76 protein-coding genes, 11 pseudogenes and 2 CRISPR repeat arrays are annotated in these 103,869 nt (G+C 68.8%); of the genes and pseudogenes, 65 read left to right on the top strand and 22 right to left on the bottom strand.

From position 1 onward, the window contains the following. Positions 1–1,206: 1,206 nt before the first annotated feature. Positions 1,207–1,698, top strand: a complete 492-nt coding sequence (locus ACG83_RS40430; protein WP_054571524.1) for a transposase — start codon at positions 1,207–1,209, stop codon at positions 1,696–1,698. On the opposite strand, the gene ACG83_RS48320 is transcribed toward ACG83_RS40430, so the two are convergent. The 6 genes from ACG83_RS48320 to ACG83_RS43545 form a co-directional block, all read right to left on the bottom strand. Beyond that, complete coding sequence (locus ACG83_RS48320) at positions 1,681–1,812, bottom strand: helix-turn-helix domain-containing protein (protein ID WP_369812959.1); 132 nt, start codon at positions 1,810–1,812, stop codon at positions 1,681–1,683. The two genes, ACG83_RS40430 and ACG83_RS48320, sit on opposite strands and share 18 nt — an antisense overlap. Positions 1,813–1,925: 113 nt before the next feature. Next, the gene (locus ACG83_RS40425; RefSeq protein WP_054571523.1) at positions 1,926–2,696 is read right to left on the bottom strand and encodes a toll/interleukin-1 receptor domain-containing protein; all 771 of its coding nucleotides are present in this window, start codon (positions 2,694–2,696) and stop codon (positions 1,926–1,928) included. Between the two features lie 453 nt (positions 2,697–3,149). Next, entirely contained in the window at positions 3,150–3,905 is a 756-nt protein-coding gene (locus ACG83_RS40420; RefSeq protein WP_235498510.1) for a tyrosine-protein phosphatase, read from the bottom strand. 1,346 nt (positions 3,906–5,251) lie between these two features. Next, positions 5,252–5,482 carry a hypothetical protein gene (locus ACG83_RS40415; RefSeq protein WP_054571521.1) on the bottom strand — a complete coding sequence of 77 codons (231 nt, stop codon included), beginning with the start codon at positions 5,480–5,482 and terminating at the stop codon, positions 5,252–5,254. A gap of 295 nt (positions 5,483–5,777) precedes the next feature. Next, positions 5,778–6,110, bottom strand: a complete 333-nt coding sequence (locus ACG83_RS40410) for a hypothetical protein (protein ID WP_054571520.1) — start codon at positions 6,108–6,110, stop codon at positions 5,778–5,780. Positions 6,111–6,140: 30 nt separating this feature from the next. Next, positions 6,141–6,449: a hypothetical protein gene (locus ACG83_RS43545; protein ID WP_076828523.1), complete on the bottom strand. Its 309-nt coding sequence runs from the start codon at positions 6,447–6,449 to the stop codon at positions 6,141–6,143. Between the two features lie 192 nt (positions 6,450–6,641). Here ACG83_RS43545 and ACG83_RS40400 point away from each other — a divergent pair, with 192 nt between their 5' ends. The 4 genes and pseudogenes from ACG83_RS40400 to ACG83_RS40380 all read left to right on the top strand — a co-directional run. Beyond that, positions 6,642–7,052, top strand: coding sequence for an ankyrin repeat domain-containing protein (locus ACG83_RS40400; RefSeq protein WP_054571518.1), 411 nt, complete (start codon positions 6,642–6,644; stop codon positions 7,050–7,052). Positions 7,053–7,636: 584 nt separating this feature from the next. After that, complete coding sequence (locus tag ACG83_RS40395) at positions 7,637–10,225, top strand: family 78 glycoside hydrolase catalytic domain (protein WP_054571538.1); 2,589 nt, start codon at positions 7,637–7,639, stop codon at positions 10,223–10,225. A gap of 369 nt (positions 10,226–10,594) precedes the next feature. Further along, on the top strand, positions 10,595–12,538 hold the full coding sequence (locus ACG83_RS48315) for an alpha/beta hydrolase fold domain-containing protein (protein ID WP_200931473.1): 1,944 nt from the start codon (positions 10,595–10,597) through the stop codon (positions 12,536–12,538). A gap of 426 nt (positions 12,539–12,964) precedes the next feature. Continuing rightward, positions 12,965–14,105, top strand: a pseudogene (locus tag ACG83_RS40380) (ATP-binding cassette domain-containing protein); the annotation flags it as partial. Between the two features lie 202 nt (positions 14,106–14,307). On the opposite strand, the pseudogene ACG83_RS45095 reads toward ACG83_RS40380, so the two are convergent. Together ACG83_RS45095 and ACG83_RS40370 are read right to left on the bottom strand one after the other, a co-directional pair. Further along, positions 14,308–14,475, bottom strand: a pseudogene (locus ACG83_RS45095) (GGDEF domain-containing protein); the annotation flags it as partial. A gap of 323 nt (positions 14,476–14,798) precedes the next feature. Further along, positions 14,799–15,113, bottom strand: a complete 315-nt coding sequence (locus ACG83_RS40370) for a hypothetical protein (RefSeq protein WP_054571516.1) — start codon at positions 15,111–15,113, stop codon at positions 14,799–14,801. A 793-nt stretch (positions 15,114–15,906) separates the two neighbouring features. On the opposite strand from ACG83_RS40370, the gene ACG83_RS40365 reads away from it, so the two are divergent. The 9 genes from ACG83_RS40365 to ACG83_RS40320 all read left to right on the top strand — a co-directional run bounded on the left by ACG83_RS40365 (position 15,907) and on the right by ACG83_RS40320 (position 28,059). After that, positions 15,907–16,254, top strand: coding sequence for a helix-turn-helix transcriptional regulator (locus ACG83_RS40365; protein WP_054569750.1), 348 nt, complete (start codon positions 15,907–15,909; stop codon positions 16,252–16,254). 88 nt (positions 16,255–16,342) lie between these two features. Beyond that, positions 16,343–17,548 (top strand): malic enzyme-like protein, encoded by a 1,206-nt coding sequence (locus ACG83_RS40360; protein WP_083473970.1) that lies wholly within the window; start codon positions 16,343–16,345, stop codon positions 17,546–17,548. 97 nt (positions 17,549–17,645) lie between these two features. Continuing rightward, positions 17,646–18,347 carry a SulP family inorganic anion transporter gene (locus tag ACG83_RS48310; protein ID WP_076828507.1) on the top strand — a complete coding sequence of 234 codons (702 nt, stop codon included), beginning with the start codon at positions 17,646–17,648 and terminating at the stop codon, positions 18,345–18,347. 563 nt (positions 18,348–18,910) lie between these two features. After that, positions 18,911–20,725 (top strand): phosphoenolpyruvate carboxykinase (GTP), encoded by a 1,815-nt coding sequence (locus ACG83_RS40350; protein WP_054571514.1) that lies wholly within the window; start codon positions 18,911–18,913, stop codon positions 20,723–20,725. Positions 20,726–20,988: 263 nt separating this feature from the next. After that, on the top strand, positions 20,989–21,321 hold the full coding sequence (locus ACG83_RS40345; protein ID WP_006544955.1) for a helix-turn-helix transcriptional regulator: 333 nt from the start codon (positions 20,989–20,991) through the stop codon (positions 21,319–21,321). Between the two features lie 347 nt (positions 21,322–21,668). Further along, positions 21,669–22,871: an RNA polymerase sigma factor RpoD gene (gene rpoD / locus ACG83_RS40340; RefSeq protein WP_235498509.1), complete on the top strand. Its 1,203-nt coding sequence runs from the start codon at positions 21,669–21,671 to the stop codon at positions 22,869–22,871. 329 nt (positions 22,872–23,200) lie between these two features. Continuing rightward, positions 23,201–24,946, top strand: a complete 1,746-nt coding sequence (locus ACG83_RS40335; RefSeq protein ID WP_054571512.1) for a SulP family inorganic anion transporter — start codon at positions 23,201–23,203, stop codon at positions 24,944–24,946. Positions 24,947–25,353: 407 nt separating this feature from the next. Then, entirely contained in the window at positions 25,354–25,653 is a 300-nt protein-coding gene (locus tag ACG83_RS43540) for a DUF3073 family protein (RefSeq protein WP_369812958.1), read from the top strand. A 1,431-nt stretch (positions 25,654–27,084) separates the two neighbouring features. Continuing rightward, positions 27,085–28,059, top strand: coding sequence for a DUF5995 family protein (locus ACG83_RS40320; RefSeq protein ID WP_083473978.1), 975 nt, complete (start codon positions 27,085–27,087; stop codon positions 28,057–28,059). Between the two features lie 486 nt (positions 28,060–28,545). Here ACG83_RS40320 and ACG83_RS40315 read toward each other — a convergent pair whose 3' ends face one another. Next, on the bottom strand, positions 28,546–28,962 hold the full coding sequence (locus tag ACG83_RS40315; protein WP_054571509.1) for a hypothetical protein: 417 nt from the start codon (positions 28,960–28,962) through the stop codon (positions 28,546–28,548). 573 nt (positions 28,963–29,535) lie between these two features. On the opposite strand from ACG83_RS40315, the gene ACG83_RS47455 reads away from it, so the two are divergent. Beyond that, a complete protein-coding gene (locus ACG83_RS47455; protein ID WP_369812956.1) occupies positions 29,536–30,141 on the top strand; it encodes an ArsR family transcriptional regulator in 606 nt (201 codons plus the stop codon). Between the two features lie 320 nt (positions 30,142–30,461). On the opposite strand, the pseudogene ACG83_RS40310 reads toward ACG83_RS47455, so the two are convergent. Then, positions 30,462–30,823 (bottom strand): annotated as a pseudogene (locus ACG83_RS40310) (ArsR/SmtB family transcription factor). A gap of 1,057 nt (positions 30,824–31,880) precedes the next feature. Between ACG83_RS40310 and ACG83_RS40305 the strand changes: the two are divergent. Further along, positions 31,881–33,890 (top strand): PAS domain-containing protein, encoded by a 2,010-nt coding sequence (locus ACG83_RS40305; RefSeq protein ID WP_369812955.1) that lies wholly within the window; start codon positions 31,881–31,883, stop codon positions 33,888–33,890. Positions 33,891–34,260: 370 nt separating this feature from the next. Here the strand turns inward: ACG83_RS40305 and ACG83_RS40300 are convergent. Both ACG83_RS40300 and ACG83_RS48305 read right to left on the bottom strand, forming a co-directional pair. Then, a pseudogene (locus ACG83_RS40300) lies at positions 34,261–34,841 on the bottom strand (IS6 family transposase); the annotation flags it as partial. Positions 34,842–35,188: 347 nt separating this feature from the next. Continuing rightward, positions 35,189–35,320, bottom strand: a complete 132-nt coding sequence (locus ACG83_RS48305; protein ID WP_200931472.1) for an excalibur calcium-binding domain-containing protein — start codon at positions 35,318–35,320, stop codon at positions 35,189–35,191. A 766-nt stretch (positions 35,321–36,086) separates the two neighbouring features. Between ACG83_RS48305 and ACG83_RS47450 the strand changes: the two genes are divergently transcribed. From ACG83_RS47450 to ACG83_RS47445, 3 genes and pseudogenes are all read left to right on the top strand, one after another. Further along, positions 36,087–36,545, top strand: coding sequence for a glycosyltransferase (locus ACG83_RS47450; RefSeq protein ID WP_235498507.1), 459 nt, complete (start codon positions 36,087–36,089; stop codon positions 36,543–36,545). Between the two features lie 127 nt (positions 36,546–36,672). Next, positions 36,673–37,122, top strand: coding sequence for a hypothetical protein (locus ACG83_RS40295; protein ID WP_054571508.1), 450 nt, complete (start codon positions 36,673–36,675; stop codon positions 37,120–37,122). Positions 37,123–37,278: 156 nt separating this feature from the next. Further along, positions 37,279–38,208 (top strand): annotated as a pseudogene (locus tag ACG83_RS47445) (transposase). 66 nt (positions 38,209–38,274) lie between these two features. On the opposite strand, the gene ACG83_RS40285 reads toward ACG83_RS47445, so the two are convergent. After that, the gene (locus tag ACG83_RS40285; protein WP_054571507.1) at positions 38,275–38,808 is read right to left on the bottom strand and encodes a hypothetical protein; all 534 of its coding nucleotides are present in this window, start codon (positions 38,806–38,808) and stop codon (positions 38,275–38,277) included. 260 nt (positions 38,809–39,068) lie between these two features. Here ACG83_RS40285 and ACG83_RS45895 point away from each other — a divergent pair, with 260 nt between their 5' ends. The 4 genes and pseudogenes from ACG83_RS45895 to ACG83_RS43500 all read left to right on the top strand — a co-directional run. Beyond that, positions 39,069–39,266 carry a hypothetical protein gene (locus ACG83_RS45895; RefSeq protein ID WP_054571506.1) on the top strand — a complete coding sequence of 66 codons (198 nt, stop codon included), beginning with the start codon at positions 39,069–39,071 and terminating at the stop codon, positions 39,264–39,266. Between the two features lie 498 nt (positions 39,267–39,764). Further along, a complete protein-coding gene (gene ltrA, locus ACG83_RS40275; RefSeq protein ID WP_054571505.1) occupies positions 39,765–41,228 on the top strand; it encodes a group II intron reverse transcriptase/maturase in 1,464 nt (487 codons plus the stop codon). Between the two features lie 29 nt (positions 41,229–41,257). Further along, positions 41,258–41,524, top strand: a pseudogene (locus ACG83_RS48300) (SAM-dependent methyltransferase); the annotation flags it as partial. Between the two features lie 68 nt (positions 41,525–41,592). After that, positions 41,593–42,529 (top strand): annotated as a pseudogene (locus tag ACG83_RS43500) (IS3 family transposase); the annotation flags it as partial. A gap of 1,111 nt (positions 42,530–43,640) precedes the next feature. Here ACG83_RS43500 and ACG83_RS40255 read toward each other — a convergent pair. The 3 genes and pseudogenes from ACG83_RS40255 to ACG83_RS43495 form a co-directional block, all read right to left on the bottom strand. Further along, the gene (locus ACG83_RS40255; RefSeq protein WP_054571503.1) at positions 43,641–43,850 is read right to left on the bottom strand and encodes a hypothetical protein; all 210 of its coding nucleotides are present in this window, start codon (positions 43,848–43,850) and stop codon (positions 43,641–43,643) included. Between the two features lie 548 nt (positions 43,851–44,398). Next, positions 44,399–44,929, bottom strand: coding sequence for a hypothetical protein (locus tag ACG83_RS45080; protein ID WP_152991664.1), 531 nt, complete (start codon positions 44,927–44,929; stop codon positions 44,399–44,401). A gap of 262 nt (positions 44,930–45,191) precedes the next feature. Further along, positions 45,192–45,470: pseudogene (locus ACG83_RS43495) on the bottom strand (Tn3 family transposase); the annotation flags it as partial. 1,182 nt (positions 45,471–46,652) lie between these two features. On the opposite strand from ACG83_RS43495, the gene ACG83_RS40240 reads away from it, so the two are divergent. Continuing rightward, a complete protein-coding gene (locus tag ACG83_RS40240; protein WP_235498506.1) occupies positions 46,653–47,528 on the top strand; it encodes an NYN domain-containing protein in 876 nt (291 codons plus the stop codon). A gap of 1,860 nt (positions 47,529–49,388) precedes the next feature. On the opposite strand, the pseudogene ACG83_RS43490 reads toward ACG83_RS40240, so the two are convergent. Next, positions 49,389–49,592 (bottom strand): annotated as a pseudogene (locus ACG83_RS43490) (hypothetical protein); the annotation flags it as partial. 727 nt (positions 49,593–50,319) lie between these two features. Between ACG83_RS43490 and ACG83_RS40235 the strand changes: the two are divergent. After that, positions 50,320–51,729, top strand: coding sequence for a serine/threonine-protein kinase (locus ACG83_RS40235; RefSeq protein ID WP_161934859.1), 1,410 nt, complete (start codon positions 50,320–50,322; stop codon positions 51,727–51,729). 313 nt (positions 51,730–52,042) lie between these two features. On the opposite strand, the gene ACG83_RS47435 is transcribed toward ACG83_RS40235, so the two are convergent. Further along, positions 52,043–54,949: a toll/interleukin-1 receptor domain-containing protein gene (locus ACG83_RS47435; protein ID WP_054571499.1), complete on the bottom strand. Its 2,907-nt coding sequence runs from the start codon at positions 54,947–54,949 to the stop codon at positions 52,043–52,045. Positions 54,950–55,273: 324 nt separating this feature from the next. Beyond that, positions 55,274–55,905: direct repeats of the CRISPR family, unit length 28 nt; unit sequence GGAAGACCCCCGCGTGCGCGGGGACGAC. A 176-nt stretch (positions 55,906–56,081) separates the two neighbouring features. On the opposite strand from ACG83_RS47435, the gene ACG83_RS40225 reads away from it, so the two are divergent. The 9 genes and pseudogenes from ACG83_RS40225 to ACG83_RS47700 form a co-directional block, all read left to right on the top strand. After that, positions 56,082–58,895, top strand: a complete 2,814-nt coding sequence (locus ACG83_RS40225) for a CRISPR-associated helicase/endonuclease Cas3 (RefSeq protein WP_054571498.1) — start codon at positions 56,082–56,084, stop codon at positions 58,893–58,895. Positions 58,896–59,109: 214 nt separating this feature from the next. Continuing rightward, on the top strand, positions 59,110–60,729 hold the full coding sequence (gene casA, locus ACG83_RS40220) for a type I-E CRISPR-associated protein Cse1/CasA (protein WP_369812957.1): 1,620 nt from the start codon (positions 59,110–59,112) through the stop codon (positions 60,727–60,729). A 26-nt stretch (positions 60,730–60,755) separates the two neighbouring features. Continuing rightward, on the top strand, positions 60,756–61,346 hold the full coding sequence (gene casB / locus ACG83_RS40215; protein ID WP_235498504.1) for a type I-E CRISPR-associated protein Cse2/CasB: 591 nt from the start codon (positions 60,756–60,758) through the stop codon (positions 61,344–61,346). A gap of 107 nt (positions 61,347–61,453) precedes the next feature. Further along, positions 61,454–62,581 carry a type I-E CRISPR-associated protein Cas7/Cse4/CasC gene (cas7e, locus tag ACG83_RS40210; protein ID WP_054571497.1) on the top strand — a complete coding sequence of 376 codons (1,128 nt, stop codon included), beginning with the start codon at positions 61,454–61,456 and terminating at the stop codon, positions 62,579–62,581. After that, complete coding sequence (gene cas5e, locus ACG83_RS40205; protein WP_054571496.1) at positions 62,578–63,402, top strand: type I-E CRISPR-associated protein Cas5/CasD; 825 nt, start codon at positions 62,578–62,580, stop codon at positions 63,400–63,402. The genes cas7e and cas5e overlap by 4 nt, the downstream gene beginning before the upstream one ends. Before the next feature lie 7 nt (positions 63,403–63,409). Then, complete coding sequence (cas6e, locus tag ACG83_RS40200; RefSeq protein WP_054571495.1) at positions 63,410–64,180, top strand: type I-E CRISPR-associated protein Cas6/Cse3/CasE; 771 nt, start codon at positions 63,410–63,412, stop codon at positions 64,178–64,180. A 2-nt stretch (positions 64,181–64,182) separates the two neighbouring features. Then, the gene (gene cas1e / locus ACG83_RS40195) at positions 64,183–65,184 is read left to right on the top strand and encodes a type I-E CRISPR-associated endonuclease Cas1e (protein WP_054571494.1); all 1,002 of its coding nucleotides are present in this window, start codon (positions 64,183–64,185) and stop codon (positions 65,182–65,184) included. After that, positions 65,184–65,462, top strand: coding sequence for a type I-E CRISPR-associated endoribonuclease Cas2e (cas2e, locus tag ACG83_RS40190; RefSeq protein ID WP_054571493.1), 279 nt, complete (start codon positions 65,184–65,186; stop codon positions 65,460–65,462). Before cas1e ends, cas2e begins: the two co-directional genes overlap by 1 nt. 18 nt (positions 65,463–65,480) lie before the next feature. Further along, a CRISPR array of direct repeats spans positions 65,481–68,255; the repeat unit is 28 nt; unit sequence GTCGTCCCCGCGCACGCGGGGGTCTTCC. 111 nt (positions 68,256–68,366) lie between these two features. Further along, positions 68,367–68,486, top strand: a pseudogene (locus tag ACG83_RS47700) (histone-like nucleoid-structuring protein Lsr2); the annotation flags it as partial. Positions 68,487–68,773: 287 nt separating this feature from the next. On the opposite strand, the gene ACG83_RS40185 reads toward ACG83_RS47700, so the two are convergent. Next, entirely contained in the window at positions 68,774–69,328 is a 555-nt protein-coding gene (locus ACG83_RS40185) for a non-canonical purine NTP pyrophosphatase (protein WP_054571492.1), read from the bottom strand. A 659-nt stretch (positions 69,329–69,987) separates the two neighbouring features. On the opposite strand from ACG83_RS40185, the gene ACG83_RS40180 reads away from it, so the two are divergent. Then, complete coding sequence (locus ACG83_RS40180; RefSeq protein ID WP_152991662.1) at positions 69,988–70,170, top strand: hypothetical protein; 183 nt, start codon at positions 69,988–69,990, stop codon at positions 70,168–70,170. A 326-nt stretch (positions 70,171–70,496) separates the two neighbouring features. Continuing rightward, a complete protein-coding gene (locus ACG83_RS40175) occupies positions 70,497–71,369 on the top strand; it encodes a hypothetical protein (RefSeq protein WP_054571491.1) in 873 nt (290 codons plus the stop codon). 326 nt (positions 71,370–71,695) lie between these two features. Here the strand turns inward: ACG83_RS40175 and ACG83_RS40170 are convergent, their stop codons facing one another. Then, on the bottom strand, positions 71,696–72,559 hold the full coding sequence (locus ACG83_RS40170; RefSeq protein WP_054571490.1) for an SAM-dependent methyltransferase: 864 nt from the start codon (positions 72,557–72,559) through the stop codon (positions 71,696–71,698). 500 nt (positions 72,560–73,059) lie between these two features. Between ACG83_RS40170 and ACG83_RS40165 the strand changes: the two genes are divergently transcribed. From ACG83_RS40165 to ACG83_RS40145, 5 genes are all read left to right on the top strand, one after another. Beyond that, positions 73,060–73,773 carry a hypothetical protein gene (locus ACG83_RS40165; protein ID WP_054571489.1) on the top strand — a complete coding sequence of 238 codons (714 nt, stop codon included), beginning with the start codon at positions 73,060–73,062 and terminating at the stop codon, positions 73,771–73,773. 175 nt (positions 73,774–73,948) lie between these two features. Then, positions 73,949–74,425, top strand: coding sequence for a hypothetical protein (locus ACG83_RS40160; protein ID WP_054571488.1), 477 nt, complete (start codon positions 73,949–73,951; stop codon positions 74,423–74,425). Positions 74,426–74,847: 422 nt separating this feature from the next. Then, a complete protein-coding gene (locus ACG83_RS40155) occupies positions 74,848–75,189 on the top strand; it encodes an Lsr2 family protein (RefSeq protein ID WP_054571487.1) in 342 nt (113 codons plus the stop codon). Between the two features lie 192 nt (positions 75,190–75,381). Further along, positions 75,382–76,467 (top strand): pentapeptide repeat-containing protein, encoded by a 1,086-nt coding sequence (locus tag ACG83_RS40150; RefSeq protein WP_054571486.1) that lies wholly within the window; start codon positions 75,382–75,384, stop codon positions 76,465–76,467. Positions 76,468–76,958: 491 nt separating this feature from the next. After that, positions 76,959–77,759 (top strand): hypothetical protein, encoded by an 801-nt coding sequence (locus tag ACG83_RS40145; RefSeq protein WP_054571485.1) that lies wholly within the window; start codon positions 76,959–76,961, stop codon positions 77,757–77,759. Between the two features lie 244 nt (positions 77,760–78,003). On the opposite strand, the gene ACG83_RS40140 is transcribed toward ACG83_RS40145, so the two are convergent. Next, a complete protein-coding gene (locus ACG83_RS40140) occupies positions 78,004–79,302 on the bottom strand; it encodes an MFS transporter (protein ID WP_235498503.1) in 1,299 nt (432 codons plus the stop codon). A 189-nt stretch (positions 79,303–79,491) separates the two neighbouring features. Between ACG83_RS40140 and ACG83_RS40135 the strand changes: the two genes are divergently transcribed. The 7 genes and pseudogenes from ACG83_RS40135 to ACG83_RS40110 all read left to right on the top strand — a co-directional run bounded on the left by ACG83_RS40135 (position 79,492) and on the right by ACG83_RS40110 (position 85,838). Then, positions 79,492–80,406, top strand: coding sequence for a 5'-3' exonuclease H3TH domain-containing protein (locus tag ACG83_RS40135; RefSeq protein WP_200931469.1), 915 nt, complete (start codon positions 79,492–79,494; stop codon positions 80,404–80,406). 198 nt (positions 80,407–80,604) lie between these two features. After that, positions 80,605–80,763 (top strand): annotated as a pseudogene (locus ACG83_RS47430) (integrase core domain-containing protein); the annotation flags it as partial. Positions 80,764–81,115: 352 nt separating this feature from the next. Further along, positions 81,116–81,835, top strand: a complete 720-nt coding sequence (locus tag ACG83_RS40130) for a cytidylate kinase family protein (RefSeq protein ID WP_054571484.1) — start codon at positions 81,116–81,118, stop codon at positions 81,833–81,835. A gap of 85 nt (positions 81,836–81,920) precedes the next feature. After that, entirely contained in the window at positions 81,921–83,234 is a 1,314-nt protein-coding gene (locus tag ACG83_RS40125; RefSeq protein ID WP_054571483.1) for a radical SAM protein, read from the top strand. 37 nt (positions 83,235–83,271) lie between these two features. Next, positions 83,272–84,462 (top strand): DNA glycosylase AlkZ-like family protein, encoded by a 1,191-nt coding sequence (locus ACG83_RS40120; RefSeq protein WP_054571482.1) that lies wholly within the window; start codon positions 83,272–83,274, stop codon positions 84,460–84,462. 40 nt (positions 84,463–84,502) lie between these two features. Then, entirely contained in the window at positions 84,503–84,853 is a 351-nt protein-coding gene (locus ACG83_RS40115; protein WP_054571481.1) for a MazG nucleotide pyrophosphohydrolase domain-containing protein, read from the top strand. Positions 84,854–85,010: 157 nt separating this feature from the next. Next, entirely contained in the window at positions 85,011–85,838 is an 828-nt protein-coding gene (locus ACG83_RS40110; protein ID WP_054571480.1) for an alpha/beta hydrolase, read from the top strand. Here ACG83_RS40110 and ACG83_RS40105 read toward each other — a convergent pair. After that, entirely contained in the window at positions 85,835–87,223 is a 1,389-nt protein-coding gene (locus ACG83_RS40105; protein ID WP_063793373.1) for a helix-turn-helix domain-containing protein, read from the bottom strand. The genes ACG83_RS40110 and ACG83_RS40105 overlap by 4 nt on opposite strands. A gap of 394 nt (positions 87,224–87,617) precedes the next feature. On the opposite strand from ACG83_RS40105, the gene ACG83_RS40100 reads away from it, so the two are divergent. The 17 genes from ACG83_RS40100 (at position 87,618) to ACG83_RS40020 (ending at position 103,695) form a co-directional block, all read left to right on the top strand. Beyond that, positions 87,618–88,301, top strand: a complete 684-nt coding sequence (locus tag ACG83_RS40100) for a hypothetical protein (RefSeq protein ID WP_063793376.1) — start codon at positions 87,618–87,620, stop codon at positions 88,299–88,301. Positions 88,302–88,413: 112 nt separating this feature from the next. Then, the gene (locus ACG83_RS40095; protein WP_054571477.1) at positions 88,414–89,955 is read left to right on the top strand and encodes a hypothetical protein; all 1,542 of its coding nucleotides are present in this window, start codon (positions 88,414–88,416) and stop codon (positions 89,953–89,955) included. A gap of 236 nt (positions 89,956–90,191) precedes the next feature. Next, positions 90,192–90,506, top strand: a complete 315-nt coding sequence (locus ACG83_RS45685; RefSeq protein WP_161934858.1) for a hypothetical protein — start codon at positions 90,192–90,194, stop codon at positions 90,504–90,506. Next, a complete protein-coding gene (locus ACG83_RS40085; protein ID WP_054571475.1) occupies positions 90,503–91,324 on the top strand; it encodes a methyltransferase in 822 nt (273 codons plus the stop codon). Before ACG83_RS45685 ends, ACG83_RS40085 begins: the two co-directional genes overlap by 4 nt. Positions 91,325–91,338: 14 nt before the next feature. After that, positions 91,339–92,235, top strand: coding sequence for a class I SAM-dependent methyltransferase (locus ACG83_RS40080; RefSeq protein WP_152991661.1), 897 nt, complete (start codon positions 91,339–91,341; stop codon positions 92,233–92,235). Continuing rightward, positions 92,235–93,188, top strand: coding sequence for a GNAT family N-acetyltransferase (locus tag ACG83_RS45060; protein WP_054571473.1), 954 nt, complete (start codon positions 92,235–92,237; stop codon positions 93,186–93,188). Before ACG83_RS40080 ends, ACG83_RS45060 begins: the two co-directional genes overlap by 1 nt. Before the next feature lie 435 nt (positions 93,189–93,623). After that, positions 93,624–93,968: a hypothetical protein gene (locus ACG83_RS40070; RefSeq protein WP_054571472.1), complete on the top strand. Its 345-nt coding sequence runs from the start codon at positions 93,624–93,626 to the stop codon at positions 93,966–93,968. A 522-nt stretch (positions 93,969–94,490) separates the two neighbouring features. Further along, positions 94,491–95,696 (top strand): methyltransferase, FxLD system, encoded by a 1,206-nt coding sequence (fxlM, locus tag ACG83_RS40065; protein ID WP_083473958.1) that lies wholly within the window; start codon positions 94,491–94,493, stop codon positions 95,694–95,696. A gap of 3 nt (positions 95,697–95,699) precedes the next feature. Further along, a complete protein-coding gene (locus ACG83_RS40060; protein ID WP_083473957.1) occupies positions 95,700–96,587 on the top strand; it encodes a methyltransferase domain-containing protein in 888 nt (295 codons plus the stop codon). 575 nt (positions 96,588–97,162) lie between these two features. Next, complete coding sequence (locus ACG83_RS40055) at positions 97,163–97,723, top strand: hypothetical protein (protein WP_235498501.1); 561 nt, start codon at positions 97,163–97,165, stop codon at positions 97,721–97,723. A 218-nt stretch (positions 97,724–97,941) separates the two neighbouring features. Further along, positions 97,942–98,667 carry a hypothetical protein gene (locus ACG83_RS40050; RefSeq protein ID WP_235498500.1) on the top strand — a complete coding sequence of 242 codons (726 nt, stop codon included), beginning with the start codon at positions 97,942–97,944 and terminating at the stop codon, positions 98,665–98,667. 38 nt (positions 98,668–98,705) lie between these two features. Then, positions 98,706–99,347 carry an SAF domain-containing protein gene (locus tag ACG83_RS40045; protein WP_235498499.1) on the top strand — a complete coding sequence of 214 codons (642 nt, stop codon included), beginning with the start codon at positions 98,706–98,708 and terminating at the stop codon, positions 99,345–99,347. Further along, positions 99,344–100,267 (top strand): hypothetical protein, encoded by a 924-nt coding sequence (locus ACG83_RS40040; RefSeq protein WP_054571470.1) that lies wholly within the window; start codon positions 99,344–99,346, stop codon positions 100,265–100,267. The genes ACG83_RS40045 and ACG83_RS40040 overlap by 4 nt, the downstream gene beginning before the upstream one ends. Then, the gene (locus ACG83_RS40035; protein ID WP_054571469.1) at positions 100,264–101,592 is read left to right on the top strand and encodes a CpaF family protein; all 1,329 of its coding nucleotides are present in this window, start codon (positions 100,264–100,266) and stop codon (positions 101,590–101,592) included. The genes ACG83_RS40040 and ACG83_RS40035 overlap by 4 nt, the downstream gene beginning before the upstream one ends. Beyond that, entirely contained in the window at positions 101,589–102,467 is an 879-nt protein-coding gene (locus ACG83_RS40030) for a type II secretion system F family protein (protein WP_054571526.1), read from the top strand. Before ACG83_RS40035 ends, ACG83_RS40030 begins: the two co-directional genes overlap by 4 nt. Beyond that, a complete protein-coding gene (locus ACG83_RS40025; protein WP_054571468.1) occupies positions 102,464–103,366 on the top strand; it encodes a type II secretion system F family protein in 903 nt (300 codons plus the stop codon). The genes ACG83_RS40030 and ACG83_RS40025 overlap by 4 nt, the downstream gene beginning before the upstream one ends. 62 nt (positions 103,367–103,428) lie before the next feature. Continuing rightward, a complete protein-coding gene (locus ACG83_RS40020; RefSeq protein ID WP_235498498.1) occupies positions 103,429–103,695 on the top strand; it encodes a hypothetical protein in 267 nt (88 codons plus the stop codon). The last annotated feature ends 174 nt before the right edge of the window (positions 103,696–103,869 follow it).

The following is a 103,869-nucleotide window of genomic DNA, read 5'->3' as shown; positions in this document are numbered from 1 at the left end:
CCGACAGCGGGAAGGAACTGAGTGATGGTCGCCATCAGAAGCGCGATTAACAGAACGGACAGAGAACGGATGATTGACCTGCGACGACGTACGGGGAGCACCCGCATAACGCCAACTCCGATCCACCGAAAATCCCTCGCAAGGAAACGGCATTGCCGGTGCGACATCCGAGGGAACGACTGCCGCACCGGATCGCCAAATTTAAAGGACGGCAAATCAGATGCGCAACCGTCGCATGATCGGCAACATGCCGGAGCGCGTACTAGCTGTAACTATTGGTGTCGGCGCCTTCGAAGAAGAAGCTACCGAACGTCACCGTCGGAAGGGTCGCAAACCGAACAAAGGTCCCAAAGCACCGATCCCCCTAACAACCTGCTACATCGCTGTAGAAGTTTAGGTCGCAATCCGCAACTCTGTGAGGCCAGACACACAGAGATACTTAACTGTGCCGAAACATCAAAGAGGTAAAAGGATGACCTCTCGCTCGGGGGAGGTTGCGCACCCGACGCCCGGTGTGCACCCTGACCGCAAGCGCGGGTCAGCTAGCGAGGCGGCTTCTGATCTCACTGGTGTAGTAGGCGGTGACCCAACTGCGGTATCCGTTCCGGGGATCGTTGGGGGCCCGCGACGAGGCGCGGATCTCATCGCGACGTGCACCTTCGGGGGCAGCAGTATTTCCGCAACCGAGCGACCGGGACGTAAGCCTGCCGGGCGGAATCGTGGTGGTCGCCCCGTCGACCCGCTCGGTCCGGCCTCGATGACCTAGCTGCGGCCGCGAAATGATCTTTGACGTGAGTTGGGTGCGACTACAGGCCGCTACTCCCAGACTTACGTGCCAGTGTTACTGGGTGTCACCATTTCGTGTTGGCGAGTTGGAACCACGGGGTTGAGGACAGCAGAGCCTTCTCAAGGCGATTTGCTGACAGGGCAGCCCGGCGCGTGCCATAGTCCTACCTCGTACCTTTCGCGAGGGCGATGCTGCCCTCGGTCGCCGGAGACGTTCCCGGCAGTCCCTTCTGTGATGCATGCATCGTCGCCCGTCCCGAGGAAGGTAAATACGAGGCGCATAGGTCGCGCATTTACCGGTATTTCGAGATCCGGATGTCGCCGTCTCCCCTTAGAGTGTCCAAAAGCCGGACCGGTGCGTCCCCACGTCGTTGACAGCTCAGCAGGTTTGCCTGCCCCAACGCACAGGAGCACATCGTCATGGGCCGTACGACGAGGTACCCGCCGCCGTTCCGGGCCCGCGCGATCGCCTACGTCACCCACATCCGCGACGACCACCCCTCCACCTGGCAGGCCATCAGGACCGTCGCCGACGCGCTCGGCATCAGCGCCGAGACCCTGCGCAGGTGGATCCGCCTCGCGGACACCGCACCCGACCAGCACCGGCAGTCATCCCGCCACCAGGCCGAACTCAGACACCTGCACGACCAGAACCCCCGGCTCCGCCAGGAGTTCTACCTCCTGCGGGCCTCCAGCACCAACCCCGCACCACTGCTGACCGCGGACCCCACCACGGGCGCCACACCACCGTCCATCCCGAAGGCGTCCCCGCGGCAGGCCGTGGCGAACCAACCCGGACCCGCCGGCACCCTGCCGAAGGAGCGCGCGGGTGAGCCGACCCCGATCACCATCACCCACCCCGCCACATCCGAGGCCAACGCCGACAGGACGGATTCAAATCGGCGGGTATGAGTAGGTCCGGCCGGCCTGGTCAGTGGCGGTGCGTCCGTGGCGCCACCGTGTCCCGGTCCTGCGGTTGATCCCGACTTCCCGGCACGCTGCCGAGTTGCTCACGCCCTGCGCCATCAGCAGAAGGTAGTGATCACGCTTGGCTGCCTGCGGCTCAGGGCCTCGCTTGCGGACGTTCCGCCGGGATCCGGTCATCGCAACACCTTTCAGGGCTGGTGTTGCAACCACCGTTAGAACCCAAGTCGGTAGGTGTGGCGCAAGAAGAATCCCTTCGAACCACCGAACCGTTCGCCTGGAGCGGCACCCGCGGTTCCAGCGGGATCAGACACCGGCCGGTCGCCTACCTGCCAGGTGAGCGGCAACGGATGCATGCTCATCAGCCGCGCCTCATGGAGAGCTCGGGTCTCCCGGCCCGACCACCTCGCCACCACCACCACTCCAGGCGCCTCCCTCGGAGAACCATCACCACCGTCGCTTCCCCCATCCCATGAGACCCCCGACAGCCTCAGCTCCCCGTTGACCAGATCGCGCAGGCCAGGGAAACAGGGAGTGGGATCGGACGGGAACACCGGCGCGGTGGCAGGCTTGCGCCGCGCGGCCACCGCCGCGCCTATCAGACGCTCGCGCGCTGTGTCGTCGTCCAAGCCGAAAAGATCCACCCCAATTAGCGGTCGCAAAAGGCCCGGCTGCGGGCAGTTCTCCACCCGCGCCACCAACAGACGCCGCTCTTCCCCGGTCGGATCACCCGCCCACACAGCTTGCCACTGCGCGGTCTCGATCGCCGACATCAAATACGCCGGCGACAACACCACAACTACTCGCGCCGAGGTTGAGAGTGCCGCCTGCGTCTCCTGCACAAGGCTCGACCCGACGACGAAGTCCCAGGCCCCCAGCACCACCCGAAAGCCGACGGCCTCCAACTGCCAGCCGATCCACTCCGCCCATGCCACGTCCGCGGTCGCATACGACACGAAAAAATCGGCGGCAGCGTCTGCTCCCATGACAGCCGACCGGCCTCCCCCTATGGCCATGCTCACAGACTGCCACAAGCTGTGAGGCGCCGTGGTTCGAGTGAGAGTCAGCCCAGCAACGGTGTAACTGAGATTGGTCGGACTACTGCGACCTGCGGTGAGCCGGCCGTCGAGGGTGATTGTCGCCGTGAGGGCTCAGGAGATCCTTGACGGTTCGTGCTCAACACATCCTTGGCTGCAGCCCTCTATCTGTGATCTTGTTCTGTCGGTTGTTCGTGGCGGAATGGGCGGGTTCGTGGATCAGCTGGCGAAGCGCTGTTGCATTCTGGGGATCCGGCGCAGGTCGGAGGCCTGCCCGCCACCGGTCAGACCGCGCTGGGCGTACTGTCATCCGCTTCGCTGCCTCAGAGCTACGCCCGCCCCGGTGGCGACGCCAACGTCAATCCATGTCCGAGGCGGCGACTGAGCCGTCGGCCACACCGGTCAGCGCGGCTCGATGATCATGTGGCGCCACCGGTCGATCTGCACGCGGGTCGCGCCGTGGGCGAGCAGGAAGCCGGCAGCTCCGCCGTGCGTGGCGTCCAGGAAGTCCAGCGCGCCGATGATCGCCTGGGGGTCGACCACGGGCGCGGGCGCCGACCGGCCAGCTGACGCCTGCTCACGAAGGTGCTGGTACTCCTCCCGATGCGCCAGCGCCTCGCGGACGAGCTGGATCCGCTCCGCGGTGGCGAGATAGTCCGCGATGATCGCCGCACGCTCGACGTCGGCGGCGGCCAGCAGCACGGCGACGGTGACACCCGTACGATCCTTGCCGGCGGCGCAGTGCACGAGCGCCGGTGCGCGGCTGCCCGAGACCAGGAAGTCCAGCACGCGGACCAACCCCGCACCAGCCGACTCGAGCATGGTCGCGTACAGCTTGGCGAAGTCGTAGCCGCCTGCCTGCCCGGGCCTCACCGACGGGTCGGTGAGGCCGGTGAGATCGAGCAGCGGCTCGTGAAGCCAGCTGATGCCGAGGCCCGAGAACCAGTCAGCTTCGCGGGGGTTCTCGAACGGCGCGCGCAGGTCCACGACGCCGCGCAGCCCCACCTGATCCCCGAGAACGGCGATGTCACCGGCGGTCAGGCTGTCCAGATTGTCGCCGCGCAGCAGTACTCCAGGTCGGACCACACCTCCAGCGGCGGCCAACCCGCCGAGGTCACGCACGTTGTAGGCACCGGCGAGATCGATCCAGCGAGGCACACGAGGAGCAGTCACCATACCGGCAACAATAGATAGTCGCGGGACTATAGTCACCCGACTAAAATCGCCTACCCGTTAGCACTGCAACGGGTGCACCCAGCGATCAGGAGATGGTCGGTCAGCGACCCCGATGATCTCAAGCTCGTCGTCGCCTGCCGGTGGGAGTCCGGTCCGGGTAGCTGCCAGGAGGCCCGGTAGCAGGCTGGCAGCTTCGGGGAGAAACTCCCGGGGTTGAAGCCCAGCGTCCAAAGCCCTTCAGGGGGAGCGAGTGGACGGTCCGCAGCATGAAGCGAAGCCTGCCACGTCGTTAGACACCAAGAGAGAGCCGAGCCGATCTGCGGGTAGACCGGGGCCGCCGGCGCCGATCTGATCTGGGTACCCGACTACGCGGCGGGCACCCCCTCGACGCCGCGCACGAGCGCGGCACCCGCCGCGACAACATCATCGACTGGCTCAAGGACCAGTGCGTCCGAGCAGCAACCCCCAGGACCGCCACCCCGAAATGACGGCCGCGCGGTCCCACGCCTGGAAGCCAGACACAGCGCCACCCCGGACACTCGCCGCGATCCGTAGGAACTCGCTGACCGTCGTGTCCTCCGGGCCGTGGGCGTGGTCCGAGGAGCGCCCTGCGACGCAGGGCGATAGCGACGTCCAACCCGCCCTCGCACTGCTCGACCGTCCGCCGATCAACTATCCATCTCAGCCGGGTCCATGGGGCGGAGGGATTATTCACGATGGCGTGAGTTCAGGTTCAGCTGTATTTTCGGGTCGTGGCGACCATCGCTTCGGATATCTAGTCGGCCGGGCGTTGGCTGATCCGATCAGGGCCCGGCTGGCTGCTGGCTCTTCGAGACCGCCCGGCGCATTCGGCCGGTCTGGCGGAGGCGATGGGGATCTGCCCGATGCGTGGGGGCGGTTGACGTAATTCCGCTTTACCGGCTGAAAGCGTCGAGCTGTGGCGATCGTCGGGTCCACGGATGACGAAACCCCGCCGTGTCACGTAGCGTGCCTGCGCATGTCTCCGCCTGACATTACGCTCGCAATCTTGGTTAACGGGCCCTTCCGGGGTGGCACGTTCATGGTGCGCCCCGGCCAGCCCCTCACGTTCGGTGCCTCGTGGCTGAACTCGCATCCCGTGGTCTACCGGCCCACGGACAGGGTCATCGCAACGATGGAAGGTGACGCGGTGGTCCTGCGATGCGCGCCTGCCGCTCTGCCGGCATCACGCATGGTTTCAGGTGACCGGGAACGGCCAGATCACCCGAACAGGCGTTTTCCGACCGGCTGGTGACGGTCGGTTGACCACGGTGTCGCGCCCCTGCGTGGCCGCGCGGGTGGCTCCAGAGCTACCTGGGCCGGTGGGGCTCGATCATCCAGGCCAGATCGCTGGGCTGGACGTGTAGATGGTCCGCTATCTCCTCGTACGTGCGGCCCGCGTCGATGGCCTCCAGGATCGCCTCACCGCGGATCGTCCGGAGATCCTTCGGTCCGGGGGTACCGTTCCAGAGCAGGTCGTTGGCGGTGACGGCCCGCAGCACCGGGTCGTCGATAGCACTCAGGCTGGGGATGGGAGTCACCGGCTCATGGTGGCGTTGCGGTGACCAGACGGCAAGCGGGATGTGTCCATTTGCTGTCAACTGTCGGTCATCCCACTCGCGGCGGCCGGATCGCCCATGGTCGTGGCCTTCTCCCGGATACCGGCAGGGTGCGGCGTGATCGCGCCGGCGCATCGTCGCGAGGGGCTGGACACAGGGCCCTCTGGAGCCGGGGCGCCGACGTCCTGGAGGCCCGGCTACGCGCTCATGGCGGAGTTGCGGTAAGCCGCCCATTACCGCCGACCGTGGCCACAAGGTGCGATTCCGCCGCCGTTCTTCACTCAGCTGGGCCGGCTTCCGTGGCGGCGGCGCGCAGGGCGGTCAGGATGTCGTGGTCGGCGGGGCTGCCTTGGAGCGCACCGGCCGTCTGGTAAAGGCGGCATTGCAACCCGTAGCTGGTGGCGCGCTCGGCGGTCGGGTCCACGTCGCGGCCGTTGATCCGTAGCGTCGGGGAGCCGAGGAACCTCGTGGTCTGCGCGGTCAGGTCGTCGTCGATCCGCCGTAGTAGTACGGGCTCGGACACGCCGTCCGCGTCGAGGAGGCGGCGCAGATGGTCCAGGAACCGGTCATGGTTCGGGCAGCCAGCGACATACAACACCTCGATCAACATCGCTCCTCCTCCACATGCGGCGAGGTGGACTTAGGGAAGGCGATTACCAAGCCACCGCAGGGGCCGGCCGACCAAGGCGCTCTCGTGCCAACGTCGCCGGATGACCAGGCTCCGGGCGGCGCGCAGCACGTCGCGTAGCCGGGCGGTTGGTGAGCGGTGTCGCGCGTCCTCTCGGCCGCGGGCCTGCTGGTGCAGGTAGTGCGCACAGGGCAGGCAGAGCCCGACCTCGGGATGGTTGCCAAGCCGCACCATGTCGGGCTCCGCGCAGCTGCATCCACAGCACCAGCACGCCTGCGGCTCGGCGGTGTCAGGCCCGGTACTCGCCTGGACGGTCGTCATCAACGTCCCTCCCTGTCGGTCGCGCGGTCAGATGCTCTGCCCGCGCGGCGAGAAGATCCTTAGCCTGCCGGTCTGGGTCGGTTCCTAGTCTGAGCAGCACCAGCCGGATCGGGTAGTCCCCGCCGCGGTTCAGGCCGAGACCGGCGCTCTCGCGGTGCTCGCTGTCAGCCCTCAGCGGTGGCACGCGCACGCTTGACCGCGGCATCGATCCGCCCGGACAGTGCCGAGGTGGACGCACCCGAACCAGACAGCGCGATCGAGCTCGGCGCCATCCATGCCGGCGACCTCGACGCCGTACGTCGTCTCATCACCGCCGCGCCCCAGCTGCTCAGCGGCCCTCTCGGGGGACCGTTCAAGACCCGCACCGCGTTGCATGTCGTGACTGACTGGCCGGGCTACTTCCCGAACGGCCCGCAGGTCGTGCGGATGCTGCTGGAAGCGGGCGCGGATCCCGACGGCCGCGGTCCGGGTGAGGAGACCCCGCTGCACTTCGCGGCCAGCAGCGACGACGCCGATGTCGCCGCGGCCCTGATCGACGGCGGCGCCGACCTGGAAACCCCTGACGGGTCGATCGGCAGCCCGCTGGACAACGCGATCGGCTAGTACTGAGTCGAAAATGACTCAGTACTAGGACGGGCGCGTCTGATGGATGTGTTGCATCGGCAGAGTCCGCTGTCCAGCGGCCGTCGATCGGTCATGATCGATTTGATGCGTCGGCGTCGTGGCTGTCCGCCGTGGTCCACCGCCAAACCAGCTGAGCCCGGACGGGGCCCTTCGGTCGGGCTTCGTCCTGGTACGGTGGCTGCGCACTTGCGCGCGCTAGTTTCGTAGTGCTAACGTTCGCCCGTCGGATTGGCTCGTAGGCGCGGAACCTGGGACCGACACCAGCGGGAACCGTGCCGACGCCACCATGCTTCTCGGCCCCGGCCGCACCGCGGACGACGTCAGGTCACGGGCGCTGCCCCGGTCCGCCGTCCTCGACTATCTCTGCGATCCTCCCCGCGCGCGCTGGACCCGAATTCCTCGCGCCGATGAAGGAGCCCCATGAGCAGCAGGTACCGTAGCCCGTTCGGCGTCCCCGGCGCCGCGCACTCCGGCGACACATCGCGCACCCCGTTCCGCACGCGGACCGGTCCGTTCCCGAGGAATCCGGGTAACGCCGCCCCGACATGCACCGAGGCTGCACGATGAGGGCGGTCCGGCTGCGGACGGAGTATCTCCACGAGCCGCTCGGCCTGGGCATCGCGGCTCCTCGTCTGTCCTGGAACACGCACGATGGCATCCAGCAGTCCGCATACCGGATCGTGGCGCGGCGTGCCGGCGACCTGGTGTGGGACAGCGGCACGGTCGCCTCAGCGAGGATGACGCACATTCCCTACGAGGGCGCCGTGCTCGGCAGCCGCGACCGCGTGGACTGGTCGGTCGTGCTGTGGGACGAGAACGGCGCCGCGGGGCCGGCGGCGACCTCGTCGTTCGAGCTCGGGCTGCTCGACCCGGCCGACTGGACGGCCGAGTGGATCACCGGTGACTACGAGCCCGAACAGAACGTCCGTTACCCGGTCGACCATTTCCGCCGCGAGTTCCTCGCGCCGCTGCCGGTGCGGCACGCTCGCCTGTACATCACCGCGGCCGGCGTCTACGAGGCCACGCTGAACGGCCGGCCCGTCGGCGACATCCGGCTTGCGCCCGGCGCCACCGACTACCGCCGTCGATTCCAGTATCAGACCTTCGATGTCACGGAGCTCGTCGGCCAGCGCAACGCCCTCGAGATACAGCTCGCTGACGGCTGGTACCGCGGCTCGGTCGGAGCCTTCGGCGTCACGAACGTGTTCGGGCGGCAGACCAAGGTGCTCGCCCAGCTCGAGCTCACCTACCAGGACGGCTCGACGGAGAGCATCGGCAGCGACGCGCGCTTCCGGTGGAGCAACGACGGGCCGAAGCGGTTCGCGGACCTGAAGGACGGCGAGGTCCACGACGCCCGACGCCGGGCAAGCCACTCCGGCCACGCGCGGGTGACGACCGATCCCGTGGTCCCCACCGCGTCCGACAACGTCGCGCCGACCGAGCACGAGCGCTTCCAGGCGCGGTTGCTGACCACGCCGAGCGGACAACGGGTGCTCGATTTCGGCCAGAACATCGCTGGCTTCGTCGCGTTCACCGTCTCGGGCAGCGAGGGCCAGCAGCTCACCCTGCGGATGGGAGAGATCCTCGACGCGGCCGGTGAGTTCACGCAGCGCAACTTCCAGCTACGTAAGCCGGTCGATGAGTTCGGGCCCGACGTCGAGGTGCTGCTCATGACCGGCGGGGAAGACCAGATCGAGGGAGAACTACAACCCACGCCCCGGCAGGAGATAGTGTTCACCGCGAGTGGCGGGGTCGACCACTATGTGACGCGGTTTGCCGTCTTCGGCTTCCGCTACGCGCTGGTGGACACCGACATCGATATCGACCCCGACGCTTTCGAGGCGATCGCGGTCTACTCCGACATGGAGCAGACCGGAACATTCACCTGCTCGAACGAGGGAGTCAACCAGTTTCTCGAGAACACCCGCCGGAGTATGAAGGGAAACGCCCTCGACGTGCCCACGGACTGTCCGACCCGCGAGCGCCTCGGCTGGACCGGAGACGCCCAGGTCTTCTTTGACACCGCGGCCTATCTCATGGATGTCGCCGCCTTTTTCCGCAAGTGGCTGCGGGACCTGAGCGACGGCCAGCTCGATGATGGGAAACCACCGGCGGTCGTCCCGTACAACGGCGTCGCGATGCTCTACGACAGCACGGGCGGCTCCGTCGGCTGGGCGGACGCCGTCGTGCTTGTGCCGTACCGGTACTGGAAGCGGTACGGCGACCGGAGCATCCTGAGCGACTGCTACGGCGCGATGCGCCGCTACGCGATGTTCATGATCGCGAATGTGGGCCCGCTCGACCCCGAGCGGGCGGCCGACAACCCGCACGCGGCCTATATCTACGAGAAAGGCGTGCATCTCGGCGAGTGGCTGGAGGCGGCTGAGTTCCGCGACCCAAGCCCGGGCCTGACCCCGATGCCGGAGGAGGCCACCGCGTACCTGCACTTCTCGATGCGTCACCTGGCGGAGATCGCGGCCGAGCTGGACGAGACCGCGGACGCCAAGCTGTTCACCGAATACGCCGACGGCGCGCGGGCGGCCTATCGTCACCTGTATCTCCACGCGGACACGACCGATACCGACCGGCAGGCGAAGATGGTGCGCCCGCTGGCGTTCGGCCTCGTCGAGGACACCGAACGGCGCCGCCTCGAGGAACGGCTTGTCCGGGCGGTCGAGAACCGGAGCCATCACGTCAACACCGGATTCCTGTCGACCGCGTTCCTGCTACCGACGCTCACCGCGGCCAACCGAGCCGACACCGCGTACCGCATGTTGGAGAACGAGGACGCGCCGAGCTGGCTCGCCGAGGTAAAGGCCGGCGCGACGACCGTCTGGGAGGACTGGGAGGGGGCGGCGAGCCACAACCATTACTCGCCCGGGGCCGTCTGCCAATGGCTGTTCGACACGGTCGCCGGCATCCGCGTCGCCGCCGAGCGGCACTTCGTCATCGCGCCTGTTCCAGGTGGCACGCTCACCCACGCCCAGGCGTCCTACACCAGCGTCTACGGCACCGTGACCAGCGCGTGGACACGAGCGGGCGCGGGCGTCGCGCTGACCATCACCATCCCGCCGAACACGACGGCCGACATCCGGCTGCCGGGCGGCGGCGCGTATGCCGTCGGACCTGGCACGCACCGGTACGCGGTGTGACCCCCAGCTCCGGGTGTGAACATCGCACAGCCGTCGGCTCGGCCTGAGGTTACGCGCTCGGCGGCCGGCGCGGCCGGACCGCTCGCGAGGCCGTCGGCCGGTGCTGCCATCCGCGCGGACCGGTCGCGGACCATCTGGGACGCGGCGCCGTTGGGCTCGACCCAGACGAAGGCGTAGTGCGACAGCGGCCTGCCGCTGTCGTCGACAAGGTTCACCGGGGAACCATGCCGGCGACGTCGTCGGCGACGTCGCGCAGCGCCTTGGTGACCTTGGCCAACCCCGACGTCGTGCGGTCACCCTCCTGGTCGCATTCCGTCGCCAAGCCGTCCGAACTTGCGCGCGCTAGTCCATGATGTTAGCTTCCGTCCTGTGCTTCCAGTCTTGGACGAGGAGTGTGCCGCAGCCTGGCGGCTCATCATCGAAGGACACTTCGGCGGCGTCGTCCCCGAGATGACCGAGGACGAGATCCCGAAGGCACGCGCGAGCAACATGCTGACCCGCGACCTCATGCTCAGTTTGTTTCCCTTCACCGAGCGGGAAATTACGTTCCCCGGGCCCGAGTCACCGATCACACTGTCCGTCTTCACCCCGGTCGGCCATGTGCCCGGCGGCCCGGGGATTGTCTGGATCCACGGTGGCGGCATGACCACCGGTGACCGCTTCTGGGCCTTTCCGGCTCTCCGGCTGGCGGCCGCAGCCGGGGCCGTCGTCGTGTCGGTCGAGTACCGCCTGGCGCCCGAGCATCCCGATCCGGCGCCAGTCGACGACTCCTATGCGGGCCTGTGCTGGACCGCCGCGCACGCGGCCGAGCTGGGGATCGACGGCGACGCGCTGGTCCTGGCCGGCAGCAGCGCCGGAGGTGGGATCGCCGCGGGGACGGCGTTACGCGTACGTGACGATGGTGGGCCCGCGCTTGCCGGCCTGCTGCTGTTGAGCCCGATGCTCGACGACCGTATGCGGACGGTCTCGGCCGGCATGGCCGGAGTGCTGCCGTGGAGCGGGGCCAGCAACAGAACCGGGTGGCGGATGCTGCTGGGCGACCGTTCGGGCACTGACGACGTCTCCATCTACGCCGCACCGGGCCGGGCAACGGATCTTTCCGGGCTTCCCCCCACCTTCCTCGACGTCGGCAGCGTCGACCTCTTCCGTGACGAGGGCGTCGCCTTCGCGTCGACGATCTGGGCGTCCGGCGGCGATGCCGAGATCCACGTATGGCCCGGCGGATTTCACGGGTACGAGGACCTGGCGCCAGCCGCGGCGCTCTCCGTCGACACCATCGCCACCCGCGAGCGGTGGCTCACCCGCACCCTCACCCGCGCCCACGGCCAGCCGGGCAGCCGGCCCGAGGACGAGCGAGCGGCCCGTGACACCGAGGCCCCCCAGCCGCCCGGCGCGGACTCGGCGGCTCGGTCGGGGGCCACCCTGGCCGAGATACAGATCAGGGATCCGTTTCTCGTCACGCCCGCGAACAGCACCCAGTACGTCCTGTTCGGCAGCACCGATCGTGACATCTGGCAGGGACCCGCGACCGGCTTCGACTGCTGGACCAGCACGGACCTGCGGACCTGGCACGGCCCCGTCGCCGCCTTCCGGCCACCGGCCGGCTTCTGGTCGACAAGCCAGTACTGGGCGCCAGAGGTGCACGAGTACGCCGGCCGCTGGCACATGCTGGCCACGTTCGGCGGGCCGGACGTCATCCGCGGCACGGCGGTCCTGGTCGCGGACGCGCCCACCGGGCCCTTCGAGCCGTGGAGCGAGGGACCGGTGACGCCCCCCGATTGGGAATGTCTCGACGGGACGCTGCACGTCGACGCCGCTGGCCAGCCATGGATGGTGTTCTGCCGAGAATGGGTCCAGGTCGGCGACGGAGAGGTCCTCGCCCAACGACTGACGAGTGACCTCAGATCGGCCGCGGACGAGCCGCCGGTGTGCCTGTTCCGCGCCTCGGCGGCGCCCTGGGCCCGCTCGATAGGAGCGCTGGAAGACGGCCGGCTCGCCTACGTCACCGACGGTCCGTTCCTGCACCGGACCTCGGATGGCACCCTGCTCATGCTCTGGTCGAGCCTCGGCGAGCGCGGGTACGCGATGGGCGTGGCACGCTCGGAGTCCGGGCACGTGCTCGGGCCGTGGACGCAGGAGCCCGTGCCGCTGTGGCCCGAGGACGGGGGCCACGGCATGATCGCCGCAATGCGCGACGGCGGCCTAGCCCTGCTGCTGCACGCCCCGAACGAGACTCCCCGGGAGCGCGTGGTCATCTGCCGGCTGCGCGAGGTCGCGGGCGGCATTGATCTTGCTCTATCGGCGGATGACTGACCTGGCAATGCGCTGTTACCACCCGGCTCGGCGCCGGCCGTTCAGGATGACGACCGACCGGCGCCAAGGCATCAGTATTCCTCATTCCTCGCGCTGCTGGATATCGTCACGCAGACCATCGAGCAGTATCGGCGGGCCGCCACGGCCACCAAGCCATCACCAGGGTCAGCACCAACCGAGTGGCCGCTTACAGGCTTGTTCACTGCGACGACCGGATGGCCCAGACGGAGTCGAACGGCGTCTGGGACGCGACCTGGTGGCGGTTCACGCTCGCGTGGGAAAGCCCGCAGATCGGCAACGAAGCTCTCCGAGTAGCAGGCCGGTGTTAGAGAAGCCTCGCGGAGTACGGACGATCCGCGACCCTGCGCACCCGGCGAAGGCGTAACGGGACGGACACCACGGTGGCAGACGTGAAAGGGAGCTCAGGTGGAGCGGACCATGCTGAGCGTGCTCAGCCCGGCAGGTGAGGTGACGCTGACCGGCGACGGGCCGTGCGCGGTGGGCCGTTCGCACGGAGTCGACATCATCATTCGGGACAGCAGGGTCTCCCGCCGCCATCTAGTCCTCGAACCGACGGACGCCGGCTGGCTCGTCCGGGACACGAGCCTCAACGGGCTATGACAGGCCGGACAGCGCATGGACAACGTCACCGCCGTGGACCTGGCCGAGACACGGTTCCGGCTCGGTGCCCCCGACGGCCCCGAAATCATCCTCACACCCTTCACAGGCGATGGGGACGTCACCACCATCGCCGGGTCCCGGTCTGCCGACGTCGACACAACCTTCGACGACCAGCCACGGCTGCACCCGCTTCGGCCTGGAACGCTGCGCCTGGGCCGCGCCCACGGCAATGACATCACCGTCTCGGACCTGCTCGCCTCACGACACCACGCCGAACTACACATTCGCGGCGAAATTGCGGAAATTGTCGACCTCGACTCGGCGAACGGAACGTTCGTCAACGGCCCGGATTGGCCGCGCCCGGCTGGGGCAACGCGACGTCATAGCAATCGGCCATCACCTGTTCCGGCTCGAAGGTGACTCGCTCATCGAGTATGTCGATTCCGGGGACGTCGCCTTCGAGGTGCAGTCGCTGTCGGTGTTCGCCGACTCGAAGCAGCTCCTGCACGACACGACGTTCCGGCTGCCGGGCCGCTCGCTGCTCGGCGTGGTCGGTCCCAGCGGAGCGGGCAAATCCACCCTGCTCAACGCCCTGGCCGGCTTCCGCCCTGCGGACCAGGGCGCCGTCCACTACGCCGGCCGGGACTTCTACGCCGAATACGACGAACTGCGTCGGCGGATCGGGTACGTGCCACAGGCCGACCCGCAGCACGCCCAGCTGACCATCCGGGAAACCCTGGAGTACGGCGCCGAGCTGCGTTCCCCGGCAGACACGACGGCACGGGAACGCCACGCCCGGGTCGAGGAGGTCATCGGCAAGCTCGGCCTTACCGCGCACGCCGACACCCCGGTCAGCCGGCTCTCCGGTGGGCAGAAGAAGCGGACGCCGGTCGCGCTGGAGCTGCTGACCCGCCCGTCGCTTCTGTTCCTCGACGAGCCGACCGCGATTACTCGGATTCGACCAGCGGCGGGAGGGTTCCGGCCGGCGCCTGCACGTCCCGCGTCTCCTGCCGCGCCTCCCGTCTGGCCTCCTGCCTGATCCGGGCGAGGAGCTCCCGGCGGTTCTCCCCGGCCAGCGCGACGGACCGCATCTCGCTGAGCGCCCGGCGGTACCTGTCGACCTGCTGCGGCTCGTCGATGTCGACGGGGAGGCGTCGAGCGAACAGTGCCCGGTTGGCCAGGCCGGTCAGGGGGTCATGGAACGCCTGGTAGTTCAGCTGTTTCTCGCGTTCCCGCACCGCTGCCAGGAGGCGGGTGTTCTCGGCGAGGGTGATCATCTGTCGGGCGAACGCCAGGGCCAGCGGTGACACCGCGCCGTTGTTTGTTCCAGACCTGGTAGCCGGTTTAGCGCGGATTCGCGAGGATGGCCTGTACGGCCCCCTTGGACCGGATAAGGTCAGAAACCATCACGCGTTTGAAGTCCCGTATCTTGCGGACTGGGAACGGGGATCTTCAAGCGCCCATCCTTTCTCCTGGCCCACCACGAAAGGTCCACCACGGAGCCACGGAGTACCACATATTCCGGAAATATATCGCACGTAATACGGCCACTTCCGCTCTCCGGGGTTGGGGAGCCGGGCGGGCATGCCAGGTTCGGGGGCTGCCGTTCCCTGCCACGCCCGCCCGGTATCTGAGGTGGCTACTCGCGGCCGAACGGCTGGCCCTGCCGCCCCTGATCAGCCTGCTCACCGCCGAAACGCTCACCGGACTGCCCACCCTGGCCAACGCCGACGCCGACGCCGACCAGTTCTCGCAGCCGGTTCTCGACGTACCGCTCGCTGTGGTTGGACTTGTCGGCGATCCGTGCGATCAGGTCATTGACACCCGTCGCGGCATCCACATCCGATGCGCTGACCTGGCCGAACTGGTCGAGCAGACGGTAGCGAAGCTGCCGCCAGTTCTGACGCAGCTGCTGCTCCACCTGCCGACGCTCCTGCTGCTCCTGCTGAGTCATCCCGCTCCTCTTTCGCCGTAACATTTATTCCTTGGAAACGACCCGGGGGGAACGCTACCCAGCGGTTCGCGGATTCGCGAGCCCGGCCGTAGCGGCGGCGTGGCTACCGCCATCGCGCACAACGGGAACGTCTCACACGACAAGCCCGCATAGGACCATGAGGTCGATGGGCATGCTGCCCGTAAAGAATAGGCCTGGCCGAGCTCAGGCGATCCCCCGACGGCGGGGCCACGATCATACATATACTTCGTTCCGCTCGTCTGCGATATACCAGACCACGGAGGCCGCTGCTGCGATCGCGGTAACGGCGACAGAGGCGAAGGAATGACACAAGTCGCCAGCATCGGTCAGACCTAATGTCACTACAGACCTTGAAAGGTCTGGGTCACGGGGGTTAGGGGCCGGAATGACGCTCCACTGGCCACCCGCGTGGTGGCTCAGGCCGTCGGCTGCGCAGACCAGCAGAGCGTCCAGCCGGTGCACCTGCCACCGGACCAGCGACAACGTCGGCAGACAGGTGCGACGGCAGTCATCGGTCCGCCCCGGCGATGGCCGATAGAGATCACCACGACTGCCTCGGCGGCTCCTCCCGCTGGCGGTCGTTGCCGATCCAGGGCCAGTTGCGGACAGCACACACCCGTCGCAGATCCCCCACGACGACTAGTTGCTGAATTCTGCAACTTCTAAGATAATACTGCCGCGATGTTGCCGGGCGGCCGCGCGAGGGGGCGGCCGGGCGGGCTTGGCGTCATGGACGGTGAACGTGGCTGTACTGGCTGAGAGGGGTGCCCTGGTGGTGGTTCCGCTGCATCAGGTGAAGGCGGAGTTCTTCCGCATGTTGGGGCATCCCGTTCGAATCCGGGTGCTGGAGTTGCTGGTGGACGGGCCGACACCGGTACGGGATCTGCTGTCGAAGATCGAGGTGGAGCCACCGAACCTGTCACAGCACCTCGCGGTGTTGCGCCGCTCGGGCCTTGTGACGGCGACCCGGCAGGGGCCGACCGTGGTGTATGCGCTGGCGGGTGGGGATGTGGCCGATCTGATGGGGGCCGCACGGCGGATCCTGACGGAGGTGGCGGCAGGGCAGGTCGGTTTGTTGGAACAGCTGCGCGAAGCCGAAGCCGAAGCCGGCCGGTCATGAGAGTGCCACGGAGACGGCGACCTATGCCGCCGGCTCGGCGGCCTGGAGACGTGGGGGCGGTCGCGTGACGTCCCGCGGATCGGCCCGGGTGAATCCGGCGTTCGGTCTCGCGGTGTATGTGTCCGCGCAGGCTCGACCGGCTCTCGAGACGGTCCTCGCGCGGGCCCCGGGCATGGTGGTTGTTCAGGCGGATGATCCCGGTCCGGACAGCTGCCGGCGGATCACCGTGGACGCGGACAGCGGGTCGACCCTGTTGTGGCTGGTGCACGCACTGCAGGAGACGTTGGGGGCCGAGCTTCTCCATACCGAGGATCCGGTGTTCGCGGTCGCGTCCACGGGGAAGCTCGGTCAGTCGCTGCGGGCGTCGATCGCGACGGGGCGGGACCTGGCGTTGTTGGACGTGGACGCGGACCGTCGCGTGGTCCGCCATCTGTCCACCCATCCAGGGCAGATCGACAGATTCAGCGGCCGGACCCGCAGAGTGGCCTTGCTCAGCGATGCCAGCGCGGTGCTGGACTTCGAGCCGTTGCCGGCCAGCGCCTCATTGCCGGCAGTGGAATCCCAGGCGGTCCACCTGCACCGGGAGACCGGTTTCGATGTTGTTCCGATCCCGATCACGGTCGACGGTCCCGACGAGCTCGCCTTACTGGTCCGCATGATTGATGCGGGGTTCGGTGCGTCGGTGCTGGTGCACACGCATGTCCGCCACATCGACGCGGTTCGCGCCGCCCTGCGGTCCGCTCCCGCGCCGCATCCGGTGCTCCTCGACACCATCAACGATGGTTTCGCCGTGGCGGCCGCGGCAGCTGCCCTGAACCATCTGCGACGTCAGGGGGTCGGACCGGGGCAGGCTCGGGTGGCCGTCGTCGACCCGCACCGCGGTGGGGATCTCGCCGGTCTCCTGCTGGCCGCCGGCATCGGCGATCTGATGTTGTATGACCCGGTCATCTACGGTGTGCAGTTGCTGCACCAGCTCGCGGACCGTCTCGATCTCATCGTCGACCTGATCGGTCTGGCGGCACCCCCCGCAGGTCCCGCGGTGTTGCGCGCCCGGCCCGAGGCACCACCCCGTCTCACCCAGGCGACCATGCAGCCACGGCCCCTGCACGCGCTGCCGGGCCTGCTGCGCGCCGCCGTGACCGCCCGCCGCTCGATCACCATGGCTGCTCGCGTCGCCGCGGTCCACGCTGTGGCGGAGCAGGCCCCCTTCGGCGCTCTGCTTCCACGACCGGACCATCCCCAGCTCGTGTCGGCTGTTTCGGACGCCGCCCTGTCAGTGCTGTCCACTCCCTGATCCCGACGGACCCGCCCAACCGCCCCGCATCCATGTCCACCACTTGCAGATATTAGCAATTCAACATTACTGGAGGCAGTGACATCATCATGGCTATATGTATGCGGGACGCCGCCCGTCCGCAGGTCCGGTCCGGCTGCCCTGTCCCCAGGGCAACGTGGTGAACACGGGGCTTACCTCACAGGCGGTCTCGCTCCGTGCGTTGCCCTACCGGTATGAGCTGGCCGCATACCGGTACCGGCCGACCCAGAACCTGCTCGCGGGTGTCATCGTCGCGGTCGTCGCGCTCCCGCCGGCGTGGGGTCTCGGTGTCGCCTCCGGAGCGGGAGCCTCGGCGGGGCTCATCGCCGCGATCGTCGCCGGTGCCATCGCGGCGAAGACCGGGACAGACCGTGAGATGCAACGCCGTGCTCGTGATCGGCACAGCGGATTCGTCGCTCGCGTTCATGGCCGGGCACCAGCGGACGGAGTCGGCAGGGACATCGTTGAGAACGCGAGTGGACGCGCGCAGACGGACGTGGGCACCTCGGGGTGTCCAGCGCATCTGCTGTTTGTGGACCACGCGTCCGCCGATGATCTGGTTGGCGGATTCAACGGTGAACGCGTCTGTCTGCCTGGTGCCGAGGCAGCGCCACCAGCGGAGGCTGGGCAGGGTGCTGGGTGCGCAGCACGATCGCGCGGCTGTTTGTACGTCGGTTGGCGCGGGCGCAGGCCGGGCAGTAGGCCTGGTCGGAGAAGGCGGTGTCGACCTAGCTGGCGAGGACCTGGTGGGCCGCTGCGACCCGCATCCCGGCGCTGAGCGGACCGTCCACGCACGCCGACCTCGACGAGGGCGGAGGCAGGTCCATCTTCACCGTCGACGACACGCCGACCCACCCCCTTCCTGGCGCACCGTCTCCCAGGGAAGCGCCGCGGGGCAGGGTGTGGTCGACCGCGGCCCGGTCAAAGGCGTAAATGCAGTCCGGGCCAGCATGTTGGTCCTTCCCTCGCGATGGCCTGCCAGGTCTCCCAGCAGCTCGGTCATCCGCGCCGCGCCCACAGGCGGCAGGTATGCCCGGCACAGCACCGGGAACGCCGCGGGTCTGCCGCTGCCCTCCAGAACAGCAGCACGCTCCACCGCCGCAGACCGGGCACTGCCGACCCGGGGCTCGCGCGGAAGGCGTGGCTTCGACGATGCAGCATCGGTCGTCGAAGGGCTGTTGCGCGCCCCAAAGTCCGGACGCGATCGCGATGCGCCCTGCTTGGGGCTGTCGACCTACCCGCAACAACACATGGATGACCTTCCCTCTCAACTATCTGACGACTTCATCAGATAGTTGAGATACAGTTCGATCGTCTTACAGTCTGCCGAAGGAGTGGGAGATGCCCGTCACGATCCCGGGCCTGCAAGCGACACCGACGACACATCCGGCGTTGCTGGAGTGGGTCGCCACGATCGCTGATCTCACCCAGCCCGACCGGGTTCACTGGTGCGACGGCAGCGACGCCGAGTACGACCAGCTCTGCGCGGAACTCGTCGACAGGGGCACGTTCCTGCGCCTCGCCGAGGACAAGCGGCCCGGCAGCTACCACGCCGCGAGCGACCCCCGTGATGTCGCTCGCGTCGAGGACCGCACCTTCATCTGCTCGAAGAGCCGGGACGACGCCGGTCCGACGAACAACTGGACCGACCCGGACGAGATGCGCAGCACCCTGCGGGGCCTGTTCGCCGGGTGCATGCGTGGCCGCACCATGTACGTCGTCCCGTTCTGCATGGGACCGCTCGGGTCCCCGATCTCCGCACTCGGCGTCGAGATCACCGACTCGGCCTACGTCGCGGTCTCGATGCGTGTCATGACCCGCATGGGCCGACCGGCCCTCGAGCAGCTCGGACAGGACGGCTTCTTCGTCCCCGCCGTGCACAGCGTCGGCGCGCCGCTCCAGCCCGGGCAACCCGACGTCGCCTGGCCCTGCAACCCCACCAAGTACATCGTCCACTTCCCCGAGACCCGGGAAATCTGGAGTTACGGCTCCGGCTACGGCGGCAACGCCCTGCTGGGCAAGAAGTGCTACGCGCTACGGATCGCCTCGGTGATGGCCCGTGACGAGGGCTGGCTCGCCGAGCACATGCTGATCCTCAAGCTCACCGGGCCCGACGGGAACGTCCACTACATCGCGGCTGGGTTTCCCAGCGCCTGCGGCAAGACCAACCTCGCCATGCTCGTCCCTACCATCCCCGGCTGGAAGGTCGAGACGGTCGGGGACGACATTGCCTGGATGCGCTTCGGAGACGACGGACAGCTCCGCGCCGTCAACCCCGAGGCCGGTTTCTTCGGCGTTGCGCCGGGCACCGGCCGGACGACCAACCCCAGCGCCATCGACACGATCCGCAGCAATGCGATCTTCACGAACGTTGCGAGGACCGACGACGGAGATGTGTGGTGGGAAGGGCTGACCGAGAACCCCCCTGCGCATCTCCTCGACTGGCAGGGCCGGGACTGGACACCGCAGTCCGTAACGCCGGCCGCGCATCCCAACGCACGTTTCACCGCCCCCGCCGGCCAATGTCCGACGATCGCCGCGGAATGGGCCGACCCGGCCGGCGTTCCGATCTCGGCGATCCTGTTCGGTGGCCGGCGCGCCACCGCAGTGCCGCTGGTCGTCGAGTCCACCTCCTGGCAGCACGGTGTCTTCCTCGGCGCCACCGTCTCCTCCGAGACCACCGCCGCGGCGGCCGGGACGATCGGTGAGCTGCGCCGCGACCCGTTCGCCATGCTCCCGTTCTGCGGCTACAACATGGGCGACTACTTCACCCACTGGCTGGCGGTCGGCGACCAGCCCGGGGCGCGGCTGCCGCGTATTTACCACGTCAACTGGTTCCGCCGAAACCCCGACAGCGGCGCGTACCTGTGGCCCGGCTACGGCGAGAACAGCCGCGTCCTCGCCTGGATCATCGGCCGGCTCGACGGGTCCGCCGAAGGTCGGGTGACACCGCTCGGTGTGGTCCCCACCCCCGAAGCGCTCGACGTCACCGGCCTGGACGTGACCGCAGACGACATCGACCTGCTCCTGTCCGTGGACCGGGCCACCTGGGAACACGAAACCGACTCGATCCGGCGATATTTCGTCGGTCTTGGCCCCCGCGTGCCCGACGGCCTCTGGGTCGAACTCGCGGCCCTCGCCGACCGGCTCCGTTGATGGCGATGTCCCCCGTCCCATCGCCGCCCCGGGCGTCAACAGGCCCGGTCAGCGTCGCAGCCTGGCGGCGGTGCCCCCCCCCATACAGCTGGCCGTCCTGTCAGCAGGACTGGTCTGGCGACACCACCGTCCACCGATGCCCGCTCGATGACTGAACGACGCCGTTCCAATCTGATGAAGTTGTAAGGTTGTCGAGTCACGTGACGGGCTGTTGGGCTGATGTCGTTCCTGACAGGCGAATAATGGCTGGAGGGAGAGGTCATATGGCGACGCCGTTGTACAAGCTGAAGGCGGAGTTCTTCCGGACCCTGGGCCACCCGGCACGTATCCGGGCGTTGGAGCTGCTCAGCGAACGGGAGTGGTCGGTGAGCGAGCTGGTGCCCGAGGTCGGACTGGAGGCATCGCATCTGTCCCAGCAGCTCGGGGTCCTGCGTCGCGCCGGGCTGGTGACGACCCGCAAGCAGGGCAACACCGTGTTCTACGCGGTGGCGTCGCCGGAGATCGTGACGTTGCTGGCGGTGGCCCGCTCCATCCTGACCGGCGTGCTCCACGAGCAGGCCGACCTCCTGCGGGACCTCCTCGCCACCGAGCACTGACCCTCCTGACGGAACCGCGGCCACGCCTGGCCACGACCATCGAAACGGTGATCCCCTCTCAGGACACCGAGAGGCTGCCCGCCCCACCCCAGTCGACAGCGCAAGGAAAGGCCCGTGATCGGGGGCACCTCACGGACATCGTTACGTTCGCCACGTGGAGAGAGGACCTGCTCAGTGGTCGGCACTCTGAGCGCCTCGCGTCTTTCAGGAGTCTACGGGTTCCACGATCCACGTCGGTGGCGCGGACCCGTTTCCAACTGCGACACAGGACATGGCCGGACCTCCCGGAAACATCCGCGATCTCCGGCACCGGACATGGATGCCGCTTGACATGGATGCCGCTTGACATGGGTCGTCTTCTTCACGGACAGGTCCAGGCGCCGCTCACAGATCTGAACGCCTCCGACGGGACCGCGGTGGAAAAGCTCGCAGAATTCATCACCCGGGGTAAGGAGAACGGTTTCGTCACTCCGGAGGACGTTGCCACCGCGCTCCTCGACGCAGAGCTGCCGCCCGAAAGAAGCGACCTCGTCCTACGGCTGCTCGCAGACGACGGTATCGAGGTCCTCGACGAGGCCGACAACGACGCTTCAGACACACCTGGGCGGCGTCGCGCCCCGGAGGAACACGCGTCCGCGATGCCGACCTCGGATCCGGTGCGGATGTATCTCAAGACCATCGGCCGCGTGCGACTGCTGACCGCAGCGGAAGAGGTCGACCTCGCGAAACGGATCGAGGCGGGCCTGTTCGCCTCCGAGAAGCTTGCCACCATCCGAAGGATCTCCCCGCAGCTGCGTCAGGACCTGCAGGTGATCGAGCAGGACGGGCAGATCGCCAAGCACAAGCTGGTGGAGGCGAACCTGCGCCTCGTGGTGTCCATCGCCAAGCGGTACGTCGGCCGGGGCATGCTGCTGCTGGACCTGATCCAGGAAGGCAACCTGGGTCTGATCCGGGCGGTGGAGAAGTTCGACTACACAAAAGGCTACAAGTTCTCCACCTACGCCACCTGGTGGATTCGGCAGGCTGTCACGAGGGCCCTCGCGGATCAGGGGCGTACCATCCGGATCCCGGTACACATGGCCGAGATGGTCAACAAGGTGACGCGAATCCAACGGCAGCTCCTGCAGGAATTAGGCCGAGAACCTTCACCGGAAGAGATCGCCACACAGGTCGACCTCGCCCCGGACAGAGTGGAGGAGATTCTCAGGATCGCACAGACACCGGTCGCCCTGGAGACCCCGATCGGCGCGGAGCAGAACTCCCAACTCGGAGACTTCATCGAGGACGACGACGCGGTTGTTCCCTTCGAAGCGGCAAGTTCCGTCCTCCTGCAGGAGCACATCGAATCGGTCCTCCACACCCTGCCCGCGCGGGAAAGGAAAGTCATCCAACTCCGGTTCGGTCTGGCAGACGGCCAACCCAGGACGCTGGAGCAGGTAGGCCGGGAATTCGGGATATCGCGGGAAAGGATCCGGCAGATAGAGTCAAGAACCCTGGCGAAGCTCAGCCACCCGGCACGTTCACAACGCTTACGCGACTACCTGGCATAGCGTCCAGACAGGACCGGGGCGCAGGGTCTGCGTGTCCAGCCGCCGTTGCCGGCAGGAGGAACCTGCGGAGACTGTTGAGGTCTGAGGAAGCCCATACTCCGCCTTCTCCTCTCTGCCGCGTATCACCTCGGCCCGACGGTCGGGTTCGGTGCGATCTCCAACGTCACACCGAACCCGACCGGGGTCTCGCACCCACGGCACCGCGAACTGAAGAAACTATTCCTCATCATCTCCACCCGGATGGGTACGGAGATCCACATCCTGACGATGATCGGATTGTTCATGTACCCGACCACTCCGCCCGTCCTCAGCGCCCCCGCCCTGCCACGATGAATACCGCCTCCTCACGGTGGATAGCGTTGCCTGGTCGGTTCCTGCCCGGCCGGGCCGATGCGCTGGCCATGCGCCGTCAACCCGGCCGCGATCTGATCGCGGGGATGACCGTCGCGGTGGTCGCCCTGCCCCTCGCGCTCGGATTCGGCGTCTCCTCCGGCCTGGGCGCAGCCGCGGGACTCACAACCGCCATCGTCGCGGGCGCGGTCGCGGCCATCTTCGGCGGATCCAACCTCCAGGTTTCCGGACCCACCGGGGCCATGACCGTGGTGCTCGTACCGATCGTGCACGACCACGGTCCGGGTGGGGTACTGACCGTCGGCCTGCTCGCCGGCATGATCCTGCTCGCGCTCGCCGTCCTTCGCGTCGGCCGCGCCATGCGCTACGTACCGGCCCCTGTGGTGGAAGGATTCACCGCAGGTATCGCCGCGGTGATCTTCCTTCAACAGGTTCCCGCCGCCTTGGGAGTACATCCACAGAACCAGGACACGGTGACCGCCGTCGCCTGGGGGGCCATCACCGATTTCGCCCACCGGCCGCGCTGGACCGCCCTCGCCCTCGCCGCCGCCGTCGTGGCGTTCATGCTCGCAGGCGCCCGGATACGACCCACCGTGCCGTTCTCGCTGATCGCCGTCGCCACCGCCTCCATCCTGGTCGCGGTGACCGGGTGGGACGTCGCCACGCTGGGCGCACTGCCCGCGACCCTACCCAGTCCCTCCCTCGGGTTCCTCGACATCTCCGCCATCCCGACCCTCGCGGCGTCGGCGGTGGCAGTCGCCGCGCTGGCCGCCCTGGAAAGCCTGCTCTCCGCCAGCGTCGCGGACGCGATGACGTCCCAAGAACAGCACGACCCCGACCGCGAACTGTTCGGCCAAGGCCTGGCCAACCTCATCGTTCCGCTGTTCGGCGGAGTACCCGCCACCGGTGCGATCGCCCGCACCGCCGTCAACGTCCGCTCCGGAGCATCCTCGCGCCTCGCGGCCCTCACCCACGCCCTGCTCCTCGCCGGGATCATGCTCGTAGCGGCGCCCCTCGTCGCGTACATCCCGCTGGCCGCGCTCGCCGGTGTCCTCCTCGCCACCGCCCTACGGATGGTGGAGATCGCCTCGTTGCGGGCCCTCGGCCGCACATCACGCTCCGACGCGGCCGTCATGACACTGACCGCCACAGCGACCATCGCTCTCGACCTCGTCATCGCCGTCCTCCTCGGCCTCGTCACCGCCGGAGCCCTCGCAGTACGGCAGATCGCCCGCAGCGCGCGCCTGGAAGAGGTACCCCTGGACACAGCCGATCATCACGACGCCGACCAGGCACTTCTCACCGACCACGCGCTACTCACCGAGCACATCGCCGTCTACCGCATCGACGGACCCATGTTCTTCGCCGCCGCCCACCGCTTCCTTCCCGAACTCACCGCCATCGCAGACGTCAAGATCCTCATCCTCCGGCTTTCCAGAATCAGCGCGATCGACGCCACCGGCGCGATCGTTCTACGCGACATCATCGACCGTCTCGAACACCGCGGCACGACCGTCTACCTTTCCGGCCTGCGCCCCGAGCACACAAAAGCCCTGGATGCCATCGGTCTGCTCGACCGACTGGAAAAACAGGGGCACCTGTTCGACTCCGCCGCAGCGGCCATCCAGACCGCCCGAAACCATCTCCACCACACCGGCACCATCCCGGAACAAGGACAACCACTCCCGGCGCACAGCACCATCCTCCCCGGACCCGAGGCATGATCGGGTGAACGGCTGCGACGCTTTCAAGGGCCCACCGGCATAGCGCCGGCAGATCGGATGCGTCCCCGAGACGTTCATTCGCGGACAGGAGGCGGCGATGCCATCGAGGATCCCGTCGACGGCCGTGGTCCAGATAAACGACTTAGGACCATTATTTCAGGTGTTTCCCCATGTGTGGATGTTGACTTCGAGGGCAGCCGCGGCCCGGTGCACCGAGCGGCGCAGCCCGCAGGTGAGCAGCTCGGCGCACCAGCGTTCGACAATGTTGATCCACGAGGCCGAGGCCAGGGAAGGTGAGGTGGAGCCGGCGGGTGACGCAGCAGCCAGTTCTTCACCACCGGCCACTTGCAGGTCGAGTATTCGCCCAGGACCAGGGGCAACTCCGACCAGTAAGGCCCGATGCATCGATGGCCCTGAGGAAAACGCAGGAAATTCTGGCGGCCGTTTCAGGCGTGAACACAACACGCGAACTTCAGGAATTCGCAACGATTGGAAGGGGTCGTTCCATGGGACGCGGTCGAGCGAAAGCGAAGCACACGAAAACCGCCCGCAAACTCAAGTACACATCCCCCAGCCTGGATCTCGACCGACTCCAGTCAGACCTCAGCAGCGCCCCCGCCTGGGAGCATGACGACCACGATGAACTCCTATCCCCAGACCCGCGGATTCCCGACACCGCGGAGGAGCACGGGGAGCCGGCCACCTAAACCCCAACCCGGCACGTCCCGCGCAATACACGGCAGCAGGTTTCGGATAGGACATCCAACCTCCGACGGGAATCGGCGTCGACGAGGATCTCGGCGAAACGGCGCTGGCGACGCGACATCGTCCACGCCCAGCACCCGGACACCGCGGGCCGGCGAGAGCGGCACGCGCCACGCAGGACGCCCATGGCAGTACCAAGCACGACACCGCAGCAGCAATAACGCCAGGAAGACAATGAAGATCACCGGGCGACGTACAGGGTGTGCTACCCATCGCGCCCGGCGGGCCGGGGCTGCTCTTGGAACTGCGTGACCTGGTAGCTGGCCGTTACAGGTGTGAGACCCGGCCGTGGAGACCTCTGGCGCCCGGAGCAGGGTGCTGTCGATGGACGTGGTCAGGCTCGACGCCGGCCCGGCCAGGGGATAGCTCGACCTCGCCGCCTGGACCGCCCGCCGAGGCATGAACGACCGACCGCTCGACCACCGCGTCGTGCGCCTTGCCGCCCCGGAACTCGCCGGCGACCAGTTCCTCAGCCAACCTGAACTCGCCTTCGCCGCCGGGATAGCCGCGTCTACGGCGCGTTCCTATGTCGCCCGCAGCGGAGGGGACGATCCCATACCCAGGCCACGGTCGGCGGACGCGACGTGTGGGCCCGGCCCGTCGCCGGGGACCGGGACAAACGCCGCCGACGTTCTCGGAAGGTCCGACAAAGGCCATCCATGAGCTCGGCCCACCACGGGGAGCAGCATCGCCCAGGACGCGGTGGCCAGGGGCCGGCGGGAATCGCGCGCCCGGGTGATGGGCGAGCGACGGGTCCTGTTCGCGGACCTGGAAGCCGGGGCAGTGAGCTTCCGCGCGCCAGTCGAGTTCGGTGCCCGGCCTGCTAGCTGACAGCCGACTACGTTCGAGCGCGGCCGGTCCAGGGGCTGAAGCATGCGGAGGGCTCCGCAGCGGGTCAGGTCGGCGTAGGGACCTATGGCATGCGGCGCAGCTGGGTGCATACGGCTTGGACGGGGCGAGCGAGGGGCGGTGCCGACCGTCGATTGAGCGGCCTTCGTGATGGTCGAGATCGATGCCGTCGGTGAGCTCGCGGTGGTCGTGCACGATCCGCCAGCGCAGTTTCGCCAGCCGTACCAGGCGACGACGTCGGCGCGGAGACCTGCTCGCCCTCCTGACACCTGGCCGGGTGACGTCATGGCCAGGTGTCAGGACCTGACCATGACCCGACGCGGTCGCCAGCGGGGAAGCAGGTCGCAGGATCGCCGCTTTCCTGTCCGCTTCGGACCGCCGCATCCCGCTGCATCCAACGAGTGCAGCGGCCCCGGGTAGGCCGGTGCCGTCGACATACACGGTCGGTCCCCGCCCGTGGTCCTGCCGTGGCCTCATGTGGAGGTCATTCTGGCTACCCCCGCGCCGCACCTAGGGTGGCCGCCATGCCCCATCCGACCAGGCGCCTGCGCCACACTCCGAAGCACCGGGCACCCGCACGGCGTGCCGGCCCCACCGCGTCGGCGGCCCTCGCCCTCGGGGTCGCCGTCGCCGTGACAGCGGGTCTCGGCGTGCCGCCCGCACTGGCGGACGCACCGGTGCCGCTCACCGGCGTCGCGGCCTATCAGCCGTCACTGTCCACGTGGTACACACCGAACCAGATCAACCACTGCCTGGGCGGCAACCCGGACTGCGTCCCGGTGACGATCAGCAGGATGGACACGATCCTGAGCCAACTGGCAGCGAGCTGCGATCACCGCGCGCCGTTCACGCTCGCCTACCTGCGTACGACACAGCAGTACCAGCAAGCCGCCGCCACGCCCGGGTTCTTCGAAGAACCAGCCTTCGTCAACGTCGAGGACGTCTACTTCGCGGCCTACTTCTTCAGCGCGTACGACAACTGGAACACCGGCAACACCTCGGCCGTGCCGCAGGCCTGGCAGCTGGCGTTCTCGGCCGCGCAGAACAGGAATGTCTCCGGTCTCGGAGACATTCTGCTCGGCATGAACGCCCACATCAACCGGGACCTGCCCTACGTCCTCGCCGGGCTGGGCCTGGTCGCGCCGGACGGGTCCAGCCGGCACGAGGACCACGAACGGGTGAACATCTTCCTTAACCAGGTCGCCGAGTCGATGCTCAACGAGGCCGCGGCCCGGTTCGACCCAACGATCAACGATCTGGACAGCCCCTACGGCATCACCTACGCAGCGTTCATGCAGATCATCGCCGGGTGGCGGGAGAACGCCTGGATCAATGCACAGCGGCTGGCAAGGGCGTCGACGCCCCAGCAACGGGCCGCCGTCGAGACGTCCATCGAGCAGACCGCCACGGCCACCGGAGTCTCCCTGCGCTCGGCGTTCACGTACCTGCCAGCACAGACTGCCTTCCGCGACCGGTACTGCGCCACCCACCACGGCTGACCCGACCCGCATGCTGCTCGGAGCGAACGGCATAACGCGGACCCGGCGCCACCGTCCGGGACGACGCACTCGTCGTCCCGGAGCTCGGGCGGCTCGCCCGCTCGAGGACCGATGCCGTGACGTCGCAAGCCCTCTGGTCACCCCTGGCCTCTGTCCCTCCCCCGGCGACCGCCGTTGACGACCCGACCGACCGTCATGGGGATTCGGCCACGTAAGTCACCGAAATGGCCCTTCGTTATTACTAACGGCAATCTTCATCATCCGAGGTGCTGCCGCATGTAGGGAACCCATCAGGGAATGACGCTGACGGGATCATCGTCCAGCACCCCCGCGGCATCGCGCAGGACGGCGCCCATCACCAGGCGGTGCCAGGGGTCCGACAGCTTCGCGATCTCATCCAGCTACCCGACGAGGCCATCCGACATGGCGTCTTACCTGTGCGTCGTCCAGCCTGGAGCCCGAGCAGCTCTGCCGGCATGGAACCGATCAGGGAAGATGAGGTTGGACAAGTGTGATGTAGGTGCCTTGCCTGCGGAAGTCGTCGGGGTAGTGACCAACCCGCGCGTGGATCTGCTGCGCTTCGACCGGGCGTCCGTCGCGCATCCGGTACAGGCCTCGTCGTTCAATCTCGGTTGCGATGTCGGCGGCCTTCATCATGCCGGCCGGCGAGTCCTCCAAGATCTGGCGCATGGCAGCGTGAAGGGTCATCTTCCCGGGTGCGTCAGGCTCGGCATCGGCCTGTCGGAGGAACGTCAGGAGCGACTCGTAGACGGCCACCTGACGCTCAGCCTCGGCGAGGTCACCCCTGGCTCGGTCCCGGATCCGGCGAGCCTTCGCCAGGTCCGCCTCGATCTCGTCCTGGTGGACGCCGACGACCTTGGCCGCATCCTCGCGATACCCCACCTGGCCTCCATGTGCGATTGTGCGACAGAGATTGGATGGTGCGACTGTCGCACACCCTCCGGTAGTCGTCAACCTGGTGGTTGTGCCGCTTCCCGCCGCGGGGGCTCGCTTCCGTCGCCGCTGGCATTCGGGGTTCGCGGGCTCCCGGTGGCTCACCGTTGTGCTCGGCGGATACGGTGTCTGCCCTAGCCCCGGCACTTGCCGATCAGGTGGCCATGCTGGCCACAACGAGCATCAACTGTTGGCGGCGATGGGCACCAGGCCGAGATCCGGTGAGTCGGTGTCTCTGAGCACGAGCACCACGGTGACAGGCCCGCGCGCGAGGGTCACCGTGGCGCCTTCTCGCTGCGCTTTTGCCTGGTACGTAACGGGATCGAGCCGGGCGGCGGTTGGGGAAACCGGGCGCTGGCGGGCACGGCGCACCGGTGGTACTCGTGGCGGCCGACACTTGCTGCTCGCTCTCGCTTAGGTAGCCAATCAGCCGGCCACCGGCCAGTACGTGGTCTACGGCCTCGGCGAGTTGGTTCTGTCACGGGCTGCACGCGACCCGTAAGCGGTGGGGTCTCGTCCCACATGATCGCGGCAATCTCGTCGTCTACAGACCTTGAACGGCCGGGGTCTGTCGTGGGGGTTCCGCTACATCAGGTGAAAGCGGAGTTCTTCCGGATGCTGGGGCATCCGGTACGGATCCGGGTGCTGGAACTGCTGGTGGACGGCCCGAAACCGGTACGGGATCTACTCATCGCGATCGAGGTGGAACCCCCGAACCCGTCCCAGCACCTCGCGGTGTTGCGTCACTCGGGCGTCGGGCGGGGAGGTGGCCGATCTGATGAGAGGGGCACGGCGGATCTGGCGGGGGGCAGGCCGGATTGCTGGAACAGTTCCGTGAAACGGAAACGAGCGGCCGGTCAGCGACGCGAGAGGGGATGGGCACCCACACCGGCGGCCATGGGAACGGCGTCCCGGCGACCCGCGGATCGTCTGCGGCCAGTCTGCCTGTTCTGGTCGTCGCGGCGCCGCACCTGCCCCAGCGCGAACCGCACCGGACACACAGGGCAGTGCGGTCACCATCGCCAGCTGGCCCTGGATGAAGGGGCCGCCGGCGCCCCTAACGCCGGCCCGGATCAGCTACGGCTCGGCGGCGAGCGGGCCTCGGCCCGCCGTCGATGTTTGCAGTGAGCCCACCTGACCGCACCCGCCTGCGCCGCCACGTCTCCGGTGTGTTCACCGCTCGCGCGATCGACTTGCTCGACGTTATGGCCGCCGAGGACACCGTCAACCTCGTCGAGTGCTGCGCTGCCCAGCTGCCGGTGACCGTCATCGCGACCATCCTCGGCGTGTCCGCCGACACACGATCCGTTCCGAGAGCTGGTCGAGCCTGTACGGACACGTACACCGTGAGACCGAACGCCGGGATCACCGGGGCTGATCCGCGGATTGTGTCTCCACGGCTCCCGACGGTCGGGCTGGCGGCGTTGGTGGCCTGCTTTGTGAGGTTCTCACGGCCGGCTGGCTTCCGCTTCGCGCAACTGTTCCAACAATCCGGCCTGCCCCGAGGCCAGCTCTGTCAGGATCCGCCGTGCCGCTCTCATCAGATCGGCCACATCCCCACCCGCGAGCGCGTACACCACGGTCGGCCCTCTCGGGTCGCCGTCACGATGCCCGAGCGGCGCAACACCGCGAGGTGCTGGGACAGGTTCGGGGGTTCCACCTCGATCACGATGAGTAGATCCCGTACCGGTTTCGGGCCGTCCACCAGCAGTTCCAGCACCCGGATCCGTACCGGATGTCCCAGCATCCGGAAGAACTCCGCTTTCACCTGATGTAGCCGAGGCCCGCTTCCTCCCCAGCGGCCCTGCATGCGACACCAAGGCCTGAGCGATCCCCCTACCGCCGCCCACCCCCTCACACCTCTATCATCTATGGACTTGCAGAATTCAGCAACTATGCATCGCACGGAGTTCGGTCGTCCAAGCCAAGCTCCGCCGTCACAGCCGGTCCACGAGACCGGCCGGCCAGGAGGCGCCCCGTGGTTCCACCCCCGAGCGGGATGGACGCAGCTGCCGCTTTCTCCTCCACAACGACACAGCCGCCGACAGGCATACACGGCACACGACCGCCGACGGCATCCCCGAAAGATCCCGTGGTGGGCCCTGTACGGCGGATTGGCGGCTCACATCTGGGACGGAAGAGGAGCGCCGGTAGGGAACCAGGGTGCGTCGACGTGGCCCGCACGCGCATGCACAGTCCCTCGACCTGCCCGCGGCGGATTGCTACAGTCCGCGATCAACCGAGCGGTCTAGATCATCCTGCGGACCGCCAAGGAGTACTCACGTGTCGCTACCCAAGCCCGGATTCCTCCAGAACACCGCCTATGCAAACGTCGAGATCGCCGCGTTCTCCGCGCACGACGTCGACGCCCATGACCCCTGATGGCCCAGGATGGCACCGCCGTCCCCGCGTCCAGACAGGTCGCGCTCCGACCCGGCGCAGGACCGCCGTCTGCTGGTGCCGAGAACCTGCTGCTCGGCAGAAACGCGCAGGTGAGCGGGGACCCTGCCGTGGTCCGAGCGTCTCACGGGCTGGTGTCGGGCTCACGAGACACCGTCTGGCGCGACATCGAACGTCTGGTGATCGTGTCACCGCCGAAGCCCTCACCCGCGCACAGAACGAGATCGAGACGGCAGCGGCCGTCCTGTGCACGGTCGGCGAACGCTGGCACCGGATCAGCGCAGAAACGCCTCCTGCGCGGCGCACTCCCCGCCGTCGTAGTCACTACCCGACCCTGGTCGCCCTAGACCATGCCGCTGCCGCACCGGGACTGGACGATGCTTCCCCCGGCCCGCCAGAGCCGTTCCCGGGCCCGGCGAATCATGCCCAGGGAAGGGGCGATCACACTCACGAGAAAGGGGGCCGTCGTGACATCAGTGCCGCGTCGCACAGTACGGACACCGGAAGAGGAACCGGCTGGCGTCCACGGCCGTGACACCCAGCTGCTACTCGACACGCTCGGCGAGGTGGTGTTCGAAACCGACGCCGAAGGCCGCTGGACCTACCTCAACAAGGCATGGGAGAAGCTCACCGGCTTCGAGATCGACGCCAGCCTCGGAACCCGTTTCCTGGACTACGTCCATCCCGACGAACTCGACCACACGGTCACACTGTTCATGGGAGTCGTGGCCGGCGGAGCCGACCACTGCCACCACGAAACCCGCTACCGCACCCGGGACGGCAACTACCGCCGCGTCCAGATCAGAGCGATGGTCCACCGCGACCACACCGGCGCGGTCATCGGCAACACCGGCACGATCCTGGACGTCACCGCCTCCCGCCACGGCACCGAGACGATCGGCGAACACGCCGCCCTGCTCAACCTGGTCTCCGCACAGGTCGCCGGCGGTGACCTGCCGGTGGGCGTGGCCATCTACGGCGCGGACCGGCGACTGAAACGTGCATCACCAGTCCTCGACCACATCACGCGAACCCCCCAGCGCCTGGGCGCCCCCCTGAGCCATCTGACGGACAGGTTGCAGCCCGTCGACCCCCAGCGGCGAGCCTTCGGCGGCGACTGGGGCCTCGTTGCCACCGCGACCCGCACCAACCACGCCCAGACCGCCGATATCGACGTCACCCTGGGCATCCCCGACTCCCGAGACCCCGACGTCACCGTGACCAGCGCAACCCACAGCGCCCGCACGCCCGTGCTGTCGTTGCGGGCATCCGTGATCCCCTATCTGCAGGACGGCGAGGACATGCTCGCGCTCGTCCTCGCCGACATCACGGACCTGCGGCGCGCCGAACGTCGACAGACAGGCCTCGCCCGACTCAGCGACCTTGCCATGTCCGGCGCCGAGATCGACCATCTGATAGCCAACGCCACCAGCCTGATCGCCTCGACACTGGACGCCACCGACTGCGACGTCATCCGAATAGAAGCTCCCGGATCCAGGGCTCCCGTCGCAAACACCCCACCAGCCTGCGTTCGACACCTCCTCGAGGAGGACTCGACCGCCCTCACCGCCTGGATCGGCAGCCCGACGTCAGACTTCAGCCTTCTGTCCGTCCACCCACCAAAGACCCACAGCTTCACCACCGACGACCAGACATTCGTCCGCTCCATCGCGCATCTACTCACCGCGGCCATCGACCGAAAACACGCCGAGCGCGAACTACGGCAACTCTATGAACAGGCCGAACGCGGCAAGGAATGGCTGGCCGCGAGCGCCCAGATGACCGCCCGCGTACTCACAGCGCCCGACCAGTCATCCGCTCTCAATGCAATCACCAGCACAGCCCGGCAGATGGCCGCTGCCGACCTCGGCGCTGTCGCCGTTCCCGACGAGCACGGCACCCTGGTCCTCACCGCCGTCGATGTCGCGACAAGCCTGCACGTCACCTCCGAGACGTTGCGCGGCCTCACCGTCAGATTCACCACCGCCAGTGCCCACGACGACCTGACCCACGGCAGAAGGCTCATCGTCGACCAGCTCGATCTACGAGGCAGCCGGGTCACGCCCGCCCCGGACCTGCCCTTCAGCACAGCCCTGATAGTTCCCATGCGCATCGCCAGCCAGCCGCCGACGATGCTCATCCTCGCGCACCTGGCCGCCCCTCCCAGCCACGACTGCACGGCACGCGAGAGTGACCACGTGCAGGCGTTCGCGAACGACGCCGCCCTGGCACTCGAACTCGCCCACGCCCAGCAGGAACAAGGCCGGCTCGCCGTGTTCCAGGAGCGCGACCGCATCGCCCGAGACCTCCACGACCAGGTCATCCAGCGCCTGTTCGCCATCGGCCTACAACTACACTCAACCTCCAGGATCGTCAGTGACGTCGCCACTGCCCGCCTCACCGCGGCGACCAACGCCTTGGACCAGACCATCGACGACATCCGCCACACGATCTTCCACCTGAACCCGACCAAGTAGCGACCAAGATCTGAGTCAGCCGAGAAAGGTCGACGAAGGCCTCCCGCCCAGCCCTAGCCTTCGACGAGATTGAACGCTTAGATGCAGAGCACATCGGTGGCCTCTACACCGGCGAGCCCCGCCACATGGGCCCAGCGCCGCCCCGTCACTGGCAGGGGACAGGTCAGCAGCCGTGCCGGCCAGCACGCCGAAGGCAACAAACTGGGCCGGAGGATCACCGCCCCCGCCTCGTGATCAACAATAGCGCGTTCTGCATGGTGGAGCCCCTATTCCCGAGAGGCCGGTAGAAGCCGATGCCAACGTAGCAGGTGCCGGCGGTCAGGCCATGCGGGCTCCACGGGTAACCGCCTTGCAGCACATAGCGGTGAAGGACCAGGGCGTGCCCGGCGCCGACGACCTGGATGGACTGCAGGCGTTTCAGTCCACGCATCGGCCGCAGCTGGGCTTTCAACCGGCCGTGGTCGTCTTCGATCCGGTTGTTCTCCCAGGCGGCGTCGAAATGGAAAGCCTCGGAGAACAGCTCATCAAGAAGCCGCAGGGTAGGCCGGCGCCTTGCCGGTGGTGACCTCGACGGGCCGGCGGCCGTGGGTCAAGGCTCGGGTAAAGAACCTGCGGGCCGCGGCTTAGCCGCGGCGGGCGCCGGCGAGGACGTCGGTGATCTGGCCGTGCCGGTCAACCGCCCGGTACAGGTAGGTCCAGCCGCCAGCGACCTTCACCTACGTCTCATCGACAAACCCCCAATCCCCGGGACGGTGCCGGCACGGCCGCGCCGCCTCGACAAAAGGGACGTGAAGCGCTGCACCCACCGACAGACCGTGACGTGATCGACCTCGAGGCCGCGTTTCCGCGAGCAGCTCCTCGACCTCCCGGTACGACAGCGAACCCCAGATACCAGCGCACAGCCAGAACGATCACCTCGGGTGGGAAGCAGAACCCCGCGAACTCCGACACCGGAAACGGTGAACAGCCACGACGTCGACGCACCGCTCGATCATGACTGATTGGCAGCCGCGGGACAGCGGACTCCGCCGATGCAACTGTGCCGGAACGGCCCCACCGCCCACTGCTCATCCGAAAGATCCCCACGGCGCACAGCGGATCACCATCACGGCGAAGATCCACCAGGAACGGGGATCCTAGAACAGACCCTGGCCCACGGGCCTACGCCCCGGGATCGGGAGTTGGCGGCCCACATAGGCCACCGGGTTGAAAGTCATGATGGCCTACAGCACCGGGTGCGCCAGAAGGGGTCCCAATCGGCCTTTCTCTCCGGTCATACCCATAAGCGTGGATCGATCTCACTTCTTGTCGCAGGCAGCCCCATCTCCGTCGCGGTCCAGGCCGCCGCGGTAGCCAGGCTCACCGGCATGGAGCAGAGTCTCCCCCGGTCGCCATGTCCGGACTCGTACCTCCCGCAGATGCCGGCACAACAGGAAATGACGGCCCGAGATTCGACTTTCTACACTTCATAGCGAGAACGAAATATCGGCACCACCTGCCTGGCACTCGTCAAGATCTAGCCCGGCGGACCAAGAATCTTGCGCCGACTCGGCGTGTCCCCCCGAGGAATTTCGTAGATTGTGAAACTGTCAAGTTGCTACATCCGTTAAGTCGAGGGCTTCACTTGCATGGCGGGTGGCGGATGCCAGTGAAGGGAGAATTCCAATAGTGCTCGTGGACTGCGCAGGGGCGCGCATAGGCGGCGCCAAACGCCTCTTGAACGAATTTGACTCCTACATGCGCGGTCAACGCATTCCGAACTTGCGGGTAGTTGGCCGTGATCACCGTTTGACCATGTCGTGGCTCGTCCGCCGCGAGTACCAACGTCGCCGATTCGGCTGCGCGCTAGCGTTGAACAACGTGTGCTTTTCCATCGCGGGCCATGAACGTCGAGTTCTGATCCATGGGGCGCAGCATTTCCTGTGGCCGGAGGAGGCGCGGAGACTCGGCCGGAGGATTAGCCCTGAGGTTCACGCACAAGCGCGGGTTGTGCGTGCGGCAGCGCTGAGGTCGCACCGGATCTTTGTGCCTTCGACGTCGATGGCGGAGCGAGTAGCGAGTGCGTTGCCTTCCATCGCCAGCCGAATTACGGTCGCGCATAATCCGGTGACAACTCCGGACCTGACCAGCTCGCAGCGATGCAGGTTCCATTCCCCGCATATCCTGTGCCCTATCATCATCACCCCCCGCAAGGAGATGACTCCCCGACTCCGTGTCGCCCTTGCCGCCCTCGACATCCTTGCGGCTCCGCCGGAACGACTCGAGATAACACTCCTTGTCACATCCAGAGCGGGCGCCCTGGAAGATCCTTTGCTAGCTGGCCATCCCCGGATAGGACTAGTCGGCGAGCTCCCAGTGGAGGGGGTCAGCGATCTGATGCTCCGCTGCGACGCAATCTACTTTCCCACGCAGATCGAATCGTTTGGTTATCCTCTCGCGGAGGCCCGAATGATGGGGATTCCCGTGGTTGCGCGACGCTCAGCACACAATCTTGAGATTGCTGGAAATGCATTGATGGGCTACGACAGGGAAACTCCGGAGGACATAGCTGACGCCTTCTATGCGGCTCTGACAGCACAAATATATCCCGACCGAACTAGACAGTTCGACCGAGACACCTATTTTGACCGACTGCTCGGCGCGGCGAAAAGCTAGATGAACATGTCGCTCCATTCTACCTTCATATCATCTACAGAGAAAGGCCTCACGGCCCAGAGGGATGAGATTTCAGAATCCATTCTGAATCTTAATTGTGTGGGCTGTGGTGTGTAGGAGTAGCTCCGTGAAGATCGCCATGATCCTCTGCGATGCCGCCCAGGTCGTGGAGGGCAAGCTGTACATCCTCGGCGGCGGCTGGAACCTCATCGGACCCTCGCCTGCCCCGTCCGCCCTCGGCATCCTGATCGAGGTGCCCTGGGACCGAGCGAACTCACCGTTCACGCTACGACTCGAGCTACACGATCAGGACGGCGCACCAGCCATCCAGCCCGGGCCGGCCGGGCCTCAGCCGGTACGGCTCGAAGCAATTATGGAGACGGGCCGCCCCCCGGGCCTGGCCGAGGGCTCCCCCCTGCAGATCCCCCTCGCGGTCACCGTGCCGCCGCTGACACTGACCGCAGGCACCCGCTACCGATGGGAGGCCACCATGGCCGGCGAACCGGAAAACGATGACTGGAACGTCAGCTTCCAGACCAGGCCAGCCACGCCCCCGCTCACCCCGCGTGCCGGCTGAATCACGAGCACCTCGCGACGACACAGACCTCCGCAGCGCTGGACGTGGCCTCCCTGCGATGGCTACAGGAGCACGGCCTTGTTGGGTGCCAAAAGTCGGCTAGGGCCCGTGAGCTGGGGTGATGCGACGGTACGGCAGTCGGCATGATGGTCAGCTATGTCCGTAGGCCTGCTCTGTCTGATCTTCGTGCGGTTGTGTGGCTGGCTGGTCCGCCTCGGTCGTTCGTCGGCGTCGAAGGACATCGAGTTGCTGGTGCTGCGGCATGAGGTCGCGGTGCTGCGCCGTACCCAGCTGAAGTCCCAGTGGGACTGGGCGGTACTCGCCGCCCTGATCCGATTCCTGCCCGGCGCACTGCGAACGAACCTGCTGATTACGCCCGGCACGTCCTGCGGTGGCACCGCCGTGTGGTCACATGAAAATGGACTTATCCCCAGCGCAGACGGGACGCGGCCTCCGATCGCTCGGAGATCGTGACCCTCATTGAACGGCTCGCGACCGAGAACATGAGGTGGGGGTACCAGCGGATCCAGGGTGAGCTCCTCAAACCCGGCCGCGGGGTGAACGCCTCGGGTCTGAAGACCCCCGGGCTGCGCCCGGCTCCCCAACGGCAGGGCGGCAGTTCCTGCGCACGCAGGCGTCAGCGATGCTGGCGGTGGACATTTTCCACGTGGATTGCGCGGTGATGTTGCGGCGCCGGTACTGCTTCTTGTCATCGAGCTCCGCTCCTGCTCCCTCCACGTCCTCGGGATCACCGCCCGCCCCGACGGACCGTGGACTATCCAACAGATTCGGACCTTCTCATGGACCTCGGGGGCCGGTCGGCCAACTTCCGGTTCCTGGTCCGTGACCGGGCCGGTCGGTTCGCCGAGGTCACCGACCGGATGCTGATCTTCGGTGAGCGGCACAGGGCCTTACAACGGACGACGACCCCACCGCGGCCGCAGCCTTCACCCCTCACGACCTGCCCACTCCGTCGCGGACCTAGCCCAGGAAGGGATCGAGTGCCAGCCCGTCCTCTGCGGCCTGATCAACGAACACGAACGAGCCGCCCAAAATGCCAGGTCAACACCGGTGGCCGAGATCTGACACCCCACAAGTCCAGCGTCCTGGCCAGTGCCCCTCTGTCGCTGGTCTGGTCTTCTCTGCGGCGGGTCAGTGATCGTGCGGGAAGGTGTAGGGAGCGAGACGGGCAATCAGGTTCTCGGGGGTTGTTCCCAGGGCTTCGGCGAGGGCCACGAGCAACGCGGTGGCGACCATAGTCAGGGTGCGCAGGGTGCGCTGCGGGTTGCTCTGCACCGCACGGAAGATCAGATCTTGGCGTACCGCGTCCAACGGCGCCGAAGCCGACGTCGTGTCGGCCATGTCGAGGCGGGCAGTCAGCAAGGCGACGGCCGGGTCAGCCTCCGCGCCCTCGCGGGCGTGGAGGACGGCGATGCCCTGGAGCATCTCCTGCGGGGATGCGTGGGTGGTCTTGGCGAGCTGCAGGAGGAGTCCGACGGTCAGCCGTTCCACGCTGGTGATGGTCTCGATCGGAGCGCGGGTAGCGGCATCGCGGATGATCGCGTCGAGATGGCGATGTGCCGCCCGCAGCGCGGCGGCGTCCGGGCCACCTTCGTGGTGCACGACGTGGAGCTGGCCTGTGAGCAGGGCCAACGTGCGCTGCGCGGCGCTCCCGGGGTCGGTCACGGTCTTCTATTTTGCGCCCGGCGTTGAGACCCGGTCCACTCGACGCGGCCGGGCCTGCGAGCGGCATCCCGGCGTGCGGCAGGCCGCGAGGCAACCACGGGGCCTCCATGCCGGCCGCGGCGATCGCGAACATCCGGATGGATCCCTGGTGAGACAAAGCCGTCCCCCCGGCACGTCACTTCTCGGGCGGTCTGCCGCGTCCCCTGGGGAAGGTAATTGGGACCCCCAGACGATTACGCCGGATTTGGGGGTTGTGCACGGTGACCGATGCCGAGGCCGGAGCGTTCTGCCGGAAGCCGTGGTTCACGCCCAGCAGACAGCGCATCAGCCCGGTCGATCTGAACATGGATGTTCCGCACACCGCCCGCATGTACGACTACTACCTGCTGCGCCACGAGGCGCCGCGTCACCGAGCAGGGGTGGGAGACCCTCGCCATTGGGCCGTCGCAGCGGCCTGATTGAAGATGGGGGCAGTCTGATCCGGGGAGCGCCGGGGAGGACGGGAAGCGGCCCCGACAACGCCGGGACGGTCCAGCACTGCCAGATGGGCCGGGTTCGGCAATCGAGATCAGAAGGTGCAGCGTAAGCGAATCAGTGGTTGACGCTCCGTAAGAGTCGTGCCGGCTCAAATCTGGTGGATAAGGGCCGGTGTGCAGCGCGTGGCCGTCTGGTAGGTGGAGGCGGTCAACTCTGAAGCCGGGTCAGCTAGCCGGTGAGGAGGTCACGGTGAATGTCTGCGGCGTAGCCGTGGCGAGGCTGTCGGGGTACAGCTGGGCGCCTACCTGGTCGATCGGTGATGTGGTGAACGTGGGAACCGTCCGTGGTCGCCCCCATGTGGGGCAGGCTCGCTGCCGGCTGGTGGCCAGGGGCGGGGCGGAGGTCCCGTAGTACTCCGAGCACGCGAGAGGCGTGTACATGGGGAAGGGGACCAGCAGGCTGGTAGGGAGGATGCTGGAATGCCAGGAGCCGCGCTGGTGAATATCGGCGGGCCGGAGCTTGATGACGCCTTCGTGGAGGCGGAGCGCCGGGTACTGGAGATCCAGGCCAAACTACACCGTTGGGCTCGGGACGAGCCTCGTCGTCGGTTCGACGATGTTTTCAACCTCGTCCACGACCCCGCGTTTCTGTTGGTGGCGTGGGTTCGTGTGCGGAGTAACAAGGGTGCCAGGTCGGCGGGGGTGGACGGCGTTTCGGCGCACGCCATCCAGGCCAGGGGCGTCGGGAAGTTCCTCGACGGGTTGCGGGCCTCGCTAAGAGACCGTAGCTTCCGCCCGTTGCCGGCGCGGGAGCGGATGATTCCCAAGACCGGCGGCAAGGTGCGCCGTCTGGGGATCGCGACCGTTGCCGACCGGGTGGTCCAGGCATCTTTGAAGCTGGTGTTGGAACCTGTCTTCGAGGCGGATTTCTTGCCGTGTTCGTATGGGTTCCGCCCGGGCCGTCGGGCTCAGGACGCGGTGGCCGAGGTGCGTTTTCTCAGCTCACGCCCCCGTTGTTACGAGTGGGTCGTGGAGGGCGACATCAAAGCCTGCTTCGACGAGATCTCGCATCCCGCTCTTATGGAGCGGGTGCGGGCTCGGATCGGGGATAAACGTGTGCTGGCCTTGGTGAAGGCGTTCCTGAAAGCAGGTGTCCTCACCGAGGACGGCGCGCTGCGGGGCACAGACGCTGGCACTCCGCAAGGGTCGATCTTGTCCCCGTTGTTGGCTAATGTGGCCCTGTCGGTACTGGACGAGCATATCGCCCAGATGCCGGGAGGCCCGTTGACCGGCGAGTGGGAGCGGCGGAAACGCCGTGGCCAGGGTCTACCGAATTTCCGTCTGGTCCGTTACGCGGATGATTGGTGCCTGATGGTGAAGGGCACCCAGGCGGACGCGGAAGCCCTGCGAGAGGAGATCGCCGGGGTTCTCGCCGGGATTGGGCTACGACTGTCCCCGGAGAAGACCCTGGTAACCCATATTGACGAGGGCCTTGACTTCCTTGGATGGCGCATCCAGCGTCACCAGAAGCGTGGCGAAGACCGGCACTACGTCTACACCTACCCGGCGAAAAAGGCGCTGCGCGCCATCTGCCAGAGGGTCAAGGACGTGTGCCGGGGCACGAACGTCGACCAACCGCTGTCGGCTCTGCTGCACCGGCTCAATCCGGTGCTGCGGGGCTGGTGCACCTACTTCCGGCAGGGTGTGTCCAGTAAGACCTTCGGTTTCCTCGCCTCCGTCGTCTGGCGGCAGGTGTGGGCCTGGGTAGGCAGGAAACACTGCAAGACGGGCTGGAAGGCCCTCCGACGCCGCTACAGCGGCAACGGATGGAAATGGTGGCCAGCTGACGGCGAGACCACGCTGCTCCACCCCGGGTCGATCAGCACAACTCGATACCGGTACCGGGGAGCGGCGATCCCCTCGCCATGGGTGGTCGCGGGATGACGAGAACACGAGCCATAAATACGGGGCCTGTGCAGAGCCCGTTGCTCAGTAATGGGCACGGCGGGTTCGGGAAGCGGCCCGAGGAAACGGACCGGCCGAAATGCCGGCACCGCGCCTCGGGCCGACTTCGCGGTGGCAAGGACAACTTTCCCGCCGACCGGCAGGCGGCGGAGCAGGCGCTCGCGGTGTTTCCGCACGGCCGGGTCACCGCCCGGCAGAACCGTGCGTTCCTGCACCGGGTGACCCGGTTCCTCACCCGGGAAGCGGGGATCCGCCAGTTCCTGGACGTCGGCACGGTGAGCTGGTGCCCGTTCTTCGGACAGTGATCCCTGTGGGATAATTGATCCGTGGACGGAGGATATTGATGGTCGAGCATCGCAGGCGGTTCACGCCCAAGGACGAGGCGGTGAAACTCGTCATCGATTCCGGCCGGCCGATCTCCGCGGTCGCAAAGGACCTGGGTCTCAACGAAGGTACCCTCGGCGGCTGGGTCGCGACCTGGCGGCGCGCGCACCGCGACGACACCGAGGAAGAACCGCTGACCATCTCGGAACGGGCACGGCTGCGGAAGCTGGAGAAGGAGAACCGGGAACTCCGGATGGAGTGTGAGTTCCCCTCAAAAGCAGCGGCCTTCTTCGCGCAACGCCATCAGCGACCGACAAGTACGAACTGATCGCCGCGGAGAAGGATTCCTACCCGGTACAAACCATGTGCCGGTGGCTTGCCGTGTCCACCTCCGGTTTCTACGACTGGTACCGCCGGCCGTCGTCGACACACACCCGTCGGCACACACCCGTCGGCGCACCACCTTGGACACCCAGATCCGGGCGTTGTTCGCCGCGTCACGACAGACCTACGGTGCCCGGCGGATCGCCGCCGCCCTGCGGGCGTCGGGGACGCCGGCGTCGCTGCCCCTGGTCCGCCGCGTCATGCGCCGGGCAGGGCTGCGTGCCTGCCAGCCCAGGGCCTACCGGCGTACCACCGTGCCCGGCCAGGCCCCCACGCCCCGCAGACCTGGTGCGCCGTGACTTCACCGCGACCCGGCCAGGAATCAAACTTGTCGGGGACATCACCTACATCCGTACCGGTGAAGGATGGCTGTACCTCGCCACGGTCATCGACTGCTACTCACAGAGAATCGTCGGCTGGTCGATGGCGACCACATGCGTTCCACTCTGATCATCGACGCGTTCATCATGGCCGAGACCCGCACCCGTCTCCAGTCAGGAGCCACGTTTCGCGTCCCGGAGGTGTTCGTCGACGTAATGGAACGCGTGGGACCTCGTCGTGCCGCCTCACCTCGACCCCGCCCTGGCCGGGGACGTCCAGCGCCGGAACCCTTCATGTCGCCCCACCAGACGGTATTTGATCTTGTCGTGAATCGATCCCTTCCCAACAAGATCGACAATGTGAGGGTCAGGAACTTTCCGCCGGCGAACCACCTTCCCCCTCGCCATCGTCTGAGGCCACGGGCCGGTGACGCTGCGACCACTTCGTGAGCGACTGCAGCAGCACCGCAGTCGCTCCGATCAGCCCCACCGAGACACCGCCGATCGCGGTGATCACCCCTGTGGTGCCGTCTCCCCCCGAAGACTCCCCCGGCGGATAGTTGTTGATCACAATCGGCGCGGCGGCCGTGGCCGGGACCGGACGGCCCGGTCCCCCTTCCACAGGTGGCTCCGGCGTTCCCGTAGACCCCGTCGTATCCGGCGAATGACTAGTCGACGGTGCTGTGGGCGACCGACTTGCCGGCGGTGAGTCGGTCGCCAGCGACTGCATGACCCGTACGACTCGCTGCGTTTCGTCGGCCGACTGAAGTGCGAACAGCGAGGCCAACAGGCCCGCGAGCAGCCCCATCAGCGTGACCGCGAGGGCCCCCACCAGCAGCAAATCCCCCCGCCGGTCTGCGCCTTCCTGCCTCCGCCGACGATCTCCCGCCGGCGGTCCTGCCCGCCCGACGAACCGCTCATGCTGCGCCGCAGGACCGCGGACCCCGAAAGTGCGGGGCCGCCGGGTCGGCAGGCACCCTCAACACTCGAATCAAGGCTGGGCTCCTTTCTGTCTGGCGTTGCTGGTGAGGCGCCGAGAATGCGGATGAGGGGCATGTCCTCGTCCGGGCCTGCTCGCCGCCGCCGCCGACCCTGCCGGCCCGCCGCCCCCGAGCACGTCACCTACCGTGATGGGGCGGGAAGGGGCTTGTGTGATGCGGACGGTGACTCCGGCGATGGTCAGGGCACCCGCCGTGGTGGCGTCCGGGCCGGTCGGTGGGGTCGCGCGGGGGGTGGGACGTCGCATGATCGTGTCTCCTTTATGACCTGGACCGCCCACGGCTGGCAGATCGACCCGCAGGTACTCGACCGCACCGCAAGCAGAATCTGGAGCTGGGCAGCCTGACCAGAACGGCATGATTGGCTAGAGTCCCCACGCCGCGACCACCAGCGAGACCGCGGCCAGCAGTACCCCAGCGACAGTGAGTCCGGCCCGACCGGCGGCGCGGACCGCGGCTGGGATGGTGGCACCATCCCAGCCGCGCAGGATGCCGGCGATCAGGCCCGCGATGACGGAGACCGCGAGCACAAGCACGGCTAGGACGACAACTGCGACCGAACGGTCGACGTACACGACGGCTGCTCCCGCACCCGACGCGCCTCCCCGACCCGGCGCGACAGATGGATGTCGAAACCGTGAGGACTTGTGATCGCTGCCGGGTCGGAGGCCAGCAGCAAATCCGCACGAAGACGTGCGGATGCTGCCCGGCCCGGGACTGGTCGCGATCCAAGGTCAAGCGGAGTGGTGCAGCTTGGAGGTCAATCTGCGGACTGGGGCGACCACATCCCGTCCGACTTCCGTAAGTTCATGACGGCCGAGCCGATGAGGCTGGGCTGCCTTCCCACAGCATAGCCCCGCACTCTGGCCGAGGCGTTCACCCCAAGCGCGAGTCGTCCGCCCTTCAACCCTGTGCGCTTGCTGGAGGACCCGGAAGGGGCACGGTCTGGACCCGGTCGTACACCCGCACCTACCAGGGTCCCGACGGGACGGGTACGGCGCGGACCGCTCGGTCACTCCACCACGCCCTCCAACGCCGCCAACACGGCGGCGACCTCGCCCAGGTCGCCGATCAGGCGCAGTGCCACGCTCACCACCTTCCCGAACCTGATCGACGGGTGGGGTTAGGCGCTCCCCGCCGGTCGATCTTCCCCCTCGCCGCCGTCCGAGGGCACTGGCCGGTGACGCTGCGACCACTTCGTGAGCGACTGCAGCAGCACCGCGGTCGCTCCGATCAGCCCCACTGAGACTCCGCCGATCGCGGTGATCACCCCTGTAGTGCTGTCGCCTCCCACGGACTCCGCCGGCGGATAGTTGTTGATCACAATCGGCGGGACGGCCGTGGCCATGGCCACGGCAGGGCCTCCCTGCCCTCCTCCCACAGGTGGCTGCGGCGTCCCCGTGGTCGTATCCGGCGAATGGCTCGTCGACGGTGCGGTGGGCGACCGACTCGCCGACGGAGAGTCGGTCGCCGGCGACTGCATGACCTGTACGATCCGTCCCGCTTCGTCAGCCGAGCGCGGCGCAGCCAGCCCGGCCAACAAGCCCGCGAGCAGCCCCATCAGCGTGATCGCGAGGGCCACCCACAGCAGCCGATCCTCCCGCCGCTCCGGGCCTTCCTGCCTTTGCTGACGATCTCCCCCGTTGTCGGTCATGGAGGATGTTGTACGCCACCATCGCTAACAGGCCGCGAACCGCCTCACTTCGATCTCGTGGGAATAAATCGCCCCCTTCTCGACAAGATCGCGAACGGTGGTACGGGCGGCCTCGCGCCGCCGGAGCGGCGCACGGAGTAGGGCGGTCACCGTGTTCCTCGCCTGACGCGGGCCATCGAGTGAAACCGACCGGGGCAAGGCCAGTGGCGTCGAGGGCGCTCGGGCACTGAAAGCCAACCCGGTGCACGCGAGCATCACGTGGTCAGAACAGGGTGTCGCGGACGCGAAGCGATCGATAGCCAGTGGGTCCGAGCTGCGCGGGCTCGCTGTCGATGTCCCCTCAATCGCACCGAAGAAGTTGAGGTTCTCGCTGTGCGCTGGGGAGATGCGCACACACCTCGTCGTCGACACGTCGGCCAGCCGCGCGCATCGCGTCGACCGCGAGCCCGTAGTACTCGGTCGTCCAAGCCGCCAGGGCGTTGGCGATCAGGGTCAGGCACCACGCCTGCTCGGCCTGGGCCTCCAGGTGGCGGGCGCGGATGCGGGAGGCCGCCACCTGGATCCCGATGCACAGGTCGAGCCATGCCCGGATGACGTCTCCGCAGCCGTGCCACCACCCACGCGCCTTGGTCACCTTCACGAGCACCGTGAGCGCCACACACATGTGGCGGCTGGGACGACCGCGCTGGGACGGGGGTGGGGCGTCGCGGATTCCGCTCCGAGATGTGGCGATCGTCCGCACCCGCGGCGCCGCCACCGGCCCTACTAGCGCCGTGGACGCCCGATCCCCGTGCCGGGGTTACGCGTGGTGAGACGGCGGATCGGCGGCCGTCAGCCGGCGCGGATCGTTCTCGACGATCCCGCCCACACCCCAGAAGGACCGAAACTAACGGAGCGTAACCATGGTCGGGGTGGTGTCGCGACCGCAGATCCCGGCCTCGGACAACCAAAGATGACGCCCAAACCAAGATCGCCCCAGCGTGCCCACGCGAAATGCGCACACCATGCGCACACCATGCGCACACCATGCGCACACCAACCCATTTCGATCTTGCAAAAATGATCTTAGACTTTACAAAACCGCAGGTCAGGGGGTATCTGCCCGGAGCCGGCGAGGGGACTCGAACCCCTAACCGCTCGATTACAGGACGGATACCCGCGTATCGGAGCATATCGGAACGTGCCGCCCCGTGCCGGAAAATCCGAGGCCAGGGCGCGTTTCGTCCCGGAACGTGCCGGCCGATGCCGCGATGTGCCGGAGCATCCGCGCACCCAATGCGCACCACGCGGTCGGCGACCCCTGGGTCAAATCGCTCATAACGGTCCATATCAGACATAGATCCTGGCGCGCTACCGTGGGTCGACAATCCCGAACCGGGAAGTGTCGACCTGGCCCGCCCGGGACGGACCCAGCGGGTAACCAACGGCCGTGTGCGGACCGGACCGGACCACATCGCCGGTTACTGATTGTGCTCCTCCTCGGCGCTCCCGCGAAGGCGTCCGGCTCACCGGTCATCCAGAGCAGGGCAGGGAGCGCAGCGCCACACTCACCACGTCATGCCCAGATGCGGCGCGCTGGGAGCGGGCCGGCTGGGGCAGCGGCAAACTGGTGGCTGAGGGTTGGTGAACGCTGCGAGCACACAGACGACGTGGCATCCTGTCGGCGGCCAGCCGTGTTCCGTGGCCATGGATGCCGGGCGCCCGCAAGGGAGGAACCAGCAGGGTGGATGGCACCGGTTCGGCACGGCTCGCGATCCTGATCGACGCGGAGAACATCCCGCGGTGGGCAGTCGAACCGCTACTCACCGAGAGCGCCCAGTACGGGACGGTCCGGATCCGACGTGCCTATGGTGACTGGTCGGGCTCGCTGAGGAGCTGGAAGCCGACCCTGCAGGAGCTGTCCATCCGGCCGGTGCAAGTCTTCGCCGCCGTCAAGGGCAAGAACGCGGCCGACCTGGCGTTGACGATCGACGCGATGGATCTGCTGCACTCCGGCTCCATCGACACGATCTGCATCGCCTCTTCGGACAGCGACTTCACTCGGTTGGCCGAACGGATCCGCGAGAGCGGACTGACCGTCCACGGGTTCGGCGAAGAGACGAAGACGAACCCGGGCCTACCCGCGGCCTGCGACACCTTCGTCTTCGTCGAGACCCTCATCACCGACACGCCACCGACACCCACCGCGAAACCCGACCAGGCGCTCGTACCTGCCCAGGCCACCCCGCCTGGGACGAGCGACGTCACGGGGAACGTCCTGCCGAGCCCGGAAACCGGCCCGGCGCAGGTCATCGCCGCCCCGCAGGCAAAGACGAAGACGCAGGCGGTGGCCGGCCCTCCCACCCGCGCGACGACCGCTGAGCTGCGCGCGGACACCGCACTCATCAGCCGGCTCCGCGAGGCGGTCACGACGAACACCGGCCCCGACGGCTGGGCCCACCTGTCCGCCGTCGGATTGGCCATCCGCAAACACCCCGCGGTCGTCCTGAAAACCTACGGCTACTCCCGTCTCACCGACCTGATGGTCGCGACCGACCTGTTCGAGCTCCACCGCAACGGCCCCGGCAAAGCCGGCCCCGTCCACGCACGCGTCAAGTAGACACCCGAAGCACCGCAACGACCTCATCCCCGCCGACGGCGCCCAAGGGCGGACCGGGTCCGCCCCAGCAGCCCTCACCTCCCTGGTGATCGGCCGGCCAACCGCGCCCGCTGCACCAGTGGCCGCGAGCGACCTCGAAAGAGGCAATTACATGGTTCGAGCGTGACCTCCGAGGCAAAGATTTCCGCGCGTTCGGGGACGAAGCGCCTGGGCATCGGTGCGATAAGCCGCTTCTGCGACCCGGAAGAGCCGATCTACTGCGGGAACTACGGCTGCGAGCGGCCGATTTTCATCGGCTTTGTTGACTTCCGGGGAAACAGGCGTGCCAGCTGCCCGGTGAGCAGTCGTCAGATGGCTGCGGCGAGTTCGTTGAACGCAGCCGCCAGCCGCAGTCTTGAGGGGTTCCGGCGGCGAATTCGTAGTGGTTGCGGCGGATGTTCCAGACAAGGGCGTGACCGGTACCGATCGTTTGGAGAAAGGAGGGCGCGCCGGCCAATGGTGGCCCAGCTTCCGAGGGTTCCTTCCAGGATGCCGAGTTCCTGTGCAAAATCGGAGATCGGACGGGGTAGGCGCCTATCCGAAAGCGCGATCTCGTTCTGCTGGGAAGTGGTTCCGGCACGCGGGCTGAATGCGTCAACCGCACGACACGCACGATCGTTGTTCTCCCACACCCACTCCGTCTGCTGGCGCCGCAGAATGGCGCGCCCGCCCGGACTCTGACCTGCCCGGTCCGCTGGCCCCGCGCGCTGTGATCCAGTCCCATCAGGGCGAACAGCGCCCGGGGCGCTGATGCGTTGGCGAGATCCGCCATCGGGCAGCTACTGTTCGATACCGATCAAGGGGCGGTATCGCCATCGACGTGTGGGACCGGCCGGCAGGCCAACGAACGCCAGATGTACGCAGGAGCGGGATCTCCCGCTGATCTTGTTGGCGACGGAGCCACCGGCGCCCCCACCCATCCCACCCAGCCCATGTCGTCAACGATCACTGGCGGGACGTGCGCAGGGTCGTGCGGCATATCTCGAGGCGGGCAAGAGCTGATCCGCTTCACCTGCAACCCCGTGAAGGCCCCTGACAAGCCGCCCCCTATCCTTGCATCTACAAGGTTCACGGGGGGCTACATTGCGTCGCAGTCTGTTTATCGTGCTCGTCCTCGCGTTCGCGTTTGCTGGGGCCGCAGGATGCCAAATATCGCCGGCCGACGAAGCCGCGTCGACAGCGGCGATCTCGGCTCAGCCGGCCGAGCCCGCGTCGAGTCAAGCGCCGCTCGGTCAGTCCGCTCCCGCCTCGGTGGTGCCGACGCGATTTACTGGCCTGGAGGGGTGCGACGTGGGCAGTGTCGTTGTCCAGCGGGACAAGAACCGCACGGGTCACACCTACCGTTGCACGACCGTCAACGGCGCCCAATACTGGCTCCTGTTCGGCGCCCCGATCGCCTCGACTACGCCGCCCGCGCCCATGGCCAGCCCGGCCCCATTGCCCCCGCCTCGCACACTACCCAGCGGGGCGATAGTCGAATACGGACCCACGTTCCCCGATGGAACTCCCCAGGGCGAAGTGAACAGCGCCGGGTGCTATGAGGGTTCCCGTTCCAGCGAGAGTTCAGCCGGCGGCACCGGGTACACCTACGAGTGCCAAGGCACTTACGGCCAGGCTCAGAAGTGGGTGCTGGTCGCGGGCTCCGTCCCGACCTCCAGCGCCCTGACGCCAACTTCGACAGCGCCATTGGTTCGATAGCACGCCGCCACCCGTGTGATTTCTCGGAGATTGGTGAAGTCGAGGTGCGCTGGGCTAGGCCCCCACTGTCACTCGATGCCTGATCACCGTAGGCCGTGCAGATAGGCCCCAAGGAAAGAATAGTCAGGGCTCGTGGACGATAATCGTTTGAGCGACTTGGGTGATGCGGGCGGTGGCGGGGCGTTCGATGAGCTGGCCTCCTTCGAAGACGGCGCGGACGAGGGCAACGGGGTGAGATGCGTTGACCGCCCGCCAGCGGGCTTGGGCGGCCTCGATGAGCGTGAACGCCATCGCGGGCCCGGCGGCCCGGGAACCGGGGGCCAACGTCGCCCCGGGTCCCCCGCCCCCGCCCGGGTCGACGCGGGCCGCGCGGGCCCGGGTGTCGTCGAACCCCGAAACGGCGGGGGTGCGTCACCGCCAGTGACCCCACCGACGCACGGACCTCGAATGCGGCAGTTATGCGGTTCGCGCTGGACCGGTCTGGCCTGTCTCCTGGCGCGGCAGCGCTGGTGCCCAGGTCGCCGGGCCCTCACGGAACCGCCGCGGCCACGATGGAACCGCCGTCGCTGCCGACCCATTGCTGCGGCCGGCAGCCGCGTTCACCACCCTGGCGGCGGCCATCGTGCCGGCTGCCGGCCGCTGCGGTTGACATGCCTCGCTTCCTCGGAAGGCAAAACCGCCCCGAACCTGCTCTGCGCCGCTACACATAGGAGGCGAACCGTCTCGGCCTGAGCGTCCACTCCTAGATCAATCGAGGCTGCTTGAATGTGCCAGTCACCTCGCTCGGGTCAGTTCCCAAACCGGAGGTGCGACGGAGCCGGCGATCGGATTGCCTTCCCGGCTGGAACGAACCGTTCGAACGATGTCTGTAGACTTATGCAGTCGCCGGTCGAACCCGCGCGCGGTCTGCGGCGGACCGCAGGGACGCGTGGTACAGAATCGGGGACGGCGCGGTGTCTGCAACGGGGCGGTGCGAGGCCAACGGCGGTCAGCAGTGACGGCTGCGGACCGGGAACTACCCAGCGGTGTCGCGTCGCTGGACGACGACGACCCGGTGTCGATCGCCTCCTACCGCCTGCGGGGTCGCCTCGGCGAGGGCGGTATGGGCACGGTGTACCTCGCCGAAACGCCCGGCGGGCGCCGCGTGGCGTTGAAGACTATCCATCCCCATTTGGCGCGGCATGAGGCGTTCCGAGCACGGTTCGCTCGCGAGGTTGCGCACGCCCGCCTGATCGACAGCCCATTCACCCCGGCCGTGGTCGACGCGGACGTGGAGGCGAAGCGGCCCTACCTGGTGACAGCGTACGTGCCGGGTCCCACCGTGCACAACGAGATCCGCGAGCACGGGCCGCTCGACCTGCCGGACGTCCGGCAGGTCGCCGTGAACGTCCTCAGCGCCCTGACCGCCTTTCATCGAGCCGGGATCGTGCATCGCGACATCAAACCGGCGAACGTCATCCTGTCGCGCACCGGCCCGAAGGTCATCGACCTCGGTATCTCGCGGGCTTTGGACGACGTGCTCCGGCTGACCCCGAGCGGGTTCCAGCAGCCGGGGACCTGGCAGGTCATGGCGCCAGAGCAGTGGAACGGCGATGCCGCGACCACAGCGACCGACATCTTTGCCTGGGGATGCCTGGTCGTCTACGCGGGTACGGGATGGTTTCCCTTCGACGGAACCGGCGCCGAGCAGCTCAGGAATGCGATCCTCACCGACCCGCCACGGCTGCCGGACGGCGATCCCGCCCTGCGTGACATCCTGGCGCGGGCCCTCGACAAGGCGCCGGAATGCCGGCCCTCGGCGGAGGAACTACTCGCGACGTTGCTCGGCACCTGGCCGGCGGCCCGCCACGCCCGCGTCGTATCTCCGGTCGAGCCGATCGACGATGTCGTCGCGATCGCCGACACCTGGACGGTTGAGCTCCGCGACACCAGGTCCGGGAACACCGTCGTGGTGGAGCCGGGCGGCTGGATCATGGCCCTTCGGATGATCGGCTCGGTGCTGCACGTCGCGACGCTCGACAATTGGTCCAGGCTGGGGTTCGAGCGCTACCTCGTGACCGTGACCGGGGCCAAGGTTTACGCGCAGAAGATAGACGGAGCGCCCGCGCCCGCTCCACGTGTTGAGATGGGAGGGTTCTGGGACGACCCGCCGGGCAATACGCTCGAGGGCGCGATCTCCCCGGACGGATACCTGGTCGCCGGTCGGTTGGCTTATCGCGCGATCCTCTGGGACGTGCGCACCGGCCGGTACCGCGACGTGGGCCCGTTGGGCTGGGACTCAGGCTTCTGCGACTTCTCGGTAAACGGGCAATTCATGCTTATCAACGGCGTCCGGTCGTGGGACGTGTGGGCGGATGCCCCGGTCGAGTCGGGGACAACAGATCGCCGCGACACCTTTGCCGACAGGGGAACGAAGTTCTCGCCGGATTCGAACCGGGCAGTGATCCGCGAGAACGAGCTGTAGCGCTGGTACCGCCACAAGATCAGGTAGATCGCATCAGCCCGATCCTCGCGGTCCACCAGCAATATTGGTCAATGGTCGAAAGGCACGCCTGTATCGGCCATGTCCACGTGTCACAAAGGGGGTGGGAGCCCTGCTCTGTCAACAGGGCTGGGGCCTGGGATCCCCGGCGATTACCGGGCACCAGAACAGGCCTGCCAGCACCGGGCATGATCGGACCGGGTGCGTTGGCACGGAGGACGGCCGGCGCGACGGATCGCTGCGGAAAGGTTGACGACGCGGCGACTCAGAGGGGAGTTTCGGGAGGGCCTCCGTCTTACCAGGTCGGCTCGTCGGCGATCCGCCCGTGTACGTCGAACCCGAACCTCAGCAGCCGATCATCCCCCGCCTTGGCCAGCAGCTTGGCCAGCGCGTCGGCGGCGTTCCGGTTGCCGGCGTCGGCGCGGGCGCGTAGCTCGTCCTGCTGCCCAGTCTCGGCCAGCAACTCGGCCAGCCGGTAGGCCGCGTTCCGGTCGCCGGCGTCGGCACGGGCGCGTAGCTCGTCCTGCTCTCCCGCCTTGGCCAGCAACTTGGCCAGCTTGTCGGCGGCGTTCTGGTCGCCCGCGTCGGCACGGGCGCGTAGCTCATCCTCCTGCCCAGTCTCGGCCAGCAACTCGGCCAGCCGGTAGGCCGCGTTCCGGTCGCCGGCGTCGGCACGGGCGCGTAGCTCGTCCCGCTCTCCCGCCTTGGCCAGCAACTTGGCCAGCTTGTCGGCGGCGTTCTGGTCGCCCGCGTCGGCACGGGCGCGTAGCTCATCCTCCTGCCCAGTCTCGGCCAGCAACTCGGCCAGCCGGTAGGCCGCGCTCCGGTCGCCCGCGTCGGCACGGGCGCGAAGCTCGTCCCGCTCTCCCGCCTTGGCCAGCAACTCGGCCAGCTCGTCGGCGGCGTTCCAGTCGCCCGCGTCGGCACGGGCGCGAAGCTCATCCTCCTGCCCAGTCTCGGCCAGCAACTCGGCCAGCCGGCGGGCGGCGTCCTGGTCACCGGCGTCGGCGCGGGCGCGTAGCTCGTCGTGCTGCCCGGTCTCAGCCAGCAACTCGGCCAGCCGGGAGGCAATGTCCCGGTCGCCGGCGTCGGCACGGGCTCGGAGGAGGTTCACAGCGGCCTTCCGCCGCCCGGTCTGGGCCAGCCGCTGGGCCAGTAGCCAGGCAGCGAACCCGTCTCCGCCACGGGACCGGGCGCGGAAGCGGAGGACATGGATAGCGGCCTTCCACCGCCCCGCTTTGGCCAGCAGTTCGGCCAGCTGCCAGACGCCATCCCGCCTGACGGAGCGAGTGATGAGCTTGTGTCGTTGCCCGCTCTCGGTCGGCAGCAGGGCCAGCTCCTGGGCGGCCCACCGGTCGCCAGCGACAGCGCGGGCGCGTAGCTCGTCGTACTGCCCGGTCTCGGCCAGCAACTCGGCCAGCCGGTAGGCGACGTACCCGGCGCCGACGTCGGCATGGGCTCGGAGGAGGTTGACAGCAGTCTTCTTGTGGCCCGCCTCGGCCAGCAGCCGCGCCAGATCGTAGGCGGCGCGCCAGTCGCCGGCGTCGGCACGGCACTGGAGGAGCGGGACCGCGATGGCGTAGATCCGCCGGCTCAGGGCCGCGCTGCTGATGAGGGTGATGTCGTAGGGGTGGGTGAGGTGGTCGCGTAGGGCGGTCCAGAGGCTGGCGGGGCCTCGTTCGTGCTCGCGGGTGTGGGTGGTGTGGTGGAGGAGGTAGTCGGCGACGGTGTAGCCGGCGAGCTGTCCCATGCCGGCGCCGACGGGGTTGAGGGCGGCGGTGGCGCCGTGCAGGGGCGTGGTGGCGTAGGCGAGGGCATGATCGAACCAGTCCGGTGATGCGGTAGCCCGCTGGCGGGGGGTGCAGTAGCCGGGGGCGGCGGCGCGCAACAGGTCGACCGTCAACGGCGTGCGGACACCAAGACGAGCCGCGTCCAAGGCCGCGGTGACGACGGCCCAGGCGTAGGGTTCGTCGGCTTTGGCGCTGGTCCAATGGCGGAGCAGAGCAGGGGCGGCGGCCAGGGCCTGGGTCAGCCCGTCGTCGGGGTTGTCGAGTCCGGCCTGAACGCGAGGGTCCTTCTCGGAGATCGCGCGGGCGCGGGCCTGTTCGGTGGAGGTGAACTCGTCGTCGACGTCGACGACGGCGGCTTGGCGCAGGGTGTCGCGTTCCCACCGGTACGGGTCGTCGTGGGCGTGGCGGGGTGGGGGTGTGATGAAGGCGCGGTGCCGGTGCGGCCAGATCGTGCCTACCAGCACCAGCCCGGCGTCGAGCAGCGCCCGCACGGTGCCGGCGGTCAGCCCGTGTTCGCCTCCCAGGTAGGTCTGGATCTCATCCAGCCACAGCACGGTGCGGGCCGGTGGGCTGTCGGCCAGGGCGGTGATCTGGGCGGTGTCGGTGGGGTGGATCAGCCACCAGTCGGCCAGCTCGGCGCGGATGGCCTCAACGGCGCAGCGGGTCTTGCCGGCCGAGGAACCACCGACGAGCAGCACGAACCCACCTCGGGCCGCCGCGGCCCGCAGCCGGGCGCGGCTGCCGGTGGGGGCGTGGTCGATGTCGCGGTCGACGTAGGTGGGCAAGGTGTCGTCATCGGCGTCGGGCAGGTGGATCGCCCGGTGCACCCCCAACCGGTATGGATCGGCGTCGATGACCCGTATCGCCCCCGGCGGCCGAGGGCCGGCCAAGGCCGCGGGGGTCCCGCCCTGTCCCGGTGGGCCGCCCGGGAAGATCGCCCCCGCCGGCGCCGGGGCGGGCCCGCCAGGGAACCCGGGAGAGACCCGGGCCGGAACGGCCAGGCCGACGGCCTCGACCAGCCGCCGTCGGGCGGTGGGTTCGTCGACGCCGTGCAGGTCGCGGTAGGCGATGGTGGCCAGGACTGGCGGGATCGGACAGGCCTCGATCCGCAGCGGGGTGAGGGTGTTACCGGCCAGGGCGCCGGCCCATTCCAGAGTGCACCAGTGCGACGCGAAGTAAGCCGTCGAGCAGATCGCCACGGTGCGGGCGGCCAGGGTCATCTGATCGTTGATCCAGGCGACGAAGTTCGTCCCTGCCGGCGAGTCCCACGCCTGCACCCGAACCCGCTGGCCCTCGGCCTCCAACACCGCGGCAACCCACAGCGCCCACGCCTCGTCCGCCCCCGTGTAGGAGACGAATGCGTCCACTCCCGCCGGCCCGCCGCGCGCGGTGGTGGGATCCCCCGTGCCCATAACAGCCCATCCTGCCAAGTACCGCGATCAATCTCCCGCGCTACGCATCGTGACACGTCAAGCGACGTTTGCCGCTTACAAAGGCCATCGGTCCTGCTCTGGGCCTCAGAGAGGACTGCCGGCGGCGGCGCGCGGTCGTCGTGGGCGGGTACGTCACCACCTCCGCCGCGCTGCCCTCACTGGTCGGGTGGCTACCTCAACGGCCGCGATCATCTATACGATTCGGCAGGCGCAGGTGCACTGGACGCGTATACGCGAAATTACATGGTTCCAGGATGGCCGTTGCGTGGCCTCGTGTGCGTGGCGGCCCCTCCGGTCAGCTGGGGAAGACCCCCGCGTGCGCGGGGACGACTCGCCGTCCGTGCGCGACCAGGCGTTCAGCCCGGGAAGACCCCCGCGTGCGCGGGGACGATGCCACGGCCACGCCGGACGTGATGGCGGAAGACCCCGGCGTGCGCGGGGACGACGAGACCTGGTCCGGGTGGAACAGCATGACCTGCGGAAGACCCCCGCGTGCGCGGGGACGACTGGGTGTGGCAGTGCGGGTGTCAGACCCGGCGGGGAAGACCCCCGCGTGCGCGGGGACGACCGCTGCGGCCTCCGGTCCTTCTGTCGTGGTCAGGGAAGACCCCCGCGTGCGCGGGGACGACCCACGGAGCCCTGCGCCTGGTGCATGAAACTGAGGACGACCCCCGCGTGCGCGGGGACGACCACGGCACCGACGCCGAGGGCTACATCGTCCGCGGAAGACCCCCGCGTGCGCGGGGACGACAGGGCAAGCTGCGAGATCCTGTCAGGTGTCACGGGAAGACCCCCGCGTGCGCGGGGACGACCACCGTGGACGTAGCGGTGGCGAGGCCGATCCGGGGAAGACCCCCGCGTGCGCGGGGACGACTCCTCACGGGTCCCGTGCACGGTGTGGCGGATGGGAAGACCCCCGCGTGCGCGGGGATGACACTTGCTGACCTGGGGGTTTGCAGCTCATTGGTGCCGAAAATTATCAGTGGCCCACCGCGTGATCATCTTGTTCCTGGCGATGAGGGCGCTGGCCTTGGCGGGGCCTGGTGATGGTTGGATCGTGGGTTGTTAGGTCGCCTTGGGGGGTCCCTTGCAGGATACGGCGCTGGGTGTTGTGTGGGGGAAGTCGCAGCCGCGAAACGGTCGGGGTTCGGCGCATCTTCTGCTGGGGCATCTGTTGGACGCGGCGGCGGTCGGTGAGCTGGTTTTCGATCGGTACCTTTCTTCTTCGGTGCGACGGTTTCTGGATGCCTGCAGTGATGGGCAAGGTCGGGTGCTGTTTGCGTTGCTGTGCGGGTTGCATGATGTGGGCAAGGCGACTCCGGCGTTTCAGATGAAGGATGAAGGGCTGGCTGCTCGGGTGCAGGCGGTTGGTTTGGGTTGGCGGGGACTGACGGTGCGGCAGAGTCGTCAGTGGCATCATTCCGCGGCTGGTGCTTGTATCGTCCGCCGCTGTCTAGCGGGGGCGGGGTGGAGCCGGGAGGGTACTGACTGGGTGTGGCCGCTGATCGCCGGCCATCACGGGCTGATACCAGCGCTGCCTGACACGGACTCGCGGAACCATGTCCAGGCCCACGGGCGTGCTCCGGTGTGGGCGCAGGCGCAGGACGGGTTTGTGCGACGGGTCGCCGCGGAGTTGTCGGTGGACCTGGCGTCGTTGGCGGATGTTCGGGTGCCGAGACGCGCGGAGCAGCTCACGATTTCCGGACTGATCATCATGGCGGATTGGATCGCGAGCGACGAGACCCGGTTCGGAGGGTTGCCGACGCTGTCGGAGGTGTCGTGGGAAGGCGCCCGGGATCGGGCTGGTCGGGCGTGGGAGGTCCTTGGTCTTCGGGGCGGGTGGCGGGCGGGTGCGCCGGCTCCCGCGGGCGTGCCTGACCTGGTGTTGCACCGGTTTGGGAAGCCGGCGTGGCCGATTCAGCAGGGTGTGGTGCAGGCCGCGCAGGGCATGCCTGCTCCGGGCCTACTGATTGTGGAAGCGCCGATGGGGGAGGGGAAGACCGAGGCGGCGTTGGTGGCGGTCGAGGTGCTCGCGCGGCGGTTCGGTGCGGATGGGGTGTTCGTGGGGATGCCGACGCAGGCCACGGCGGATCCGATGTTCGCCCGGGTCCAGGACTGGTCGGAGCGGGTGGACCGCGAGGCGCCGTTGCACCTGCTGCATGGCCGGGCGCGGTTCAACCGCCGGTGGATGGAACTACGTCGCTCGGTCGTGTTCGGGGGTGTTCACGACGGTGACGAGTACGGGATTGGCGACGACTACGGTGTCGGTGCGTCTGCGGATCCGGACCGGCCGGCGGCGGGTGCTGTCGCTGCGGCGGAGTGGTTCTTCGGTCGTAAGCGGGGTCTGCTGGCGCCGGTCACGGTCGGCACGATCGATCATCTGCTGCACGCGGCGACTCGGACGAAGCATGTGATGTTGCGCCACGCCGGGCTGGCGGGCCGGGTGGTGGTCCTCGACGAGGTGCACGCCTACGACGTGTACATGGCGCAGTTCCTGTTCGAGGCGTTGCGCTGGCTGGCGGACGCGGGTGTTCCGGTGGTGCTGTTGTCCGCGACCCTGCCGCCGCAGATGCGCCGGGACCTGGTCCGCGCCTATGTGCAGGGCGCGGCGCAGCGTGCGGATGTCGAGGCCGACCTGGATGTGCTCGAGGAGCCGGTGGGGTATCCGAACGTGACCTCGGTGTGCGTGGTCGATGGGAAACCCAGAACAGCGGTCGCGGCGCACCAGTCGGAACGTGAGCCGCTGCAGGTCCGGGTGGAGGTCCTTGAGGAACAGGAGGACTTTGCTTCGGAGACGGTTGCCGCCGCGGTGGCGGCGGAGGTCCGGGACCGTGGGTGTGCGCTGGTGGTGTGTAACACCGTCGGGCGTGCCCAGGCGGTCTTCACGGCACTGCGTCCCGTGTTCGGCGACGATGTTGTTCTGCTGCACAGTCGGTTCGTCGCGGAGACGCGTGCCGAGCGCAGCGAGTCGGTGATCGACCAGCTGGGACCACTAGGCCGTGACGGCGCTGTGCCGCGACCGGAGCGTCTGGTCGTGGTCGCCACTCAGGTGGCTGAGCAGTCCTTTGACGTGGACGTCGACTTTCTGGTCACGGATCTGGCGCCGATCGATCTTCTGTTGCAGCGGATCGGCAGGCTGCATCGCCATCAGCGGCCAGCTGACCATCGTCCGGAATGGTTCCGTGTGCCTCGGGTCCTCGTGACCGGGGTGCGGTTCATTGATGGCAGGGTTCCGACGTGGCCGTCGGGCAGCGGCGTCGTGTACGGGGATCATCTGCTGGTGCGTTCGGCCGCGCTGGTCGCCGCCGCGGCGGCCGGTGAGGGCTGGTCGATCCCGGGCCAGGTCCCCGCGCTGGTGGCCGAAGGCTACGGCTCGGCGCCGCTGGGCCCGCCGGAGTGGGCCTCGACCGCGGCCCGCTACCAGGAGAAGTGGGAACAGAAGCAGGAGACTCGGGAGTCGAACGCGTCCGTGTTTCTCCTGTCCGGGGAGGGACGGCTCGGCGCTGCGACACTGGACGGCCTGCATGAGCGGTCGACGAAGGCGCTGGAGTCGGAGGAACGGGTCGCCGCGGTGGTCCGCGACGGCGATGAGTCGGTGGAGGTCGTTCTCGTGCGGCGTCATCCGTCCGGCGGATTCCTCACGCTCAACGGCCGGCCGCTGGGCCTGACGGGTGAGGCGGCGGTCAGCGACGAGAAGGTGTTCGAGGACACGGTCGGCGCCACGATCCGCCTGCCCGCCAGGCCCGAGCTCACTGATGCCGCGCGCCGGGACCTCGCGCCTCTGCCGGGCTGGCGCGACGACCCATGGCTCGGCCGTGTCCGTGCCCTCGAACTCGACGTCGACCTGTCCGCGCGGCTCGGCGGATACCACCTGACCTATGACGACAGCAGCGGCCTGACCCACACGCGGACAGGCTCGCGCTAAACGCCGATCCGCACCAGGGGCCGGAACCTGCGGGACGAAAAGGGCCGTAGGGGACGCGGTCCCACCGTGTCCCCTACGGCCTCTTTCTCGTGTCTGGGTGACGTGACGGGGTCGGCCGGTTCGGAACTGTCGGAGGGGTCTGGTAGACATCGGGTGGCCTTCGGGGGGAAGGCGTGAATCGTGCGGGACGGGGGAATCGTTGAGCGGATTCGATCTGCGGGTTGAGCCGTGGATTCAGGTGGTCGATGATGGTCGCGTCCGGGACATAAGTCTCAGGGGCGCGTTGCTGGGTGCCGGTGGTTTGTCGGGGTTGGCGGTTGTCGATCCGCTGGAGACGGTGGCGGTGCTGCGGCAGGTTCTGATACCGGTCGTGATAGATGCCCTGGGGGTTCCCAAGGATTCCGCCGACTGGGCGCGCCGGTTCGCCCCTGGCGGGTTTGATGGCGACGCCGCGCGCCGGATCGGTACCTATCTGGACGATCTAGCTGATCGTTTTGATCTGTTTGATGTGAGCAGGCCATTCGCGCAGGTAGCGGGTCTGCGGACGGAGAAGGGGGAGACGAAGCCGGTCTCGCTGTTGCTGTCTCGGCTGGCGTCGGGGAACAACGTGCCGGTTTTCAGCGCGCGAACGGAGAACGACCCGCCGGCGTTGACGCCGGCGGCGGCGGCGCGGGCGTTGCTGGCCGCGCAGTGCTGGGACACCGCGGCGATCAAGTCCGGGGCTGCCGGTGATCCGCAGGTGAAGGCGGGGAAGACGACAGGGAACCCGACCGGGCCGGTCGGTCAGCTCGGGGTCGTCATGCCGATGGGCGCGACGCTGTTCGAGACGCTGATGCTGAACCTTCCGATCGCCACGGCCGGCGGCCGACGGTCCGACGACGTTCCCCAGTGGAAATCACCCGAACCTGCCACCTGCAGGTGGCAGACACGGCGTCCGTGGGGGTTGGCGGATCTGCTGACCTGGCAGGCCCGTCGTATCCGGCTGATCCCCGAGACGGACGCGTCGGGTGGTGTGGTGGTGTCCCGGGTGGTGCTGTGCGCGGGGGACCGGCTGAACTCGTCGGTGCATGATCTGGAGCCGCACACCGCGTGGCGGCAGGTGGAGCGGCCGAAGAAGGGCGATCCGCCGGTGCGGCCGGTGCGGCACCAGCCGGGCCGGGCGGCATGGCGGGGACTGGCCGGCCTGCTGGCGGTCCGAGGACCGACCGCGGAGCGGGTGTCGGCCCCGGAGGTGATGCGGCAGGTGGCCGGCCTGCAGACCGAAGGGTATGTGGCGGACGACTTTCCGCTGCGGGTCCTGACGGTCGGGGTGTCGTACGGCACCCAGTCCGCGGTCGTGGACGACGTGATCGTCGATGAGATCCCGTTGCCGGTGGTCGCGCTCGCGGCGGATTCGCGGGTGCGTTACACGCTGCTGCAGGTGGCCGATGAGGCCGAGGCGCTGCGGATCGCGGCGAACCGTCTCGGTGATGATCTGCGGGCCGCCTATGGTGCGGCGAAGCTGCCCTGGGATCGAGGGCAGCGCCTCGGAGACCTGCTGATCCACCGGCTTACCCCGGTGGTGCGGCGGCTGTTGGCGGGCCTGCAACATCAGCCCGACATGGTCGAGGACGCCGAGGACGCCTGGCGGATCGTCGTACGCCGGCTCGCCTGGGAGGTCGCGGACCCGGTGCTGTCCGCCGCGGGCCCTGGCGCGTTCCTTGGCCGGGAGCCCGGCGAGCGGTTCGGTCCGCGGCTCGCGGTCGCGGAGGCGTCGTTCCGCCGCGCTCTGAACACGATCCTCGGCCCGGCATCCGCGACAGCGGTTCCGCCGGCCCGAACGGCAACGGCATGACCACTCTCTCACCGTCGGGAAACACCATGACCACTGATCCTCCCGCGCCTGTTTCCGTTCCCGCCGAGCCGGAGTACAGGCTGCGTTTCTGGGAACTCAAGCACGCGGATGGCCGGCCCGACGGGGCCAAACTCGCCGCGTTGCGTCTCGGCGCCAACCGGGAGCCCGGAACGGTCCCGCAGATGTGGCGGTACTACACGACGCTGAACCACGACGGGAAGATGACGGCCGCGTTGCGCGCCGAGCATGTGGCGCTGGTGCTGTTCGCTGTCCACCAGCAGTCCCAGCCCACCCTGATGCACACCCGCGGTATCAGCGTCGGAAAGGCTGTCGCCGGCGTGCGGCAGAGTGGGAAGTTCAGCCCGGAGGCGGTCGACCGCCGGTTCGCCGCCGCGGCGACCGCGACCTCGTTGAACGAGGCCGCCCACCATCTGCGGGGCCTGGTCCGCCAGATGCGAAGCCTCCCGAACCCGCAGCGCCTCGACTACACCCAGCTCTACTGGGATCTGGTCGCCTGGCAGGACCCGGCGAAGGTCGGCGGGATCCGCCGCCGCTGGGGGTCCGACTACTTCCTGAACCGCGACGGGAACGGTGCCGCTACACCCACCGCGGGCTGACCCGGCCGCCGGGCCCTGCGACGCCGGGCTCGGCGTCGGTGGATTACTTCAATTTTGTCGCTAGCGCGGGCGGCGTTTCCGCCGCCGCGAGATGAGAGAGACTTTCTATGCGCACCTATGTCGATGTTCATGTGCTGCAGACGGTTCCGCCGTCGAACCTGAATCGTGATGACGCCGGTACGCCGAAGCAGGCGATCTACGGTGGAGTGAAGCGGGCGCGGGTGTCGTCGCAGGCGTGGAAGCGCGCGACCCGGACCGCGTTCGCGGACCTGGTGGACCCGGCGACGCTGGGGACCCGCACGAAGAAGATCTCCGCGTTGCTCGCGGAGAGGATCGCCTCCCGCGGTGGGCTGGGCCCGGACGACGCGGCCCGGGTCGCGACGAGCGTGCTGTCCGATCTGGGGATCAAGGCGGGGAAGAAGGCCGCGGAGACCGCCTACCTGCTGTTCTTCGGACGTCCGCAGCTGGAACGGCTCGTCGACGCGATCGAGGCAGATCTGCCGCGTCTCGCCGGGCTGGACGACGCGGCGTTGGCGGAGGCGGTGAAAGGGGTGCCGGTGCGGGAGACCCTCGGAACCGGGCATCCGATCGACGTGGCGCTGTTCGGGCGGATGGTCGCGGACCTTCCCGGGCTGAACGTGGACGCGGCGACCCAGGTCGCGCACGCGCTGTCCACCCACGCCGCCGACGTCGAGTACGACTACTTCACCGCCGTCGATGACGAGAACCCGAAGGAGGACACCGGCGCCGGAATGATCGGCACGGTGGAGTTCCAGTCCGCGACGCTGTACCGGTTCGCGACCGTCGGCCTGCACCAGCTCCTCGACAACCTCGGCGGGGACCTCGACGCGGCCGTCGAGGCGCTGCGGGTGTTCCTCGTCGCGTTCACCACGTCGATGCCGACCGGGCACGGGAACTCCTTCGCGCACCGCACCGTCCCGAACCTGCTCACGGTCACGGTCCGCGCCGATCAGCCGGTCAACCTGGTCTCCGCGTTCGAGAAGCCGGTGACCGCGAACGGCCACGGTCTGCTCGCCCGGTCCGTCGCCGAGTTCGCCGCCGAGCTGGACCGGACCACCACCCGGTGGGGACTGCGCCCGGAGCTGACGGTGTCGACGTACGACACCGCCGACGCCGGCGACAAGGCCGCCGTTCTCGGCGGGTCCGTGCCGTTCCCGCAGCTGGTCGACACGGTCACCGCCGCCGCTCGCGACCGGCTGGCCACCACCCGATGACCAGCCCCACACCCGCCCGCTGCCTGGTGCTGCGCCTCGCCGGCCCGGTGCAGTCCTGGGGCGGGACCAGCGTGTTCAACCGCCGCGACACCCAGACCGAACCGACGAAAAGCGGGCTCGTGGGCCTGCTCGCCGCCGCCCAGGGGCTGCGGCGCACCGACCCGATCGAAACCCTCCTCACGCTGACGTTCGGGGTACGCACCGACCAGCCCGGCACGCTGCTGCGGGACTACCACACCCTCAGCGACTACCGGGGCCGGCCGCTGCCGTCGGCCGCGGTGACGGCGAAAGGCCTCCAGAAACCGACCTCGCCCGCGAAACACACCCACGTCACCGAACGCTTCTACCTGCAGGACGCCGTGTTCATCGCCGCGGTCAGCGGCCCCGAACCGGTTCTGGACACGCTCGTCGCCGCGCTGCGCGCCCCCGCGTTCCCGCTCGCGCTGGGGCGCCGTTCCTGCCCACCCACCCAGCCGCTGCTCCTCACCCCCACCGGTCGTGGCGACACGGCGCTGTGGGACGGGAACCCAGCCGCGGTGCTGGAGAACACGGTGCCGTGGCAGGCCAGCGATGCCCAGCGGGAACGGCTCGCCGCCGCCCGGCCCCGCCCGCGCACCATCGATCTACCGGTCACCGTCGACGACCCGAACGGCGACGAGATCCGCCGGGACGTCCCGACCAGCTTCGACCCGCGTGACCGGGGGTTCACCACCCGACGGGTCCGCCAGACCTGGGCCCGGCTCCCACCTCCATGGCCCGTCGACCCCACCGACACCGACGGGCCTGCAGCACATGACCCGTTCGCGTTGCTGGGATGGTGAGCCGTCCATGACCTACCTGTCCCGCATCTGGCTCAACCCGCTACGTACCAGCGCCCAGGCGCTGCTCCGCAGCCCCGAAAGAACCCACGCCGCCGTCCTCGGCGGCCTGGCGGTCCAACCCGTCACCGAACGGGTCCTGTGGCGGCTGGAAACCCGCCAGGCCCACCGGGCGGAGCTGCTCGTTCTCACCCAGTCCCGGCCGTCCTGGGCGCACCTCGTCGAACAGGCCGGCTGGCCGGCTGCCGACGGTGGCGAGGCGATGATCCGGGACTATCAGCCGCTGCTCGACCGGCTGCAGCACGGCCGCGAGTTCGCCTTCCGGCTGCGCGCCAACCCCGTCACCGCGACCCGCCAACCGACCAACCCCTCCGTCGCGCAGAAGGAACATCTTGCCGGGCCCCGGCCCCGCGGCGTGCGCGTTCCGCACCGCACCGCCGCCCACCAACTTGCCTGGCTGACCAGCCGCGTCGACCGCTGGGGATTCACCCTCCTGCACACCGACACCGGCCCCGCCGTCGCACTCACCGCCCGCGAACGGCTTACCTTCACCAAAAAGGCACCCGACCGCACAACCACGCCACACGAAGGTCCCGGCGGGGACGGTCGGAAACGGCAGGTCGTGCTCAGCACCGCCACCTTCGACGGTGCGCTGCGCGTCACCGACCCCGACCTGGCACGGCGCACCCTCCTCGGCGGCGTCGGATCCGGCAAGGCGTACGGCTGTGGGCTGCTCACCCTCGCACCCCTCACCAGCCCCGCCACCACGGGAGGCGGGTGAGGATGTGGTGGCTTTGCGACCCCCTCGACCTGCACCGCATCGAGGATCGGGTGTCCTCCCTTTACGTGGAGAAAAGCCACGTCGACCGCGCTGACAACGCCGTCGTCATCGTGAACAAGCAGCGCACCGTCAGTGTCCCCGCCGCCTTCGTGGCCACCCTGCTGCTCGGCCCGGGAACCCGCATCACCAGCGGGGCCGTCAGGCTGCTGGCCGACTCCGGCACCGCGGTGTGCTGGGTCGGTGACCGTGGCGTGCGCATGCACGCCGCAGGCCTCGGCCCCGCCCGTGGCTCCGGCCTGCTGCTGCGGCAGGCCTACCTGGTCACCCGCACCAAGGAACGTCTCGGCGTCGCACGCCGCATGTACGCGAAACGGTTCCCCGACGACGACGTCGCCACAGCGACCATGCAACAGCTACGCGGCCGTGAAGGCGCCCGCATCAAAAAGATCTACCGCGCCCACTCCGACCGCACCGGCGTTCCCTGGAACCGGCGTGTCTACAGCCCCGGCGACCCGTTCGCCGCCGGGGACGACATCAACCGGCTCCTGTCCGCCGGGCACAGCTGCCTCTACGGCATCTGCCACGCCGCCATCGTCGGGATCGGCGCCAGCCCGGCCTTCGGCTTCGTCCACACCGGCGCCGCGATCTCGTTCGTCCTCGACATCGCCGACCTGTACAAGGCCGACCTGTACAAGGCCGACTACACCATCCCGCTCGCGTTCGATCTCGCCGCCGCCGGCCACACCGACGAACGCGACATACGGACCGCCTTCCGCGACAAGGTCGCCGACGGCCATCTCATGGCCCGCATCGTCCACGACATCAAGGACCTCCTCGTCGACGGAGACAGCCCCACTCCAGACGAGGACGGTCTGCACCTGTGGGACGAAGTCGACGGCGAGGTCCCCGGCGGCGTCAACTGGGCTGCCGAGCTCGCCGACGGGTGGGACGACCTCATCAGCCTCGGAATCACCGGACCCGACGTCACACCACCGCCGTTCTGATGACCGTCATCGTCCTCATCGCGGCTCCCGAAGGCCTGCGCGGTCACCTCACCCGCTGGATGATCGAAATCGCCGCCGGTGTCTACGTGGGTAACCCCGGCGCCCGCATCCGTGACCGCCTCTGGACCCTGCTCGCCCAACGTATCGGAGACGGCCAGGCAGTCATGATCGAACCCGCCAAAAACGAACAAGGCTGGGCCGCCCGCACCGCCGGCCGCGACCGCTACCACCCCATCGACTACGACGGACTGATGCTATTCGCCCGCCCCCGCAGCTAAAACCCCAGCTCAGCAAGTGTCGTCCCCGCGCACGCGGGGGTCTTCCTCCGAGCTGGTAGCTCGGCAGGCGAACCTCCGGGTCGTCCCCGCGCACGCGGGGGTCTTCCCGACACGACCTCGACCGATCGGCTCATCGGGTGGTCGTCCCCGCGCACGCGGGGGTCTTCCCGGTTCTGACCTGGGTGTTAGTGCGTTAGCGGCGTCGTCCCCGCGCACGCGGGGGTCTTCCCTCCGACATGCTGCCGCTGTCCGCGCAGGTCCCGTCGTCCCCGCGCACGCGGGGGTCTTCCGCGGGGGCACCCGAGTTGGCGCTCGGGCCCCGCGTCGTCCCCGCGCACGCGGGGGTCTTCCGTGCTGTTGTTCTGTCTCGGGCTGGTAGGGACGGTCGTCCCCGCGCACGCGGGGGCCTTCCAGCGTGGATCCCTCCCCGCTGGAGACCGTGCTGGTCGTCCCCGCGCACGCGGGGGTCTTCCCGATCTGCTGTTCGTCGATCCGGCCGACTCCGAGTCGTCCCCGCGCACGCGGGGGTCTTCCCATCGGGGACCGTCTCGCTGCGGGTACCGACCTGTCGTCCCCGCGCACGCGGGGGTCTTCCCCGACCAGCCTGGAGAGGTCATGGACGCAGAGCGTCGTCCCCGCGCACGCGGGGGTCTTCCCGGACGACGTACCGGCCTGCCGAGGAGATGAGGGTCGTCCCCGCGCACGCGGGGGTCTTCCTCTCTCCCCGTACGGCACGCTTACGACTACACGGTCGTCCCCGCGCACGCGGGGGTCTTCCCCTACCGATCCCCGTACTCGCCGCGTTCGTCGTGTCGTCCCCGCGCACGCGGGGGTCTTCCCCGATGGGAGCCACCACCATGACGCAGGCCGATGTCGTCCCCGCGCACGCGGGGGTCTTCCTCGGGAAAAAGAGCTCGGGGTTCTCATCGCGGCGTCGTCCCCGCGCACGCGGGGGTCTTCCCGACAGCACCTTCGAAGGCACGAATTCCTGGGAGTCGTCCCCGCGCACGCGGGGGTCTTCCCGGTGCGGCCACCGTGCGCGCTGCGCAGCAGGCGTCGTCCCCGCGCACGCGGGGGTCTTCCCCGTCATCGTCATCGGTCGGGGGTTCGATGGGGGTCGTCCCCGCGCACGCGGGGGTCTTCCTTCTTGGATCATCGTCCCACAGATGGACGGTCAGTCGTCCCCGCGCACGCGGGGGTCTTCCCCACCCCACAATCCGGCCGATCAGCCACACAGTGTCGTCCCCGCGCACGCGGGGGTCTTCCCGTCCGTGATGGTGGTGCCGGTCGGGATCGGCTGTCGTCCCCGCGCACGCGGGGGTCTTCCGCTGTACCCGACGTGGGGAGCAGACAGGTCCAGGTCGTCCCCGCGCACGCGGGGGTCTTCCCTGCTCGGTCCAGCCGCAGGTGCAGGACGCGGTGTCGTCCCCGCGCACGCGGGGGTCTTCCTTGGCGGCCCGGAATGGGGTGTGTCCACATGTGGTCGTCCCCGCGCACGCGGGGGTCTTCCCACGCCGAGCGGCACGTAATCGGGCCCAGCCGTGTCGTCCCCGCGCACGCGGGGGTCTTCCCAGACGATCTCACCCTTCACGGCACAGGTCACGGTCGTCCCCGCGCACGCGGGGGTCTTCCCAGACGATCTCACCCTTCACGGCACAGGTCACGGTCGTCCCCGCGCACGCGGGGGTCTTCCCACCACGGCGGCGCTGGGCTGGGTCACCGTCGCGTCGTCCCCGCGCACGCGGGGGTCTTCCCGGATGGAAGTTCCGGTGCTGGCGTCTGAGATCGTCGTCCCCGCGCACGCGGGGGTCTTCCCCCACTGGAGGCCGAACAGGCAGGGTGGGCGCTGTCGTCCCCCGCGCACGCGGGGGTCTTCCTCCACCTCGCGGAGCGCGCCGCGCGTCTCGCTCGTCGTCCCCGCGCACGCGGGGGTCTTCCCCGGATCTGCTCGACGCCGAGCTGGGCCGCGTCGTCGTCCCCGCGCACGCGGGGGTCTTCCCGGCGGGCCCCAGCCACCGGCCGGCACGTCACCGTCGTCCCCGCGCACGCGGGGGTCTTCCCATCGCGTTTGCCGATCTGTCCGGCCACTTCCCAGTCGTCCCCGCGCACGCGGGGGTCTTCCGGCGGGCGCTGACGTTGTTCGTATCGACGTCTGGTCGTCCCCGCGCACGCGGGAGTCTTCCCCTCGAAATCGCCCAGTCGCGTGGATGGGGCACGTCGTCCCCGCGCACGTGGGGGTCTTCCCCGCAGGTCAGACCGCGTCTCCGGAGGACTCCGGTCGTCCCCGCGCACGCGGGGGTCTTCCTGCGCTTCCGGTACCTCAGTGCCATGCCAGGTGGTCGTCCCCGCGCACGCGGGGGTCTTCCCCGCACCATCCGCAGCATCCGCTCCCCGACCGCGTCGTCCCCGCGCACGCGGGGGTCTTCCCCTGCGGTCCACCGGCGACGCGCTCGGGGGCATGTCGTCCCCGCGCACGCGGGGGTCTTCCCATCCTCACCTCCAACGCCACCCCCCTCACCACGTCGTCCCCGCGCACGCAGGGGTCTTCCCAGACCGCGACGAAGTGGGCTGGACTCGCGGCCGTCGTCCCCACGCACGCGGGGGTCATCCCGACCGGCTGCGGGTCGCCCAGGGGCACCGGACGTCGTCCCCGCGCACGCGGGGGTCTTCCGGACGCTCAGGGTGAGTGGACGGACGGTCCCGTGTCGTCCCCGCGCACGCGGGGGTCTTCCCGCGCCCAACGGGGGCACGTCGTCGTCCGAGCCGTCGTCCCCGCGTACGCGGGGGACTTCCCGTCGTCCACCCCTACACCGACGCAGGCGGCAAGTCGTTCCCGCTGTTCCCACGGGCCGCCGTTCCGGTGGCCGCCCGGGTAGTTAACAGCGTGGAGCGCGTGCCACCCGTGCTCCAAAGGAGCTGACCGTACCGCGGACCCGCGAGTGGGCGCGGAGCAACAGCCATATGGTGAGCGACCGGGGTCGCATCGCCGCGAACATCGTCGAAGCGTTCGCCAAGGCCCACTGACCACTTCGGCTCGACCGGCGGTCGTGTGCCGTCGGCGGGCTGGCGCACGACGCTCGGACCTCGAGACCGCGGGTTATGCGGTTCGCGCTGGACCGGGTCGGGCTGTTTCGCGGCGCGGCGGCGCTGGTGTCCAGATATACAGCCCACGGACAATGCGGGCCGCCGACGGCGCAGGGATGTCGGTGTCGACCGTGGCCGAAGCCAGCACGAGCAGGCCAGGTCATCGACGCAGACCCGGACGGCGAGGACGAACAGACTACCGGGCACACCCCTCTGCCATGCGGGGTTCAGGAAGCGGAGGTTTCCAGGGCCTCGCGGAGGGCATCGGCGGCCAGGCGGCGGTGCGAGATCGCGTTCTTCTCCTCGCTCGGCATTTCCGCGAACGTCTGGGTGCTGCCGCTAGGCACGAAGATGGTGTCGTAGCCGAAGCCCCCGCTGCCGCGAGGCTCTGTGGTCAGCATTCCGTGAACGGTGCCGGTGAAGACCCGGACGCCGGTCGCGTCGGCATAGCCGAGAGCGGTTGTGGCGGTGGCGCCGCGGTCGGCTACGCCCGCGGCCATGGCGAGGAGCCCCTGGGTGCCGACGGTGTCCAGGAACCATGCGACGAGGGCGCCGGGGAGGCCGTTCCAGGCATCGAGCGCCAGACCGGTGTCGTCGACGAGTACCGGACGGTGCAGCTTCGCGTAGGCGTCCGCGGCCTTGCTTTCCACCACTGTCGCGACGTCGAGCGACTGGATCTCGACGAGATCCAGTCTGGTCGCGGTGACCTCGACGCCCAGGAGGCTGGAGTACTCGCGGGCCTTACCAGCGTTCCCTGTGACGAGCGCGACGCGGTCGATCATGGTGTTCCTCGTTCCGGGGTGGTCTCGCCGTACTGGCGCGGCGGTGGCGCCGTACCGATGGTCCACCGCCCGGCTGCTCTCCCCATCCTGCGCTCGTGTCGTGGGATGGTCGGCGGCGGGTAGATGATCAAAATTGCAGGTTGCGGTCGGCACGCGGCTCCTCGACATCTCGATACGACGGCGCGGACCTCATGCGGCAGACCGGCGAGCACGATCGCTTTAGGTGGGAGCCTGAACGCCTTCTGGCTCGAGATCACAGGGAGTTGTCACGGGCAAGTCGACTCCGATGGACCACGAGTCCGCCGATCGGATCAGTCGGGCGGACTGAGCTCCGCCCCCGCCCAGAGCGGATGGGATGGCCGTGCGCGAGACGCGGCGGCCGGCGAAGAGGGTGTCGGCGCGATCTGGGACGACGACGAGGACGACGAGTGATCCCGCCGGCCCGCTGGATCCGAACCGCAGCCAGGCCAATCAGGGCACGGAGAGTCAACACCGTGATCCCGTTGGCCGACCTAGGCTGATCGCGTGCGCCGGGTCGCCAGCGGCCGGTGGGGGCACGGCCCGGCGCACGTCAAACGAGTGGCGGCGCCGGCCCGTATGTGCAGGTCACGTGGCACGCCCAACGTCACTCATCGAACGCCCGTGCGATCCTGGTAGACGTGTGGCTGATCATCGATGGCGAACGGTACGAGCTGTCCGACGCCTACGTCGACGCTGAGGCTGAGCGGGAGCGCATCGAGCAGGCCGTGTTCCGTTGCGAGGTCGAGCAGCTCCACCTGGCCGGCGGGCGGCGGGCGCTGGTGAACTGGCGATCGGTCCGGTTCGTGAGCGTCGAGGAATAGCAGAGGATCCCCCTCCCACGCGACGGGAGATCCGGCCGAGCGGGGGCGCGGTCATCCGCGAGAACGACGACGCGGCCTACGAGACATCCTCGCTACACAGCCCAGGACCCGGGGCCGCACCATCAGCCGTCACGTAGCTTTCTGCGACTTCAAGGAAACTAATGCACCCTGCGTGCCAGACTGCTAACCAGGCGTGCAACGATCTGTGATCGTTCTGGTCGGGGCGGTGGTATGCGGCGGGAGTGGAGTCCAGAGCATCTGACCGTGTGTTGGATGCTGGGCGAAGGGAATCGGAAGCTGTCGCAGGACAAGGCGAGGGTTATGCCGTGACCGGAAGCCCGGAACCGGCCGTGTTCGATGTCGTGACCGCGTTGCTGTGCACGGCGGAGGAGTTCCCCGGCGAGCTCGGCGACCACTACCAGGCCGCGTGCGCCGCACTCGGCCTGGAGACCAGCCCCGGGGGCTACACGCTGCTACTCGGCCAGGACGCCGGCGGGGCCCGCTGGACCCAGATCTCGACCGACGTCGGCAGCGTCGCCACCACGCTGTCGATCTGGTCGATGGGCATCGAGGCGGGTGCCGACGTCGACGCCGGCACGGTGGTCGCGACCCGGCCCGGCTGGCCCGTCGACACCACCATCGGTTTCGCGGACCGTCCCGCACCACACGATCCGCCCGACGCCGGTCCGGTGCTCACCGCGCCGACGACCGGCTGGGCGCAGGCCGGCCGGCGCCGGGCCGCGGACCAGCTCACCGAAGACCTCGCTGACACCCGTGACCCCACGGACATCGAGTTCGACCGGCTCAACTGGGGTGACACCGATCTGGAACCGTCGGTGCGGTTCATCGACCTCCTGCCCCGTGCTCCGGCCCCGGACCATCCGCCTGTAGTGCGGGCGCTCCGCGACCTCTGGCGGCTCGCCGAGGCGGACCACCCACCCCCGGGTTCGGTCCGCGCCCGCCAGGCCGCGGGTGGTGGCCGGCTCGTGCGCGCCAGCGGTGACGGTTGGAGCCTGGTAGCCAACACCGCCGCCTCGGCGCTGCTCCTGCTCGACGACCTCGCCGGCATGGCCGTGGACATCACCGGCACCGACGGGCTACCGCGACTGCTCGACGCCCTCACCGCCGCCGCGGCCCGCGCTCTGCCGCCACGCCCCGCGAAGCCGAAGAACCCGGCCCCCAAGCGGTCCCTCCGGTAGCGGCCCACCCGGCTCTGATGAGGAAGATGCTCGAAGCCGCATCCGAACCGCAGAGGAGCACCATGGCTGTCCACGAAACCACGACGTCGATGCGGACTCTGGACGGTCTCCGACTGGCCGGCACCTTCACGTTCCCGAACTCGGCCGTCGGTCCGGCTGTAGTCCTGGCCCACGGCGGTGGAGTGACCCGCGAGGAAGGCGGGTTCTTCACCGTTGGTCGGCGGCCTCTTTCCCCCACGCCCCACGGCCGTGGCCCAGGCCGATCATCGACGCCGTGGTGAAGGTGCTCGACCTGTCGGATGTGAAGGCCATGACGGGGACCGCGCTCAGGGGATGCGGGCGAGGGCTCCGTACACGTTGACTTCGGCGTCGGTCGGGCCGTCCAGGCTGGTGTCGTCGGGCCGCCAGCGGTGCACGGGCTGTACCCCGGGTTCGATGACGTCGAGGCCGTCGAAGAAACGCTCGACCTCGCCGCGGGTCCGGACCGTGGCGGGGATGCCCTGGCCCCGGTAGATCTCGACGACCCGCCCGACCTCGTCAGGCGCGAAATCGGGAGTGACGTGGGTGAGCGCCAGGTAGCTCCCGGCCGGAAGCACGTCGAGATACCGGCGGATGATGCCGTACGGGTCGTCGGTGTCCGGGATGAAGTGCAGCAGCGCGATGACGGACAACGCGACGGGGCGGGTCAGGTCCAACGTGTCGCGCAGTTCGGCCGACTCGAGGATCTTCTCGGGTTCCCGCAGGTCGGCATCCAGATAGGCCGTACGGCCCTCACCGGTGCCGGTGAGCAGAGCACGCGCGTGAGAGAGCACGATCGGGTCGTTGTCGGCATAGACCACCCGGCAGCCCGGGTCGATGCCCTGGGCGACCTCGTGCAGGTTCGGCGAGGTCGGAATACCCGTGCCCACGTCCAGGAACTGGCGGATTCCCGCTTCCTGGGCGAGGAATCGGGTCACCCGGTGCAGGAACGCGCGGTTCTGCCGGGCGGTGACCCGGCCGTGCGGAAACACCGCGAGCGCCTGCTCGGCTGCCTGCCGGTCGGCGGGAAAGTTGTCCTTACCGCCCAGGTAGTAGTCGTACATGCGGGCGGTGTGCGGAACGTCCGTCTTCAGATCAACCGGGCTGATCTGGTCTCGCCTCCAGGTGAGCCACGGCTTCGGGCTGGACGCGCCGGCCTCGGCATCGGTCACCGTACACAACCCCCAGATCCGGCGTAATCATCTGGGATCACCCTAACGGGCGGCAGGCGCCCTCCCCGCAGGACCCGGCGGACCGTGGTCGGCGGTGACAGGCCCACCCCGCGCCTGCCGAACGCAGGCCGCGCGGGCGCGAGCGCTGTCGGACCTCGAAGGCGGTATTTACCTGGTTCAGGTCCCGCCGTCGCACCGTCGTCGACAAAACCGGCACGGTCGCGGGTTCGGCGCGCGGCCTGGGACGAAGGGACCGGGAGCCACCCCAGCGCCGAGCGCCGGGCCTGCACGTGCTCCTCGCGCGGGGCGCCGGTCGGGGTGGCGCTGTATGCGGGTGTGTCGTGGGGGCTGGTTACGCTTTCCGCGTGGCCGCTGACCCTGATCGGCATCTCGATGAGTGCCGTAGCCGGTACGCTCCGGCGCTGTCCTGGATGCGGGACGTGGCGGGCCGGCGTGGAGTGAAGCCGTGGCCGGACTGGCCGGGGTGGTGCTGGCTACCGATGGCGGCGGTGGCGGGCGCGGGTCCCCGCCGGCCGCAGGACAGCCCCCGCCCGGACGACATCGGCCGTCTCGCCGCGCTGGCCACCTGGTGGCTGGACCGTGCGGTCATCGAGATCGACGAGGACCTGGCGGTCCGGCATCTTCCGGCGGTCGGGCAGGACATCCGGATCGACCGCGAAAGGCTCCTGACGGGCCTGCCGGCCTGGTGCCCGTACGTCCCGCTGCCCGAGCGCCCCGAGACGACCACCGGGGTCTCCTGGCCTCGCGGGTTCTTCGCACACACCGAGTGGGACGCCGCAACCGGTGGCGCCGAGCTGCGGCTGCTGATGGACACCGACGGGACCTGGGAGGGGTTGCACGCCGTTCCCGTGCACCTGGACCAGCCGACGGTGCGCTGGTCGTTCCAGGCCGCGTCCCGGGTGATGACCGCGAACGCCTCCGCCGGCCTGGTCGAAGGAGCACGGGAGGATGATCCACGGCTCGCGGCCAGCGTGGAGATGGCTGGCCTGGTCGTGGCGCAGGTGTGGCCGCTGGTGTCCGCTCTGGTCGATCCCGCGGGCCGGGTGATCGGCCGGGACCGGCCGGGTGAGGTGCTGGAACGGGCACCGGCGCAGCCGCGCGGCACCCGGATCGTGTGGCCGCAGCGGTCCCGGACCTCGTACTGGCGGGCGACGGCGGGCCCCGCACCGCGGCCGGCGCTTCGGCCGGTCTGACGGGCACCGCGGCATCAGGCCCGGTCTGGCCGGTCGACCGGACAAGCCCGCGGCGAAGCCGGACGACGAGTCCACCTGACCGTGTCGCCCGCCCGGCAGGACGGCGGGTTGGGGCGCTGTGCGCTCCGACCTTTCGCATCGACGAACCGCGGGCGATCGCCGAGGGGGGACTCAGATGGCCTGGTACACGATCAGGCGCGACTGCTGCGGTGCCGTCGAACGCATCCAGGTCTACGGGCCGAGCGACACCCGGCAGGCCAGAGCGAACCGGACGGAGATGCGGCCCTGCCAGGCATGCGCACGCCAGCGGCGTGCGGTCGAGGCCGAGCGGGCAGCGCAACAGGCCGCGGGACAAGCAGACCTCGACGGGCTACCGACCCTCGCGGGCACCGACCGGCAGGTGGCCTGGGCGCTGGTCCTGCGGGACAACACGATCAAAAGAGCGCTGTCGCTGGCGACGATACCGGGCGCGACTGGGGACCATCTTGACTGGCTGCTCGACCGGATCTGCGAGCGCACCGACGCCGCCTGGTGGATCGACCACCGTGCCGGTCTGCCGCGCGACGACAACTGCTGGACCGCGCTGCGCACCTCCCTCACCGACGAGCAGAAAGCCGAGTTCGCGGCCCTCGGGAAGGAAAGCCGTCCATGACCATCAGCCTCGTATCCTGCCTGTGATCCGCTACCCCGGAGCTGTCACCGATCCAGGAGATCGGAGTCATTCCCGGTAGGCGCCCTCGTCCACGGCATGCCGGGGTTCTGTGTGACATGTTCTTCCGGAACCGTCGGACCGTCGGATCCCGTCTGTCGATCGTGTGCTCGGAGAAGTCCGACCGCTCCACCCGTATGGGCTGGTCGGCGGCTCGGTGAACGCCGCCTTCCGGCCTCCGCCGGTTCCCGGTGTTCGGTCCGGTGCCATGAGATTCCTCCGCGTTCTCGATAGTCCCTTTGTGGTGCTCCGAGCGGGAAGACTTTCCGTCATGTTGAGGGCGGGGCGGCCGGTCCAGGCAGTCACGCGATACGGTAGGTAATACGTCGTGGATACACGGTCCACGGGTAGAGTGGGGAATATCTATGGCACAGAAGACGATCGTTTCGCTGATCGATGACCTCAACGGTGAAACCGCCGACGAGACGATCCGGTTCGGACTGGACGGCGCCCAGTACGAGATCGACCTGTCCGAAGCGAACGCCACGAAGCTGCGGGAGGCGCTGGCCTCGTTCGTGTCCGCGGGACGCCGTTCCGGTGGCCGCGCGGCCGGTGGGCGGCGCGGACAGCGTGCCGCGTCACCGCGCGCCGTGGCCGCGGACCGTACCGCGGATATCCGGGAGTGGGCGCGGAGCAACGGCTACACGGTGAGCGACCGGGGTCGTATCGCGTCGAACATCGTCGAGGCCTTCGAGAAGGCCCACTAGCCGCACCAGCCCGGGGCCGATGACGTGCGTCGTCACGGGGAGCGCCGGGCGCCCGGACCTCGAAACGAGGGGTTATGAGTCGCCCGCCGCGAGGGTCCAGCAGTCGGTTCGCCGCCTGGCGGGGACGTGGCAGGAGATGGATCATCCCGGACGAACTGTGCACGATCGCGACGGTGGCATACAACCTCTCCCATGGCGGACAACGGGGGAGCACGTCGGCTGACCGGTCGGCGGTGGCTGTGGATCTGCGCGGGGGTCGCTGCAGTCGGAGCGGTGGCGGCGGTGGTGGGCATCTGGCATCTGCCGGGCCGGATGTACCCGCCGGGCACGGACGGCGGCGCCGAGGCCCGGGCGGCGTTGCAGGGCGGGCTGTTAACAGCAGCCGCGGCACTGACGGCGGTGGCGGGTGGTCTGATCGCGTTGGACGAGACCCGGCAGGCCAACGCTGAGACCCGGCAGGCGAACGCGAACACCCACGTGCGGGAGTTGTACGTGGAGGCGGCGAAGCTGCTCAACGATCCGGACAACCTCGGGGTCCGCCTCGCCGGGATCTACGCGTTGGAACGCATCGCGGTCGACTCCCCGGCGGATCAGCGCACGGTCGTCGAGGTGCTCTCCGCGTTCGTCCGCACCCGCAGCACCGACCCCACGCTGCGCCCACCGCCGCCCGACGGTCAGGAACCCCCACCGCTACCGCCGGCGGCGGACATCCGCGCCGCCGTCCAGGTCCTGGGCCGACTGCCCGTCCTCGCCGATGTCTCACGCAGCGACCTGACCGGCGCGGACCTCACCGGCCCCGCCAACCTCACCGGCCTCACCCTCGCCAACGCCAACCTCACCGGCGCCCGGCTGGCCGGGGCGAACCTCACCGACGCCGAGCTGTCCAGGGCGGACCTCACCGGCGCCATGCTGGTCGGGGCGAACCTCATCGGGGCCTGGCTGTACGAGGCAAACCTCACCAACGCCCAGCTGTCCAGGGCCGACCTCACCAACGCCGAGCTGTCCAGGGCGAACCTCACCCGCGCCTGGCTGTACGAGGCGAACCTCACCCGCGCCCGGCTGTCCAGAGCGGACCTCACCGACGCCCGGCTGTCCAGAGCGGACCTCACCGACGCCGAGCTGTCCGGGGCGGACCTCACCAACGCCCAGGGGCTGGTAGCGGGGCAGGTCGCCGCAGCGTACGGAGATGCGCGGACGCGGTTGCCGGACGGGGTGGAGCGGCCGGCGTCGTGGCCGCCGTTCGACCCGTCCCTGGTCCGGCCGGGCGGGGGTTCCTGACCGGTCACGTACCCAGCCGGTTTCTGTGACCGCCCTCGGCAACTGGCAGGATGCGACCTCCACAGGAGGGAGAAGGGCTTCCACCGGCCGACCGGCCGCGCGGCGGTGGGTGCTCGTGCTGACGGCATCGCACGCCGAGTACTGCGAGCTGATCTGGCAGCGGCCGAAGACACACTGATCCTAGACGGCCCGAGTATCCGGGCCCGGTCGGCCGAGGAACGTCGAGCCGAGCTGGGGGCGTTCCATCCGCCGCAGGGCCAGATCCGGCTGAGGCGGCATCCGCGATACCGGGCCATGCCCGTGTCGGGTTGCGATCGGGTATCTCCTCGCGTTCGACACGGCCGGGCTCGCCGCTTCGCCCGGTCCACCTCGCCCCGGCGACGCGCGTGGGCTCGTGCGGCGCGCCATCCCAGCTGAGGTGCGTCGCGTCCCGGAGCGGCTCGGCCTCAGAGACGCTGGGGTTGGGCGCTTCGTTCGTTGGGAGGATGCGCATGTCCTTGTCTCGGATGAACTGGGACGACCTACCCGCGGGCGTCCGGCGGGCGGTGGAGGCACATACGGGGCCTGTGACGGCCGCCTCGACGGCGTCGGGTGGTTTCAACTCGGCGATTGCCGCGACACTGCGGACACGCTCCGGGACGGTGTTCTGTAAGGGCCTCTCGATGAGTCATCGGCAGATCATCACGCAACGGCGTGAGCGTGAGATCAACCCCCACGTGGTCGGGCTGTCTCCCCGGCTGCTGTGGCATGTGGAAGAGGACGGGTGGGATCTGTCCGGTTTCGAGCATGTCGACGGGCGGCATGCGGACTACCGGCCGGGCTCCGACGATCTTCCCCTGATCGCCGAGTGCCTGCGGCGGCTTCAGCAGGTCGCCTGCCCGGATCTCCCGCTCAAACAAGCGGAGCAGCGGCTGAGCGGCTACGTCACCGAGCCGGCCGAAGCGGAGATGTTCGCGGGTACCGCGTTGCTGCACACAGACTGGAACAGCGCGAACCTGCTGATCAGCGACCGTGCCTACCTGGTGGATTGGGCGTGGGCGACCCGGGGCGCGGCATGGCTGGACCCGGCGGGCCTGGTCGTGTGGCTCATGGCCGAAGGTGGGCACACCGCTGCCCAGGCCGAGGCGTGGGCCGGTCAGATCCCGTCCTGGCCGGCGGCCCCCGCCGGCGCTGTCGCCGCGTACGCCAGGGCGAACGCACGCCTGTGGGCCGAGATCGCGCAGGCCAGCGGGGACGCGTGGACATCCCGAACGGCCTCGGCCGCCGCCGCGTGGGCGCTCTACCGTGCGTAGCAGGGCCCCCTGAAAGGACCGGTGTGGGCGCTGTAGTCCTGGCCGTCTTTGTCCGGTCCTGGTGAGCTCCACGGTGGAGGCCCGGGACGGCCCCGCTTGGTGGTGGATGCCTCGGCGACGTCAGCGATGAGAACCAACGCCTGTGGCATGTCGGCCTGGTGCCCCCGCCGACGAGGATGAAGGCGCCGCCGGATGGATCTCAGTCTTCCCCAGAACTCTCCCGCCCCGGGCGCATTCCAGGCGGCTAGGAGTCCGTCGGTGTGGACGCGTGCTGCTCACGGCTTTCCTGAGTGACGGGCCACCCGCGCCCAGGGCCGACCTGCAGTCCTTCCGGAAGGGGCGCGCCGGAGGCTGCGGACGCCGTCGACAGGGTCCGGTAGGGCAGCAGCGCGGCGCTGGCCGTGCAGGCCAGTCCCGCGAGGAACAGCGTGGTCCTGACGTCGGTGAGCGCGGCAAGTGCGCTGCCGGCGAGGATGAACAGCGGCTGCACGGTCCTCGCGCCGATCCCCCAGGCAGTTCGGACGCGGGCCATGTAGGCGTCGGCGGTGACCTCCATCCGATAGGTCGCGAACACCGGGTTGAACACCCCCGCGCACGTCAGGATCGCCGTGTCCGCCACAATAATGATCACCAGTCCGGTGAGGCCGCGAGGCGCGAGCGGATACAGCAGCAGCCAGGGAGCGCGCGCCGCGCCGGCGACGAGCAGCACACGCCGCTGCCCGTACCTGCGGGCCAGAACCGGCGCGAGCCGTGACCCGGCGATCCCACCGAGGCACGGCACACCCAGAGACAGCCCATAGGCGAACACGGACAGCCGAAGGTCGTCGAGGATGAGGACCGCGAGCAACGGAAAAGTCATGACCACCGGGCCGCCGAACAGCATCGCGTTGAAGAACAGCGGCCGCAACCCGGGGTGCGCGAGGATGTAGCGCCATCCCTTCCGGATACCGGAGTCGGCGGAACGCTCGGGCGGCGGTGGTTCGCTCGTCCGGAGCCGCCGCACGCCAAGAGCGGAACCGAGGTAGGAGACGGCGTCGAGCGCCATCGTCGCGGTCGCCCCGAGACCGCCGATCAGCAGCCCTCCCACCGGCGGACCAGCCGTACTCGAGATCCAGTCGGTGGTCTCGAACCAGCTGTTCGTCGCCAGACGGCCCTCCGGATCCGTCATCGCCTTCAGATGCGCCCCACTGGCGGCGGCGAAAGCGATCGACGCCGTGATGGAGACGGCCCCGACCACGACCAGCTGCGGGAAGGTCAGGACATCCAGCGCGGCAGCGGCGGGCACGCTCGCGAGCGCGGCGAACCGCACCAGATCCGCCGCGATCATGACAGGACGTTTGCGCCGGTGCTCGATACCGGCACCCAACGGCAGCAGAACCGCCGCGGCCGCCAGCCCGGCCAGGCCGGACAGCAACGACACCTCGAACGCGGAGGCATGCAGAACGAGAACCGCGACGATCGGCAGCGCCCCGGACCCGACCCCGCTGCCCGCCGCGCTAATCGCGTACGCGAGGAGAAGATTGCGGCGATCTTGATCCCGCACGTGGCGCACGGTACCACCCGCGATGCTCACGTCCGCTTGAAGTACTGCGTGGTGAGGCCGGGAGGCGTCCCCCACGCACAGGCTGACCGACCCGGTACGCTATGCCGCAACGTGTGGCGCTGCGTACTACCGGTCACGGGACTTCCGGCCCACCACGGTCGCTGACGCATTTCTGAAAGCGGTGTGGTGATGACAACCGGAATACCCCTGTTCCTCATCGACGGCCATAACCTCCTGTTTCGCGCCTGCTTCGGGACCCCTGCGGAGATCTACTCCCGGGATGCTGAGCGGCGTGACATCACGACCGAGTTCATGTTCTTCGCACTTCTCCGGAAGGCGGTGACCGCGGAACTCGACAGCTGGCCGGAGATCCTGGTGGTGTTCGACGGCGAGCACGGCTCCGCCGAGCGACAGGCCAGCGACGCCGACTACAAGGCCAACCGCGACACCAGCGACACCGCCCGCCGGCCGCTGGAAGCACTCGCCAACGTCAAGACCGGCCTGGATCTGTTCGGGATCACCTGGATCGAGATCGACGATGCCGAGGCCGACGACGTCATCGCGACCCTCACCGCAGCCACCTCCGCCGAGCGGGACGTCCTGATCCTGTCGATGGACCAGGACTTCTACCAACTCCTCACCGATCCCGACTCCCATGGCACACGGCAGCCGATCCGGATCCTGAACACCGCACGGCGGCCCGGAAGCCGGCTCATCGGCCCCGCCGATGTCCTCACCCGCTATGGAGTGCATCCGGCTCAGTTCGCCGACCTGCGGGCCCTGAGCGGGGACAGCAGCGACAACATCCCTGGCGTACGCGGCATCGGCCCGAAGACCGCCGCCGCGCTGCTCGCCGGTGGCCTGACCCTCGAGGATCTACCCGCCTCCGGCCGGCTCATCGGCGCGAAGGGTGCGGCCGTCCACGCAGCCTGGCCGCAGGTCCTGACCTGGCGGGCAATGATCCGAATGCGCCACGATGTGCCGCTGCCCCGCACACCGACGGGCATCGCCACCACGCCGCTGCCCATTCCCGGCGATGTCATCGCCCAGCTCGGCCTGTGGGCGACCACGCCACCGGCGCCGACCACACCCATCGCGCTATGAACCCGACGCCAGACCGGCACCGGCCGGCGGGCGGGTCCTTGCGGTCATGGCGCATCCCCGACAACGCCGCGCTCTGGGCCGGTGGCGCCTCGCTCATCTCCGGATTGGTGGGTCGCGGCGAGCCAGGCCGAGGGCTCCGCCGAGCTGTTGGGAGAAGTTGAACCGGCCGGACGCGGCACCCGCGTCCTGGGGAGAGGTGGAGCCGACGCCGATATCACCACCGTCAAGATCCCACCCCGGACCCCGCGGGCGAACTCCTACGCGGAACGATTCGCCCGAACCGTTAGGACCGAGGTCACCGACCGGATGCTGATCTTCGGGGAGCGGCGCCCGCGCGTTGTCTTGGCCGAGTACGCAACACTCGCGCTGCTCGAACGCGGCGAAAACGGGCCCAGTGGTGAGGGCTCGGAACACGGCTTCCTTCTCAGAGCGGGTGGAACCGCCGAACCCGAACCGTGAGAAGGCGCGGGCCCGACGGGTCTGAGGGGAACGGGCACGGCCGCCACGTGGGAGGGAGCGTTCGTTCCAGCCCGGATCCTCGCTTGCCGGAACTTGCGGTGTCTATGCGTGTCCTGCATTGCCGTTACCGATTTTTGGCATAGTCACGTTCTTCGCGCGGTCGGACACTGAGGGCATCGTGTCAGCGTGCGAGAGGAGTCCCGTTCGTGTCCGACCGCGATCGTTCGCACTTTCACCACCCGACTTCCCGATGAGAATTGCCAGCCGCGCCAGGTCGGAGGGCACTCTTCCCGATGGTGCAAATATCGCATTCGCCGGTCTCACAGCTGCAGGTAAAACAACTCATGCTCGCCTGTTGGCCAGCGAACTGGGCTATGGATATGTTTCGGCGACTGAGGTGTTGTTGGAGATTCTCGGCATGCCTGTCACGGCAGAGCGGGCGTGGTTGGAGCGGTACGACGAGGTTCAAACGGCACGAGCCGGTGATGCCGCGGACGAGGAGTTGGACCGACGACTGTTGGAGTTGGCTGCCGGCCGACGGCATACGGTGTTCGACACGTGGGCGCTGGCCTGGCTCGCGCCGGGTCCGCTGGTGCGGGTATGGATCGAGTCCGATCCGGCATCGCGTGCCCGCAAATGCCTGGTCTCACAGACGCACACCCGCCGGTCCTTGGCTGAGTGTCACGCACTTGTCCGGGAGAAGGACTCACACACCCGCGATTCCTTCGCGCGTCGCCATCGCTTCGATCTCCATGTAGATCACGATCATTTCGACATCCTGCTCTGTAACTCGCATCTGATCCCGACCGCGGACCGGGAGTCCGCGGACCGGGGAATCGCCGCGTTCGCGCCTATCGTGCACGGCGCCATCGCCGCGCTACTTGAGGGCCGGCCACCCGAGGACCTGGATCGACTGCAGAGCCTTCATCCAGCCGAAATCTTACGCATAGGTAAGCACGCCACCCCCTGAAACATGGGCCCCGGATACCGGACGCCTTCCTGATTCTACTACTTCCTTATTCGTTCGAAGGTTGAAATCTCTGGAGGTATCCGCGATGCGGGTCGCCCTGCTCTACCCCGAGGTCTACGACATGGCCCGGTTCCGGGAGCGCCGTCGTGAGTTCCCGCCGTTCGGGGTGCTCTACCTGGCCGCGGTGTTAGAAGAGGCTGGCCACGAGGTGGCGGTCGTCCAGGTGCGGCCCGACCAGCTCGCCCTCGACCTCACCAGCTTTGAAGCGGTCGGATTCAGCCTCGCCTCCTCGGCGACCTACGGCTTCATGGCCGCAGCCCGCGCGTGCAGTCAGATCGACCCGGAAGCGTTGGTGATGGTCGGTGGCGTTCACGCCAACTTCTACCCGGAGGAGGCGCTGCGCGACTTCGCCGCGGACGTCGTCTGCGTGGGCGAGTCGGAGGAGACGATCCTCGACGTGCTCGCTCGCGCCAGCGCCGGCCAGCCGGTCACCGGGATCGCCGGTACTCGCTGGGCCGAGGACGGCCAGATCAGGTCCGGGTTGCCGCGCCTGCTGATGCGGGACATTGATCGGCTACCGCTGCCCGCGCGGCATCTGCTTCCCACGGAGGACGTGGTGATGTCCGACCGGCTCGCCGGCCAGGACGTCCGGATGGCGCACGTGATGTTCAGCCGGGGCTGCCCGTTCCCGTGCTCGTTCTGCGCCGCCGGCCAGACCCGCATCCAATATCGCTCCGGGTCCAGTGCGCGGGCCGAGCTGGCGCACCTCATGGACAGCTATGGCATCGGCGGGTTCGCGATCGTCGACGACAACTTCGTCGTCAACAAGCGGAAGGTCGCCGACATCTGCGACGCAGTCGCCGACCTGAGCCTGTCCTGGTCAGCGCTGTCCCGCGTCGACACCGTCGATGCGACTCTGCTGAAGACGATGGCCGCCTCCGGCTGCATCGAGGTCAAGTACGGCGTCGAGTCCGGCAGCGAACCGCTGCTGCGGGCAATGCGCAAGAACACCACCCGCGCCCAGATCAAGGCCACGTTCGCCGCGACCGCGGACGCCGGTATCGGTGCCAAGGCGTTCATCATCCACGGCTTCCCCGGCGAGAACCAGCAGACGACCGACGAGACGATCAGCCTGCTCGGCGAGCTGGGATCGTCGCTGACCCGTGTCTCGCTGTTCCGGTTCGTCCCGCTGCCCGGCACCCAGGTCTACGCCGACCCGGACCGCCATTCCCTCCATGGCCTGCACACGCAGCCTGACTGGGATGGCGACTGGTCGAAGTTCCACATCCACCACAATGACCGCCATTGGTGGGGCGGCAGTGACCAGTGGGCTGAGCTCGATGCCTCCTACCGCAGGCTGCGCGGATTCGTCGAAGACCACTGGGGCAATCAGGGGTGAGCTTTAGCCGCCCCGTGCCCGCTGCTACGGTGCCCTGGTGATCAGTCGGCGCCCGCACACGGTCGGGACCGTCGCCCTGACCGAGGTCCAGGCCCGTCGGCTGTGGAACTGGACTCTGGCTCGGCAGGGGCTGCATCCTCGCGGCCGGCTGACCTCCGCCGCGCAGATCAGCCACCAGGCGCTGGGGCTGCACGCGGCTCGCCTGCCGTCCCCGTTCGCTACCGTTCTCGCCCGCGCTGAAGGCCCTGAGGTGGCGCTGCCGCTGCTAGAGCGACCCCCTGGGCTCACCACGCTGCGCTGCATGCGCCGCACGCTGCATCTGCTACCGCTGGATCTCGCCGCCGCCGCGCACCGTGCCACCGTCCACTACCGCCTGCGCGACGCCACCCGCCGTGCGCACAACGCCGGCGTCCCTGACCCGGTGCTCACCCGGATCCGCGCGCAGCTGCCAGAACTGCTCGCGGATGAACCCTTGCCGCATCGGCGTATCGAGGACGCCTTCGCTCCCGCCGGCCCGGCCGCGGTCCGGGCCGCGGTCAAGATTGCCTGGGAAACAGGCACACTCACCTACTTCAACGCCTCCGGCTGCTGGAATGCCGAACGCCGCATGTTCGGCCTGACCAGTCAGCTGCACCCCGGCCTCGATCTCGATCTCGATCCGAGGACCGCCACCCGCACGCTCCTGCAGGCCTATTTCGACCGGTACGGGCCGGCGACGCTGCGCGACGCTACCTGGTGGTCCGCCCTCTCCGGCACCGCCGTCCTCGACGCACTCGACGACCCCCGGATGGCACTACTCGAAGTCGCGACCCCCTGGAGCCCGTCCCCGGCCTACATGCCCGCCGCCCGCTGGGAACAGTTCACCGCGGCCGACTCCGACACCCACACCACCGGGCTGCAGCTACTCGCCCACGAGGACGTCGCGCTCAAGGCCTACGCGGAGACCCGCACCCGATACCTCGGCGGCCTCGCCCCGCGGAAGGCCTTCAACCAGATCGGTGAAGCCCTCCCCACCGTCATCCTCCACGGCCAGGTATGCGGCACCTGGATGTGGGAACCCGCCAGCCGCACCGTCGTCGCGACCCTCTTTCCTGGCCAGACCGCCACAACCATCCGGCAGGCCACAGCCGCCGCTGAACAGCTCACCGAAGCCCTGCGCGCCGGCTGGCGCCAGCGCACCCCTCCCATCACCCGACCCAACCAGCGACAACTCGCTCTCGCCGTCTGACACCATCCGCGCCGAACCCGAACAGAGGAAAAGGACACCCGTGCAGCCCCTCGCCACCGACGCCAGCCTCGCCGACCTGCAGCGCTACGTCGCCGAAATGGAAAACGAACGAGGCTTCACCGGTCGCACGGTCCACGACCAGACCTGGCGCCTCATGGAAGAAGCCGGTGAACTCGCCCGCGCCGTCCGCAAGAACGACGGGCAGCGCACACTGACAGGCGAGCTGGTCGGCAGCATCGACGAGGAACTCGTCGACGTCCTGATCTTCACCTGTTCGATCGCCAACCGCCTCGGCATCGACCTCACCGATGCCGTCCGCGCGAAGGAAACCTTCAACGAGACCCGCACCTGGCCCGGTACGTACCAGCGAACCCCGGCCGCGGCCCGATAACAGGCAGCGGGACGGCCTACGCGCGGTGTTCGCCGAGAGCCCGCTTCTCGAATGGCACGGGCCGCAGCCAGGACCCGCAGCCCGAGCTGGGCCTGGCCCACCCGGCGGGACCTACAGGAAGATGCTCGAAGCCGCATCCGAGCCGCAGAGGAGCACCATGGCTGTCCACGAGACAACGATGTCCATGCGGACTCTGGATGGCCTCCAGCTGGCCGGCACCTTCGCCTTCCCGAACTCGGCCGTGGACCAAGCCGTGGTCCTGGTCCACGGGGGTGGCGTGACCCGCGAGGAAGGCGGGTTCTTCACCCGCCTGGCCGCCGGTCTCGTGGACGCGGGCGTTGCCTCGCTACGGTTCGATCTGCGCGGGCACGGGGCCAGCGACGGCCGGCAGGAGGAGACCACGCTGGCATCCCACCTCAACGACATGCACACCGCTCTGGCCCACCTGAAAGCCGAGTCCGGCGCCAGCGCTCTGCACCTGCTGGGCGCAAGCTTCGGAGGAGGACTGGCCGCCTACTATGCGGCGAAAAGGCCAGACGAGATTACCCGCCTGGTGCTGCTGAACCCTCAGCTGAACTATAAGAACAGATACATCGAGCAGAAGCCCTACTGGGCTGAGGACGTCTTGGACAGCGAAGCAGCCGAGCGACTGGAGCGTGACGGCTTCCTCCAACATTCGTCGACAGTCCGGCACGGCCGGGCCATGCTCAACGAGGTTTTCTGGATCCGTCCCGTTGAGGTTCTCGAGGAGATCGCCGCGCCGACCCTCATCGTCCATGGCACCGCAGACACCTTCGTATCGGTCGACGCGTCACGGACCGCGGTCACGCGGCTGCGGGCACCCCACCAGCTGGTCGAGATCGACGGTGCGCAGCACGGTTTCGCCGTGCATGACGACCCCACCTACTCCCATCCCCGCAGTCAGGAGTGGCAGGCCTTCGTGATCCGAACGGTCAGCGACTGGGTGTCCGCGAACGTGATCTAGCCGTAGGCCTGGACCGCCAGGCGTAGCTCACGAGGCCCACGGTGGCGTTGCCACGGGGTAAGGATGCGCACGACCCGGCGTACTTCACGTCGCGTTCGCTGGGAACTCGTGGTGTCGGCGACCTCGAGCGCCGCGAGGCCTTCGTGGGAGGCGTCGTCGGGGTCGCCTGCGAGCGCGCAGGCGACCGCCCGCCGGGCCCGGTAGTAGCCCTCGTCGCGCCGGGCCAGCGTGCCTCTGGCAAGGGCCTCGGCGTAGAGCTGGGCTGCTAGCTGGGGCTTGCCCGCCTCGATGTAGCAGGTCGCCGACCGCAGGAGCCATGTCCCTTCGTCGTAACTGGGTCCCAGCGGCGCCACCGAATCTGCCACAGCGTCGCGAAGCAACGTACGTGCTTCGCCAAGTTTTCTTTCCGCGAGACCGATGGGTTCGCCGGTCATCGCTAATCCGCGTGCTTCCTGTTGGAGAACCTCTGCCTTTACGTGGGTCGGAAGCTGCCATGGCCCGGATCCTGCGGCCTGAGCCAACACCAGGACCCGCGCTGCGTCGCGATCACCGTAGGCCATCTGCGACTTGCGCAGCAGAATGTACCCCTGCATCGGCAGCTCCTGAGCTGCCTGCGCCCACTCCATCGCCCGGTCATACCAATGGGCGGCGGAGGCGGGGTCGTGTAGATCTCGGTACAGCCAGCCCGCGAACTCGGCGCTGTCGGCTCCCACGGTGAGCAGCTGGCGGCGCACCTCTGCACGGACGTCCCGGACCTGCTGGCTGACGAGCTCCAGGATTGCGAGCACCGTCGGTAGCACCTGGGCCGGACCAGTCTTGCCGTCGTCGGACTTGCATCGGTCGAGCTGGCGGGCAACCGATGCCACAACGTCGCTGTCGAGGAAGCGGTATGCATCGCGGAGCGATGCTGACAGGCGTGACAGCTCCTCGATTGTCGCTTCGGGGAGGAGCCGTGCCGCGAGTTCGTTGGCCGTCGGTTCGTCGGATGTCTCCTGCCTGCGCCCGTCGACCTTCTGGTTCCGCTCGTCGAGGCGGTCGTCAGGTCCGTCCTCCTGCGGGGCCGACCCATACGTCTTAACAATCTTGATGGGTGGTGAACTGGGCGGGGCCGCTGCCTCGTCCTCGGTGCCTCCCGCCGGTTGGCGGGTTTCGCCGGGACGGTCGAACCAGAGCAGGTCTGCGGGAATGCCGAGGACGTCGCTGTAGCGGATGAGTTTGGACAACTCTTCTGGGGCACGGCCGTTCTCGAGGCGGCTGAGCTGTGGCTGGGTGAGTCCGAGCCAGCCACTGACGAGTTCCTGCGACAACGTCTGGCCGTGGTAAGGGTGCGACCGATAGGCATAGATCACCCGACCCATGTGCCAGCTCGCAAGCGCATCACGCATGTGATCGACGTGCCAGAACTCGGCTGGCGGTTTCGGTGGCGCCGAACGGTCGTGGGTGGACGTCCGTTGGCACGGTCCGCAGTGCTGGCCCAGGTTGTCAGCGGCGAGGCGGTAGCCACACCGGGCGCAGCCGCGTTGGGGGCGTGTCATCCCGAGCCGCCTCCCCATCGATTATGCGCGGGCGGACGATCAGCAGAGTAACGCTAGCACTGCCGGTGACCGAGTCCATGCATTTGACGCATGAAGAGGTACCGGTTCACGGCATAGCCAGTCACTCCAGAGGACTGCACGCTCAGGTTGTCTCCGCCAGACGTCACGGTCAGGGGAACGCCCGTGTCGTGCCGTGAACGCACGGTGGCGGAGTTCCCAGTGAAAAAAAAGGGGGTGGATGGCGATGCCCCTCGCCGTAGCGGTGCCGTTGCTCGGGCCGCCCGCGGTCGGGAAGTCAACGCTGGCAAGCCAGCTCGGCCAAGCGCCGGAGTGCACGGTGTTCCGGCTGAGGGAGCAGGTGCCGACGGCGCGACTCGCCGCGACCGCTGGCGGTGCCGGGCTACTGGCCTGGATGGACGATGCCACCGTCATGACCGCGCTTCATCGCTATCTCACGAGGGTGGTCCACGCCCCCGGAGGGCGCACGGTGATCTTCGACAACTTCCCGGGTAGCGACTGGCAGGTCCGGCTGCTGTTGCGCAGCTTCGGCGCACTTGCCCCGGACTGCCACGTCCTGCCGGTCGAGCTGTCTGTGGATGCGGTGACGCTGCGCCGCCGCGCCGTCCAGCGCCGGGTCTGCCCTCGCTGCGAGCGTGACCCTGCGCGTGACCCGCGGCTGCCCGCTGAGGCGAGCGACGTGGACGCGCAGCGCTGCGGCAGGTGTGGCGGGGTGCTGCAACCCCGGCGGGGCGACGCCCCGCGGCTGCTGCATGCCCGGCTCGACCGCTATCAGCGCGAGGGCGCAGGCATCCGCAACGAGTTCGCCGCGGCCGGAATCCCTATCAGCCCTTTCGACACCACCGGAAGCGTCTCCGATACCACCGCCGCCCTGTCCGCCCTTGTGACAGCGAGGAGCACACACCGATGACCGCACATGATCGCCGCATCTCTCGGTGGCACATCGTCCGCGCCGTGCCAACCGGCGACGGCACCCATCGGCGAACAGCGGGCATCCGGGCTGTGGCATCCGGAGTCCGGCTGTGACCCCGCCGTTGGCCGTGCGGCCGCGGCCGCCTGCCGCCGCGCCACCCGACCGGAGCCGGCAGGCGGCAGGAATCGGTGGCCGCGCGCAGCTCACAGTCACCTTTCGCGACGAGCCCGGCAACTGCGAATGGCACCTCGACGAGGCCGTGGGCCGCGTGCAGACCGTGCTGCCCGAGGCACGAGTGGAACGTGGAATGCCAGGGGCTCGGGTGCTGCGGCTGCCGGGTGACGGGGAAGCGGTACTCGCTGCGATGAGCGAACCGGCTGGACAAGCGCTGACATTGACCGCAGCAGTCCTTGCCCAGGGCGAGCTCGGCGCCCAAGGGCAGGGCCGTCTGCTGGCGGCGGTGGGCGCGTTGCCGTTCACAACGGCAGAGATGACCGACCTGCATTCCCAGATGCCCCTCACGTCGCGGCTGCCAACCTGGCAGCCGGCCGGGGTGCTCGCCGAGGTGGCACCGGTGATCGCAGTGCACCACATGGCCGACTTCCTGGTACTCGTCGACGCATTGCGCGCGTTGGGCGTTGCTCCGGAGGCGATGACGGTGCTCGACAAGCGTTATGCCTACCGGAATACCCAGCGTGTCGACGCGCACCTGCGAGCCCAAGGCGTGACGGTGGTCGACTGGCGGGCGGCGCCAGCGGCGCTCGCGGGGCACTGTGCCCGCGCGGACGCGGCCGGGCGGCGGCCCGTACTGATCGATGACGGCGGTTACCTGTTGCCTGTCCTGCTCGACGAATACCCGGACCTGGTGGGCCGGTTCCTCGGCCTCGTGGAGCAGACCACGTCAGGTATCGCCAAACTCGCCCGGTTCGGCACGGATCTTCCGGTGCCGGTGTTCTCCGTCGCCGAGTCACGGCTGAAGGCCACGATCGAGTCCTATGGCGTCGCCGACGCTGCCGTCCGTAACCTGCTCACGCTGCTCCCGCAGGAGAAGTGGGAAGGCAAACCGGCGGTCGTCCTTGGATACGGGCGTATCGGCGAGCAGGTCGCTCAGGTGCTGCGTGGCCGGCGGATGCGTGTCGCGGTCCACGACAACGAAATGGTCCGCCTGGTCGCCGCCCATGAGGCCGGTTTCACCACCGGCCGTTCTGTGCGCCGTCTGCTGTCCGCCCACCAGCCGGTCCTTGTCATCGGCGCGACGGGATGCACCTCGCTGCGCGGCGACCATCTGGACGCGCTCCACGGCGACTGCTTCCTGGCCAGCGTCACCTCCCGCGCCCGTGAACTCGCGCTCGACGAGATCGGCGACGATGCCACGGTCCTCGCCGTCGCGGCGGGCCTGCGCTACCACCGCCCCGGCGGCGCGACGATCACTGTTCTCGCCGACGGCTATCCGCTGAACTTTCACCACGCGGAGTCGCTACCCAACAGCTACGCCGACGTCGTCATGGCGGCCCTCGCCGTCGGCACGATCGCCCTGTCGCAGAACCGCGGCTGCTACCCGGCCGGGCACAACGTTGCCCTGACCGACCGCGTCCTGGAGTCCAGCAGCTTGCTGGAGCGCTACTACGCCCTCCACGGGCCGACGACATGACCACGCCAACAGACGAGCGGATTTTCCCTGCCCTCGGGTCTTCGCGGCAGGTCGCCGCGTTCGCGGACCACCTGCATGCGGTCCGCGCCAGTTTGGGACTTCCCATCGGGCTGATCGCTGCGGACCGGCCGCAGCTTCCGGCGGTTACGCGCTGCGGCGCCCTGGTGCGGGTGGCACACATGGTCACGACAACGGAGAAGCACGGACAAGCAGGGGATGCCGTCATCTGGGAGGTGATGAGCGCCGACGTCTACCGCAGCTGGCTCGCCGGCGCGCCCGCCCCCGACCAGAAAGTCATCGAGGCCGCCTTGCCCGCATTGCTCGGCCTGCGTTCCCTGCACCGCGCGGGCGGGACCGGTCACCTTCGTCTGTCCGAGCTGACCGAGCTCCTCGCAGGCCGCTATCTGTCCGCCAGATTCACCCACCAGCATTGGCCGCTCGTACGCGAGGCCGTCACCCGCGCGCACCTCCATCGGGTTTCCCACGGCCACGCAGCTTCCCGACCGGTCGCCTGTCCGCGGCCCAGTCTGATGAAGGAACCGAACCGATGACCAACCCCGACCTGCGCATTTCGGACAACAGCTGGGTTCGGGGAGCCGTCGACCACGCCCTCGCTCCCGTTTACCAGGCCCACACCGCCACCCTGCGAGGCATCGTCCGCCAGCGCCTCGTTACCCGAGCACTGCGCGCCTACCTGCCAGGCCCACCCGGCAGAGTCCTCGACGTCGGCGGCGGCGACGGCACCCAGGCCATCGCCCTAGCCCGTGTCGGCTACCAGGTCACGATCTGCGACCCGGACCCCGACATGCTCGGTGAGGCCGAGAAGAACCTGCTCGGTGAAACCGACGCGATCCGCGACCGCGTCACCCTGGTCCTCGGTGATGGGCACGATGCCGCGCAGCTCGCCGGTACCGGTTGGGATGCCACGCTCTGCCACGGCGTGCTCATGTACCTGCCCGACCCGGCGCCGCTGCTGACTATCCTCGCCGCCATCACCCGCACTGGCGGGACGATCTCGGTCATCGGGAAGAACGCCAACGCGCTCGCCTTGCGCGCCGGCCTCCAAAAGCGTTGGCACGACGCCATCACCCTCCTCGACGAGGAATCCCGTGCCACAACGACAGAAATCGGAAACCTTGGAGTTCCCAGCCGTGGCGACGACCCCCATCGCATACAAGACCTGCTCACCGCCGCTGGCACCGAGCCCGTCGCCTGGCACGGCATCCGCGTCTTCACTGACCACCTCGGCGACACCCCGCCCGGCCCTGATCTCGACACCGTTCTGGACGCCGAATGGACCGCAGGCAGCCGCGACCCCTACCGCCAGATCGCGCGCCTCTATCACCTGATCCACACCCGCCGGCCATGACCACACCCGAGCCCATGGCCGTGAGACCAGCCGACCCCCGCAGGCGCGTCAGCCAGCTGCAACAGGCACGTCGCACGTGTGCGCCAGGCTGCTTCGGCTACCACGCCACCTGGCCTGCCTGCCGCCGCCTCGGGATCAAAAGCCACCCCGGTTGGCACCAGACCTTTATCGCTTCGAGCCTGTCCGGTCATCCGGACGCCGCGATCCGCCCGCTCGACGTGGTCATCGCCGGTGCGGCAGACGACATGATGCTCACGACCCTCGCCCGCGTCGCGCTCCCGCATCCGCCGCGCATCCATCTGATCGACCGGTGCGCCACCCCTCTGGCCCGCAACACCGCCGCCGCGCTCCAGCTCGGACTTCGCCTCACCACCGAACAACGCGACCTGGCCGCGGCGCCGACAGCCACGCGGCCCGGTCAGCGACACACCGACTCGCAAGGCTGGCCCCAGGCAGCGGCTTCTGCGGATCTTCTCGTCACCGACGGCCTGCTGTCCCTCCTGCCATCCCACGCAGCCGTCGACGACCTCCTACGCCGCGTCGCCGATCTACTGCGCCCTGGGGGCCGGTTCTGCTACACGACCCGGCTCACCGCCCGGCCGAACCACAACCTCGAATACGACCTCATCGGCCGCATCCTGCACACCGGGACAACCCTCGCCTACCAGCCCTGCAAAGCTACGCAGCGTTGGGCTACCGCCAGGAGGACCTGGTTCAGACCCGCCCGCCCCGCGCCCTTCACCACCATCGACGACCTGGTCTCCACGGTCACCGACGCTGGCCTCGCCGTCCTCGACATCGAGCACGACACAGCCCCACCGTCTGCGGCACTCGCCGTCCACCCCAACCGCCTGACCGCGACAGCGAGCACGATCGTACGGCTACGCGCCGAAGCCCAGGCCGATCACTGATGGCCCTCCGAATCGACCGCATCGACTACCAGCCGGGTTCCCGCCTCGACACCGAACTCGCCGATCTGTGCTACCAGGCCATCCACGGCCGCACCGACCAGAGGCCCATAACCATCGACCTCGTTGCCTCCCGTCTGAGCGCCAGCACCAGCCAGTCGCCCACCGCGCTGATCACCATCCGCGACGAACACGGCCTGCTCATCGGGGCCGTCGCGCTGCGATGGCCCTACGTCCCCACCGGCACTGGTCGGCTGTGGGGTCCTGTCGTCCATCCCGGTCACCGCGGCCATCGGCTCGGTGACCGGCTCCTCACCGCAATCTGCGGTCTCGACGGCGAAGCCTCCGCCCTGCCGGCCCTCACCACCGCCGAGATCCCCAGCGCAGCCCGAGGCGCCCATGCCTTGTTCACCCGCGCCCGATGGCGCCGGCTCCCCAGCCTGACCCTGCTCCGCGGCCCCGTCCCACCGCCCGGTGGAGCATCGCCACGACCCTCGGCTGTCTGGACCGCCCAGGACTCCACTTTGATCCATCTCGCGCCCCACCTTGGCAGGCTCTACGCCGACACCTACCGCGACCACGACCCGCGCACGGCCGCAGACACGCTGCGCCGCTGGAGCCAAGACCGCCGTTACCAGGCGGACCGGCTCCTTCTCGCCGGACCCGTCCACCAGCCCATCGCCGCGGCGCTGCTCTACCCTCTCGCCAGCGACCACAGCGGCGAGCCAGCCGAACTTCTGATCGCCGACATCCTCACCGATCAAAGCCTGACCGTCGCCGACCAGCGCACCGCATGTAGCGACCTTGTCCACGCAGCCCTTCTGCACGGTACCTACCTCGGCTCAGCCGTCGCTCGCGCCGTTCTGCCCTCCCATCGCGAGCTGTGCCTCACCGTGTTGGAGAACGCAGGATTGAAGCACGTCGACGACTTCACCCTCTATACCCACCTCCGGTGACCGGCCAGCACGAAACATCAGTCCCGGCCTCAATCAGTACTCCGGCTGACCGACACCGTTCACTTCACGCCGCACTCAGAATGGCTCGGCAGTTACGCATTTTCCCTTGGTCGTCTATTCCGCTGCCGTCCCGCCGATCCACATACGGCGAGAATCTCCTTCGCATCGGGATGGTCGATCGACTAGTGAAATTCCGCCATCGGTGACGAGAGCCTTGTCCGCGTGCAGGGCGAGAAGTTTTAGGACGCATCAGACCGGCCGACGACAGGGCCTGGACCGATGGCCCGGCCTGCGCGCGCTCCCGAGCCAGCGGCTCCGCCCGCCGCGGCGACGTCCCCGCCCGATGCCTGACGGGAACGGGGTGATCCTGTCCGTGCCAATGATCGACTGCCTCGCGCCCGGCGTCAGCGGGACGTGGCCGGCCGCGCAGTCCACATGACCCCGCGTTCCCCTCGCATTCCCGTCGCGCTCCGCCCGGTCGTGCTGATCGCGCGCATGGCCGCCCTGCCCGAGCTCACACCACCGGAGGAGATCTCGCGGATACTCGCCACGTTCACCCCACCCATCGACCCGGCCTCGCCGGAATGGGCCGCCCTGCGCGCCGCCCTCGACCGCTACGACGCCGCGCGGGACCATGCCGCCTTCGACGCGGCCCGCAGGCAGATCGTCCTTGCCGCCGGCACCCTCCTGCTCGGCCCGCCGGGCTACAGCGCGCGTGACACGCCCGCCCGGTGCCACGTGCCCGCACAGCGCACACCGTCCTCGGGCCGCTGCGCGTGACGACCGACAGCGGCCCCGCCCACGGGCACACCGGGCGTCCGGGAAAACGCAGATTCGCCGTACGAAATGAACCGCCAGCTTTGTAGACCCATTTCCAGTGAGCCGATCGATCCGATCCCGCCAGCCCTTACCCGACAGTCAGTAGTGGAAGGCTTCACCGTGCCCGGATATCCCACAGAGCCTGCCTTCGGAGCAGAAACCCTGCCCTTTGACGCCCGCATCGACGGTCGCCCGCACCCTCCTGCCGGAGGACAAAGGCCTGGTCGCGCGGGAGATGTGGGCCCCGGCAGGCAATCGGCTCCGCCGGTAGACCCGGGCGACGACCGGCCACTCGGGCCGCGGGGCGGAAGCGGCGATACGGGGCCGTCACGGCGCACGCTGCTCGGGCTGGAACGGGAATCGAGGAATCCGCTTCGCGCTGGCGCGGCCCTCGACGGGGCCGCCGATCCTCGGCACGACGGCGGCCCGGACCGCTCAGACGGAGCACCGCCGGCACGGCGGTCTTCTCTCAGCGGGGGTCTCGTGGCGTCCTCCACCGCGGACGCCTCGCTTACGCCGCTGCGGAACGCGATGGTCGAGCGGATCCTGGCCGCCGAGCCGGTGTCGGCCCCGATCGAGGCGGCGATGCGCACCGTGCCGCGGGAGCTGTTCCTGCCGGATCTGCCGCCCGAGGCGGTGTACCAAGACCGGGCCGTGGTCACCAAACGCGACATCTACAAGAACCCGGTGGGCTCGGTGTCGCAGCCGTCAGTGGTCGCGGCGATGCTGCAGGCGCTGCGGGTCGAACCCAGCCAGCGGATCCTCGAGCTGGGATCCGGGGGCTACGAGGCCGCTCTGTTGGCGAGGCTGACCGGTCGGACAGGTTCGGTGGTGAGCCTCGACCTCGATGAGACCGTGATCCACCGCACCCACGAATGCCTGCGCGCCGCCGGCTACACCGGGATCACCGCACTGGTCGGCGATGGACGCTACGGGTTCGGGCTCCGCGCCCCCTACGACCGGATCATCGTCACGTTCGACACGCCGGACGTCCCACAGAACTGGTTCGACCAGCTCGTCGAAGGCGGCAGGATCATCATCCCGCTACACCTGCGCGGTCTCACCCACACGGTGGCGTTCACCAAGGTCGCCGGGATCTTCACATCGGATGCGATCAGGCCGTTCGCGTTCGGACCGATGCAGGGGATCGGTGTCCCCCGCCGGACCACGGTGACCCTCGCAGGCGGGGCACGGCTCGACGTCGGCCCCGACCAGGACATCGACGTTGACGCGCTGTGCGCCGCGCTCGCCGGGCCACGTCACACCGTGGGAACCGGTGTGATCGTCGCTCCCGACGACACCCTGCTGCTGTCGAGCCTGGACCTGTGGCTGGCCACAGCCCAACCGACCTTGGGCCGGCTCCACACCGACACCCCCGCCTATCAGACGGGCCCGGTCACAGAGACCATCCCGCCCGGCGTGCCAGCGGCCTGGACCGACGACACGCTCGCCTTCCTCGCCCTCGGACACACCACCGGGGACGGACGGGAAATCGGCGTGATCGCTTACGGGCCGGACCGGACCCGGCTCGCAGACCAGCTCGCTCACGACGTCCGCGTCTGGAACACGGAGCACCGCGGCGAGCTCCCCACGATCCACGTCTACCCCCGCGGGATCGTCGAGAAGTCCCCGCCACCGGGCCGGCTTCTCGACCTGCCGTCCACGCGGGTCCTGATCAGCTGGGGCTGAACCATGGCTTCGTCACGTTCCTCGTCGAAGACCGGGCGGGGCGGCCGGCCCACCAGCCGCTCCGCTGCGGGACCCGCCGATGCGGATCTTCTGATCGTGCGCCGTCACCAGAAGCATCTCGAGGGCCGGCGCCGCCTGTCGCCGGCCGAGACCACGATCCTCGCCGGGGCACGGGTCCGTCCCGGGCAGGACCTGGTCGACCTCAGCCAGGCATCGGTCCTGACACCTGCCGCGCTCTGGGCCGTCGTCCCCGGCGGCAGCGTCACCACCCTGACCCCGACCACCGCCGCGCTGCAGCGGATCCGGCCGACGCCGGAGAACGGCCACACCTGGGGATCGGTCTGGGACCTCACCGAAAATCCCGTGCCCCTGCCGGACGCCAGCGTGGACGCGGTCCTCGGCCGCAGTGTCCTCGGCCCGCTCCTGTACCCCCGCAGGATGCTGATCGACATCGCCCGCGTCCTCAAACCCGCGGGATGGCTGTCGCTGTGCGAACCCCTGCTCGGGCAGAGCAGACCCATCGGCCTCGACGGACTCAGCGCCCGCGAGATCGCCCAGGCCGAACGAGTCCTCGCCGGCGTCCGCCCCGCCGCCCACACCTTCACCGCGGCCCACGCGATCGGCAACGCCCGCCTCGCCGGCCTCCACCCGATCGCACACACCCACGAGACGGTCACCGCCCCCATCATCGGAGTCGCCGCGGCCGACGCCGCGCTGCGCGCCGTGGGCCCGGCGGGAGAGTCCGCCTACCAGGCGATCAGCCGCGTCCTCGGAGCGGCCTTCGCCCGCCGCTACGCCGAAGCATGGCGCTCGACCGCCCGCCGACGCCCCCTCCTCCTACAAACCCCCATCGCCTACCTCACCATGACCAAACCAGACACCAGCCGATGACAGCAGCGGGGCCGGCCGCCCCCGGCCGGCCCCGCTGAGGGCAGCTGTCGTTACTGTCCGGCACATGGGCGGATGTTGATCTCTTTCGCACCCCGCTTTTTGCTGGCAGCGAAATGTCCCGAAGATGCCATGCATCTGCATTGGCACGGCACGATGCCGCGCGACGACCCTTCTGGACGTCACTCTCCGCATTGAAGCTGTCGGCCTTCCGGGGTGGGCCTCGGCCGGATCCCGACGTTGAGGCAGCCGACGATGCGCGTCGCACCCCTCGGCCCGTGTCGATGCCCTTGGCCAGAGGGGTTCCTCTGGCCCGCGCAGCCATTTTGTGATCTTGAGTGCGCCGAGCGGGCGCGTCCCCCGTTGGGTCGCGAGCGCCCTCCTGCTCGCCACATCACCGAAGGCGCAATCGCGGAGTGTAGCCACTCCCTTTGCTCGCGCGCATATTAGTTCGCGCCACTGCGGATGAGCCTGTGACGTTCACCTCTCTTGTCATTCATTCCCGCTGGTGGTCTAACTCTCTGGCACTTCGGCGAGTCACCTACGTGATAGGGCAGGGGCCAGATGGGTAACGGAACGTGAGGCGGCGCGGCGGCGCGGCGGCCCTGCTCGCCATGCTGACAACCAGCGCCTGCACCGGCGGCAGCGGCGACGCGCCAGCGCCGGCACCTCCCGCCTCGGCGCAGCCGTCCCCTTCTCCGGCCGGCTCTGCGGCGTCGTTGACCGCGGTGCAGGCCGCCGAACGTGACGCGCTCGCCGCTTACCGCGGTATGTGGGAGGACTGGGTTGCCATCGCCGCCACCGGCGACTACCAGGACCCGCGCCTTGCGCGGCATGTCAGCGGCGAGGCGCTTTCCTTGATCTATAAGGCTGTATACGCGAACCAGCGGGACGGCCTCGTCGCGCGGGGAGCGCCGACCTATGCCGGTTCGGTGACAGCCGCAGAGCCAGCCGCGAATCCCGACCGTATTACCATCGTCGATTGCTCCGACGGAAGTAACTGGCTCAACTACCGCGCCGACGGCCAGCTGGAAGACAACGATCCCGGCGGGCGCCACGCCGTCCAAGCTCTGGCCCTGAAGACTTCCGATACATGGAAGATTGACGTCCTGGTTATCCAAGAACTGGGCACATGCTGACGGTCAGATTCGCCGTCTTCCTTACGGCAGGAATACTCGTCCTCTCCTTTCCGTGCATGGCTGAGGCGGCGGAAGCGTACGGAGCCACTGTCTGTTCCCGCACCGGTGACAGCTGCGAGGTTTGGGCCGGAACCCTGGGAAGGCCTGCCAGGCAGGACCACAGCGAACCGGCGACGCTGTCTGCTCCTGGGTCGGGCGCGTCGCCTCGGATGTGCAGGGTGGCGGGGAGAGCGGAAGAAGTCCTGTGCGTAGATCCTGATCTGGGCTGGCTCAGTTCAGACGGCTGCTACTACCGGCCTGCCGCTGATTTCGTCGCCACTCCCGCGCTGGAGGCGAGAGAGGCGACTCCTGGTGTGGCGGGTTCCTGGTATGAGCGGAAATGCGTCGGGATCAGTAGCAGCTGGGCGGTCGTGTGGAAGCCCGATGCGGTGATGGCGGCGGTTGTCCCGCCGTCGCCGGAAGTGATGGCGCAGCGGGCGGTCAGCCGATTGGTGCTGCCGGCGCTCGCTCTCGGATTGTCGCCGGGCGCGGATGTGGTGCAGACGGTCGGGGTTCCGGTGTGGCTGTGGGTCGCGACGGCGAGCTGGGAGCCGGTGTCGGCGACAGCCTCGGTGCCGGGAGTGTCGGTCACCGCGACGGCCCGTCCGGTGTCGGTGGCGTGGGATTTCGGGACCGGTGGGCAGGTCCGCTGCGCGGGTCCGGGCCGGGCGTTCCGGCCGGGTGTGGATGATCCGGCGGCCGGGTCGGAGTGCTCGATCACGTTCGCGCGGGGTTCGGCGGGGCAGCCGGGAGGCCGGTTCGCGATGACGGTGACGGTGACCTGGCAGGTGAGCTGGGCGGGTGCGGGTCAGACCGGTGACGCCGCGGGGTTGACGTCCCAGACGGCGGCGTCCGTAGCGGTCGGAGAGTCGCAGGGCCTGGTGCTGGCGGGAGGGGGCCGGTGACCGCGGCGGTGCGGACACCCCGTCATAGCGATACGCGTGTGCCCGTACGCGAAAGGTCGCGGGGTGGGGCTGCGCGGCGGGCGCTGGCCGGGGTGCTGCTGGTCGCGCTGTCGGTGGCCGCGTTCGTCGTCGTCGGGAACGAGCGGGAAGGCCTGCGGGAGGTGCTGGCCGTGGCCCGCGATGTCCCGGCGGGCCGGGTGTTGACCGCACAGGATCTACGCCCGGTGTCGGTGGGTGGCGGGGTGGACGTGGTCGCCGCGGACGCGGTGGACGCGGTGGTGGGCCGGGTGGCGGTGGTGCCGTTGCTGGCGGGCAGCCTGCTACCCCCGGGTGCTGTCGGTGACGGGTCGCGGGTGCCCCCGACGGGGCAGGCGCTGGTCGGTGCCGCGCTGAAGACGGGCCAGTACCCCCCGGACCTGGCCCGGGGCGATCGGGTGGCGGTCCTGCTCACCTCGATGTCGACCGGCACCGCCGGCTCCACGGTTTCCCCACCCGCGACGGGTTCCCCGGCCCGGTCGGTGCAGGGCCTGGTCGTGACAGTTCAGGCCGACGAGACCTCCGGGGCCGGGACCGGCGGGGTGGTGGTCGCGTTGCAGATCCCGGACACCGATGCCGACGCGTTGGCCGAGGCCGCGGCGGCGGGCCGGGCCGTGCTGGTGGTGCGGGCGGTGTCCCGGTGAGCGGGGTGGGTCTGGTCGCGGTGGGCGCGCTGAAGGGCTCGCCGGGGGTGACGACGGCGGCGCTGGCACTGGCGGCGGTGTGGCCGGCTGGCGCGGCGGATACCGGTCCGCTGCTGGTGGAGGCGGATCCGTCGGGTGGTGATGTGGCTGGCTGGTACGGGCTGCTCGGCTATCCGGGACTGCTGGCCTGGGCGGCTGCCGCACGGGGCGGGGCGGCGGCGGTGGACGCGCATGTGTGGGCGCTCGCCGGGGGGGTGGGGCTGGTCGCGGCGCCCGTGGAGGCGGGCTCTGCCCGTGGGGCGGTCGCGGTCCTGGCGCAGACCGGGTCAGTGCCGTGGGCCGCGTCGGGCCGGCTGGTCGTGGCGGACTGCGGCCGGCTTGATCCCAGCTCAGTCGCGCTCCCGATCGCGGGGGCGGCCGGGGTGCTAGTCGTGCTGGTGCGCCCGGTCCCCGCCGAGCTGGCCCGGGTCGCGGGCCGGGTGGAGGAACTGACGGGCACGGGCCGCCGGGACTGTGTGCTGGTCCTCGCCGGGGAACCGGAATGGTCGGCCGGGCGGGTCGAGGAGGCGGTGGGTCTTCCGGTGGTGGGGGTGATGCCGCATCATCCGCGGGCGGCGGCCGGGGTGGCGGGGGGCCGCTTTGGTCGTGGCACCCGCCGTTCCCAGCTCCTGCGTGCCGCCGCGGACATCGCTGCCGATCTCGATCGTCGCCTCGCCGGCCGGCCAGCCGGACCGTCACGGGCCCTCGCCGCGCTGCCTTCCGCCGCCCCGCTCCCCGCTGTCCCGCCGGGCTCGTTGCCGCGGGCGGGTGGTCGTCTCCCGGTGTTGCCAGGCGCGACGTTCACGATCTCTCGGCCGGGTGGGCAGGCCGCGGCGTCTGGCTGGGTTCCCACGACCCCTGACCGGGAGGGCTGGCAATGACAGGCGACCTGGACGCGTTCGCGGCGCAGGTTCGGGCCCAGGTAGGCGCGGCGCTGTCCGCGCGGCTGCAGATTCGCGAGGCGCGCGGCCTCCCGCCGCTGGGGCGGGATGATCAGCGGGCGTTGGCCTCCGAGCTGATCGCGGAGGTCCTCGCGGAGCATGCCCACGCCCAGCTCGCCGCGGGCGGTCAGCTGCCGTCTCGTCACGACGAGGCGCGGCTCACCCGGGCGGTCCTCGACAGCCTGTTCGGGCTGGCTGGGCTGCAGCCTCTCCTCGACGATCCCACCATTGAGAACATCTCGGTGAACGGCGCCGATGTGGTGTGGGTCAAGCGCTTCGATGGCAGCCGTGAACGCATGCCGGCCGTCGCTCGCTCCGATGCTGAGCTCGTGGACCTGGTCCGTACGGTCGTGGCACGGGCCGGGGAGGAGGAACGCCGCTGGGACCGGGCGTCTCCCGAGGTCTCCTGCCAGTTGCCCGACGGGTCCCGGCTGCACGCGTTGATGGCGGTCGCGCACCGCCCGGCCGTGTCGATCCGCCGCCACCGATATCAGCGGGTCACGGTCGACGCGCTGACCGACCTGGGCATGCTCAGCCCCGAGCTGCGGACCTTCCTCGGCCTTCTCGTCCGGGCCCGGCGCAACCTGCTGATCGCGGGCGGCACCGGGATCGGGAAGACCACGTTCCTACGCGCGTTGACGTCCGACGTCCCGTTCGCCGAGCGGATCATCACGATCGAGGACGCCTACGAGCTCGGCCTGGACCGCGACGGCCAGCACGGCGACGTCGTCGCGTTGCAGGCCCGCCAGCCCAACATCGAAGGCGAAGGCGAGATCAGCCAGGCCGACCTCGCACGGGCGGCGCTACGGATGAGCCCGGACCGGGTGATCGTCGGGGAGGTACGCGGCGCCGAGGTCATCCCCATGCTCAACGCGATGAGTATGGGGGTGGACGGGTCGATGGCCACGATCCACGCCTCCTCCTCCGCCGGAGTGTTCCTCAAACTCGCCGCCTACGCGGCGCAGTCCGCGGAGCGGCTGCCGTTGGACGCGACCGCGCTGCTCGTCGCCTCCGCGGTGCACTTCGTCATCCACCTGGACCGCACCGCCGGCGGGCGCCGGGTGGTCTCCAGCGTCCGGGAGGTCGTCGGCGCCGACGGGCTGCTGGTGTCGACGAACGAGGTGTGGCGCCCCGGCCCGGACGGTGCCGCGGTGCCCGGGGCGCCGCTAAGCCCGCAGAACGCCGCACTCCTCGCCGCGCACGATCACCGCCCGCTGCCGGGCGTGATCAGCATCCGTGGCGGGGAGGCGGTTCCGTCGTGGTGAGCACGAACAGCGCGGGGCTGGTCCTGGCCCTCGGTTGCGGGGCGGCCTGCGGAGTCGGCCTGTGGCTGGCCGGTACCGGAAGCGCACCGGCCGCGAGCGCGCTGCGCCGTGCGGCGGCCCGCCGTGCCGGCGACGGGTTGTCCCCGCAGGCCCGGCACGCCCGGACCGCCGGGGCCGTCGCCGCCGCGGTCGGAGTAGGTCTGCTGACCGGGTGGCCGGTCGCCGCCTCGCTGGCCGCCCTCACCGTCCTGCTCGCGCCGGGTCTGCTCGCCGCGAGCCGGACGGAGAAAACACAGACCGCACGGGTCGAGGCGATCGCGGTCTGGACGGAGATGCTGCGCGACACCCTCGCCGGCGCCGCGGGCCTGGAGCAGGCGATCCGTGCCACCGCGCCCCTCGCGCCGCTGCCGATCCGCGTCGAGGTCCTCACCCTCGCCGCCTCCCTCGATAGCGGCACACGGCTGCCGGACGCGCTGGTGGTGTTCGCGGACGAGCTCGACGACCCGACCGCGGATCTGGTCGTGGCCGCGCTGGTGATGGCCGCGTCCCGCCAGGCCCGCCAGCTCGCGGACCTGCTGGGCCGTCTCGCCGCCGCCGCGCACGACCAGACCGCGCTACGGCTACGTACCCTGGCCGGCCGGGCCCGGATCCGTACCGCCACCAGGGTGATCGCCACGATCACGCTGGTCATGGCGTTCGGGCTGATCCTGCTCTCCCCGGCGTTCGTCGAGCCCTACGACAGCGCGGCGGGCCAGCTGGTCCTGCTCGGGGTCGCCGGCCTGTTCGCCGGCGGGCTGGTCTGGCTGTCACGGATGGGCCGGGCACCGGCGGACCCGAGAATCCTGACCCGGCCCCTCAGCGGAGACCCCCGATGAGCGGGCTTGTGCTGGTCTGCGGTGCCGGCTGCGGGCTGGGCCTGTGGCTGCTGTGGACCGCTCTACGGCCCGCCCGCCCCGACCTCGAGCAGCTCCTCGCCGACCTACGCCCCACACCCCCCACCCTCGGCGAGGCGGACACTGGGCCGGGGCCTGGCGGGTGGGCGGCCCGCGCCGGGCAGCCCCTGGCCCGGCACCTCGACCCCGCGCGGCTGCTCCCGCTGACCATCCGCCGGGACCTGGTCGCGCTCGACCGCGACCCTTCCAGCCACCTCGCCGAGAAGGTCACCAGCGGTGTCGTCGGCCTGTTCCTGCTTCCGCTGCTCACGGTGGTGCTGGCCGTCGCCGGGATCACCCTGCCCGTGCTCCTGCCAACGGTCGGGGCACTCGCCCTGGCCATCGCCGGGTTCTTCGCCCCGGATCTCGTGGTCCACGCCGACGCGCGGTCGCATCGGCGGGCGTTCCGGGCCGCGTTCGCCACGTTCCTCGACCTCGTCGTGATCTCTCTGGCGGGTGGGGCCGGACTCGAGCAGGCCCTCGACGACGCCGCGTCCATCGGCACCGGCCCCGCCTACACCCGGCTGAAGGCTGCCGTCGACACCGCGGTCCTCACCGGCACCCCGATCTGGACCGTCCTGGCCGAGCTCGGCAACCGCCACGACATCGCCGACATCGTCGAGACCGCCGCCAGCGTCGCCCTCGCCGGCGGTGAAGGCGCCAAGATCCGCGCCTCGCTCACCGCGAAAGCCGCCACGATCCGCCTGCGTGCTCTCACCGACGCGGACGCGTACGCCGCCGCCACCACCGAACGCATGTCCCTGCCGGTGGCCGTGCTGTTCCTCGGGTTCCTGCTGCTGATCGGCTACCCGGCCGTCGCCCGCGTCATGACCAGCCTGTGAGAAGACCGTGGGTTCGTGATTTCTGAAGCCCTGATCGCGTCGACAGGAAGGATCCTCCGCCCGTGTCCCATCTCGGCCACGTTGGCCTCCACACTCGCATCGCTGCTCGCCGCTCGGTGGCGGCGACCACCGTTCTGCTGCTGGGCCTGCCGGCCCTCCTGAAGGCCCGCTTCGAGCTGTGGGAGACCCGGGGCCGGGAGAAAGGCCGCGACGCCGGGTACTCGACCGAAACGGTGATCATCACCGCGATGCTGGTCGTGCTCGCGCTCGCCGTCATCGGGATCATCTCGCGCGCCGTGATCGACAAGGCCAACGGCATCAGCCTATGACCCGCGACCGACGAAAGAACGATCAGGTGTCGCGACGACATGGCTGATGTAGGGACGCCGGTCTAGATGTCCAATGGCCGCGATATATGTCCAGTCGATGTCCAACGACCGGTGTTCTGTCCACAGCGGACTACCGGGGCTACGGCAAGCCGGGGCAAAGGCGACGGAAGCCCT

The organism is Frankia sp. R43 (genome assembly GCF_001306465.1).
Classification (GTDB): domain Bacteria; phylum Actinomycetota; class Actinomycetes; order Frankiales; family Frankiaceae; genus Parafrankia; species Parafrankia irregularis.
This window is presented reverse-complemented; position numbering and strand designations above follow the sequence as displayed.

What these genes read in the sequence shown, in the direction of transcription:
- ACG83_RS40430 (WP_054571524.1), top strand. Translation starts at nt 1,207, where the DNA reads ATGGGCCGTACGACGAGGTACCCGCCGCCGTTCCGGGCCCGCGCGATC.
- ACG83_RS48320 (WP_369812959.1), bottom strand. Translation starts at nt 1,812, where the DNA reads ATGGCGCAGGGCGTGAGCAACTCGGCAGCGTGCCGGGAAGTCGGGATC.
- ACG83_RS40425 (WP_054571523.1), bottom strand. Translation starts at nt 2,696, where the DNA reads ATGGGAGCAGACGCTGCCGCCGATTTTTTCGTGTCGTATGCGACCGCG.
- ACG83_RS40410 (WP_054571520.1), bottom strand. Translation starts at nt 6,110, where the DNA reads ATGTTGATCGAGGTGTTGTATGTCGCTGGCTGCCCGAACCATGACCGG.
- ACG83_RS43545 (WP_076828523.1), bottom strand. Translation starts at nt 6,449, where the DNA reads ATGACGACCGTCCAGGCGAGTACCGGGCCTGACACCGCCGAGCCGCAG.
- ACG83_RS40395 (WP_054571538.1), top strand. Translation starts at nt 7,637, where the DNA reads ATGAGGGCGGTCCGGCTGCGGACGGAGTATCTCCACGAGCCGCTCGGC.
- ACG83_RS40370 (WP_054571516.1), bottom strand. Translation starts at nt 15,113, where the DNA reads ATGACTCAGCAGGAGCAGCAGGAGCGTCGGCAGGTGGAGCAGCAGCTG.
- ACG83_RS48310 (WP_076828507.1), top strand. Translation starts at nt 17,646, where the DNA reads ATGTATGCGGGACGCCGCCCGTCCGCAGGTCCGGTCCGGCTGCCCTGT.
- ACG83_RS40350 (WP_054571514.1), top strand. Translation starts at nt 18,911, where the DNA reads ATGCCCGTCACGATCCCGGGCCTGCAAGCGACACCGACGACACATCCG.
- ACG83_RS40345 (WP_006544955.1), top strand. Translation starts at nt 20,989, where the DNA reads ATGGCGACGCCGTTGTACAAGCTGAAGGCGGAGTTCTTCCGGACCCTG.
- rpoD (WP_235498509.1), top strand. Translation starts at nt 21,669, where the DNA reads ATGGGTCGTCTTCTTCACGGACAGGTCCAGGCGCCGCTCACAGATCTG.
- ACG83_RS40335 (WP_054571512.1), top strand. Translation starts at nt 23,201, where the DNA reads ATGAATACCGCCTCCTCACGGTGGATAGCGTTGCCTGGTCGGTTCCTG.
- ACG83_RS43540 (WP_369812958.1), top strand. Translation starts at nt 25,354, where the DNA reads ATGGCCCTGAGGAAAACGCAGGAAATTCTGGCGGCCGTTTCAGGCGTG.
- ACG83_RS40320 (WP_083473978.1), top strand. Translation starts at nt 27,085, where the DNA reads ATGCCCCATCCGACCAGGCGCCTGCGCCACACTCCGAAGCACCGGGCA.
- ACG83_RS47455 (WP_369812956.1), top strand. Translation starts at nt 29,536, where the DNA reads ATGATCGCGGCAATCTCGTCGTCTACAGACCTTGAACGGCCGGGGTCT.
- ACG83_RS47450 (WP_235498507.1), top strand. Translation starts at nt 36,087, where the DNA reads ATGACTCCCCGACTCCGTGTCGCCCTTGCCGCCCTCGACATCCTTGCG.
- ltrA (WP_054571505.1), top strand. Translation starts at nt 39,765, where the DNA reads ATGCCAGGAGCCGCGCTGGTGAATATCGGCGGGCCGGAGCTTGATGAC.
- ACG83_RS45080 (WP_152991664.1), bottom strand. Translation starts at nt 44,929, where the DNA reads ATGACCGACAACGGGGGAGATCGTCAGCAAAGGCAGGAAGGCCCGGAG.
- ACG83_RS47435 (WP_054571499.1), bottom strand. Translation starts at nt 54,949, where the DNA reads ATGGGCACGGGGGATCCCACCACCGCGCGCGGCGGGCCGGCGGGAGTG.
- casB (WP_235498504.1), top strand. Translation starts at nt 60,756, where the DNA reads ATGACCACTGATCCTCCCGCGCCTGTTTCCGTTCCCGCCGAGCCGGAG.
- cas7e (WP_054571497.1), top strand. Translation starts at nt 61,454, where the DNA reads ATGCGCACCTATGTCGATGTTCATGTGCTGCAGACGGTTCCGCCGTCG.
- cas5e (WP_054571496.1), top strand. Translation starts at nt 62,578, where the DNA reads ATGACCAGCCCCACACCCGCCCGCTGCCTGGTGCTGCGCCTCGCCGGC.
- cas6e (WP_054571495.1), top strand. Translation starts at nt 63,410, where the DNA reads ATGACCTACCTGTCCCGCATCTGGCTCAACCCGCTACGTACCAGCGCC.
- cas1e (WP_054571494.1), top strand. Translation starts at nt 64,183, where the DNA reads ATGTGGTGGCTTTGCGACCCCCTCGACCTGCACCGCATCGAGGATCGG.
- cas2e (WP_054571493.1), top strand. Translation starts at nt 65,184, where the DNA reads ATGACCGTCATCGTCCTCATCGCGGCTCCCGAAGGCCTGCGCGGTCAC.
- ACG83_RS40185 (WP_054571492.1), bottom strand. Translation starts at nt 69,328, where the DNA reads ATGATCGACCGCGTCGCGCTCGTCACAGGGAACGCTGGTAAGGCCCGC.
- ACG83_RS40165 (WP_054571489.1), top strand. Translation starts at nt 73,060, where the DNA reads ATGGCGGCGGTGGCGGGCGCGGGTCCCCGCCGGCCGCAGGACAGCCCC.
- ACG83_RS40160 (WP_054571488.1), top strand. Translation starts at nt 73,949, where the DNA reads ATGGCCTGGTACACGATCAGGCGCGACTGCTGCGGTGCCGTCGAACGC.
- ACG83_RS40155 (WP_054571487.1), top strand. Translation starts at nt 74,848, where the DNA reads ATGGCACAGAAGACGATCGTTTCGCTGATCGATGACCTCAACGGTGAA.
- ACG83_RS40150 (WP_054571486.1), top strand. Translation starts at nt 75,382, where the DNA reads ATGGCGGACAACGGGGGAGCACGTCGGCTGACCGGTCGGCGGTGGCTG.
- ACG83_RS40145 (WP_054571485.1), top strand. Translation starts at nt 76,959, where the DNA reads ATGTCCTTGTCTCGGATGAACTGGGACGACCTACCCGCGGGCGTCCGG.
- ACG83_RS40135 (WP_200931469.1), top strand. Translation starts at nt 79,492, where the DNA reads ATGACAACCGGAATACCCCTGTTCCTCATCGACGGCCATAACCTCCTG.
- ACG83_RS40130 (WP_054571484.1), top strand. Translation starts at nt 81,116, where the DNA reads ATGAGAATTGCCAGCCGCGCCAGGTCGGAGGGCACTCTTCCCGATGGT.
- ACG83_RS40125 (WP_054571483.1), top strand. Translation starts at nt 81,921, where the DNA reads ATGCGGGTCGCCCTGCTCTACCCCGAGGTCTACGACATGGCCCGGTTC.
- ACG83_RS40110 (WP_054571480.1), top strand. Translation starts at nt 85,011, where the DNA reads ATGGCTGTCCACGAGACAACGATGTCCATGCGGACTCTGGATGGCCTC.
- ACG83_RS40105 (WP_063793373.1), bottom strand. Translation starts at nt 87,223, where the DNA reads ATGCGTGATGCGCTTGCGAGCTGGCACATGGGTCGGGTGATCTATGCC.
- ACG83_RS40100 (WP_063793376.1), top strand. Translation starts at nt 87,618, where the DNA reads ATGCCCCTCGCCGTAGCGGTGCCGTTGCTCGGGCCGCCCGCGGTCGGG.
- ACG83_RS45685 (WP_161934858.1), top strand. Translation starts at nt 90,192, where the DNA reads ATGAGCGCCGACGTCTACCGCAGCTGGCTCGCCGGCGCGCCCGCCCCC.
- ACG83_RS40085 (WP_054571475.1), top strand. Translation starts at nt 90,503, where the DNA reads ATGACCAACCCCGACCTGCGCATTTCGGACAACAGCTGGGTTCGGGGA.
- ACG83_RS40080 (WP_152991661.1), top strand. Translation starts at nt 91,339, where the DNA reads ATGGCCGTGAGACCAGCCGACCCCCGCAGGCGCGTCAGCCAGCTGCAA.
- ACG83_RS45060 (WP_054571473.1), top strand. Translation starts at nt 92,235, where the DNA reads ATGGCCCTCCGAATCGACCGCATCGACTACCAGCCGGGTTCCCGCCTC.
- ACG83_RS40070 (WP_054571472.1), top strand. Translation starts at nt 93,624, where the DNA reads ATGACCCCGCGTTCCCCTCGCATTCCCGTCGCGCTCCGCCCGGTCGTG.
- ACG83_RS40060 (WP_083473957.1), top strand. Translation starts at nt 95,700, where the DNA reads ATGGCTTCGTCACGTTCCTCGTCGAAGACCGGGCGGGGCGGCCGGCCC.
- ACG83_RS40035 (WP_054571469.1), top strand. Translation starts at nt 100,264, where the DNA reads ATGACAGGCGACCTGGACGCGTTCGCGGCGCAGGTTCGGGCCCAGGTA.
- ACG83_RS40025 (WP_054571468.1), top strand. Translation starts at nt 102,464, where the DNA reads ATGAGCGGGCTTGTGCTGGTCTGCGGTGCCGGCTGCGGGCTGGGCCTG.